Annotated in this window: 99 protein-coding genes (1 of these 99 cut by a window edge); 37 read left to right on the top strand and 62 right to left on the bottom strand. The window is 66.3% G+C overall.

Annotated elements, in window-relative coordinates:
- Together AC07Y9_RS16325 and AC07Y9_RS16320 are read left to right on the top strand one after the other, a co-directional pair.
- Positions 1-557: the 3' portion of a LysR family transcriptional regulator gene (locus AC07Y9_RS16325; protein WP_102679751.1), read on the top strand. Its footprint begins 337 nt before the window's first position; 557 of the gene's 894 nt are visible here — the last part of the coding sequence; the start codon falls outside the window, past its left edge; its stop codon occupies positions 555-557.
- Between the two features lie 108 nt (positions 558-665).
- Entirely contained in the window at positions 666-1,631 is a 966-nt protein-coding gene (locus AC07Y9_RS16320; protein WP_102679752.1) for an AraC family transcriptional regulator, read from the top strand.
- On the opposite strand, the gene AC07Y9_RS16315 is transcribed toward AC07Y9_RS16320, so the two are convergent.
- On the bottom strand, positions 1,628-2,377 hold the full coding sequence (locus AC07Y9_RS16315; RefSeq protein WP_007925493.1) for an SDR family NAD(P)-dependent oxidoreductase: 750 nt from the start codon (positions 2,375-2,377) through the stop codon (positions 1,628-1,630). The genes AC07Y9_RS16320 and AC07Y9_RS16315 overlap by 4 nt on opposite strands.
- Before the next feature lie 372 nt (positions 2,378-2,749).
- On the opposite strand from AC07Y9_RS16315, the gene AC07Y9_RS16310 reads away from it, so the two are divergent.
- The gene (locus tag AC07Y9_RS16310) at positions 2,750-4,093 is read left to right on the top strand and encodes an erythromycin esterase family protein (protein ID WP_102679753.1); all 1,344 of its coding nucleotides are present in this window, start codon (positions 2,750-2,752) and stop codon (positions 4,091-4,093) included.
- Between the two features lie 42 nt (positions 4,094-4,135).
- Positions 4,136-4,354, top strand: coding sequence for a hypothetical protein (locus tag AC07Y9_RS16305; protein WP_102679754.1), 219 nt, complete (start codon positions 4,136-4,138; stop codon positions 4,352-4,354).
- Between the two features lie 20 nt (positions 4,355-4,374).
- On the opposite strand, the gene AC07Y9_RS16300 is transcribed toward AC07Y9_RS16305, so the two are convergent.
- Complete coding sequence (locus AC07Y9_RS16300; RefSeq protein ID WP_102679755.1) at positions 4,375-5,241, bottom strand: phytanoyl-CoA dioxygenase family protein; 867 nt, start codon at positions 5,239-5,241, stop codon at positions 4,375-4,377.
- Positions 5,242-5,320: 79 nt separating this feature from the next.
- Here AC07Y9_RS16300 and AC07Y9_RS16295 point away from each other — a divergent pair, with 79 nt between their 5' ends.
- The 3 genes from AC07Y9_RS16295 (at position 5,321) to AC07Y9_RS16285 (ending at position 10,626) form a co-directional block, all read left to right on the top strand.
- Positions 5,321-6,340, top strand: a complete 1,020-nt coding sequence (locus AC07Y9_RS16295; RefSeq protein WP_102679756.1) for a helix-turn-helix domain-containing protein — start codon at positions 5,321-5,323, stop codon at positions 6,338-6,340.
- 176 nt (positions 6,341-6,516) lie between these two features.
- The gene (locus AC07Y9_RS16290) at positions 6,517-8,934 is read left to right on the top strand and encodes a DUF3772 domain-containing protein (protein WP_102679757.1); all 2,418 of its coding nucleotides are present in this window, start codon (positions 6,517-6,519) and stop codon (positions 8,932-8,934) included.
- Positions 8,935-9,102: 168 nt separating this feature from the next.
- A complete protein-coding gene (locus AC07Y9_RS16285) occupies positions 9,103-10,626 on the top strand; it encodes a sensor domain-containing diguanylate cyclase (RefSeq protein WP_102679758.1) in 1,524 nt (507 codons plus the stop codon).
- Between the two features lie 71 nt (positions 10,627-10,697).
- Here the strand turns inward: AC07Y9_RS16285 and ptrR are convergent, their stop codons facing one another.
- The gene (gene ptrR, locus AC07Y9_RS16280; protein ID WP_102679759.1) at positions 10,698-11,561 is read right to left on the bottom strand and encodes a putrescine utilization regulator PtrR; all 864 of its coding nucleotides are present in this window, start codon (positions 11,559-11,561) and stop codon (positions 10,698-10,700) included.
- Between the two features lie 101 nt (positions 11,562-11,662).
- Between ptrR and AC07Y9_RS16275 the strand changes: the two genes are divergently transcribed.
- Complete coding sequence (locus tag AC07Y9_RS16275) at positions 11,663-13,054, top strand: aldehyde dehydrogenase family protein (RefSeq protein ID WP_102679760.1); 1,392 nt, start codon at positions 11,663-11,665, stop codon at positions 13,052-13,054.
- 157 nt (positions 13,055-13,211) lie between these two features.
- On the opposite strand, the gene AC07Y9_RS16270 is transcribed toward AC07Y9_RS16275, so the two are convergent.
- Positions 13,212-13,421 carry a hypothetical protein gene (locus AC07Y9_RS16270; RefSeq protein ID WP_053261281.1) on the bottom strand — a complete coding sequence of 70 codons (210 nt, stop codon included), beginning with the start codon at positions 13,419-13,421 and terminating at the stop codon, positions 13,212-13,214.
- Positions 13,422-13,618: 197 nt separating this feature from the next.
- On the opposite strand from AC07Y9_RS16270, the gene AC07Y9_RS16265 reads away from it, so the two are divergent.
- Positions 13,619-14,176 (top strand): ATP-dependent Clp protease proteolytic subunit, encoded by a 558-nt coding sequence (locus tag AC07Y9_RS16265; RefSeq protein WP_007925475.1) that lies wholly within the window; start codon positions 13,619-13,621, stop codon positions 14,174-14,176.
- Between the two features lie 47 nt (positions 14,177-14,223).
- On the opposite strand, the gene AC07Y9_RS16260 is transcribed toward AC07Y9_RS16265, so the two are convergent.
- On the bottom strand, positions 14,224-14,454 hold the full coding sequence (locus AC07Y9_RS16260; protein WP_102679761.1) for a hypothetical protein: 231 nt from the start codon (positions 14,452-14,454) through the stop codon (positions 14,224-14,226).
- Between the two features lie 310 nt (positions 14,455-14,764).
- Between AC07Y9_RS16260 and AC07Y9_RS16255 the strand changes: the two genes are divergently transcribed.
- On the top strand, positions 14,765-16,132 hold the full coding sequence (locus AC07Y9_RS16255; protein ID WP_102679763.1) for a cation:proton antiporter: 1,368 nt from the start codon (positions 14,765-14,767) through the stop codon (positions 16,130-16,132).
- Between the two features lie 54 nt (positions 16,133-16,186).
- Here the strand turns inward: AC07Y9_RS16255 and AC07Y9_RS16250 are convergent, their stop codons facing one another.
- Complete coding sequence (locus tag AC07Y9_RS16250; RefSeq protein ID WP_102679798.1) at positions 16,187-18,133, bottom strand: hybrid sensor histidine kinase/response regulator; 1,947 nt, start codon at positions 18,131-18,133, stop codon at positions 16,187-16,189.
- Positions 18,134-18,466: 333 nt separating this feature from the next.
- Here AC07Y9_RS16250 and AC07Y9_RS16245 point away from each other — a divergent pair, with 333 nt between their 5' ends.
- From AC07Y9_RS16245 to AC07Y9_RS16230, 4 genes are all read left to right on the top strand, one after another.
- Positions 18,467-18,649, top strand: coding sequence for a hypothetical protein (locus AC07Y9_RS16245; protein ID WP_146021869.1), 183 nt, complete (start codon positions 18,467-18,469; stop codon positions 18,647-18,649).
- A 157-nt stretch (positions 18,650-18,806) separates the two neighbouring features.
- On the top strand, positions 18,807-19,265 hold the full coding sequence (locus AC07Y9_RS16240) for a metallophosphoesterase family protein (RefSeq protein WP_102679764.1): 459 nt from the start codon (positions 18,807-18,809) through the stop codon (positions 19,263-19,265).
- 248 nt (positions 19,266-19,513) lie between these two features.
- A complete protein-coding gene (locus AC07Y9_RS16235; RefSeq protein WP_102679765.1) occupies positions 19,514-21,049 on the top strand; it encodes an FAD-dependent oxidoreductase in 1,536 nt (511 codons plus the stop codon).
- A gap of 202 nt (positions 21,050-21,251) precedes the next feature.
- Positions 21,252-21,476 carry a hypothetical protein gene (locus AC07Y9_RS16230; protein WP_007925467.1) on the top strand — a complete coding sequence of 75 codons (225 nt, stop codon included), beginning with the start codon at positions 21,252-21,254 and terminating at the stop codon, positions 21,474-21,476.
- Between the two features lie 273 nt (positions 21,477-21,749).
- On the opposite strand, the gene ydiJ is transcribed toward AC07Y9_RS16230, so the two are convergent.
- Positions 21,750-24,818 carry a D-2-hydroxyglutarate dehydrogenase YdiJ gene (ydiJ, locus tag AC07Y9_RS16225; RefSeq protein ID WP_102679766.1) on the bottom strand — a complete coding sequence of 1,023 codons (3,069 nt, stop codon included), beginning with the start codon at positions 24,816-24,818 and terminating at the stop codon, positions 21,750-21,752.
- Positions 24,819-24,978: 160 nt separating this feature from the next.
- On the opposite strand from ydiJ, the gene AC07Y9_RS16220 reads away from it, so the two are divergent.
- A complete protein-coding gene (locus AC07Y9_RS16220; RefSeq protein WP_102679767.1) occupies positions 24,979-25,881 on the top strand; it encodes a LysR substrate-binding domain-containing protein in 903 nt (300 codons plus the stop codon).
- Between the two features lie 12 nt (positions 25,882-25,893).
- Here the strand turns inward: AC07Y9_RS16220 and AC07Y9_RS16215 are convergent, their stop codons facing one another.
- Together AC07Y9_RS16215 and AC07Y9_RS16210 are read right to left on the bottom strand one after the other, a co-directional pair.
- On the bottom strand, positions 25,894-26,664 hold the full coding sequence (locus AC07Y9_RS16215; RefSeq protein ID WP_102679768.1) for a phytanoyl-CoA dioxygenase family protein: 771 nt from the start codon (positions 26,662-26,664) through the stop codon (positions 25,894-25,896).
- A 5-nt stretch (positions 26,665-26,669) separates the two neighbouring features.
- A complete protein-coding gene (locus AC07Y9_RS16210) occupies positions 26,670-26,900 on the bottom strand; it encodes a hypothetical protein (protein ID WP_007925461.1) in 231 nt (76 codons plus the stop codon).
- Positions 26,901-27,187: 287 nt separating this feature from the next.
- Here AC07Y9_RS16210 and AC07Y9_RS16205 point away from each other — a divergent pair, with 287 nt between their 5' ends.
- From AC07Y9_RS16205 to AC07Y9_RS16185, 5 genes are all read left to right on the top strand, one after another.
- Positions 27,188-28,294, top strand: coding sequence for an S-type pyocin domain-containing protein (locus tag AC07Y9_RS16205; RefSeq protein WP_256580939.1), 1,107 nt, complete (start codon positions 27,188-27,190; stop codon positions 28,292-28,294).
- Positions 28,291-28,578 carry a hypothetical protein gene (locus AC07Y9_RS16200; RefSeq protein WP_256580940.1) on the top strand — a complete coding sequence of 96 codons (288 nt, stop codon included), beginning with the start codon at positions 28,291-28,293 and terminating at the stop codon, positions 28,576-28,578. The genes AC07Y9_RS16205 and AC07Y9_RS16200 overlap by 4 nt, the downstream gene beginning before the upstream one ends.
- 1 nt (position 28,579) lies before the next feature.
- Positions 28,580-29,053: a DUF6392 family protein gene (locus AC07Y9_RS16195; protein WP_102679769.1), complete on the top strand. Its 474-nt coding sequence runs from the start codon at positions 28,580-28,582 to the stop codon at positions 29,051-29,053.
- The gene (locus AC07Y9_RS16190) at positions 29,054-29,515 is read left to right on the top strand and encodes a DUF6392 family protein (RefSeq protein WP_102679770.1); all 462 of its coding nucleotides are present in this window, start codon (positions 29,054-29,056) and stop codon (positions 29,513-29,515) included.
- A 103-nt stretch (positions 29,516-29,618) separates the two neighbouring features.
- On the top strand, positions 29,619-30,041 hold the full coding sequence (locus AC07Y9_RS16185; RefSeq protein WP_102679771.1) for an NUDIX hydrolase: 423 nt from the start codon (positions 29,619-29,621) through the stop codon (positions 30,039-30,041).
- Positions 30,042-30,079: 38 nt separating this feature from the next.
- Here the strand turns inward: AC07Y9_RS16185 and AC07Y9_RS16180 are convergent, their stop codons facing one another.
- The 20 genes from AC07Y9_RS16180 to AC07Y9_RS16085 form a co-directional block, all read right to left on the bottom strand.
- A complete protein-coding gene (locus AC07Y9_RS16180; RefSeq protein ID WP_102679772.1) occupies positions 30,080-30,520 on the bottom strand; it encodes a CBS domain-containing protein in 441 nt (146 codons plus the stop codon).
- Between the two features lie 86 nt (positions 30,521-30,606).
- The gene (nirD, locus tag AC07Y9_RS16175) at positions 30,607-30,996 is read right to left on the bottom strand and encodes a nitrite reductase small subunit NirD (RefSeq protein WP_025808817.1); all 390 of its coding nucleotides are present in this window, start codon (positions 30,994-30,996) and stop codon (positions 30,607-30,609) included.
- A complete protein-coding gene (gene nirB, locus AC07Y9_RS16170; protein WP_102679773.1) occupies positions 30,996-33,557 on the bottom strand; it encodes a nitrite reductase large subunit NirB in 2,562 nt (853 codons plus the stop codon). Before nirB ends, nirD begins: the two co-directional genes overlap by 1 nt.
- 394 nt (positions 33,558-33,951) lie before the next feature.
- The gene (locus AC07Y9_RS16165; protein WP_102679774.1) at positions 33,952-34,566 is read right to left on the bottom strand and encodes an RraA family protein; all 615 of its coding nucleotides are present in this window, start codon (positions 34,564-34,566) and stop codon (positions 33,952-33,954) included.
- Entirely contained in the window at positions 34,563-35,342 is a 780-nt protein-coding gene (locus tag AC07Y9_RS16160; RefSeq protein ID WP_102679775.1) for an IucA/IucC family C-terminal-domain containing protein, read from the bottom strand. The genes AC07Y9_RS16165 and AC07Y9_RS16160 overlap by 4 nt, the downstream gene beginning before the upstream one ends.
- Entirely contained in the window at positions 35,339-36,130 is a 792-nt protein-coding gene (locus tag AC07Y9_RS16155; protein WP_102679776.1) for an ABC transporter ATP-binding protein, read from the bottom strand. Before AC07Y9_RS16155 ends, AC07Y9_RS16160 begins: the two co-directional genes overlap by 4 nt.
- Positions 36,131-36,140: 10 nt before the next feature.
- Positions 36,141-37,172, bottom strand: a complete 1,032-nt coding sequence (locus AC07Y9_RS16150) for a FecCD family ABC transporter permease (protein WP_102679777.1) — start codon at positions 37,170-37,172, stop codon at positions 36,141-36,143.
- Positions 37,165-38,154, bottom strand: a complete 990-nt coding sequence (locus AC07Y9_RS16145; RefSeq protein ID WP_102679778.1) for a FecCD family ABC transporter permease — start codon at positions 38,152-38,154, stop codon at positions 37,165-37,167. The genes AC07Y9_RS16150 and AC07Y9_RS16145 overlap by 8 nt, the downstream gene beginning before the upstream one ends.
- Positions 38,151-39,041, bottom strand: coding sequence for an ABC transporter substrate-binding protein (locus AC07Y9_RS16140; RefSeq protein ID WP_102679779.1), 891 nt, complete (start codon positions 39,039-39,041; stop codon positions 38,151-38,153). Before AC07Y9_RS16140 ends, AC07Y9_RS16145 begins: the two co-directional genes overlap by 4 nt.
- Positions 39,034-40,902, bottom strand: coding sequence for an IucA/IucC family protein (locus AC07Y9_RS16135; RefSeq protein ID WP_102679780.1), 1,869 nt, complete (start codon positions 40,900-40,902; stop codon positions 39,034-39,036). Before AC07Y9_RS16135 ends, AC07Y9_RS16140 begins: the two co-directional genes overlap by 8 nt.
- A gap of 4 nt (positions 40,903-40,906) precedes the next feature.
- Entirely contained in the window at positions 40,907-41,680 is a 774-nt protein-coding gene (locus tag AC07Y9_RS16130) for an HpcH/HpaI aldolase family protein (RefSeq protein WP_102679781.1), read from the bottom strand.
- A complete protein-coding gene (locus tag AC07Y9_RS16125; RefSeq protein WP_173679777.1) occupies positions 41,674-43,563 on the bottom strand; it encodes an IucA/IucC family protein in 1,890 nt (629 codons plus the stop codon). Before AC07Y9_RS16125 ends, AC07Y9_RS16130 begins: the two co-directional genes overlap by 7 nt.
- A gap of 18 nt (positions 43,564-43,581) precedes the next feature.
- Positions 43,582-44,997 (bottom strand): DHA2 family efflux MFS transporter permease subunit, encoded by a 1,416-nt coding sequence (locus AC07Y9_RS16120; RefSeq protein WP_102679783.1) that lies wholly within the window; start codon positions 44,995-44,997, stop codon positions 43,582-43,584.
- Complete coding sequence (locus AC07Y9_RS16115) at positions 44,994-46,214, bottom strand: type III PLP-dependent enzyme (RefSeq protein WP_102679784.1); 1,221 nt, start codon at positions 46,212-46,214, stop codon at positions 44,994-44,996. Before AC07Y9_RS16115 ends, AC07Y9_RS16120 begins: the two co-directional genes overlap by 4 nt.
- Positions 46,207-48,009 carry an IucA/IucC family protein gene (locus tag AC07Y9_RS16110; RefSeq protein WP_102679785.1) on the bottom strand — a complete coding sequence of 601 codons (1,803 nt, stop codon included), beginning with the start codon at positions 48,007-48,009 and terminating at the stop codon, positions 46,207-46,209. Before AC07Y9_RS16110 ends, AC07Y9_RS16115 begins: the two co-directional genes overlap by 8 nt.
- A 235-nt stretch (positions 48,010-48,244) precedes the next feature.
- Positions 48,245-49,621 carry a diaminobutyrate--2-oxoglutarate transaminase gene (locus tag AC07Y9_RS16105; protein WP_102679799.1) on the bottom strand — a complete coding sequence of 459 codons (1,377 nt, stop codon included), beginning with the start codon at positions 49,619-49,621 and terminating at the stop codon, positions 48,245-48,247.
- 360 nt (positions 49,622-49,981) lie between these two features.
- Positions 49,982-52,396 (bottom strand): TonB-dependent receptor, encoded by a 2,415-nt coding sequence (locus AC07Y9_RS16100; RefSeq protein WP_102679786.1) that lies wholly within the window; start codon positions 52,394-52,396, stop codon positions 49,982-49,984.
- 69 nt (positions 52,397-52,465) lie between these two features.
- A complete protein-coding gene (locus AC07Y9_RS16095) occupies positions 52,466-53,443 on the bottom strand; it encodes a FecR domain-containing protein (protein WP_102679787.1) in 978 nt (325 codons plus the stop codon).
- On the bottom strand, positions 53,443-53,952 hold the full coding sequence (locus AC07Y9_RS16090; RefSeq protein WP_053261305.1) for a sigma-70 family RNA polymerase sigma factor: 510 nt from the start codon (positions 53,950-53,952) through the stop codon (positions 53,443-53,445). The genes AC07Y9_RS16095 and AC07Y9_RS16090 overlap by 1 nt, the downstream gene beginning before the upstream one ends.
- A gap of 225 nt (positions 53,953-54,177) precedes the next feature.
- Positions 54,178-56,322, bottom strand: a complete 2,145-nt coding sequence (locus AC07Y9_RS16085) for a phosphocholine-specific phospholipase C (RefSeq protein ID WP_102679788.1) — start codon at positions 56,320-56,322, stop codon at positions 54,178-54,180.
- Between the two features lie 290 nt (positions 56,323-56,612).
- On the opposite strand from AC07Y9_RS16085, the gene AC07Y9_RS16080 reads away from it, so the two are divergent.
- On the top strand, positions 56,613-59,327 hold the full coding sequence (locus AC07Y9_RS16080; RefSeq protein ID WP_102679789.1) for a hypothetical protein: 2,715 nt from the start codon (positions 56,613-56,615) through the stop codon (positions 59,325-59,327).
- Positions 59,328-59,372: 45 nt separating this feature from the next.
- Here the strand turns inward: AC07Y9_RS16080 and AC07Y9_RS16075 are convergent, their stop codons facing one another.
- Positions 59,373-60,278: a helix-turn-helix domain-containing protein gene (locus tag AC07Y9_RS16075; protein WP_007925420.1), complete on the bottom strand. Its 906-nt coding sequence runs from the start codon at positions 60,276-60,278 to the stop codon at positions 59,373-59,375.
- A gap of 162 nt (positions 60,279-60,440) precedes the next feature.
- Between AC07Y9_RS16075 and AC07Y9_RS16070 the strand changes: the two genes are divergently transcribed.
- The 4 genes from AC07Y9_RS16070 to AC07Y9_RS16055 all read left to right on the top strand — a co-directional run bounded on the left by AC07Y9_RS16070 (position 60,441) and on the right by AC07Y9_RS16055 (position 64,754).
- Positions 60,441-61,799, top strand: a complete 1,359-nt coding sequence (locus tag AC07Y9_RS16070; protein ID WP_102679790.1) for a glutamine synthetase family protein — start codon at positions 60,441-60,443, stop codon at positions 61,797-61,799.
- Between the two features lie 131 nt (positions 61,800-61,930).
- Entirely contained in the window at positions 61,931-63,019 is a 1,089-nt protein-coding gene (locus AC07Y9_RS16065) for a polyamine ABC transporter substrate-binding protein (RefSeq protein WP_102679791.1), read from the top strand.
- Positions 63,016-64,317, top strand: coding sequence for an NAD(P)/FAD-dependent oxidoreductase (locus AC07Y9_RS16060; protein WP_102679792.1), 1,302 nt, complete (start codon positions 63,016-63,018; stop codon positions 64,315-64,317). Before AC07Y9_RS16065 ends, AC07Y9_RS16060 begins: the two co-directional genes overlap by 4 nt.
- A gap of 131 nt (positions 64,318-64,448) precedes the next feature.
- On the top strand, positions 64,449-64,754 hold the full coding sequence (locus AC07Y9_RS16055; protein WP_102679793.1) for a YceK/YidQ family lipoprotein: 306 nt from the start codon (positions 64,449-64,451) through the stop codon (positions 64,752-64,754).
- 79 nt (positions 64,755-64,833) lie between these two features.
- Here AC07Y9_RS16055 and AC07Y9_RS16050 read toward each other — a convergent pair whose 3' ends face one another.
- On the bottom strand, positions 64,834-65,601 hold the full coding sequence (locus AC07Y9_RS16050; protein ID WP_102679794.1) for an EAL domain-containing protein: 768 nt from the start codon (positions 65,599-65,601) through the stop codon (positions 64,834-64,836).
- A 250-nt stretch (positions 65,602-65,851) separates the two neighbouring features.
- Here AC07Y9_RS16050 and AC07Y9_RS16045 point away from each other — a divergent pair, with 250 nt between their 5' ends.
- Positions 65,852-66,856, top strand: a complete 1,005-nt coding sequence (locus AC07Y9_RS16045; protein WP_102679795.1) for an AraC family transcriptional regulator — start codon at positions 65,852-65,854, stop codon at positions 66,854-66,856.
- A 58-nt stretch (positions 66,857-66,914) separates the two neighbouring features.
- On the opposite strand, the gene AC07Y9_RS16040 is transcribed toward AC07Y9_RS16045, so the two are convergent.
- The gene (locus AC07Y9_RS16040) at positions 66,915-67,439 is read right to left on the bottom strand and encodes an SgcJ/EcaC family oxidoreductase (protein ID WP_007929021.1); all 525 of its coding nucleotides are present in this window, start codon (positions 67,437-67,439) and stop codon (positions 66,915-66,917) included.
- A 170-nt stretch (positions 67,440-67,609) separates the two neighbouring features.
- Between AC07Y9_RS16040 and AC07Y9_RS16035 the strand changes: the two genes are divergently transcribed.
- Genes AC07Y9_RS16035 through AC07Y9_RS16020 form a run of 4 tightly spaced genes read left to right on the top strand, consistent with a single transcriptional unit; the run spans position 67,610 to position 72,247 of the window.
- Entirely contained in the window at positions 67,610-68,794 is a 1,185-nt protein-coding gene (locus tag AC07Y9_RS16035; RefSeq protein WP_102690465.1) for a sensor histidine kinase, read from the top strand.
- A complete protein-coding gene (locus tag AC07Y9_RS16030; RefSeq protein ID WP_053261314.1) occupies positions 68,791-69,459 on the top strand; it encodes a response regulator in 669 nt (222 codons plus the stop codon). Before AC07Y9_RS16035 ends, AC07Y9_RS16030 begins: the two co-directional genes overlap by 4 nt.
- Positions 69,456-71,798 carry an ATP-binding protein gene (locus tag AC07Y9_RS16025; protein WP_102680899.1) on the top strand — a complete coding sequence of 781 codons (2,343 nt, stop codon included), beginning with the start codon at positions 69,456-69,458 and terminating at the stop codon, positions 71,796-71,798. The genes AC07Y9_RS16030 and AC07Y9_RS16025 overlap by 4 nt, the downstream gene beginning before the upstream one ends.
- A complete protein-coding gene (locus tag AC07Y9_RS16020; RefSeq protein WP_009044010.1) occupies positions 71,795-72,247 on the top strand; it encodes a response regulator in 453 nt (150 codons plus the stop codon). Before AC07Y9_RS16025 ends, AC07Y9_RS16020 begins: the two co-directional genes overlap by 4 nt.
- 14 nt (positions 72,248-72,261) lie before the next feature.
- Here the strand turns inward: AC07Y9_RS16020 and AC07Y9_RS16015 are convergent, their stop codons facing one another.
- The 7 genes from AC07Y9_RS16015 to gabT form a co-directional block, all read right to left on the bottom strand.
- Complete coding sequence (locus AC07Y9_RS16015; protein WP_102680898.1) at positions 72,262-73,518, bottom strand: T6SS phospholipase effector Tle1-like catalytic domain-containing protein; 1,257 nt, start codon at positions 73,516-73,518, stop codon at positions 72,262-72,264.
- A gap of 234 nt (positions 73,519-73,752) precedes the next feature.
- The gene (locus AC07Y9_RS16010) at positions 73,753-75,108 is read right to left on the bottom strand and encodes an OprD family porin (protein ID WP_102680897.1); all 1,356 of its coding nucleotides are present in this window, start codon (positions 75,106-75,108) and stop codon (positions 73,753-73,755) included.
- An 80-nt stretch (positions 75,109-75,188) separates the two neighbouring features.
- Positions 75,189-76,394 (bottom strand): acetyltransferase domain-containing protein, encoded by a 1,206-nt coding sequence (locus AC07Y9_RS16005; RefSeq protein ID WP_102680896.1) that lies wholly within the window; start codon positions 76,392-76,394, stop codon positions 75,189-75,191.
- 78 nt (positions 76,395-76,472) lie between these two features.
- Entirely contained in the window at positions 76,473-77,243 is a 771-nt protein-coding gene (locus tag AC07Y9_RS16000) for a DUF4198 domain-containing protein (protein ID WP_102680895.1), read from the bottom strand.
- A 427-nt stretch (positions 77,244-77,670) separates the two neighbouring features.
- Complete coding sequence (locus AC07Y9_RS15995; RefSeq protein ID WP_009044015.1) at positions 77,671-78,159, bottom strand: Lrp/AsnC family transcriptional regulator; 489 nt, start codon at positions 78,157-78,159, stop codon at positions 77,671-77,673.
- Positions 78,160-78,202: 43 nt separating this feature from the next.
- The gene (locus AC07Y9_RS15990) at positions 78,203-78,862 is read right to left on the bottom strand and encodes an HAD family hydrolase (protein WP_102680894.1); all 660 of its coding nucleotides are present in this window, start codon (positions 78,860-78,862) and stop codon (positions 78,203-78,205) included.
- Positions 78,863-78,958: 96 nt separating this feature from the next.
- Positions 78,959-80,248, bottom strand: coding sequence for a 4-aminobutyrate--2-oxoglutarate transaminase (gabT, locus tag AC07Y9_RS15985; protein ID WP_102680893.1), 1,290 nt, complete (start codon positions 80,246-80,248; stop codon positions 78,959-78,961).
- 272 nt (positions 80,249-80,520) lie between these two features.
- Between gabT and AC07Y9_RS15980 the strand changes: the two genes are divergently transcribed.
- Positions 80,521-81,444: a 2-hydroxyacid dehydrogenase gene (locus tag AC07Y9_RS15980; RefSeq protein ID WP_102680892.1), complete on the top strand. Its 924-nt coding sequence runs from the start codon at positions 80,521-80,523 to the stop codon at positions 81,442-81,444.
- A 139-nt stretch (positions 81,445-81,583) separates the two neighbouring features.
- Here AC07Y9_RS15980 and AC07Y9_RS15975 read toward each other — a convergent pair whose 3' ends face one another.
- The 13 genes from AC07Y9_RS15975 to AC07Y9_RS15915 form a co-directional block, all read right to left on the bottom strand.
- Entirely contained in the window at positions 81,584-82,663 is a 1,080-nt protein-coding gene (locus AC07Y9_RS15975; protein ID WP_102680891.1) for a tartrate dehydrogenase, read from the bottom strand.
- Between the two features lie 33 nt (positions 82,664-82,696).
- Positions 82,697-84,154, bottom strand: a complete 1,458-nt coding sequence (locus AC07Y9_RS15970) for an NAD-dependent succinate-semialdehyde dehydrogenase (protein ID WP_101338085.1) — start codon at positions 84,152-84,154, stop codon at positions 82,697-82,699.
- A 276-nt stretch (positions 84,155-84,430) separates the two neighbouring features.
- The gene (gene argE / locus AC07Y9_RS15965) at positions 84,431-85,588 is read right to left on the bottom strand and encodes an acetylornithine deacetylase (protein WP_102680890.1); all 1,158 of its coding nucleotides are present in this window, start codon (positions 85,586-85,588) and stop codon (positions 84,431-84,433) included.
- Positions 85,585-86,739: an NAD(P)/FAD-dependent oxidoreductase gene (locus AC07Y9_RS15960; protein WP_102680889.1), complete on the bottom strand. Its 1,155-nt coding sequence runs from the start codon at positions 86,737-86,739 to the stop codon at positions 85,585-85,587. Before AC07Y9_RS15960 ends, argE begins: the two co-directional genes overlap by 4 nt.
- Positions 86,736-88,142 (bottom strand): FAD/NAD(P)-dependent oxidoreductase, encoded by a 1,407-nt coding sequence (locus AC07Y9_RS15955; protein WP_102680888.1) that lies wholly within the window; start codon positions 88,140-88,142, stop codon positions 86,736-86,738. Before AC07Y9_RS15955 ends, AC07Y9_RS15960 begins: the two co-directional genes overlap by 4 nt.
- Entirely contained in the window at positions 88,124-88,432 is a 309-nt protein-coding gene (locus tag AC07Y9_RS15950; protein WP_053261328.1) for a (2Fe-2S)-binding protein, read from the bottom strand. The genes AC07Y9_RS15955 and AC07Y9_RS15950 overlap by 19 nt, the downstream gene beginning before the upstream one ends.
- Complete coding sequence (locus tag AC07Y9_RS15945) at positions 88,429-90,270, bottom strand: ABC transporter ATP-binding protein (RefSeq protein ID WP_102680887.1); 1,842 nt, start codon at positions 90,268-90,270, stop codon at positions 88,429-88,431. Before AC07Y9_RS15945 ends, AC07Y9_RS15950 begins: the two co-directional genes overlap by 4 nt.
- Position 90,271: 1 nt before the next feature.
- Positions 90,272-91,147 carry an ABC transporter permease gene (locus tag AC07Y9_RS15940; protein ID WP_102680886.1) on the bottom strand — a complete coding sequence of 292 codons (876 nt, stop codon included), beginning with the start codon at positions 91,145-91,147 and terminating at the stop codon, positions 90,272-90,274.
- Positions 91,144-92,100, bottom strand: coding sequence for an ABC transporter permease (locus AC07Y9_RS15935; protein ID WP_053261330.1), 957 nt, complete (start codon positions 92,098-92,100; stop codon positions 91,144-91,146). Before AC07Y9_RS15935 ends, AC07Y9_RS15940 begins: the two co-directional genes overlap by 4 nt.
- Before the next feature lie 48 nt (positions 92,101-92,148).
- Entirely contained in the window at positions 92,149-93,786 is a 1,638-nt protein-coding gene (locus tag AC07Y9_RS15930) for an ABC transporter substrate-binding protein (RefSeq protein WP_102680885.1), read from the bottom strand.
- Positions 93,787-93,875: 89 nt separating this feature from the next.
- Positions 93,876-95,153, bottom strand: a complete 1,278-nt coding sequence (locus AC07Y9_RS15925; RefSeq protein ID WP_102680884.1) for an NAD(P)/FAD-dependent oxidoreductase — start codon at positions 95,151-95,153, stop codon at positions 93,876-93,878.
- Positions 95,154-95,195: 42 nt separating this feature from the next.
- Positions 95,196-95,864 carry a haloacid dehalogenase type II gene (locus AC07Y9_RS15920; protein WP_062825965.1) on the bottom strand — a complete coding sequence of 223 codons (669 nt, stop codon included), beginning with the start codon at positions 95,862-95,864 and terminating at the stop codon, positions 95,196-95,198.
- Between the two features lie 452 nt (positions 95,865-96,316).
- Entirely contained in the window at positions 96,317-97,789 is a 1,473-nt protein-coding gene (locus AC07Y9_RS15915) for an aldehyde dehydrogenase family protein (protein ID WP_102680883.1), read from the bottom strand.
- Positions 97,790-98,044: 255 nt separating this feature from the next.
- On the opposite strand from AC07Y9_RS15915, the gene AC07Y9_RS15910 reads away from it, so the two are divergent.
- Both AC07Y9_RS15910 and AC07Y9_RS15905 read left to right on the top strand, forming a co-directional pair.
- A complete protein-coding gene (locus tag AC07Y9_RS15910) occupies positions 98,045-98,902 on the top strand; it encodes a GNAT family N-acetyltransferase (protein WP_102680882.1) in 858 nt (285 codons plus the stop codon).
- 64 nt (positions 98,903-98,966) lie between these two features.
- Entirely contained in the window at positions 98,967-99,692 is a 726-nt protein-coding gene (locus AC07Y9_RS15905) for a cupin domain-containing protein (protein WP_102680881.1), read from the top strand.
- A 68-nt stretch (positions 99,693-99,760) separates the two neighbouring features.
- Here the strand turns inward: AC07Y9_RS15905 and AC07Y9_RS15900 are convergent, their stop codons facing one another.
- From AC07Y9_RS15900 to AC07Y9_RS15860, 9 genes are all read right to left on the bottom strand, one after another.
- Entirely contained in the window at positions 99,761-100,009 is a 249-nt protein-coding gene (locus AC07Y9_RS15900; RefSeq protein WP_053261337.1) for a hypothetical protein, read from the bottom strand.
- A 194-nt stretch (positions 100,010-100,203) separates the two neighbouring features.
- A complete protein-coding gene (locus AC07Y9_RS15895; RefSeq protein ID WP_102680880.1) occupies positions 100,204-101,103 on the bottom strand; it encodes a polysaccharide deacetylase family protein in 900 nt (299 codons plus the stop codon).
- 157 nt (positions 101,104-101,260) lie between these two features.
- On the bottom strand, positions 101,261-101,947 hold the full coding sequence (locus AC07Y9_RS15890) for a phosphoribosyltransferase (RefSeq protein ID WP_102680879.1): 687 nt from the start codon (positions 101,945-101,947) through the stop codon (positions 101,261-101,263).
- 23 nt (positions 101,948-101,970) lie between these two features.
- Positions 101,971-102,861 carry a universal stress protein gene (locus AC07Y9_RS15885; protein ID WP_102680878.1) on the bottom strand — a complete coding sequence of 297 codons (891 nt, stop codon included), beginning with the start codon at positions 102,859-102,861 and terminating at the stop codon, positions 101,971-101,973.
- 132 nt (positions 102,862-102,993) lie between these two features.
- A complete protein-coding gene (locus tag AC07Y9_RS15880; RefSeq protein WP_102680877.1) occupies positions 102,994-103,761 on the bottom strand; it encodes an ABC transporter permease in 768 nt (255 codons plus the stop codon).
- On the bottom strand, positions 103,761-104,960 hold the full coding sequence (locus AC07Y9_RS15875) for an ABC transporter substrate-binding protein (protein WP_087090843.1): 1,200 nt from the start codon (positions 104,958-104,960) through the stop codon (positions 103,761-103,763). Before AC07Y9_RS15875 ends, AC07Y9_RS15880 begins: the two co-directional genes overlap by 1 nt.
- A gap of 179 nt (positions 104,961-105,139) precedes the next feature.
- Positions 105,140-105,955 carry an ABC transporter ATP-binding protein gene (locus AC07Y9_RS15870; protein ID WP_087090841.1) on the bottom strand — a complete coding sequence of 272 codons (816 nt, stop codon included), beginning with the start codon at positions 105,953-105,955 and terminating at the stop codon, positions 105,140-105,142.
- Positions 105,952-107,022 carry an acyl-CoA dehydrogenase family protein gene (locus AC07Y9_RS15865; protein WP_007929039.1) on the bottom strand — a complete coding sequence of 357 codons (1,071 nt, stop codon included), beginning with the start codon at positions 107,020-107,022 and terminating at the stop codon, positions 105,952-105,954. The genes AC07Y9_RS15870 and AC07Y9_RS15865 overlap by 4 nt, the downstream gene beginning before the upstream one ends.
- A gap of 62 nt (positions 107,023-107,084) precedes the next feature.
- Complete coding sequence (locus AC07Y9_RS15860) at positions 107,085-107,645, bottom strand: carboxymuconolactone decarboxylase family protein (RefSeq protein ID WP_087090839.1); 561 nt, start codon at positions 107,643-107,645, stop codon at positions 107,085-107,087.
- Between the two features lie 104 nt (positions 107,646-107,749).
- Between AC07Y9_RS15860 and AC07Y9_RS15855 the strand changes: the two genes are divergently transcribed.
- Complete coding sequence (locus AC07Y9_RS15855) at positions 107,750-108,673, top strand: AraC family transcriptional regulator (protein ID WP_087090837.1); 924 nt, start codon at positions 107,750-107,752, stop codon at positions 108,671-108,673.
- Positions 108,674-108,709: 36 nt separating this feature from the next.
- On the opposite strand, the gene AC07Y9_RS15850 is transcribed toward AC07Y9_RS15855, so the two are convergent.
- Positions 108,710-109,657 carry an ABC transporter substrate-binding protein gene (locus AC07Y9_RS15850; protein WP_087090835.1) on the bottom strand — a complete coding sequence of 316 codons (948 nt, stop codon included), beginning with the start codon at positions 109,655-109,657 and terminating at the stop codon, positions 108,710-108,712.
- 335 nt (positions 109,658-109,992) lie between these two features.
- Between AC07Y9_RS15850 and AC07Y9_RS15845 the strand changes: the two genes are divergently transcribed.
- From AC07Y9_RS15845 to AC07Y9_RS15835, 3 genes are all read left to right on the top strand, one after another.
- On the top strand, positions 109,993-110,997 hold the full coding sequence (locus tag AC07Y9_RS15845) for an aliphatic sulfonate ABC transporter substrate-binding protein (protein ID WP_087090833.1): 1,005 nt from the start codon (positions 109,993-109,995) through the stop codon (positions 110,995-110,997).
- A gap of 64 nt (positions 110,998-111,061) precedes the next feature.
- Positions 111,062-111,910: an ABC transporter permease gene (locus tag AC07Y9_RS15840; RefSeq protein WP_102680876.1), complete on the top strand. Its 849-nt coding sequence runs from the start codon at positions 111,062-111,064 to the stop codon at positions 111,908-111,910.
- Positions 111,911-111,928: 18 nt separating this feature from the next.
- A complete protein-coding gene (locus AC07Y9_RS15835; protein WP_102680875.1) occupies positions 111,929-112,642 on the top strand; it encodes an ABC transporter ATP-binding protein in 714 nt (237 codons plus the stop codon).
- Positions 112,643-112,711: the final 69 nt, after the last annotated feature.

The following is a 112,711-nucleotide window of genomic DNA, read 5'->3' as shown; positions in this document are numbered from 1 at the left end:
TGCATCAGCGCTTCCCGCGTATCGAGCTGGAACTCAAGGACATGCCGGGGCCGGACCAGGCCACGGCGCTGAAAAACGGCCAGCTGGACTTCGGCCTGATGCGCCTGCCGGCGATCATTCCCGGCATCCAGACCCGGGAGGTGTTGCAGGAGCGTTTCATGGTCGCGCTGCCCAGCGATCATCCGCTGGCCTCGCGCGCCACCCTGCAACCGGCGGCGCTGGCGCAACTGCCGGTGTTGATCCTGGCCAGGCGTTACGCCCCGGGCTTTCACGATCAACTGATGCAAGTGCTGAACAGCCATGGCCGGCAACTGGAAGTTGCCGCGGAACTGGGCGAGTTCACCACCATGCTCGCCCTGGTGTCCGCCGGGCTCGGCATTGGCTTGCTGCCCGCCCACGCCGGGCGCGCATTACCCGCCAACGTCGTGGTCCGCCCCCTGGAACTGGGGGATTACCGGGCGAGCACCGGCCTGGCCTGGGTGGAGCTGGACAATGCCCTGAAAAGCACCGTGTTCGGGGTGATCGGCGACGTGTTCTTTCAGGGCCGCGGGCAATGATTTTCGGCGACAACCCTGGACCGAGGATTTCCTCCTGGCAGCCCCGCTCCAGGATTATCGGCATGCTAAAGTCGGTTCAAATTTGCCAATCGTCCAAAAAGGTGCCCCATGGATCCGCTTTCCGGTGTCCTTTCGCTGCTGAGAATCCGTAACTACCATTCGGCGGCCTTGAAGCTGGGCGGCGACTGGGCCTTCGACTTTCCCAGCCGGGCCGGCATCAAGTTCACGGCCGTGGTCAAGGGCAGCTGCTGGGTCAAGGTTAGTGGCGAACAAGCGCCGCAGCACCTCCAGCAAGGCGACTGCTTCCTGATGACCCGGGGCCTGCCCTTTACCTTGTCCAGCGATCTGTCCGTGCCGGCCATGGATTCCGCAGGCTTCTTTCAAACCCCGGCCCCGGACGAACTCACCCTCGATTACGGCGGCGACGATGTGCAACTGGTGGGCGGGCGTTTCGACTTCAGCGGTATTCCTACCCGGTTCCTGCTCAGTACCCTGCCCTCGCTGGTGCATGTGCAGGGCCACTCGCCGCAGGCGTCGATCCTGCGCTGGGCGCTGGAACGCTTTACCGCCGAGCTGCAACAGCAGCGGCCCGGCCGCTCGCTGATGAACGAGCACCTGGCGCACATCATGCTGGTCGAGGTGCTGCGGGCCCACCTCGCGGCCCTGGAACGCAACGGCCTGGACCGCGATGACATGGGCTGGTTTTTCGGCCTGGCGGACCGCAACCTCTGCGCCGCCCTGAGCGCCCTGCACGCCGCTCCGGCGCGACGCTGGACAGTCGAGCAGCTGGCGCGGCTGGCGGCCATGTCGCGCTCGGCCTTTGCCCTGCGCTTCAAGCAGATCGTCGGCGCCGCGCCGATGGAATACCTGACCCACTGGCGCATGCTGCTGGCCGGCGATCGCCTGAGAAACTCCAGCGACTCGGTGGCGACCATCGCGTTTTCCCTGGGCTATGAATCGGAGAGCGCCTTCAGCACCGCGTTCAAGCGGGTCATGTCGCACTCGCCACGCCAGTACCAGCGCGAGCAGTCGGCCACCGTCGAGGCTGATTCCAAGGCTGATTCCAAGGTTTAGTGCAGACCGCCGCCGATCACCAGGATCTCGCCGGTGATCCACCCGGCGTCACTGGACGCGAGGAAGGCCACCGCGGGGGCGATGTCCTCGGGCTTGCCGATCCGCCCCAGGGGGGTGATGGCTTCGATCTTCTGCCGGAAGGCATCCTCGAAAAAGCCGCTGGCATGCACGCCTTCGGTGACCACCAGCCCGGGGTTGACCGAGTTGACCCGGATGTTCTTCGGCCCCAGTTCGTTGGCCAGGGTCCTGGTGATGGCGTCCACCGCACCTTTGGAGGCGGTGTAGACCGTCGAATGGGCCGGGGTGAACGAGGTGACGCTGGAGCTGATGTTGACGATGCTGCCGCCGTCCGGGTTGAACACCCCGACCGCTTCGCGGGTGCACTGAATCAGGCCCAGGACGTTGAGGTTGAACTGGCGGTGGAACTCCTGCTCATCGATCTCGGCCAGGGGCGCGGTGGAATAGACACCGGCGTTGTTCACCAGGATATCGAGATGGCCGTGCTCATGGACGATGGCCTTGAACAGCGCCTTCACTTCCAGGGCATTGGCGACATCCGCCTGGATGGCATGGGCGCGACCGCCCGCCTGCAGGACCTCTTCGACCACCCGCTCGGCCTCTTCGCGCCCGCGGCTGTAGTTGACGATCACCGTGGCGCCGTCCCTGGCCAGCTGCTTGGCGATGGCGGCGCCGATACCTTTGGACGAGCCGGTGACCAGGGCGATTTTCTTGTGCAGTCTTTTCATTCTCGTGTGCTTCTCTTGCAGGTTCAGAAACGCTGACCAGGCCTTGAACAACTGGCCTTTGGTCGACGAACCCAGCTTATGAGCGACGCCACGAACGGGTAATAGCCGGTCCTCCAAAATAGCTTCGCCATCGTCCAGAGACGCGGCGACCCTTTGCACCACCGCTTCTTCGATGGCCCGCTCATAAGCTGCAGGGCGTGGCCAAGGCCCATTGATATCCTGGCCACAGCCGGTGTTTACCGGTGGGCTGATGGCATCCAGGCGTTGACTGGCCGACCTTCGGTCCCCAGGCGGGAACGCCCTCTCTTCGGCGACGTCTTCTCTGTATCGACCCTGGCAATTCAGATCCTCTACCTGGAAGGAGGCTGCGCCATGAACCCACGCAAAGGCCGGCAGGAGATCTCCGGGCGTGGCAAGGAGCCCGTCAGTAGGCTCCAGGCGCTGCTGCGCCGCTACGCCGAACCCTTGCCCGCCCTCGAGTCCGCGGCTTTCGGCGAGCTGTTCGACCGTTATGCCGACGCCAGGGTGGTGCTGATCGGCGAAGCCAGCCACGGCACCCGCGAGTTCTATCAAGCCCGCGCGGCCATCAGCCAACGGCTGATCACCCACCACGGCTTCGGCATCGTCGCCATCGAGGCCGACTGGCCCGACGCCGGACACATCGACCGGCATGTGCGCGATCTGGGCCCGCCCACCGCCGGGCAGCAGGCGTTCAGCCGCTTTCCGAGCTGGATGTGGCGCAACGTCGAGGTGTGCGACTTCATCCGTTGGCTGCACCGCCACAATCGCCCCCTGCCCGCGCAGCAGCGCGTCGAGTTTCGTGGGCTGGATGTCTACAGCCTGCGCAATTCCATCAGCGAAGTGCTGGCCTACCTCGATCGCACCGACGCCCGGCTGGCGCATGAAGCACGTCACCGTTATGGCTGCCTGACGCCCTGGCAGGACGACCCGGCGCTGTATGGCCATTTCGTCGAGCGCGGGCACGAGGCTTCCTGCGAGGAAGCGGTGGTCCAGCAGTTGAACACCTTGTTGAGCGAACGCCTTGCCAGCAATCCTGAAGCGCTGTTCAGCGCCACCCAGAATGCCCGGGTCGTACGCTCTGCCGAACAGTACTACCGGGCTATGTACCGAAGCTCGGCCGCCTCCTGGAACCTGCGCGACAAGCACATGTTCGATACCTTGCAAGCCTTGCTCACGCACCGTGGCGCGGGCGCCAAGGCGGTGGTCTGGGCGCATAACTCGCACATCGGCAACGCGGCGGCGACCGACATGGGCTGGCGCGGCGAATTCAACATCGGCCAGCTGTGCCGCACGGCCTACGGCGACGCTGCGGTGCTGATCGGCATGAGCACCGACCGCGGCCAGGTGGTGGCCGCTGATAACTGGGACGGTGACATGGGGGTCAAGGAGGTGCGGCCTTCCCTTGCGGACAGCTGGGAGCAGCAGTTTCTCCAGGCGGGCATTCCCGCCTCGCTGACCGACTGGCGCGCCCCCGAGCGCGAAGACCTGCGCCAGGCGCTATCCGAGCCGCTGCTGGAGCGGGCGATCGGCGTCATCTACCGGCCCGCGACGGAGCGCCAGAGCCATTATTTCCAGGCGGTGCTGGGCGAGCAGTTCGATGCGCTGGTCTGGCATGAAACAACCGGCGCCGTTACCCCGCTGCCGGTGGCGAGTGGTCTCAGTCATGAAGAAGACACCTTTCCTTTCGGGGTATAGGCCTCCCCCTTGGCGATAAAGAACCCCAGCGAGGGCCCCGCCATGAATCCTGAATCGCACTATCCGAAAGCATCCACATCGGCCTCTGGGACCGTCGCCGAAGAACGCCCCGGGCAGCCGGACCCTGGCGACAAGGAAGAACAGAGCCATGGCCTCGATGACGCCGCCACGCCTGGCCCTGCGCAAGGCAATGAGCAGGAGGCCGAGGACATCGCCAGGAAAATCGCCGAGATAGAAAGGAAGGTCGCCGATGGCAACTGAGCCCCTCGGCCTGGCAGCACTCAGCGCCCCTGCGGCTCTTCGAGCATGCGCTTGGGGTGCATGCCATTGACCATGCCCATGAACGGCGCGTGGATCGAGTACCCCAGCATGCGCTGGATGTGTTCGCTGCATTGCCGGGCGACATGGCGCGGGGTCGACAGGATGAAGTTCTCCTGCTGGCGCGCCCAGGGTTCGCAGTACTGCGCCGTCAGCGCCAGGCGTGGCGCGCCGCTGCGATTGGCGCCACCGCCGTGCCAGAGGGTGCCGAGGAAAAACACCACCGAGCCCTTGGGCATGACCACCGGCAGCACGGCGGCCTGTTCGGCGGCGGTGGGCAGGCGCCCGTCCCACAGATGGCTGCCGGGAATCACCACGGTGGCGCCGTTGTCGCCGGTGAAGTCGTCCAGGGCCATGATCGTCGCCGCGCCATAGGCCGGCCGCGGGCGGGCCATGGGATAGAAGGCATCGTCGTAATGCAGGTGCTGGGCGCACTCGCCCGGCAGGATATTGATCGCCTGCAGCTGCGACAGCAGGTAATTGGGCGCCAGGAGTCGGTCCAGCAGGCCCAGGATCAGCGGGTGCTCCACCAGCCCATCGCAGACCCGCGTTTTCGCAATCACCGCGTACAACCGCTGGGTGCGTGCGCCCTCGAACGAGTTGCGCCCGGTCTGGCAGAAACGTCCCAGCAGATCCTCGCGCATGCGACTAACCTGCTGCTCATCGAACAGCCGTTCGAGCACCACGAAGCCGTCGCGTTGCAGGCGGGCCATCAGCTCGTCGAGCTGCACCGCGGGCACGGCGGGCTGGGTACCGGCGGTCGATCGATAGGTCCTGGCGCATCCGCTGCTCATATAGTCGTGCCGCTCGGGCAAGGTTGTGGTTGTCATCGACTGGCTCCTTGGGAGTGGGTCGTATCAATCTGCAGGACGCCGGAGTGGCCGCCAATGACGCTTTGCCTCAACTGACATGACCCGCCCTTACCCGCACTGGATCGTCGCCCCGACCATTCCCGCGCGTTTTGTGCGCGAGATGCTGGGGCAACTGCGTCTCGACGCCGACGCACGCGCCGCGCTGCTCGAACGCTGCGACTTGCCCAGGGAGGCCCTGCGCGACGGCTATCGCGTGGCGCCGCTCAACTACCGCGCCTTGAGTCGCCTGGCCGTGGGCGTCGGCGCCGACGAAGCCTTGGGGTTCTTCGCCCGCACCGTGCCGCCGGGCAGCTTCGAGCAATTGCTGCGGCTGCTGGTGCATCTGCCGACCCTGGCCGATGCCTTCGAAGAGGCCGCGCGCTTCTACAAGCTGTTCGACGATTCGCCGCCCTGGCGCCTGGAAAAGCACGCCAGGATTGCCCGCCTGGTGCTGACGCCGCGCCCCGGGGCGCAAACCGACTCGGTGCTCTGGCCGCATATGCTGCTGTTGGCGCTCTGGCACACCGGCAGCTGGCTCACCGGCGAAACCCTGCCGCTGCGGCGGATCGTCCTGCCCGGGCACCTCGGCGCCTTCACCGCGCAAACGCGCTTTCTGTTCGGCCGCCAACCGGCTTTCGCCGCGCAGCCATGGCTGGAGCTGCCGGCGGTAAACCTGCAGGCGCCGCTGATGCGCCGGCCGTCGGAAGCGGCGCGCTTCGCCCGCCACCTGTTGCCGGCGGTGATCGCCCCCGGCCCGCTGGCCAGCTTCGAAGCCCACCTGCGCGCCTTGCTGTGCGCCGCCGAGCCCTTTGCCGGACTGTCGGAACTCGAGGCGGCCAGGGCCCTGGGCATTTCGCGGCAGACCCTGGCCCGCCGCCTGGCGGCGCTCGGCGTGACCTTCCTCGGGGTGCGCGATGAATTGCGCCGGGACCTGGCCTGCACCCTGCTCGCCCGCGGCTCGGTGAGCGTCGCCAAATTGGCCGAACGCCTGGGCTACTCGGAACCCAGCGCCTTCCAGCGCGCCTTCAAACAGTGGACCGGGCTGCCACCGGGGGCCTATCGTGGCGGCCGGCGCTGAGCGGCTGGTTTCCCCTTAGGGATTTTTTCACCGCCCCCGTTCTCGAACGCCGCGTAAACCGGCATGCTGCGCCACCCTGATCGCCACGGCAGCGGGCCGCCCACCGGGGAATTTATGCCGCGATGGCGCGGTCTATGCTCGTCAGGGCTGGTGAACAGCAAAAGAGGACATGACAGATGCGGCGAGTGAGACAGAACCGCTGGGGGATGGGGCTGTTGGCCCTGTTGCTGTGTATTGCGCTGCCGGCCTTCGCGGCCCCGGCGTCCGGGCCGCAGAGTGTTGCCCGCAATCAGCTGCCGCTGCTGGCCGAGGGCGCGGATCTTGAGCAGCTCAACGACCGGCTGGAGCTGATCCGCCAGAGCGTGTCGGCGAGCGGTAACGACGACCTGCTCTCGGACCTGCGCCAGGCCGCGCTGCAAGTGCAGAAGCAGGCCGACAGCCTGATCGCCCTGCGCGCCACCGATATCGAGCGCCTGGACGACCAACTCAAGGTCCTCGGCCCACCGTTGCCCGACGAAGCGCCCAGCCTGACCAGCCAGCGCCAGGTGCTGAGCGCGCAGAAGGACAACCTGCTCGACGAAGAGCGCCAGGCCAACCTGCTCAGCCAGTCCGGCCGCGACCTCGCCGCGCAGATCATCAACCTGCGGCGCAGCCTGTTCAATTCGCAGATCAGCACCCGCTCGGCGAGCCCCCTCAGCCCGGCCTTCTGGTCCACGCTGATCCGCCCGACCGAGGATGACCTCGGACGCCTGAACCGTCTCTCCGACGAAGTCTGGACCGCATTCGATACGGCGCTTGCCCCCGGCAATCGCGGGCTGTTCATTACCACGCTGGTCATCGCGGCGCTGATCTGGGTGGTCGGCCGGCGCCTGCTGGAACGCCTGGCGATCTGGTCGATGATCCGCTGGCTGCCCGAAGGCCGCCTGCGCCGCAGCGCCCTGGCGCTGACCGTGGGGCTGGCGACCATCGTCACCATCAATGCCGCCGCCTCGCTGCTGCGCTGGGGGCTGGTCAACAGCGCGACGCTGAGCGCCGATGTGCTCAACCTGATCGGCCAGTGGCTGACCCTGCTGATTTTCTGCTCCTTCATCGTCGGCCTCGGCCGCGCCATGTTGATGTTGTCGCGGCCGTCCTGGCGCCTGCCGCCGATTCCCGATCAGATCGCCACGGCCCTGGGGCCGTTCCCGCTGATCCTCGCGCTGGCGCTGCTGCTCACCGCCGGCGAGGAACGGATCAACAGCGTGATCGCCAGCAGCCTGGCCCTGACCGTAGCGGTCAACGGCCTGACAGCGCTGGTCACCGCGCTGATCTTTTTCTTCGCCCTGCTGCGCCATCGCCGTACCCGCCGGCGCTTCGAGCTGGAGCGCCCCACCGGCATCGCCGGGCTGCTGCCCTTCATCGTGGCGGTCTGGGTGGCGGTGATCCTGCTGTCGCTGCTCAGCGGCTACCTGAGCCTGGCGTACTTCCTCACCGTCAAGCTGCTGTGGATCAGCGTGGTGACCACCAGCGCCTACCTGCTGATCGCCTGCTTCGGCGACCTCTGCGAAACCCTGCTGTCGCCCAAGCAGCCCGGCGGCCTGGCGCTGGCGGCGGCCCTGGGCCTGTCGCCGCGCCACCAGGCCCAGGCCACCACCGTGCTGGCGGGCATCGGCCGGACCCTGCTGCTGTTCACCGCGGCCCTGCTGGCCTTCATGCCGTCCGGCTCGAGCCCGGGGGAACTGCTGGAAGGCTTTGCCCAACTGGATGTCAGCGGCCGGTCCCTGGGCAACCTCAACATCGTGCCCCAGGACCTGCTGCTGGCGGCGGCGTTCCTGGTCGGCGGGATGTTCGCCGTGCGTGTGCTCAAGCGCTGGCTGAGCGAGCGGCTGCTGCCGGAAACCAACATGGACGCCGGCATGCGTGCCTCGCTGGTGACCCTGGTCGGCTACATCGGCTTTGTCCTGCTGGCGATCGTGGTGATGTCGACCCTGCGGATCAACCTGACCAACCTGACATGGGTGGTCAGCGCCCTGTCGGTGGGTATCGGTTTCGGCCTGCAGGCCATCGTGCAGAACTTCATTTCCGGGTTGATCCTGCTCACCGAGCGGCCGGTGAAGGTCGGCGACTGGGTCAGCCTGGCCGGGGTCGAGGGCGATATCCGGCGGATCAACGTGCGCGCCACGGAAATCCAGATGTCCGACCGTTCCACGGTGATCGTGCCGAACTCGCAGTTCATCTCGCAGAACGTGCGCAACGTGACCATGGACAACGCCCTGGGCGTGGTCGGCATCACCCTCACCCTGCCCCTGGAAACCGATGTGTTGCAGGTGCGCGAGCTGTTGCTGCAGGCCTATGCCGAGCACGAGGCGATTCTCAAGGCGCCGGCGACCTCGGTATCGTTCAAGGACCTGACCAGCAACGGCCTGATCATCAGCGTCAGCGGCTACGTCGGCAGCCCGCGCTCGGTGTCCGGCGCCCGCAGCGACCTGCTGTTCACCATCCTCGGGCGCCTGCGCGAAGTGGGCATCGCCCTGTCGTCGCCGCAGAACCTGATGCTGATCAGCGACAGCCAGGACAAGGCGGCTGGCGAGCCACCGGCCCAGCCTAGCGCATGAACCGGCCCCTGCAGGGCGCACCGCCGGCGAGCGTCCTGTTTTTTATCTTGCGATGGAAAGCACTGAGCTATCGTGGCTAAGGCCCTGGCAACTTTTTCAACGAGCGGCAACTGTCATCGAGGAACCCGACGACAGCCCTGTTTCACTCCCGGCAAGACAAGGAACACCATGGACGGAAAACCCGACATCAGCCCCGAAGACATTGCCCTGGAGTCGAAACGACTTCCCGCACTGGCGGTCACCATCGCCTTCCTGATGGTGGTCGCGGTGTCGATTCTCAGCATCTATGGCATCCAGGTCATCAACAGCAAGGCCCATGAACTGGCGCAAGCCCGGCTGATCTCCGGCAACCTGGCCCTGTCCATGGCACAACAGGCGACCGATACCTTCGACGAAGCCAACCTGATTCTCGAAGAGCTGATCGAGCGCCTCGACGACCTGTCGCCCCAGGCCCTGGAAAAAACCCAGAAGCTGCTGAAAAAGCGCGTGTTCACCACCGAACAGTTGCACGGCCTGTTCTTCTATGACCGGGAAGGCAACTGGGTGCTCACCTCGTTCGACTACAAGCCGCCAAAGGCGAACAACTCGGACCGCGACTACTTCAAGTTCCACCGCGAGAATGCAACCCTGTCCCCCAGGGTCGGCGCGGCCCTGCGCAGCAAGACCACGGGCGACTGGGTGATCCCGTTCTCGCGCCGGGTCAACGACGCCCAGGGCAACTTCAAGGGCGTGGTGCTGGCGACCATCAAGATGGAGTACTTCGACAAGTTCTTCGATCGTTTCAGCATCGACGACAAGGGCGCGATCTTTCTCGCCCTGCCCCAGGGCACGATCATCGCCAGGCGGCCGTTCGACGAGAAGCTCATCGGTGCGTCCCTGGCCCGGGGCGAAATCTTCTCCGTGCACATACCCCGTGCCCCCGCGGACACGGTCATGGTCAAGTCGATCATCGACGGCGTCGACCGCCTGTTCGGCTATCGGGTGCTGTACAAGTACCCGCTGGTGGTGGCGGCGGCCAATTCCCAGGAGTCCATTCTCAGCAACTGGCGCGCCGATACCTACCAGCTGACCGCGATGATCGCCGTGGTGCTGCTGATCAATCTGCTGGTCGGCATCCTGTTGTTCAAACAGGTGCGCAAGGGCCTGCGGGTGGAAAGCCATTTGAAGAAAGCCCGCTCGGTGCTGGAGACCCTGGTGTTGCAGGATGGCCTGACCGGCCTGGCCAACCGCCGGCACCTGGAGCGCAACCTGGAACTGGAGTGGCTGCGTGCGGCCCGGCAGCGCTCGTCGATCAGCCTGATCATGCTCGATATCGACCACTTCAAGAGCTTCAACGACCGCTATGGCCATGTGGCGGGCGACCATTGCATCTGCGCCGTCAGCCGAGCCATCAGCCAGTGCGTGCAGCGCCCCTCGGACCTGGCGGTGCGCTACGGCGGCGAAGAGTTCGCGGTGCTGCTGCCGGACACCGAGCCTGGCGGCGCCTACGTGCTGGCCGAGAGCATCCGCCTGGCGGTACAGGAACTGGCGATCGAGCATGTCGACAACCCCGGCGGCGTCGTGACCATCAGCCTCGGCGTCTACAGCTGCGTGCCCGCCACGCCCGAGTTCAAGACCCTCTTGATGCAGGCCGACTCGGCGCTGTACATGGCCAAGCGCGCGGGGCGCAACCAGACCGTGCCGACCTTGTAAGCGGCTCTAAGCGGCAAGCTCTGAGCGGCAAGCGGCAAGCTGCAAGAACTACAAGCTCTAAGCTTGCCGCTTCAGACTCCGCGTTCCTCCAGCAGGCGCACGAAGTGGGTCAGGCTGCGCGATACCGTGCCGCGGCGCCAGATCAGCCAGGTCTGCAGGAACCGGAACGGCTGCGCCAGCTGCCAGATGCTCACCGTGCTGCAGCCCGGCATGCTTTCCAGCATGCTGCGCGGCATCAGCGCCAGGCCGGCGCCGGCACTGACGCAGGCCAGCATGCCGTGGTAGGACTCCAGTTCGTGGATCTTGCCGGGCACCGCGCCATCCTCGCTGAACCAGCGTTCGAAGTGATGACGGTAGGAGCAGTTGGCGCGAAAGGCGTAGATGCTCTCGCCGTTGACGTCGCGCCCGCGGTTGATGGGCGCATGCCCCAGCGGCGCGATGATGAGCATTTCCTCGTCGAACACCGGCACGCCTTCCAGGCTCGGGTGCAGCACCGGGCCATCGACGAAGGCCGCGGTCAGGCGCCCGGACAGCACGCCATCGATCATGGTCCCGGAGGGGCCGGTGGACAGGTCCAGCTCGACCTTGACGTGCTTCTGGTTATAGGCCGCCAGCAAGGCCGGAATCCGCACCGCCGCCGTGCTCTCCAGGGAGCCGAGGGAGAACGGGCCCTGGGGTTCTTCGCCAGCGACCGTCAGCCGCGCTTCCTGCACCAGGTCGAGAATGCGCCGGGCGTAGTCGAGGAAACTCCAGCCGGCCGGCGACAGGCGCAGGCGGCTTTTCTCGCGGATAAACAGCTCCACCCCCAAATCCTGCTCCAGCTGCTTGATACGCGTGGTCAGGTTGGATGGCACCCGGTGGATGAGTTGCGCCGCGGCGCTGATGCTGCCCTGCTCGGCCACCGCCTTGAAGATTTCCAGCTGCACCAGGTCCATCTCATTCTCCAAACGTGAAAGATAGGCTCTTTATTATTCAGTTTTCATAAGCCCTGTACCAGCCTAACCTGCGACCATTCCCCAGCCCACAGGACGCTGCCATGACCCCGGTTTCCAGCCAGACACACGCCCTTTCGATCAACCCCGCCACGGGCGAGCAGATCGCCCATTACCCCTATGAATCCGCCGAGGCGCTGGACGCCGCCCTCGCCCGCGCCGCCGCGGCCGCCGCCCAGTGGCGCCGCACCGGCCTGGAACAGCGCTCGGCCCTGCTGCTGGCCCTGGCCAAGGCTCTGCGCGACAACGGCGAAACCCTGGCCCGCAGCATCACCCTGGAAATGGGCAAGCCAATCGCCCAGGCCCGCGGCGAGATCGAGAAATGCGCCCAGCTCTGCGAGTGGTACGCCGCCGAAGGCCCGGCGATGCTCGCCCCCGAGCCGGCCGCGGTGCCGAGCGGCAAGGCGCGCATCGAGTACCGGCCGCTGGGCCCGATCCTCGCGGTGATGCCGTGGAACTTCCCGATCTGGCAGGTGCTGCGCGGCGCGGTGCCGGCGCTGATCGCCGGCAATACCTATGTGCTCAAGCATGCGCCGAACGTCATGGGTAGCGCCTACCTGCTGCTGGAAGCCTTCCAGCGCGCCGGTTTCCCCCAGGGCGTGTTCGAGGTGATCAACGTCACCGCGGACGGCGTCTCCCGGGCCATCGCCGATCCGCGGATCGCCGCCGTGACCCTGACTGGCAGCGTGCGCGCCGGCATCGCCATCGGCGCCCAGGCCGGCGCGGCCCTGAAGAAATGCGTGCTGGAACTCGGCGGTTCCGACCCCTTTATCGTGCTCAACGACGCCGACCTGGACGCCGCCGTGCAGGCCGCGGTCATCGGCCGCTACCAGAATACCGGGCAAGTCTGCGCCGCCGCCAAGCGCCTGATCGTCGAGCAAGGGGTGGTCGAGGCCTTCACCGAGAAGTTCGTCGCCGCCACTCGCCAGCTGGTAGTCGGCGATCCGCTGGCCGACGCCACCTACATCGGCCCCATGGCGCGCTTCGATCTGCGCGACGAACTGGACGAACAAGTGCAGGCCACCTTGAGCGAAGGCGCGACCCTGCTGCTGGGCGGCGCCAAGGCCGAGGGTCCGGGCAACTTCTACCTGCCGACGGTGCTGGCCGGCGTCACCGACCGGATGACCTCGTTCAAGCAGGAACTGTTCGGCCCCGTGGCCTCGATCATCAGTGCCCGGGATGCCCGACACGCCCTGGAACTGGCCAACGACAGCGAATTCGGCCTGGCCTCGACTATTTACACCCGGGATGTCGCCCTGGCCGAACGCCTGACCGCCGAGCTGGAAACCGGCGGCGTGTTCATCAACGGCTATTGCGCCAGCGATCCGCGGGTGACCTTCGGCGGCGTGAAGAAAAGCGGCTTCGGCCGTGAGCTGTCGCACTTCGGCGTCCGCGAATTCTGCAACGCGCAGACGGTGTGGCTGGACCGCAACTGATCCCCCACCCCCGACACTGTAGGAGCGAGCTTGCTCGCGATGATCGCCAACGATGACGTGAATCCAGCCGATACGCGCGGCGTTCTCAGGCTCATCGCGGGCAAGCCTCGCTCCTACAGTGGGTCTCCTGTTCCTTCAGCCACCCGTCGTGTCACGGTCAGCGGCGGTCATCGGACAGTGGCGTCGGTTCGTTCGGTGCCGGCAGATCGGGGATCATTGGCCGTTCCCTGTCATCGTCACGCCGCTTATCGCGTTCGGCATCGCCGTTGACGTTGGGATCGATCACCGGGTCGTGCCGGCGAGCCGGTTGCAGAGGGTCAGGTTCAGGAGTGCGGGGCTCGCTGGGGTCATGCATCGACTGGGACATGGTGCACCTCACGGCAGGCCCGGTGAATCCAGGCCCTACTCCGTTAGGCAGCGGGCCGGGCCAGGGGGTGCAAGGCAATGGATGAGCGGTCGCCCGGCCCTCCTGGCCAGACACCTGCTCAGCGAAACTTTCGCCGCCACCCGGGCTCAATCGTAGAGCCAGGTCACGCACCGTGGCCCACACCGGGAGGCCGTCCGATGACCGAGCACATCGTGCATTTTCACTGCCAGATCGACCAGGGCACCACCGAACGCTTTCGCGACAGTTGCCTGGAAGCCATCGAACAAGGCGCCACCTCGCTGCTGCTGAATCTTTCCACCACCGGCGGCAGCACCAACTTCGGCTTCACCCTCTACACCTTTCTCAAATCGCTGCCGGTGCCGCTGTGCGCGATCAACGCCGGCAACATCGAGTCCATGGGCATCATCATGTTTCTCGCCGCCAACCGGCGCATCACCGCGCCGCATTCGCGCTTTCTGATCCATCCGATGAACTGGTACTTCAGCCAGAGCTCGGTGGATCACCAGCGCCTGCGCGAATACCTCTCCAGCCTGGACAACGACCTGGCGCGCTACGTGAAAATCTACGAGCTGGAAACCGCCGACGCGGCGACCCAGCTGGACATCTTCAAATGCCTGTCGGCCGAGGAAAAGGTCATCGCCGCCCATGAGTCGCTGGCCTACGGCATCGCCCACGAGGTGCGCCAGGTGGTCTTCGCCGACGACGTCAGGCACTGGAAAGTCTCGGGCGGCTGACCCTGTTGCCCCGGGCGAGCAGGCGGCCCCGTCGCTGCGCCAAGGCCTCAACCGGACTTTTCGTTGTCCTGTTCCGGGGTTTCGTTGCCCGGCTCCGTGGCGCCCGGTTCGGGTTCGGGGCGATTGGCCGGGCTCCTGGCGAGCGGTTTCTCATCCCTGGACGCGGCCCGCCCGGGGTAGCCGGGCAACCCGTGGGCATCCTGCGGTTCCAGCGGTTCGGGGGCGCACGTGCGATCGTTCTGCGGATCGTTGCGCGGATCAACGGGCTGGCGAGTCATAAGCACCTCCATATCGGTCCGGACGGCATTGCCTGTTCTTGTTCGATACCGGCCCGCGCCCCGGGTGCGAAGCACTGGACGAATGGCCATGGCGCCTGCCGTACGGCTCTCCGGTGGAACGTCCGGGCCTGGCGGGCGTCTTCAGCTTGAGGACCCGCCGCTTCGAGCTGTCGAGGGTTCCTGCCTTGTACGTCCGCGCTCATGAGGATCTGTCCATGCCTGTCGTCCCGAGCCCGTTCATGATCGCCGCGCCGCTGGCCGGGCCTGCCAACACTCAAGGCAGCCTCGCTGCGCGCGACCCGAGGCCGGCATGACCTTCATTGCCTGGGTCGCAGTCCTGGGCGCGGTGCTGCTGATCCTCGCGCTGACCTCCTCCTACCTGCGCTGGATGCCCGTGACCACCTCGGTGGTCTGCCTGGCGCTGGGGATCGCCATCGGCCCCGTCGGCCTGGGCCTGCTGCAACTGGACATCCACCAGGCCGCGGGCTGGATGGAACACCTGACCGAAGTGGCGGTGCTGTTCTCGCTGTTCGTCAGCGGCCTCAAGCTCAGGTTGCCGCTCAACAGCCGCAGCTGGCGCATCGCGTTCGGCCTGGCCGGGCCGGTGATGCTGCTGTCGATCGCCGGGGTCGGCCTGCTGCTCCACTACGCCTTGCACATGCCCTGGGGACTGGCGCTGCTGATCGGTGCGATCCTCGCCCCGACCGACCCGGTGCTGGCGACCCTGGTCCAGGTCAGCGATGCCCAGGACTACGACCGGGTGCGCTTCGGCCTGTCCGGCGAGGCCGGGCTGAACGACGGCGTGGCGTTTCCCTTCGTGATCCTCGGCCTGCTGCTGACCCGCCAGGGCAACGACCCCGGCGCCTGGCTCGGCGACTGGGCCTTGTTCAGCCTGCTCTGGGCGGTACCCGCGGGGCTGCTCAGCGGCTACTGGATGGGCCGCGGCCTCGGCCACCTGACCCTGCACCTGCGCATCAAGCACGCCGACAGCACGGTCTCGCCGAACGACTACCTGACCTTCGCCCTGATCGCCCTGGCCTATGTGGTGGCGGAACTGATCCACGGCTACGGTTTTCTCGCGGTGTTCGCCGCCGCCCTGGGGTTGCGCCAGGCCGAGGTGCACTCCAGCGACCATGCCCGGGCGCCGGCCGAACACCTGGTGCAACCGGTGGTCGGCCATCAGCACGTCGATCCGGCGCAGGCGGTGCATGGCGACGTCGAGGCCCTGCAGGAGAGCCAGGTCGCGGCGGGCATCATGCTCGGCGACATGCTGGCCTTCGGCGGCCTGGTGGAACGGGCCATGGAAGTGTTCCTGGTGACCCTGCTCGGCGTGGTGCTGGTCGCCCATTGGGAGTGGCATGCGCTGACTGTCGGCGCCCTGCTGTTCCTGCTGATCCGCCCGCTCAGCGTCTTGCTGATCCCCTGGGGCCGCCTGCTCGACGACCGCCAGCGCCTGCTGCTCGGCTGGTTCGGCATCCGCGGCATCGGTAGCCTCTATTACCTGTTCTATGCCCTCAACCACGGCCTCGACCCGGCGCTGGCCGACGCCAGCAGCAACCTCACCCTGTCGGTGGTGGCCTTGAGCATCCTGGCCCACGGCCTGAGCACCCAACCGATGCTCGCCCGCTACGAACGCAATAAGAAACGCCGGCGCCATCCCGACCGGGCACCGGGATAAGCCAACAGAATGCAGGGCGCCTGGAGATTGTCAGCACCCGGCGAGCTAAACCGGTCAGCGGCACGTCCTGAGGCTGGACGGCGTTTGTCTCACCGCTTGCGCCAGCGCCTCGATCAACTGCAACTGGGTGTAGGGCTTGGGCACCCGCGGCAAGGCCGCGGCCAGCCCCTCCAGGCGCTGGGCGTAACCGCTGGCGAGAATGATCGGCAGGTCCGGGCGCAGCTCGCGCACGGCGCTCGCCAGTTGCCCGCCGTCCATCACCGGCATCGCCAGGTCGGTGATCATCAGGTCGATCGCCGGGTATTCGGCGAAACGTTGCAGCGCCTGGGCGCCGGACATCGCGCAGAGCACCTGGTGCCCGAGGTCTTCGAGCAGCAGTGTGGTGCTGGTCAGCACCAGGCTGTCGTCGTCGACCACCAGCACGCACAGAGGCTGCTGCTGCGAGTCCGGAGCCGGCAAACGAGGCGGGACGACGGGGGTCGCCTGGCTCGCCAGGGGCAACCACAACTCGGCGGTGGTGCCCTGCCCCTTGAGGCTCTTGAGGATCAGCCGGCCCCCCAATTGCTCGGCCAGGCCATGCACCATCGACAAGCCAAGCCCCGTGCCCTTGCCCACGCCCTTGGTGGTAAAAAACGGATCGGCGGCCAGGGCCAGAGTCTGCTCGTCCATGCCTTCGCCGCTGTCGATCACGCACAGGCGCACATAACGCTCATGGGGCAGGTTGACGCCGGCGGCCTGGCCGCTGTCGCACAGATCGGCCTTGAACACGAGGGTGCCACCGCCCGGCATCGCATCGCGGGCATTGGTCGCCAGGTTGAGCACTGCCAACTCCAGCTGGTTGACGTCGGCTAGCACTGTCGGCAGGGATTCGGGCAGCTCGGTGAGGATGGTCACCTGGGGGCCCAGCGAGCTGCCGAGCAAGCCACTGAGGTTGGTCATCAACTGCGTCAGGGCCACGGGCTCGGTCTTGAGTTCCTGGCGCCGGGCAAAGGCCAGCATGCGCTGGGTCAGCGACACCCCACGCTCGGCGCCGACCACCGCATTGTCCAGCAGGCGCGAGAGTTTCGGGTCGTCGCCGATGCGTTTGCGCGCCAGCTCCAGGTTGCCCAGAATCACCGTCAGCAGGTTGTTGAAGTCATGGGCGATGCCGCCGCTGAGCTGACCGATGGCTTGCAGTTTCTGCGCCTGGAACAGCGCCTCGCGGGCACTTTCCAGGGCCTTCTGGGCCTCGACCGTCTCGCTGATATCGCGGGTGACCTTGGCGAACCCCAACAGCTCACCGGCATCGCCACGGATCGGATCGATGATCACATGGGCGAGGAACTGCGTACCGTCCTTGCGTACCCGCCAGCCCTGCTTCTCGAAACGGCCTTCGCGGGTGGCGATTTCCAGGGCCCGCTGGGGCACGCCGTCGAGGCGATCCTGCTCGGTGTAGAAGCGCGAGAAATGCTCGCCGATGATTTCCTGCGGCAGGTAGCCCTTGATCCGCTGCGCGCCGAGGTTCCAGCTGCTGACCCGACCGTCGGGGTCGAGCATATAGATGGCGTAGTCGGTGACGCTCTGCACCAGCAGGCGAAACTGCTGCTCGCTCTGCTTGAGGGTTTCTTCGGCGATCTTACGCTCGGTCAGGTCCCGGGTGATCTTGGCGAAACCCAGCAGCTGCCCGCTGGAATCGCGGATCGGGTCGATCACCACATGGCACCAGAAGCGCGTACCGTCTTTGCGCACCCGCCAACCCTCGCCCTCGAAACGCCCCTCGGTGAGCGCGGTATGCAACGCGCGCTCCGGCAGCCCGGCCTGGCGGTCTTCGGGGGTGTAGAAACAGGAAAAGTGCGCGCCGAGGATTTCCGCTTCCTGGTAGCCCTTGAACCGCCTGGCGCCGGCATTCCAGCTGGTGACGATGCCCTGGGGATCGAGCATGTAGATCGCGTAGTCGACCACCGCTTCGACCAGCAAGCGAAAACGGTCCTCGTCCAGAACTCTGCGCGGCTGATCAGCCATATCGGTCTCCGCCAGGCTATTTTTATGCATTCTTTTGCATGGGCCAGTAGGGTCGATTGTCTGGCCATCGGCACGCGGCCAACGCAAGTGCGGCCAGCCAGCCGGTAAATGCCGCGCGTCGCTCAGTCAGACCGCTAGGCCCCCGGTCCTCCAATTGAACATACAACTGGATCCCGCAGGCCCTATAAACCGACTTCATGTTGGACAACTGCCCGCGGGCAATCGATCCCCCGCCACTCGTCGTCCCGCAAGAAACTTTTTCAAACTTTCGTTTGCGGTTGTGTTTCCCAATCTTGCGAGGTGTCAAATCGCTCACTATCGAGGATTGAAAAAATGGCTACCAGCGGAAAAAACCCACTCATGGGCAACAAGGACACTCAAAAGCCCTCCCCGGCCGGCAAGAAATCCGGCGGCCAGGGCTCGGGGGGCAACATCCCCGTCGATCGGCAAAAAGCCCCTGACGCAGGCAAGAAAGGCGGCACCCAAGGCTCCGGCGGCGGTACCCGCAAAGCCTGATCCACAACGCCGGAGTGTCGTCCCTGACGCACTCCGGCTTTTTTTGCCCGGACCGCCCATGCCACCGGCCTGCCCGCGCCGGTTGTCGTCGAGCGCGACCGGCTATGCTTGCACCACGGTGAAACCACGTTAGCCAGCCTTCGATGAAAAGCGACGCATGAAAATAGGCCTGATCTCCGACACCCACGGTTTGCTCCGTCCCGGCGCGCTGGCGGCGCTGCAGGGCTGCGCGCATATCCTGCATGCCGGTGATATCGGCGACCCGCAGATGCTCGCCACCCTCGGACACCTGGCGCCGGTGACTGCGGTATTCGGCAATGTCGATCAGCCCCATGACTGGGCCCGGGCACTGCCCCATCACGTCACCGTGCAGCTCGATGGCGTCGACCTGCTGCTCTGCCATGTCCTGGCCGAGGTGCCGAAACCTCTGCCGCCGGGCGTGCGGGTGGTGGTCACCGGCCACTCCCACCGGCCGCTGCAGTTCTGGCAGGACGATGTGCTCTACATCAACCCGGGCAGCGCCGGGCCAAGGCGCTTCAAGTTGCCGGTCAGCCTGGCCTGCCTGACCATCGAGGCCGGCCAGATCGAAGGCCGGTTGATCGAACTGACGGTCTAGCGGTCTGGCTGTCTAGCGGCTTGGCCCGGGCCCGGGCATGACCGGCTATCGGAGCGCGCCCATCGGCCGGGCTTTGCAGGGTCCACACTTAATCCAGCGATTGGCGGCGTTCATGACGAAAGCCGCGCGAAGCCACTTGGCCGGGCCGCGTTGCGCCCTCGAGCAGAAGATTCCGTACCCGGCCCCGCGCCCCCGAGAAGGTGGCGCGCAAGGATGGCCGAGGGCGCGCAATGCGCAGGAGAAAAGCGATGACCTTTTATGTCGTGGCCCGCCTCGACCAGTTGCCCGAAGACCGCGGCACCCGGGTCCAGGTCGGCGCCGAAGCCGTGCTGCTGGTTCGCACCGGCGATCAGGTCCGGGCCTACCAGGCCGATTGCCCCCACGCCGGGGCGCCACTGGAACAGGGCGCGGTGTATCAGGGGCGACTGATCTGCCCCTGGCACAAGGGCGCCTTTGCCTGTGACAGCGGGCTGGTCTGCGAGCCGCCTCCGCTGGCGAGCCTCAAGCGCTACAAAGTCGACATCCGCCATGACAACCGGGTCTGGGTTGCCGACCAGCCCATGGCCGAACCCGCCCCTCCACGGCAGGCCGACTCGCGCCGGCTGCTGGTGATCGGCGCCGGGGCCGCCGGGGCAGCCGCGGTAGCGACCCTGCGGGCCAAGGGTTACACCCGGAACCTGACCTGGATCGACAAGCAAGCGCGACCCGCCTATGACCGCACCGCCTTGAGCAAATACGTGCTGGCCGGCGAAATGCCGCCGGCGGAGGTTCCGCCCCTGCTCGAGCCGGAGTTTTATCGCAAGGCCGATCTACAGGTGCTGCAGACCGAGGTCCTGCGCCTCGACCCGGGACGGCGGCAGATCCTGTTGGCCAACGGCCAGCGCCTGGACTACGACGCTGCGCTCCTGGCCACCGGCGCCGAGCCGCGCCTGCCGGCCATCGAAGGCGCCGACCTGCCGGGGGTGTTCATGCTGCGCTCGCGGGAGGATGCCGCGCGCCTGCTGGAACAGGCCCTCCCCGGTAAACGCGTGGCGATCGTCGGCGACAGCTTTATCGGCCTGGAAGCCGCCTCGGCCCTGCGCAAACGCGGGCTGATGGTGCACCTGATCGGTCGCCATCCGGTACCGCTGCAACACCAGTTGGGCGAACGCATCGGCAGCGCCATACGAGCCCTGCACGAACGACACGGGGTGATCTACCACGCCGGTTGCGAAGCCCGGGCCCTGGTCGGCGAGGGCCAGGTGCAACAGGTGGTCCTCGACAACGACCAGCGCATCGCCGTCGACCTGGTGCTGTTCGGCATCGGCGTCAGCCCTGCCACGGCCTTCGTCGAAGGCCTCGACCGGGCCGAGGACGGTTCGCTCAAGGCCGATGCCGGCCTGGCCGTGGCCGATGGCCTGTGGGCAGCCGGCGACCTCGTGAGTTACCCCTGCGACGGCCGCTCGCAGCGCATCGAACACTGGCGCGTGGCCCAGCAGCAAGGCCAGCTCGCCGCCTGCAATATGCTCGGCGAACAGCTGAGTTTCAGCGTGGTGCCCTTCTTCTGGACCTATTTCTACGACCAGACCTTCGAGGTGCTCGGCCATGCCCGCCGGTGGAACCAGATCGTCTTCGAGGGCGAGCCGGAGCAGTACCGCTTTATCGCCCTGCTGTGCTTCAACGAACAGGTGGAGTCGGTGGTCGCCTGCGAGTACCCGCGGGCCATGGCCCTGTTGTCGCAGCGCATGCAACGGCCGCTGTCGCGCAGCGAGGCCCTGGAGCTGATCCATGGCACGCCGGAATAACCTTGACCCGCGCCCATCCACGCGCTGCCGACAACCACTCGGCAGCGCCATGGAACCCCGGGTAAAAGGCGATTCTCCAAATTCAGGCAAGGTCTCGATAGCTCGGCCAGCGGCCGAGGCACCCGGTGCAAGGTGAATACCCATGGGCTCAGGTGTCTTGCCGTGGCCGGCCCTATGCAGGATTAAGGAGGACGATGCATCCATGAGCAGGACAGAACGAATCAACCGGGAGCTGGCGAACAACGCCCGGCTGTTTGCCGAAGCCGACCGCCTGGATGTCCAGGCCTATGAGCTGCTTAACACCGACCATGTCGACGACGACCGCCTGGCCCTGTTCAGCAGCGCCAAGCAGCGGGCCAACGAAAAGTACCTGGAAGCGCGCAACGACTGGCTGCGCATCAAGCAGTTGATGGACGGCACCGACTGAAGCCCCCCGCGCCGGCGGGAAGATCCGGGATGCTGGGTTTGCGGTCGCTGCGTCGGAATGCCGCCCAAACCGAGCGCAGCCTCGCAGGCTCGGCAGCGGCTACAGGAACCGCGTTGCCTGTGTAGCCGCTGCCGCAGGCTGCGCACGACCGCGCAGCGGGCGCTGGACCGGACACCGCGTTTTTCCAGGCAGACCACGGACTCAGGCTTTGCGGCAACTGCGTTGCCGTACGCAGCCTCGCGGGCTCGGCAGCGGCTACATCGCCCCCTGTCGTCAGGTCGCTAGCGGGCGTTTGCGCAGTTGTTCCAGCAGAGCCTGGAGTGGATGCTGCAGGCCCTGCCCCTCCTGGCGCTTGACCTGGCTGCGGCAGGAATAACCGTCGGCCAGCAGCCGGCCGCCCTGGCCGTGACGGGCCACCAGCGGCTGCCAGGACTGCTGGTAGATCACCTGCGAAGTCGCCAGGTTGCGGGCTTCGTGGCCGTAGGTACCGGACATGCCGCAGCAACCGCTGGCCAGCACTTGCAGCTTCAGGCCCATCCGCGCGAACACCTGTTGCCACAGGCCGATGCTGCCCGGCTCGTTGGTCTTCTCGGTGCAGTGCGCAAGGAACTGATAGGGCTCGGCCTCGGCGGTCGGGTTCGCTTCGGCCAATGCCTCACTAGGTGCTGCAGGCAACACCCGGGCCAGCCATTCCTGCGGCAGCAGCACCTCGGGCGCCTGAGCCGCCCCCAGGGTCTTGCGGTATTCCTGGCGGTAGACCAGGGTCATCGCCGGATCGAGGCCGACCATGGGCACGCCGCTGGCTTGCAGTTGCAGCAGCGACTGCGCGTTGTAGCGCGCGGCCCGGGCAAAGGCGCCGAGGAAGCCCTGGACCTGCAAGGGCTTGCCGTTTGGCGCGAACGGCGCGAGGTAGATCTGGAAGCCCAGGCGCTCGATCAGCTCCAGCCACTCGGCCGCCAGCGGCGTCTCGAAGAACCGGGTAAAGGCGTCCTGCACCAGAATCACGCTGCGTTCGCGCTGTTCGGCAGACAGCGCCGCCAGTTGCGCGGCGTTGGCCATGCGCACGTTGCGCCGGCGGCACACCGCCTGGAAATCCAGGGTGCTGAGCAACGGGCTGTCGACCATCCCCGCCAGGTGCTGGAGCGCCCGGCTCACCGGCGCCGCGCCGATCAGCGCGTTGTACAGCCGTGGCAGGCGCGCCAGATAGGGAACGCTGAACTCCAGGGAGCCGATCAGGTAGTCCTTCAGCGGGCGCAGGTAACGGCCGTGGTACAGCTCGAGGAAGCGCGAGCGGAACTCCGGCACATTGACCTTGACCGGGCACTGCCCCGCGCAGGACTTGCACGCCAGGCAACCGGCCATGGCGTCGTACACCTCATGGGAGAAGTCCTCGCGCCCGCCCAGCCGCGCCGCGCTGTTGTAGACGCGCCGGGCCAGGTTGGAAAGCCGCGCGCCACCGCCGTTCAGCACGTCCACCCCCTGCTCGCCCTGCAGGCGCAGCCACTCGCGGATCAGCGAGGCGCGGCCCTTGGGCGAATGAATGCGGTTGCGGGTGGCCTTCCACGACGGGCACATGGCGTCGTCCGGGTCAAAGTTGTAACAGGCGCCGTTGCCGTTGCAATGCAGGGCGCTGTCATAGCTCTGCCAGACGCGCTCGTCGATGGTGCAGTCGAGTTCGCCGCGCAGCACCACTTCATCGACCTGGGTCAGGCGCGCTTCCGGCACCGAGGCCGGGGTGGCGATCTTGCCGGGGTTGAGCTGGTTGAACGGGTCGAACGCGGCCTTCAGGGCCTGCAGCGACGGATAGAGTTCACCGAAATAGTCCGGCACGTACTGCGAGCGCAGGCCCTTGCCGTGCTCGCCCCACAACAGACCGCCGTGCTTGTGGGTCAACGCCGCCACCGCATCGGAGATCGGCCGGATCAACGCCGCCTGCTTGGGGTCCTTCATGTCGAGGATCGGCCGCACGTGCAGCACGCCGGCATCGACATGGCCGAACATGCCGTATTGCAGGCCGTAGCCATCGAGCAGCGCACGGAACTCGAGGATGTAGTCCGCCAGGTTCTCCGGCGGCACCGCGGTGTCTTCGACAAAGGGCTGCGGCCGCGCCTCGCCCTGGACGTTACCCAGCAGGCCCACCGCGCGCTTGCGCATGGCGTACACCTGGTTCACCGCCTGGGCGCCGATGGCCAGGGTGTGGCCCAGGCGCAGCACCGAGCTGTCCTGCTGCAGGTGGCGGACAAAGGCGTCGACCCGCTGCTCCAGCTCTTCCTGGTCGTCGCCGCTGAACTCGATCAGGTTGATGCCCAGGGTCGGGGCGTCCGCCTGCTCGGGGAAATACCGCGCCACGCCGTGCCAGACGATGTCCTGCATGGCCAGCATCAGCACCTTGGAGTCCACCGTCTCGATCGACAGCGGCTTCAGCGCCATCAGCGCCTTGGCATCGCGCAGCGCATCCATGAAGCCGGCGTAGCGCACGTTGACCAGGATCGAGTGCCGGGGAATCGGCAGCACATTCAGCCGCGCCTCGACGATAAAGCCCAGGGAGCCCTCGGAACCGCAGAGCACGCTGTTGAGGTTGAATTGCTCCGGACTCTCGCGCAGGTGCGCCAGGTCATAACCGGTCAGGCAGCGATTGAGCTTGGGAAAGATCGCCTCGATCAGCTCGGCCTGGTGGTCGGCGATGTCCTGGGCGCAGCGGTAGACCTCGCCGATGCGATCGGTCCGCGCCGCCTCGTCGGTCAACTGGCGGTTGTCGATCGGCGCGCTGTCCAGGCGGGTGCCGCCCAGCAGCACGGTGCTCAGCGCCAGTACGTGATCGCGGGTCTTGCCATAGGTGCAGCTGCCCTGCCCGCTGGCGTCGGTGTTGATCATGCCGCCGACGGTGGCGCGGTTGGAGGTCGACAGCTCCGGGGCGAAGAACAGGCCGTGGGGCTTGAGGGCGGCGTTGAGCTGGTCCTTGACCACCCCGCTCTGCACCCGCACCCAGCGTTCCTCGACGTTGATCTCGAGGATCTGGTTCATGTGCCGCGACAGGTCGACCACGATGCCGTCGGTCAGCGACTGGCCGTTGGTGCCGGTGCCGCCGCCACGGGGAGTGAGCACCACCGCGCGATGTTCCGGGCTCGCCGCCAGCCGCGCCAGGCGTTCCACGTCCGCGACATCCCGGGGGAAAACCGCGGCCTGCGGCAGCCGCTGGTAGATCGAGTTATCGGTGGCCAGCACCGTGCGCAGGCCCAGGTCACGGGCGATCTCGCCACGAAAACCGTCGGCGGCCAGGGCGTCGAGGAAGCTTTGGTAGTGGGCCAGCGGGTCGCGTTCGGGGGCAAGCAGAGCAATCATCAAAATGGTTTCCAGGCAGAGAAAAGGCGCAGCGGTGCATGCAAAACACGTATGCTTGCACGCAGCCCGAGGGGCGGCGGCCAGCCGAAAAAGCCTATTTTCCTAAAGCCTTGCACCTTGGGCAAATGTATTTCATGTGCTTTTTCCATGAGTTTTATGAATGAACCCGAGACGTCTCACTCCGTCGATGTCGGTGCTGGTGGCCTTCGAGGCCGCGGCGCGGCATGGCAGCTTCACCAAGGCCGCCGAAGAACTGGCGCTGACCCAGAGCGCCGTCAGCCGCCAGGTCCAGGCCCTGGAGTCGCTGCTGGAAGTGCCGCTGTTCAGCCGTGACGGCCGGCATATCGAGCTGACCGCCGCCGGCGCCCTGTATCACCACGAACTGGCCGCGGCCCTGGCGCGGATCCGCAACGCCACCTTGCAGACCATCGCCCACAAGGCCGGCGGCGGCCCGTTGCACCTGGCGGTGTTGCCGACCTTCGGCTCGAAATGGCTGCTGCCGCGCATGCATGACTTTTACACCAGCCACCCGGGCACCCTGGTGCATATCCATTCGCGGATCGTCACCAGCGACCTGTCGAAGGACACCGCCGACATGCACGCCATCATCTGCGCCGGCACCGGCCACTGGCCCGGCTACGAAGCCCATCGGCTGCTCTCGGAAAAGCTCACGGTGGTGGCCAGCCCCAAGGCCTTGCCCGAGCACGCTTCGATGTCCGTCGGCGACGTGGCCGGGCAGTTGCTGTTGAATGTGGTGTCGCGTCCCGATGCCTGGCCCGAATGGTTCGAGCAGAACGGCTTGCATCCGCGGGCGATGCGCATGGGCCCGGGGTTCGAGTTGACCGCGCATCTGATCCAGGCGGTGGTCGCCGGCATCGGCATCGGCCTGGTGCCGCGCATCCTGGTGCAGGACGAGATCCACAGCGGCGAGCTGGTGGCGCTGTTCGAGCCGGTGGACAGCGGCCGCGGCTATTACCTGGCCTACCCCAGCCGCTATCAGCACCTGCCGTCGTTGCAGGCGTTCAGCCGCTGGCTGCTGTCGATCCCCTTTCCCGACAGCTGACAGTCCCTTCGCTCAGTCGTACTCGGCCTCCTCATGCTCGCCCAGCAACCGCCGCTGGCGCGCCGAGGCCGCGGCCAGCACCTCGGGATTGAAACGCCAGTGCAGGTACGGCGAAAACTTCTGCGCCACCATGCGCCGGCCATAGTGCACCTGCAGCAGGTAGCGGATGCGTTCGGCGCTGCTGTTCTCGCTGCCGGCATGCCACAGCTCGCTGCGAAACATCAGCGCGTCGCCGGCCTGGCACAGCACGGCCTGGGCAGTTTGGCCATGCCAATGTTCCTCGCCGGCCCGTGGCGGCCGCCCGGCTCGATGACTGCCCGGCACCACGCGGGTCGGGCACAGGTCCTGGTCGATATCGTCCAGGTACAGGTGGCAGGTACAGATCTGCATCGGCAGCACGAAGGCCGGATCGCGGAGCAGGCTGCGGGGCAGCTGCAGCGCCAGGTAATCCAGGTGCAACCCTATCCCCTGGAACCCCGGATGACAGCGCCAGGCGGTCTGGCCGATGACATGGCAATCGTCACCCAGCGCCGCTTCGGCCAGCTCGATCACCCCCGGCAGGTCGAGAAACGCCAGCCACAGCGGGTCGCGGTTGAACACGCATTTGTAGTGTTCGAGCAAGCCGCTGTAGTCCCAATGCAGGGGCTTGAGGCCGTCGATAGCGCGGCGCAGCAGCTGGATCTGCAACCCGTCGAGCACTCCGGGCAGCAGCACAAAACCCTCACTGTGCAAGGCCCGCAGACGCTCGGCGGTCAGTGCTGGCGGGGGCTGGACGTGGGTCATGGCGGCTAGTCGATGGGGCCGATATTGATCAGCCGGTCGCTGCCCAGCCCCGGCACCCTGGCCAGCACCCCGACCGGCGTGGCGGCGGAAAACTCGATGACATAGCCCATGCCACTGCCGTCCTCTTCCATGGCCACCACCCAGCGCGCCACTTCGTCGGGGTTCAGGCTCAGCGCCCGCGCCACCCGGCGCTGACGGCGTTCCTCGAGCGTTTCGTCCAGGGAGTCGTCGTTCATCTGGCTCAACCTCCGGCGGATAGCAGCCCCTCCGGGCCTGGTGCGGCCCTTACAACGGCTGTGAAAATCATTGTGGGCAAAAGTTGAATCCCGCTCCGTGCGCCGTGACGAACGGCAGCGTTTAGCGCCAGAAACGGATCGCCGGTTTTATCGCCGGCCCACAAGCGAGTTTTCTTTCGAGCGTTTCAGAAAGGGCCTAAAGCGCCGCGCCAGGATGGCCCCCTAGCATTCGTGGCCTATCCAGAAGCCGGGGCCGCTCATGCATCTACTGATTTGCGCTTACTGACATGCGCTTGTTGAAAGCCTCCGACCGGCAGGCATGGAATGCGCACGATCCGTATTTCGCCGAAACCCGGGTGCGCATGGCCCTGCAACGCAACAGGTCAAGCCTTGAAGGGTTGGACGAGCTGTTGCGCGAGCACTACAGCATCCACAGCGACCGGGAGATTCTGGCCGCCGTCAGAAACGGCGACTGGGTGCTGGTCACCGACAGTTCCGCCGCCACAGCCAGCGGCAGCCTGCTCTGCCCCGCGCCCGAACCGCAGCCGGTCTACCTTCGGCCAGACCCGTGGCCCGATCCCGTTCCTCGCACCGACCTGGTCTTCGCCAAGTCCATCAGCAGCGTCCCCTGGGGCACCACCCAGGCCGGCAGCGCCAGCGAGCCCGCGGGCAATTTCGGCAAGACCATGCTGATGGCCTCCTCGGCCACCGAGGCCGGGCTCGGCAGGGTCGCCGGCGAACGGCTCCTCAGGAGCTTCGCCTGGTCAGTGCAGATGGCCGGCACCGCGGCCAGGACCCTCGGAGGCCCGGCGGGACAGGTGCTGCTCCTGGCCATGACCCCGACCCGGCTTGGCGACGATTCCTTCTACAGCGAAGAACAACTGCGCGAGCTGCGCGCCGCCACCACCCGGGTGCGCTTCCAGTTCCGCCGCGACAGCCAGGGCCCGCTGCAAATCCATGGCATCCACACCAGCGCCCAGTCGGGCCAGGACAGCGTCCCGGTGATCAAGGCCCACTGGAACGCCGACAAAAACGCCATGCAGGCCCACCTCGGCACGCTCACCATCACCTGGACACCGCACAACGGCCCAGTGGTCACCGCCCCGACCCCCTACCCGGGGGTGACCGACGAACTGGCCAACCTCATGGTCCACCCCATCGCCGAAGGCGGCGACAGCCAACTCCAGGGCGCGCCAATCGATGAACTCAAGGTCGAAGACTGCATCATCACCTTCCCGATCGGCAGCGGCCTCCGCTCGCTGTACCTGGTCTTCGCCAAGCCCCTGGTCAACCCGCTGGAAGTCGGCCCGGCGAATGACCTTTCCAGTAGAAGCGCCAAGGATGGGTTGGATATTGATCACATACCGTCGCAGAAGGCGTTGGAAGCTTTTTGAAAGCAAACGATCCACATATACAAGGTGAAGATATTCAAGACAATTTACGCAAAGCCCCGAGCATCGCGATCCCGCGAAAAGTTCACCAAAAATACAGTGCGACGTATGGCGGTAGAAACACCAAGGCCCGGCAGGTCGAGGATGCCTCTGACCTGCGTGCAGCCGTAGATACTAATCTCGACGCTATGAAACCTTATCTGCTGGACGAAGGCTTTACCGAAGAACAGATCGAAACGGCACGCACCCACCTGCATAATCTCCACCAAGAACAGGGTTGGTACTGATATGAACGCAGCAACAATTGATGACTTGGTTAAAAGTCTCGGCCGTACCTATCCCGAAATGATTGCCTCCGGAATGTATCTTCCAGGTGGACCGCCTAAAGGTATTTTCGAGGACAGTGACACCTTGGCAATGTCACCTGAGCCTGGAATCGAATTAGGTTTTTGGGCTAAGAGTCAGCGCTTTGAAATGCTGTTCATCAGCTTGCTGGAAAGCTTCCAAGGGAAGTCCCTCTACAAGGGAAGCCTACCCTACCAACTTAAAAGTCAAATGAATCAGGGGTGGATAAGGTCTCGCTTTGGAGAGCCACTGGAGTCAAAAGCACCTTTCAAAATGCCCATACGGGGCATGACGGGAGGGTGGGACATTTATCGCTTTCCGAGCATTCCCAAAGGAACACAGGTGGTTTTTAAATACAGCGCCAGAATGGAAGTTGAAACGATAGTGTTCGAGCTGAACGAAAGATCACACGCTTAAATGATCGATGACTTGGTTAAATGCCTTGGCCGCACCTACCCCGAAATGATTGCCTCAGGAATGTATCTCCCAGGAGGACCACCAAAGGGCATCTTTGATGACAGCGACAGGGTGACAGTGTCGCCGGAGCCAGGGGTCGAATTGGGTTTTTGGGCCAGCACTCAACGTTTTGAAAACCTGTTCATTACCTTTCTTGAGGGTTTTGAAGGAGAACCCATATACCGAGGGAGTCTTCCCTACCAGCTCAAAACCAAGATGAATCAGACCTGGGTTAAATCTCAATATGGCGAGCCGCTGGAATCAGGAGCGCCTTATAGAGTGCCTATCTCCGGCATGACGGGCGGCTGGGATACCTATCGTTTACCAGGCATGTCCAAGAGCATCCACGTGTTGTTCAAGTACACCGTCGACATGGAAGTGGAAGGCATCGTCTTCAGGCTGAACGAAAGATCACAGGCTTAGTTCTGCTGGGACAATGCTGGTCTTTGGTATGAACGCCGTATCCCCTCCGGGAAGGTTTTTCAGCTGAGCAGGATGCGAAATTACAAGCCAAGAGGAAGATGGCATGACAGTAGATAAAGCCTGTCCGGTAGTGCTACGGAGCAGTGAAACGCTAGAAATCTTGGCGTTTGAGCATCCGCTGGCAGGTCTGCAACTGGTCAAGGGTAGCGTGGAACCCGGAGAGTCAACCGAGATGGCCGCTGCCCGAGAGCTGGTCGAGGAAGCCGGGATTCAAGGCAAGGTGGTACGAGATTTGGGGGCGTGGCGCTCGCCTATAACCGGACAGATGTGGGCATTCCATGAGTGCCATGTCGCGCAGGACCTCCCTGATACCTGGGTTCATCATACTGAGGATGATGGAGGGCATGAGTTCAGGTTTTTCTGGCATCCATTAATGAGTGAGCCCTCTGAAGCCTGGCATCAAATGTACAAAGATGCCTTGGGGTTCATAAGACTTAGTCTCGCAAAAGCACTCATGGAGAATTGACACTCAATCCGGCCATCTCACTCACCCGCCCCCTCCCCTCAATGCCCGCGAATATAGTGCTCCAACTGCCGAATCAGGTCCGCCTGCTCGACAATCGCTTCCTTCACCAAATCACCAATCGACAGCAGCCCGATCAGTTGCTCGCCGTCCAGCACCGGCAGGTGGCGCAGGTGGCTGTCGGTCATCACGGCCATGCAGCGTTCGATGCTGTGCTGGCTGTCGGCGGTGACCACGGGGGCGCTCATGATGGCGCGGACCGGGGTGCCTACCGATGAGCGGCCTTGCAGCACCACCTTGCGCGCATAGTCGCGTTCGCTGATGACGCCGACCACCTGCCCGGCTTCCATCACCGGCAATGCGCCGACGTTTTTCTGCGCCATCATCTGCAGTGCTTCGAGCACCATCTGGTCCGGGCCGATGCTGTGCACCTGGCGGTGTTCCACGGCCTTCAACTTCAGCAACTGAGCAGCGGTTTTCATGGGCGTCTCCGATACCTTGAGCAACAGGGGTTCCGGCCCCGCGCCACAAGGCGCGGAGTCAGGCATGGATCTGGGTTGCGCGCGGCTTAGCGCACGCCGATTTCCACCACGTCGCCACGCAGCCGCGCCGGCCAGGTGCGCAGACGTTGCTCCGGGTATTCCAGGCAGGTGCCGTCGGCCAGGCGGAAGTGCTGCTTGTACAGGGGCGAGGCGATCACCAGCTCATCCTTGATGCAGCCCACCAGGCCACGCCCGATCACGTTGGCGCCGGACTGCGGGTCGTGGTTGTCGATGGCGTAGAGGGTCTGCTGCGCGGCATCCGGCAGGTAGATCAGCGCCACCTGGGCGCCGTCGTGCCAGACCACCACGCCGCTGTGGCTGACCAGGTCCTGGCGGCTGCACACCGCCTGCCACTGCACGCCGGGCTGCTCGGCGAATCCACTTTCGATAGGTTGCAGGCTTGGCGACAGGCTCATCAGAGCACCTCCTCGGTGACAGGGATCAGGTTGAGTTCGGCGGCCATGATCGGCCGGCGCTGGCCGCGTTCCTCGACAAAATGAATGTCCGGGTCCGGGCGCTGGTCGTTGACGAAGGTGCGGAAGCGCTTGAGTTTTTCCGGGTCCTTGAGGGCGTTGGCCCATTCGCATTCGTAGCGGTCCACCACCAGCTGCATCTGCGCTTCCAGCTCGGCGCCAAGGCCCAGGCTGTCGTCGATCACCACCGCCTTGAGGTAATCCAGGCCGCCCTCCAGGCTTTCGCGCCACACCGAGGTGCGTTGCAGGCGGTCGGCGGTGCGGATGTAGAACATCAGGAAGCGGTCGATGTAGCGGATCAGCGTCTGGTCGTCGAGGTCGGTGGCGAACAGTTCGGCGTGGCGCGGACGCATGCCGCCGTTGCCGCAGACATACAGGTTCCAGCCGTTCTCGGTGGCGATCACGCCGACGTCCTTGCTCTGCGCCTCGGCGCATTCGCGGGTGCAGCCGGACACCGCGAACTTCAGCTTGTGCGGCGAGCGCAGGCCCTTGTAGCGGTCCTCGATCTCCAGGGCCATGCGCACGCTGTCCTGCACGCCGTAGCGGCACCAGGTGCTGCCCACGCAGGACTTCACGGTACGGGTCGACTTGCCGTAGGCATGCCCGGTCTCGAAACCGGCCGCGATCAGCTCGGCCCAGATATCCGGCAGCTGGTGCAACTGGGCGCCGAACAGGTCGATGCGCTGGCCGCCGGTGATCTTGGTGTAGAGCTCGTATTTCTTCGCCACCTGGCCGATCACGATCAGCTTGTCGGCAGTGATCTCGCCACCGGCGATGCGCGGCACCACCGAGTAGGTGCCGTTCTTCTGCATGTTGGCCATGAAGGTGTCGTTGGTGTCCTGCAGCGGCACCAGGGAGCGGTCCATGATCGGCTGGTTCCAGCACGAGGCGAGGATCGAGCCCACCGCGGGCTTGCAAATATCGCAACCGATGTGGCCACTACCGTGCTTGGCGAGCATCTCGTCGAAACTGAGGATGCCCTCCACTCGCACCAGCGCGTACAGCTCCTGGCGGGTGTAGGCGAAATGTTCGCACAGGCTCTTGTCGACGCTGACGCCACGGGCGATCAGCTCGTGCTCGAACACCTGCTTGAGCAGGCCGGCGCAACCGCCGCAACCGGTGCAGGCCTTGGTCCGGACCTTGAGCTGGCCGAGCTCGGAACAGCCGCCGTCGATGGCCGAGCAGATCGCGCCCTTGGTCACGTTGTGGCAGGAGCAGACCGTGGCCGATTCGGGCAAGGCGCCCGGGCCGAGGGTCGGCGCGCCGGCGCTGGACGGCAGGATCAGGCTGGCCGGTTCGGCGGGCAAGGCGATGCCGTTCTGCATGTATTGCAGCAAGGTGTCGTAGTAACTGTTGTCACCCACCAGCACGGCGCCGAGCACCTGCTTGCCGCTGGCATCCACCACCAGGCGCCGGTAGCTGGCCGTGGCCTCGTCGATGAACTGGTAGCTGCGCGCGCCCGGAGTCAGGCCCTGGGCGTCGCCGATGGAGCCGACATCGACCCCCAGCAGCTTGAGCTTGGTCGACATGTCCGCGCCCATGAAGGGCTCGCCCGGCTCGCCGCACAGTTGCGCGGCGACGCTGCGGGCCATCTGGTAACCCGGGGCCACCAGGCCGAAGATGCTGCCGTTCCAGCTGGCGCACTCGCCAATCGCGTAGATGTGCGGGTCGCCACTCAGGCACTGGTTGTCCACCATCACGCCGCCACGCGGGCCGATCTCCAGGGCGCAGTCGCGGGCCAGGGCATCCTGGGCGCGAATCCCGGCGGAGAACACGATCAGGTCGGTTTCGAGGAAGTCGTCGCCGGCGAAGTTCATCCGGTAGCGGTACTGCTCGCCGGCGCTGATCGACTGGGTGCCCTTGCCCAGGTGCACGCCGACGCCCAGGGCTTCGATCCGCGCCTTCAACGCGCGACCGCCCTGCTCGTCCAGCTGCACCGGCATCAGCCGCGGCGCGAATTCCACCACATGGGCTTCCAGGCCCAGGCTCTTCAAAGCGTTGGCTGCCTCCAGGCCGAGCAGCCCGCCGCCCACCACCACGCCGCGCCGGGCATTGGCGGCCGCGGCGCGGATGGCGTCGAGGTCTTGCAGGGTGCGATAGACCAGGCGCGAGTCGTCTGCGGCGCCGTCGATCGGCGGCACGAAGGGATAGGACCCGGTGGCCAGCACCAGCTTGTCGTAATGCACCGGGCCGGCGGCGGTGATGACCTGGCGGTGCTCGCGGTCAATGCGCAGCACCGCCACCCCCAGGTGCAGGGTCAGGCCCGTGGCCTGGTACAGCGCGGCATCGCCCAGGGCCAGGGATTCGGCGTCGCGACCGGTGAAATACTCGGACAGGTGCACCCGGTCGTAGGCGCGCATCGGTTCTTCGCTGAAGACGTGCAGGCGGTACTGCTCGAGGGCGCCGCGCGCCACCAGCTGTTCGACGCAATGATGTCCGACCATGCCGTTGCCGATCACGATCAGGGTTTTGTGTGTGTTCAAAGGGGCAACAATGGCATTCATAAATAGCACCCGACCCAAGCCAATCACGGTTTTTTTTTAAGCAAAAAAAAGCGCCTGAAACCTCACGGTTCCAGGCGCCTTTGCCTGTTATTTGCGGTGTGCGATCGGGCTGCTGTGCCTGACTCACCGAGTGCCCATGGCCGGTTGGCCGATCGATCCGCGTTGACCGAGGGGGCGGCCCGCCCGCGACATGCGCGGTGGGGCGTTAGCGGCTGTCTTGCAGCCTTTGTGCCAGGCTGCGCCGCACGCCTTGAAAGGCCATGCTGGCGGGGTTGCGCGGTCATTCTGCAAGGCTCCCGGATAGCCTACCCTGGGCCTGGAATCGCCTTAGCCTGGTGCAAGGCCGGGGCCGCGAGCCTTATAAAAGTGCAAACCCGGCCGGTTCGCCGACGCGTCAGCGGGTGGCAGCCAGGCGCTGCAAGAATGCCGCGCGCCGCTCGCGGTCCTGCTCTTCCTTGGCCAGCAGCTGCGGCAACAGCGCCTCGGCCCGTTGCCGGTCGAGGATGAACACGCCGTCGTCGTCGCCGATGGCGATATCCCCCGGGTTGACCCGCACCCCGGCCACTTCGATGGACAGGTTGACCTCCCCCCGCTCGCCGATGCCGCGGGTGGTGTAGGCGCTGACGCCACGGCTGAACAGCGGCAGGCGATGCTCGCGCAGGGCGGCGACATCGGTGACCGCGCCCTCCACCACCACCCCGGAAAGGCCCTTGATCAACCCGGCCAGGGTGCGCAGTTCGCCCCAGCAGGCGCACTCCTGATCGCCCACACACTGGATCACCAGCACGTCCCCCGGTTCGCTGAGCAGCAGTGCGTCGCGCAGGATGGCGCCATCCGGGGCGAAGACCTTGACCGTGACCACATTGCCGAGCATGCGCAGCCCGTCGAACAGCGGGCGGATGCCGCGCAGGTAACCCTCATCGCCAAAGTGGCCGAGGGTCGAAGGCGCGATGCCGCGGTAATGCTCGAGCAAGGCGGCGCTGGCGTGGTGTTGGCGTGGAGCGATCATCGGCATTTCCTCGGGCGCAGCAGCGGGCAGGTCGAGCAGTATTCGGCGGGCTCGGTGGCCTCGTAATAGAAGCAGCAGGTGCGGCGAAAGCGGATGCTCTTGCCCTCCTCCAGTTGCGTCGGCGGCCGACGGAAGTGCCGCAGCGGGTTGTAGTCCAGGCCGAACAGCGCTGGCGCGGCCTCTTGCAGCAGCCAGTCGAAGTCCGCCTCGTGGCGCAGGCGGATCAGCGGGTCCTCGACCTTGCCCATGCGTTTTTCGTACAGCGAATAGACCCGCACCGCAGTGTTTTCCCAGAGTATGCGCCGGGAAATGCCGCTGACCCGGTTGAAGGTCTGCCACAGCGGCGCCAGCACTCCGGCGAACAGCGACTCGACAATGGAAGCGCGCCAGGCTTCGCGTTCGCCCGCGGCATACGCCTGGGGCGGCCGGTCTGCCAGCGGCATCGACGACGTCCAGAGCCCGTCGTCGTGGCCGTACTCGATCACGCAGTCGTCCAGGGACAGCAGCAGGCCCTGGTCGCACACCGACATGGCGTACAGGCAGGCGCCGGTGGCGAGGAAGGAAAAACGCTTGGCCAGCAGCGAGGCGGTGATCGCCCGGGTCGGCGAACCGATCACCGGCCCCAGCTGGTCGAGCAGCGCGATACAGGTTTCATCGTCGAGCAAGGCCCGGGCACTCAGGGAGCGCTGGCGGTCGCGTTGGGCCATGGGTTTCAGGCGCAACGGCCCGGATAGCACGCTCCAGTCTTGCGGGTTGAAGGCGGCTTGCAGGTTCATCGCGGCAGTTCCCGGCCAAAGGGAATGCACAGCGGCGTGCCGAAAAACGGATCGGCGATGATCCGGCAATTGAGGTCGAACACCTGCTTGACCAGTTCCTCGGTCAGGATCTCCTCGGGCCGGCCCTGGGCGAACGCGGTGCGCTGGTGCATCGCCACCATATGGTCGGCGTAGCGGCAGGCCAGGTTGAGATCGTGCAGGACCATGACGATGGTCTTGTTCTCCTGGCGATTGAGTTCGCGCAGCAGGTCCAGCACTTCGATCTGGTGCGCCAGGTCGAGAAAGGTGGTGGGCTCGTCGAGCAGCACGATCTCGGTGTCCTGGGCCAGGGTCATGGCGATCCACACCCGCTGGCGCTGGCCGCCGGACAAGGCGTCCACCGGCCGCTCCGCCAGCGCCTGCACGCCGGTCTGCAACAGGGCGCGCTCGACCATGGCTTCGTCCTGGGCCGACCATTGCTGCATCCAGTTCTGGTAGGGATAACGCCCCAGCGCCACCAGCTGGCGCACGGTGATGCCTTCGGGGGCGCTGGGCATCTGCGGCAGGATCGCCAGTTCGCGCGCCACCGCCGCGGTGGATTTGCGCTGGATATCCTCGCCATTGAGGATCACCGAGCCCTGCTGCGGCTTGAGCAGCCGCGCCAGGGATTTGAGCAGGGTGCTCTTGCCGCAGCCGTTGCTGCCGATCAGCACCGATACCTGGCCCGCCGGCAGTTGCAGGTCCAGCCCGTCGATAATCACCTGGCGCTGATAGCCCAGGGTCAGTTGCTGGGTTGCCATCGAGGACATCGGGAATTCCTTAGTGCCGCTGGTTGATCAAAAGATAAAGAAAGAACGGTGTGCCCAGCACCGCGACAAAGATCCCCGCCGGCAGGTCCAGCGGCAGGAACAGGGTGCGCCCGATCAGGTCGGCAAGCATCACCAGGTTGGCGCCGACCAACGCCGCCATCACCGCCTGCCCGGCAAAGCCCGGGGCCACCAGGCGCTTGGCGATGTGCGGCGCGATCAGCCCGACAAAGGCAATCGCCCCGCCCCAGGCCACCGCCGCCCCGGCCAGGGCCACGCTGACCAGCAACAGGCCGGCGCGCAGCCACTGTACCCGCACGCCGATGCCCTGGGCCAAGGCATCGTCCAATTGTTGCACCCGCACCTGGCGGGCCAGCCACACCAGCAACGGCAGGATCGCCAGCAGCCAGCCGGCCAGGGCCCGCGGCTCCGGCCAGCTGGCGCCGTAGACGCTGCCGGTGAGCCAGACATAGGCCGACAAGGTGGTGGTCAGCGGGCTGAACACCAGGACAAAGGTGGTCACCGCCGCCAGCAGCGCCGACACGCCGACGCCGATCAGCACCAGGCGCAGCGGCGAGGTGCCCTGCTTCCAGGCCAGCAGGTAAATGGCCAGGGCCGCCAGCCCGGCACCGAGCATCGCCGCCAGTGGCAAGAACTGCGGGCCCAGCAGCAGGGAAAAGAACGACAGGTACAGCACCGCCGCGGCACTGGCGCCGCTGGTGATGCCCAGCAGATCGGGGGACGCCAGCGGGTTGCGGATGATGCTCTGCAAAATCAGGCCGGACACCGCCAGCGCCGCGCCGACCAGGGCCGCCAGCAGCAGGCGCGGCAGGCGCAGTTGCTCGACGATGAACAGCAGGCGCGGATCGCCGCCGCGCCACAGCAGCTCCAGCACGGTCAGCGGCGACAGGTCGAGCTTGCCCAGGGACAAGGCGCCGAGCATCACCAGCGCCGTCGCCAGCACGGCCAGCAACAGCCGCCACAGGGTCGCCAGGTCGATGCGCCGCGAAAAGCCGGCGGTGCGCAGGGTCAGGGTGTTATTCATAACGGCCTCCACGACGGGCCAGGAAAATAAAGAACGGCGCACCGAACAACGCGGTCATCACCCCCACCGGCACCTCCTGCGGCAGGATCACCAGGCGCCCCAGGGTGTCGGCCAGCAACAGCAGGATCGCCCCCAGCACCGCGCACCCCGGCAGCAACCAGCGATGGTCGATGGACAGCCCCTTGCGCACCATGTGCGGCACCAGCAGGCCGATGAAACCGATGCTGCCCGCCAGCGCCACCGCGCTACCCGCCAGGCCGATGATCAGCACGCTCATCAGCCAGCGGATCAACCCGGTGCGCTGCCCCAGGCCGATGGCGATGGCTTCTCCGGCATTGAGCACATTGACCTGCCCGGCCAGCAGCAACGCGCCGAGCAAGGCCAGCGCGACACCCATCAGCAGCGGTGCGGCCAGCCCCAGGTCACGCTCGGACAACGACCCGGCGAGCCAGAACAGCACGGTGTCCAGCCCCTCCTCGTTGACCACCAGCAGCGCCTGGCTGAAGGCAGAAAACAACGCAGTGATCGCCGCCCCCGCCAGGACGATGCGCAGCGGGTTGAGGCTGCCCTGCCCGCGATTGCCGATCAGCCACACCAGGCTGCCGGCCAGCGCGGCGCCGATAAAGGCGCACCACAGCCACTGGCTCATGGACGACAGGGCAAACAGCGACGAGCACAGGATGATCGCGAAGGTCGCCCCGGCATTCACCCCGAACAACCCCGGCGATGCCAGCGGGTTGCGGGTCAGCGCCTGCATCAGCGCCCCCGCCACCGCCAGGCTTGCACCCACGGCGACGGCCATCAGGGTGCGCGCCAAGCGACTGTTGAAGATCAACTGCTGGCCGGCGCTGAGGCTGTCCGGTTGCAGAAAGCCCTTGAGCAACTGCGACGGTTCGATCCAGGTCGCCCCGGCCGCCAGGCTCAGGCCAGCGCACAGCAGCAGGACGACCAGCGCCAGGCCAAGTTTCAGCCCACGGCTCATGAAGACGCCACCAGGCGGGCAATGTCGTCGAGCATCAGGTTGGCGCCGAGGATCCCTCCGGAGAAACTCCAGGCGATGCCATCGACCCGCCACACCTGCTGCTGTTGCACGGCGCGCAGCTGTTGCCAGAACGGGTAATGCACCAGCCGTTCATAGTTGTGCTGCACCGCCTGGCTGTCGCGCTGGAATACAAAAAACAGGTCGGCATCGACCACGGGCAAGTTCTCTTTGCTGGTGAGTTTGATATAGGTGCCCCGGGACTCGCGGGCGACCGGGTTCCAGGCGAAGCCCAGCTCCGTGAGCACCGAGCCGGCGAAACTGCTCGGCAGGTAACTGCGGACATGGTCTTCACGCACATCCAGCACCGACACCGTGGGCGGCCAGCGCCCAGCGAAAGTCACCTGCAACTGCTCGCGCAAACGCGCCACCCGCTGCTGCCATTGCCCCAGCAGGCTGCTGGCCTGCTGCTGACGGTTCAGGGCCGCGCCCATCAGCGCCAGGGTGCGCTTGAACTCGAAGACTTCCTCGAGCATCAGCACCGTGCCCATGCGTTCGAGCAGCGGCGCGATGCGCTGGTGGCGAAAACGCGAGGCGACGATCACGTCCGGCTCCAGCAGCACGATGTCCTCAAGGCTAGGCTGGGTTTCCAGGCCGACATGAGGAACCTTCGCCAGCGCCGGGCGCAGGTAGCGGAAGGTCGGTTTTTCGCTCGACGACTCCACCACGCCGCAGGGCGTCACGCCCAGCGCCACGGCGCTGTCGGTGGCGCCCTGGAACAGGGTGACCAGGCGCAGCGGTTCGGCGCGGGCGATCCGTGGCAAGGCCAGCAACCCCAGGGACAGGCGCAACAGCGTGCGCCTGCCGGGATGGATCAGCGGTTCAGGCATCGGGAGCCAGCCGCTGGAACGGGTTGACCACTTCGCCCTTGCCGAACGGCATGCTGCCCGGGCCGCCGGCGCGTTCGATCATCGGTGTCAGCAGCAGCTTCTGCGGCCAGCGCGGCGCTTCGAACAGCTGGTGCTTGATCATTGCCCGCGCCTCGTCGTCGAACTCGATGCTCTGCAACAGCCCGTCCAATACCTGGCGCAAGGCGCTCCACAATGCAGTCGCCGGCACGGCGTAGACCTGGGCCAGGGTGTCGATGATCGCCCGCACGTTGACCTGGATCGCCAGGGTCTGCAGCCAGAACAGCAGGTCTTCGGGACGCTGGTGATACAGGGTGTTGGCGTGACCTTTCTTGATCCGGTATTCCGGGTCGGCCATGCCGTTGCGCTCCAGCCACGGCACGAAGATGCGCAGCGAATCGTGGTCGCGCAGCAGCAGGCCCTGGGCCTGGCCGGCCTTCCACACCAGCACCGCGTTCTGCCCGTGCACCTCGCCGAGCATGCCGAGGCGGAACATCCGCAGGTTGACGTCGAAGAAGCGCTGGCACAGCTCGCCGAACAGGGTCAGCACCGAAGCCTGGGTCACCGGCAGTTCGCGGTACTGCATCCACTCGTCAAAGAAGTGCCGGTTGCTGCCGGGCAATGGCGTGCCCAGGGCGGCCATCGGCAGCAGGCGGCAGTCCGGGTCGTCGAGCAAGGCTTGCGGGTAACCGCGGACCATCGCCGACAGGTGCCGCGGCGCCTCGTCGAACAGGGTCGCCTGGGGCGGCATGAAGGCCCACCACTTGCTCTCGTCGCACAGGTGCAGGCTCTGCTCCAGCACCGGGTCGAGGCGCCGCACCTGATGCAGCAGCGCCTCGCTGAGGCCGCCGTTGATCATCTTCACCGCCGGCAGGTAGCGCGAGGCGCCCAGGGAATAGATGGCCATCGGCAGCTTGAGGTAGTCGGCGCTGGCGAAACACGGGGTCATCGAGCGCAGCGACGAGGTGGCGAATACCGTGGCCTCGCTGAAGTCCAGGCGCTGGCAGTCGCCACGGGCGAAGGCATCGCCCAGCTGCGCCGGCAACACATGCTCGAACTGCCACGGGTGCGCCGGCAAGGCCACATGGCTGTCGCCAATGCCGCGCTCGCGCAGCTCCCCGGCCAGGCGTTCCTGCAAGGTTTCCGGCAACAGGTAGCGCGCCGGGTAGACCTGTTCCAGGTCTGTCACGCCCTCGCCGCCTTGCAACAGGCTCTTGTGCACCGCCACCCAGTTCAACGCCACCGGATGGGCGAACTCGGCCTGGTACTGCTGGTATTCGGCCTGCAGCAAACCCTGCTTGGCCTTGGCCAGCGGGTGGTACGGACGATCGCGCAGCGAAGCCCACTGCTCCATGGTGCGGAAGAAAGTGGCGCCGTCCTGGGCCATCAGGCCCTGGTGGTCGACCCGGTGCTCCAGGGACAAGGCGGTCTGCCAGACGCTGATATGCAGCACTTCGAGGAACAGCGTCAGGCCCTTTTCATTGTCCTGGAAACGCGGGCCCATGCCGGTGAACACCCGGCGCATGAAATCCACCGGGCCCAGCGCCGTCCAGCGCTGCTCCTGACGGGCCAGAACCTGCGTGCCCGGAACCTTTTCCCACTGCTGGGTGATGCCCGGGCGCAGGGCGATGCTGATAAAGCGCTGTTCCTGGGCGTCGCAGCACCATTCCCAGATCCGCTGCCGGGCATCCGCGCCTTCAAGGGTTGGGGCTTCTGGATGGGCCTGGCGCCATTGGCTGGCGGTCAGCAACGGCAAGGGTTCGCGGCCAAAGAAGTCTTCGGCGAGCAGGCAATCGATCAGGTCCTGCATCACCAGCTCGGCGGCCATGGTTGTGAAGTTCATCGGATTATTTTCCTTCTAGAGAAAGGGTGGCCAACCTGGCCTGGAGAGCACGAAAGGCAATGCCGCGTTCGTCGCCGAGGACAAAGGCCCGGACCCCGCGCTCGCGCCAGCGGCCCAGATCGCCCTGCTGTCGGGGAATGGCGCAGTACGGCACGCCGGCATGGTCCGCCGCCTGCCAGGCATCGAGCAGGGCCTGCTGGACCGCCGGCTGGTCGATCTGCCAGGGCATGCCGAGGGATTGCGAGAGGTCGGCCGCGCCTTCGAGGATCATGTCCAGGCCCGGCACCGCGGCGATCTGCGCGGCGTTGCGCACGCCGGCGGCGCTTTCGATCATCGCCACCAGCATGATCTGTTCGTTGGCCTGCCCCACGTACTGCGCCAGGCTGTGCTTGCCGAAACTGCCGGGGCGCCCGGCGTTGAGGCTGCGCTGGCCCAGCGGGTGGTATTTGCAGGCGGCAATCGCCGCCTGCAACTGCTCGGCGGATTCGATCATCGGCAGCACGATGCCCTGGGCGCCGCCGTCGAGCAGGCGCAGCATTGTCTTGGGATTGAGGTCGGCGACCCGCACCAGCGGCGTCAGCTCGTAGGCCTCGGCGGTGCGGATCATGTGCTCGACGGTTTCCGGATTGATCAGCACGTGTTCCATGTCGATGATCACGAAGTCGAACCCGGCCTCGGCGATCAGCTCGATGGCCGCCGGCGCCGGGATCGAACTGATCAACCCGTACACCGTTTGCCCGGCCGCCAGTTTGCGTTTCAGCTGGTTGCTTCTCAGCATACTTGCGGCCTGTAGGCATGAAGTGGATTGGGCACCGACTTGAAGCGCCGCTCACCGTCGCCCAGCAGGCGGCGCTTGGTCAGCTCTTCGACCTCGTAGCTCGGCGCGAACACGTCGAACAGGCCGAAACGGTCGCGGTGCTGCGGATGGGCGTCCTGGTAGTCGAGGATTACCTCGGCGGTCATTTGCCAGAACTGGCCTTCGTCGAGCTGGTAGTGCTGGCGCAGGAAGATCGCCATTTCCGCCAGGCAGATAAAGAAGAAACAGTCGCAGGAGAAATCGCGCACCGCGTTGACATCGTCGGTAAGGATGAAGGAGTTGCGATTGAGCTTGGCGTGGCTGGCCGGCAGCGGCACCAGTTCCGGGCACAGTTCGGGACGCGCCAGGTGCGCCGGCGAGTAGCGCACGCCGTCGTGGAAGTCCTTGAGGGCGATGCGCTGCGGCCAGCCCTGCTTGACGATCAGCACGATGTTCTGGCCGTGGGATTCCATGCCGATGCCTTCGGCGTAGAGCATGTGGATGATCGGCGGCACCGTCACCTGCAGCAGCTGGCGGGTCCAGGCCTGCAGGCCGTACTGGCGGATCCAGGCGTCGATGAACGGCTGCTGCGGCCCTGTGCCGTAGCGGTTCTCCACATGGCTCAGGCCGTTGAACGGCACCGCCTGCTCGTCCGCCTTGAGGTACTGATGGAGGCTTTCACGCCAGATCGCCCCCAGGGTGCCGTAGGCCTGGGGACTGCGGGACGGAGGGAGGTGCTGGTAGTCGAAGCTGACCCCGGCCACTTCGCCGAGGATCACGAAATCCAGCTGGCGCGCGGTGCTGTCGCTGGCGATCAGCTGTTGCAGCCAGTCGGTGATGATCGGCCCGTTCAACACCGTGTGCCGCGCCAGGATGCGCGTGCTGGAAGTGTTGGTCATGCTCATGGCCAGCTTGACGTAGGGCCGCTCCCTGGCCGTGGCATTGGCCAGGGTGCGGATCGACTGCTGGGCCTTGTACTGGTCATCCGAGGTGCCGAGGTAGATCAGCTCGCCGCTGAGCAGCTCCGGGTAGAAGGTCGAGACAATCAGGTTTTCCCACTGCCACGGGTGCACCGGCAGCAGCTGGTAGTCGTCCAGCGCCCTGCCCTGGCTGGCCAGTTGTCGCTCGACCTGCTGCCAGCGCTCGGCGCCCAGTTCCTGGCGGATAAAGGCCGGGAAGTCGAGTTTCTGCGAATGGTTGAGCGAGGCCCGGTTGCGCGCCACCGCCAGCCACACCACGGCGATCGGCGTGGCGAACTCCGGGCCGTAGGCCTGGTTGTCCGCCAGGGAAAAACCGATGCGCGACTTGTAGCACGGGTGGTAGCTGTGGGCGTCCATGAAGTGCTGCTCCAGGGCGTCCACGTCCAGCTCGTGGGCCGGCTTTTCGGCCTGGTAGCCCTGGCTGCGCGCTTGCAGATCCTTGAGCTGGGTCTGCTCCAGTTCCTGGATGAAACGCCCCAGGTGCGGGCTGTCCTGGTAGTCGCCGAGCAGCTCGGCCAGGGCCTGGTGCAGGTCCGGCACGCTGCGCTGGCCACGGCTGTCGAGGCGTTCGAGGCTGGCGGAATCGAGGCGGATCAAATCGAAGCTGGCGCTGAGCAGGCCGTTGCAGTGGTACTCCACCCGCTGCTGCTGGCCGTCGATGCCGAGCACCACGAAACGGCGCTGGCCGCTGTCATGGCCGTGCGGGCCGCCCTCCAGCGGCTGGCTGTCGAACGGCAGCACGCCTTCATACAGCAGGGTCTGCAACAGCTGGCCAACCACCCGCTGCTGGACTTTTTCGTCGATACGCCCATCCACCGTGGCCAGCCAGGCACCGGGGCCGGAGGGCTGGCTTGAGGTTGTCGAGATTGCAGTCGCCATGTTCATACCTTGTGCGAAGAAGGGTTAACGGTGTTCGAGCGCGCCGGGCACAGCCTCGGCGGTTTCGTCGGAAAGGGGAAAACGCCAGGCGCAGGGCAACGCCAGCAGGATCAGCAGGCCGGTGGCCACGAACACCTCGCTGATGGCGGATGACATGCCCGCCTGGGCCTGCGCGCCGCCATCGACCAGGCGAAACTCCAGCCACAGCGAGGCGATGACAATGCCCAGGGACGACACCAGGCGCCGCGAGATGTTGTTCATCGCCGCGCCCTGGGTGACCATCGGCTCGGGCAAGGCATTCAGCCCGGCGGTGGTCACTGGCATGTAGGACAGGCCCAGGCCGGCGCCGCGCAGCATCATCAGCGCGAACACCAGGCCGATCGCCGCATTGGCCGGGAGCAAACCCAGCGCCAGGGTCGACAGCCCGGTCAGCAGCAGGCCGATGGACACCACCCGGCGCGGCCCGTGGCGATCCAGGGCGCTGCCGCCCATGCGCCCGAACAGGCTGGCGAACACCGCCGTGCAGAGCAGCGCCAGGCCGGTCCAGATCGCGCTGTAGCCGAGCACCGTCTGCACCAGCAACGGCAGCAGCACCAGGCACTCGAACATGCCCACCGACTGCACCACGGCGATGATCACGCTCAGGCGGTAACCGCGCAGGGCGAAGATCCGCAGGTTGAGCAGCGGCGCCTCGCGGCGCAGCTCCAGGCGGACAAAGGCCGACAGGCACAGCAGCGCCACCAGCAGCAGGCCCAGATTCAGCGGGTTGGCCAGCGCGGCGGCGTGGTGCAGGCGGCTGATGGCGATCATCAGCAGGCCGATGCCCGAGGCGATCAGCAGGTAACCGGCCAGGTCGAACGGCTTGCGCTCGGCCGGCTCGGAAGCCGGCAAGACCGCAAGCCCCATCAGCAGCGCGACGACGCCGATCGGCACGTTCATCAAAAACAGCGAGCGCCAGCTGAACCACTCCAGCAGCAGGCTGCCGCACAGTGGGCCCACCGCCGGCGCCAGCATCACCGCCGCGCCCCACAGGCCGGTGACCCGGCCGCGCTCGTCCTTGGCGTACACCGCGAAGATGATCGCCAGGGACAGCGGGATCATCAGCCCGCTGGCGATCCCCTGCACCACCCGCGCGGCGATCACCAGGGCGATGGAATCGGCCAGGGCACCGAGCAGCGAACCGCCGATAAACAGCGCCACGCCCCACAGGTACAGGCGTCGCCGGCCCAGGCGCTGACTGAGGAAGCTGGTCAGCGGCATGGTCATGCCCATGCTGGTCATGAAGGCCGCGACTATCCAGGTGGCCATCAGCGGGCCGATGGCGAACGCCTGCATGAACGCCGGCAGCGCCGGGTTCAGCGAGCTGTTGTTGAGGCTGACGGTCATAGTGCCGAGCAGCACGTTGACCACCACCCAAGCGCGCGGTGCCTTGAAACTCACAGACCGGCTCCTTCGAGCAATTCACCCTGGCGCAGGAAGTGCTGCGCCGGCCGTGGATGACAGAGGAAGTCGGCGTGGGAAATGTTGTAGCCATAGGCCCCGGCCATCGGCAGCACCAGCAGGTCGCCAACGCTGACGCCCTTGAGCGGCTGGGCCCGGCTCAGCACATCCTTGGGCGTGCACAGCTGGCCGACCACGGTCCAGGCCTGCTCCGTGCTGTGCGCCGGCTGCGGCGTGCGTGGCAGGTGAATCAGCGGGTGGTCGTGGCTCTGCGCCGCTGGCAGGCGGAACTGGTGGGTGCCGCCGCGGCACACCAGGAAGTGCTCGCCGTGGCTGGTCTTGGTGTCCAGCACCTCGATCACGTAGTAACCGCAAAAAGCACTGATAAAGCGCCCCGGCTCGAAGCGCAGGATCGGCGTCTGAGCGCCCTGCTCCGCCAGCCGGCGTTCCAGGTAGCGGCACAGGCGCTGCCAGTCGAACTGCTGGCCGCTGAGGTAATCGACGCCGATGCCGCCGCCGACATTCAGGTGGGTCAGTTGCTCGGGATGCGCCGCCAGGGCCTTCCACAGCGGCCAGCGTTGCAGATAGAAGTCCAGCAACTGTTCATGGCGCTCCACCGACTGCTGGTGGGACATGGCGTGCACATGGAAACCCTTGAGGCGCAGATGGCTGGCGCGGTCGACCCTTTGCACGGCCTCGGCCAGCTCCGCCTCGTCGATGCCGAACGGCGTGGCGGTGCCGGCCATGGCCAGCCGGCTCGACTGGTTCTGCGGCAACTGCGGGTTGATGCGGATGAATACCGGCTGCACCCGCCCGGCTTCTTCGGCCAGGCGTTGCAGGCGCTCGATCTCGTTGAGGCTTTCCAGGTGCACCGCTTCCACCTGATGGGCCAGGGCCGCGCGCAGGTCGGAATCGAGCTTGCCCGGGCCGGAAAACACATAGGGCTTGCGGGTCGGACAGGCCACCACCCGCTCGATCTCGCCGCCCGAAGAAATCTCGAAACCACTGACCAGCGGGGCCAGCACCGCCAGTACTGGCGCCTCGCTGTTGGCCTTGATCGCGTAATACAGCTCGACCCCGGCCGGCAACGCCTCCATCACCTGGCGCACATGGGCCTGCAAGGCGTCCAGGTCGTAGATGAAGGCCGCCAGCGGGTCGGCACTGCCGGCCCGGGCCAGCTCGATGGCGCGCAGGACCGCCTGGGACAACTCAGCCATAACGGGCCTCCTCGCTCCACGGCGAACTCAGGCTGACGTAGCCGGCCTGGCGGTCGGCCTTGGCGGCCAGGCGCACCTTGAGGTTGGTCTTGCAGGCAATCGGCTGGCCGGCGATCAGCGCGTCCAGCTCCGGCGCCGGGCGTACCAGCTCGTCACGGATGCGCCGCAGCTGCTGCTCGACCCGTTGCCACATCAGCGGCGCCAGGTGCGGACGTTCCCAACTCAGGGCCAGCACCGCTTCCGACAGGTTGTTGATCAGCAGGCAATAGGTGATGCGGCTCCAGCCCTGCTCGCGGGAATACAGCAACGACTGGCGCACCCGCGGGTGCAGGCCGACCTCAATCTGCGCCATGCCCAGCTCATCGGTGAGCTTGACCCCCTCGAAGTCCCGCAGCAGCAACTGTCGCGGCTGGCCCTGGTCGTGGATCAGCACAGTGTTCTGCAGGTGCGGCTCCATCACCACGCCGTGGTTGAAAAACAGCGCCAGCACCGGCCGCAGCAGCAGCGCCTGATACTGGTCGAACCAGTCCACCAGTTGCTCGTCCGCCAGTTCGCTGGCGTTGAAACCTTGCAGGAAGTCATGCACCAGCGGCCGCGAATGGATGTCGCGGGCGAACAGGGTGCCGGCCATCACGCTGCGCTCGGCGCCGGCGCGGCGGCAGAAGTTCTCCCGCAGGATCGCCCCGGTCTGTTCGCGGAACCAATGGGCATCGGCCTCGCTGGCCTGGGCCGGCGCCCAGCTCATGGAACCCGGCTCGGCCACCGCCGACAGCCCGCCGAGGGTCTCGGCCTGGGTCCGCTGCAGGCGCTGGAACAGCTGGTCGATGATCAGCGTGCTTTCCAGCTCGTACCAGGCGTTCTTACGCACGCAATTGGTGATGCGCACGTTCAGCGAGCCCTTAATGAAAAAGTCGTGGTCCTCGATGTACCAGGTGCGCATCGAGGCCGTCGGGCTGGCGAGCGGCCCAGTCGGCCCGTGGTCCACCACCTCGCCCAGCTCCAGCAGGCGCTGCACGCGGCGGTCCTGCATGAACAGCTCGGCCTGCACCGGGTGCATGCAGATCATCGCGTGCCCCGGGCGCGCCCGGCCTTGGTCGGCGAAACCGGCCATCACCTGCTCTTCGCTGAGGCCGCTGGAGGTCACCCGCAGGCCCTGGCGCGGCACCTCGAACAGATGCAGCGCGGTCTCGGCCTGGAATTCCGGGGCATAGGTTTCCTGGGCCAGGTGTGCCGGCCACAGCCGCGCCTTGGGCGCCGGATGGTTGGGGTGGCCGAACCACAGGCCCTGCTCGCTGGCCAGATAGCCGCTCAGCGGCGCCGGGCCCTGGCCGTCCATGTTGTGGGCGACGATGGCGGCGGTCAGCGACTGGCTTTGCAGCACCTGGTCCAGCAGCTCGTCGTTGCTGGCCCGGGTCATGTGTTCGCAGGCGCCGAGCAGTTGCTCGACGAACTCGGCAAAGGCCAGGCAGCGCCAGGTCTCGCCTGCTTCGCGCCGGGCATACACGTCCGACAGGTAACGGTGGCTGCCCAGGTGGTCGCGGCGGTCGACCATGACGAAGAACTGCTGCCGGTTGGGCAGGTCGATGGTCAGCGGAATGCCCTTCCATTCCAGGCCGTCCAGGTAACTGCCGGGCGCGATGCCCTGCATCTGTGTCGGCCAGCTGTAACTGAGGCAGTTTTCCGGCAAGGCGAACTCTTTGATCAGGCAATTGAGCAAGGCGCGAGTGGTCGCCAGCTCACTGACCATCTTCGATAAAACATGCTTTGATAAAACATCGCGATCTGAATAATTCATACATGCTCCACAGTAGCCCGTGCGGTCACTGGTTACGTACTGTCGCGGCAAATAGTTAGTTGCTCTTCGGCCGTACCGAAAGCCGACAGATACCCGTCGAACGAACTCGTCCGCTTGCACTTTCCTGCAACCTTGAACAAGAAAAACCTGTCACCTGACAGTTATTCAATCAAGACTTAAAAGTGTGAAAAACGACACACTTTCATCGAATACGCTTCATTTCAAAAACAGCACGTCAAGCACGTGCCTGCAATAAGGCGTCCGCCATTGCGCGAGTAAATCGCTGGATAACTTGCTGGCACTGTTCGTCGTCGATGACCAGCGGCGGCAACAGGCGGATCACATTGCCGCGGCGTCCGCCGCGCTCCAGCAGCAGGCCCTGTTTGAAGCAGTGCTGCTGGATGGCCACGGCCAGGCCCGGGTCCGAGGGGAAATGCCCGTGGCGGTCGGCCGGCTGGCGTTCGTCGACGATCTCGATGCCCAGCATCAGGCCACGCCCGCGCACCTGGCCGAGGGCCGGATAGCTCGGCTGCAAGGCCATCAGCTGCTCCTTGAGCCACTGCCCGCGGCGCTCGGCCAGGGCCGCGATGTTCTGCTCGCGCAACACCTGCAGGGTCGCCAGGCCCGCGGCCATGGCCATCTGGTTGCCGCGGAAGGTGCCGGCGTGGTTGCCCGGCTCCCAGGCATCGAATTCGCGCTTGATGCCCAGCACCGCCATCGGCAGGCCGCCGCCCACCGCCTTGGACATGACGATCATGTCCGGCTCGATGCCGGCGTGCTCGAAGGCGAACATCTTGCCGGTGCGGGCAAAGCCGGCCTGCACCTCATCGAGGATCAGCACGATGCCGTGCTGGCGAGTCACTTCGCGGATCGCCCGCAGCCAGCTGGCCGGCGCGCAGTTGACCCCGCCCTCGCCCTGCACCGCCTCGAGAATCACTGCCGCCGGCAGCGACACGCCGCTTTCCACGTCTTCGATGAACTGGGTGAAGTAATGGCTCAGCGCCTCGACCCCGGCCTCGCCGCCGATCCCCAGCGGGCAGCGGTATTCGTGGGGGTACGGCATGAACTGCACGCCCGGCATCAGGCCGGCGATGGCGTGCTTGGGCGCGGTATTGCCGGTCAGCGCCAGGGCGCCGTGGGTCATGCCGTGGTAGGCCCCGGAGAAACTGATGACGTTGTGCCGCCCGGTATGGGTCTTGGCCAGCTTCAGCGCCGCTTCCACCGCGTCCGCCCCGGACGGCCCGCAGAATTGCAGGCAGTAGTCGCGGCCCTGGCCCGGCAGCAGGCTGAGCAGGGTTTCGCTGAAAGCGTCCTTGACCACGGTGGTCAGGTCCAGGGTGTGCATGGGCAGGCCCGAGGCCAGGAAACTGTCGAGACTGGCCATGATCGCCGGGTGGTTGTGCCCCAGGGCCAGGGTGCCGGCGCCGGCCAGGCAGTCCAGGTAGGTCTTGCCTTCGACGTCGGTGACCCAGACCCCATGCGCCTTGGCGATGGCCAGTGGCAACTTGCGCGGGTAACTGCGCACATTGGATTCGAACTTGCCTTGCCGGGCCAGATAGTCGGCATTGGTCTTTTGCAGAGGACTAGTGCGCAATATGCCATCATTCAACATCTGTTCACCCTCGTTAAATTCGACATGCAAATTATTATCATTAATAAAAACGCGCAACTACTTATTCAAACTTATTTGGAATAGTCGCATGCTACTTGCAGATATAAGTCAACTATCGCGCCCACGCCAAAAACCAAGTTGATAAACTTGGTAAGCCGTCATTTATGACGTATGAAGCTGCCATGTTATTGCCATCTTTCCGACAACTTCATTAGTTGCCATTAAATGGCCAACACCTCATTCAAGAGGCGAGCAAGTTGATCAACTGATAACGGGCATACTTTCTTCCTCGACCAAAGGAACCGGTCATGACCAACACGGCGGTGCGCCCTTCCCTGTGGCGCCAGTCCGCATCGTTTCTTAGAAACCCACGGTTGCCGAAAGCAACAGGGTCCGTGGCGTCGCCAGGGTCAAGCCCGGCTCGCTGTCGTCCGAGGCCCCGGCCGAACTCCAGTAACGCTTGTCCAGCACGTTCTCGACATTGGCGCGCAAGGTGATGTCCTTGTCGTCGAGCTTGAAGGCGTAGCGCGCGCCCAGGTCGAAACGTTCCCAGGAGTCGATTTCCTTGCTGTTGGCCTGGTCCAGGTACTGCGAGCTGGAATAGATGCCGCGCGCGGTCAGGGTCAGGCCCTGGACCTTCGGCACGTCCCACTCGGCCCCCAGGTTGACGTTGTACTTCGGCGTGGCCGGCGCGCGGTTGCCGTCGAAGGTGCCGTTGGTGGTGTCCTTCAGTTCGCTGTCGATGTACATCACCCCGCCCAGCAGGCGGAAGCCCTTGAGCGGTTCGCCGAACACGCTGAGCTCGACGCCGTCGTTCTGGCGCTTGCCGTTCGGGCCGAAGACCCGGGTGGTGGCGTTGGTCTCGTAGGCCGGCTGCTTGATGCGGAACACCGCGGCGGTCAGGGCGAAGGCCCCGGCGTCATACTTGGCGCCGGCCTCGACCTGGCGGCTGATGAACGGCGGGAAGATTTCGTCTTCGTTGATCGAGGTCGACGGCGCGATCTTGCCCTGGCTCAGGCCTTCCATGTAGTTGACGTACAGCGACAACTGATCGGTGGCCTTGAACAGCAGGCCGCCCGAAGGCGAGACCTTTTCCTCGTCATAGGCGGTGTCGCCTTTGACGCCATCGCTCCAGTCGTCGACCTTGACCCGCTGCCAGCGCGCGCCGAGGGTCAGCAGCAGGCGGTCATCGAAGAAGCCCAGGGTGTCGGACAGCGCCACACCGCTGAAGCGGTTCTCGGTGTAGACCTTGGGGTCGAAGCGCGTCGGCCGCGACGGGGTTGGCGTCGGCCGTGGGTTGTAGAGGTTGCTGGGGGACGCGGCATAGCGCGCGCCGCCGTTTTCGAAATCCATGTAGAAGTAGCTGGCCGCCAGGTTGACCTCATGGCTCACCGGGCCGGTGTGGAACCAGCTGCGCACGCCCGCCGTGGTGGTGCGCACGTTTTCGTCGCGGGTGAAGTCGCGCGGCTGCACGCTGAAGTCGCCGGCGTCGTTGGTGATCGACACGGCATGGCGCAGGAAGTCGTGGTTGCTTTTGCGCGCGCCGACGCCGCCGTACAGCATGATCGAGTCATTGACGTCGTATTCGGCATTGACCGTGCCGAAGGTGTCCTTGGTGCGTGCCTTGCTCCAGGACTGCGCATAGTTGTGCCGCACGTCATCCGCGTCCGGCACCTTGGCGTTAGGGCCTATCTGCACCCGTTCCTGGGGCGCGTCGGTGTCGCGCTCGGTGTGGCCGATGTCGGTCGACAGGCGCAGGCGTTCGCCACGGAAGTCCAGGCCCAGCACGGCCATTTCACGATCGACGCTCTGGTGATCCCATTCGGTGTCGCCGGACTGCTTGACCGCGTTCAGGCGCACGCCGAACTTGTTGTCCTCGCCGAAGCGCCGGCCGATGTCCACCGCGCCGCCCACTTGGCTGTCGGAGGCGTAGCTGCCGGTGAATTCGGTGATGGGCTTGTCGGTGGCACGCTTGGGCACCACGTTGATCCCGCCGCCGACGCTGCCCCGCGGCGAGATGCCGTTGATCAACTGGGTCGGGCCCTTGAGGATGTCCACCCGGTCGGCCATTTCCATGTCGATGGTGTAGGTCGGCAGCACGCCGTACAGGCCGTTGTAGGCGACATCGCTGTTGAACAGGCTGAAGCCGCGGATGGTGAACTGTTCATAACGGCCGCCCGCCGGGTTGGTGGCACGCACCGAGGGGTCGCTGGCGATCAGGTCGCCGAGGGTCCGCGCCTGCTGGTTCTTCACCACGTCGCTGGTGTAGGTGGTCATGCTGAACGGCGTTTCCATGAAGTCCTTCGAGCCCAGCAGGCCCTGGGAACCCCGGCGTGCGACCTGGCCGCCGGCGAAGACGTCGCTGTCGGTCGCGCCGCTGGCGCCGAGAATCGAGGTCGGCGCCAGTTGCAGGCTGCTGCCTTGCGGCGCCGGGGTCAGGATATACGCCTGCTCGCCCACCGGTTGCAGTTGCAGGCCGGAGCCTTGCAGCAAGCGGGCAAAGCCCTCCTCCACCCCGTACTCGCCGGACAGGCCGCCGCTGTTGCGACCGCTGACCAGCTGCGGGTCCACCGACAGGTTGACCCCGGCGAGGCCGGCGAAACGGGTCAGCGCGGCGCTCAGCGGGCCGGCCGGCACCTGATAGCTGCGCCGCGCAGCGTCATCGGCCCAACTGGCCTGGATGAATAGCGGGCTGGAACTGAGTGTCAGGATGAGGCCCAACTGCAACAGTCCGGGGGAAACCGGACGCAAACGGTATGGCAATACTACGGGCATGGGAGGAAGCTCTCGTTTTTTTGTTCACTTACCTGGAATGACCGGCGAGGCGAAAAAAAGGGACAGGCTTCAGCCAATATTTTTTTGCGGGGGGTTTGTCGGCGGGATTTCTTTGGCCGAAGTCAGGGTGACCCAATAACGGGTGCGCGAATGCACCTCCAGCGGCAGGCTGGCGGCCAGCAGCGACAGCACGCGGTCGGTGTTGTCGAGACGGAAGCTGCCGGTGACGCGTAGGGCTTCCAGTTCCGGTTCCCAGCGCAGCAAGCCCGGGCGATAACGACCGAGTTCACGCAGGAAATCCCCCAGGGGCTGGTTCTGCGCCATCAGCACGCCGTCGCGCCAGCCCGGCAACTGCGCATCGAAGGCATCGATCTGCCCGGCGCCGTCCACCCGCAGCCGGACCCGCTGACCTTCGCGCAACTGCAGTTGCGGGCCGAACAAGGGTTGCAACTGCACCGAGCCGCTGACCACCGACACCCGGCAATCGTGTTCATTGAGGCGCACGCAGACTTCGCTGCGGCTGACAACGATGCGGCCATAAGGCGCCTGGATGGTCAGCGGCGCGCTGCCGGTGACCTTGAGCGCCATCTCGCCGCGCACCAGCGTCACCTGCCGGGCGCCCAGGTCGACGTTGACCGCGCTGGCGGTGTTCAACTGCAAGGCGCTGCCATCGGCCAGGGATAATTTGCGATGTTCGCCAGTGCCGGTCTGCAGGTCGGCGCGCCATACGTCCAGGGGCAGCTGGCGCCCCAGCAGCCAGGCGGTCGGCACCAGTGCGGCGACGCCGAGGGCGCGCTTGAGTACCGCGCGCCGCGACGGCTCGGGACGATCCAGGGTGGCCAGCGCCAGGGCCGAGGGTAGCGCTGAGAAACGCTGGCGCAGCAGCTGCGCCTTCTGCCAGGCGCTTTCGTTCTGGCTGTTGCTGTTGCGCCAGTGCTGCAGGCGCGCGTGATCGTCGGCGTTGGCCGCGCCGGACTCCAGCAGCGCCAGCCACTGGGCCGCCGCGCGGGCCACCTCGCGGGTTTCGCTGGACGGCGCCGAGCGCATCACAGCTCCACCAACAGGCAGTGTTCGTAGGCCTGGGCCATGTAGCGCTTGACCGTGCGTTCCGAGACGTCGAGGCGTTCGGCGATCTCGCGATAACCCAGCCCTTCCAGCTGGCTCCAGAGAAACGCCCGGCGCACCAGGGGCGCCAGGCCGTCGAGCAATTCGTCGAGGGCTTGCAGGGTTTCCAGCAGCACCCAGCGCTGTTCCGGGGACGGCACGCTGTCTTCGGGCAGGCTGGCCAGCGCGTCCAGGTAAGCCTGCTCCAGTTTGCGCCGGGTGTAGAAGTTGCTCAGCAGGCGCTTGCCCACAGTCACCAGGTAGGCCCGCGGCTCGCGCAGGTCGACCAGTTGCTGGGAACTGGTGAGCACGCGCAGGAAGGTGTCCTGGCTCAGGTCCGCCGCATCCCAGGCGTTGCCCATGCGCTGGCGCAACCAGCTCTCGAGCCAGCTGCGATGGTCGCGGTACAGGGCATGTAGGCTTTGCTCCGGTGGCGTCGCTGCTTCAATCATGTCAAGAGCCCTGCGCGAAGGATTATTCAAATGAGACTGATTCTAATTAATATTCATGAGGCAAACCAAGTCCTTTCGTGTGATGGGGTTCTGGTTTTCGTCTGCTGGGGAACATCGGCGGGTGCTCTGGAACCATGGTCCCAGGGCTGAAGTGATCCAGGTGAAGCACCCGGTCGGCTGCTGAAACAGCGCCCGGCCCCTTGCGGGCCGGGCACGGGTGCGCGCTTACACGCCCATCAGCGGGTCGCTGATGCTGTGCGCACCGGTTTCCAGGCGCCCGGCCAGGCGCCGCAGCCAGCCGCCCTCGCCGCGCAGGGTCAGGTCGTACCAGCCGCCGCTGGCCTGGCAGGCGAACATCTGGTGGACCTCGCTGCGCCCGGGCACGTCGAAACGCCATGGCCCCTGATGGGTGTAGGGGCAACGCTCGATGGTGATCGACACCGGCTCCTTGCCCGGGTTGCTCAGGGTCAGCTGCAGGTTGTTGCCGCGGCTGAACATCGACACCTCGGGCTGACGCTCCAGCAGGTTGCCGTGGAAGCTGCGGTGGAAGCCGTTAGGCCCCAGCAGCCACAGCTTGTAGCGGCCCGCGGTCTGCCAGCTGTCCTTGAGCTGCTTGCCCGCCTCCACCGTATAGCGACGGGGAATGTCCAGCAGGTGCAGGCGATCGTAGACATGGAACACCGCGCCCTGCTCGCCGCTGTTCTGCAGGCTCAGGGTCAGGCTCAACGCCTTGCGCTTGGCCTTGGCCTCGACATTCAGCCGATACGGCAAGGCTCGCGATGGCCGGGCCACGCGGTGCTGCTGCGGCAGTTGCTGGCGGCTGGGGTCCGGCAGCGGCACCTGGGCCAGTTGTTCCTGGCGCTGGCGCAACAGGTCCGCGGCCTGGCGGGTGGTGGTGTGCAGCGGCGGGAGGATTTCGCTGTTGGGATTGACGAAGTTGAAGGCCGAAGTCAGGTCGCCGCACACGGCACGGCGCCAGGCGCTGATGTTCGGCTCGCGGACGCCGAAGCGCTTCTCGAGAAATTGCAGGACCGAGGTGTGGTCGAACGCCTGGGAGTTGACCCAGCCGCCACGGCTCCAGGGCGACAGCACCAGCATCGGCACCCGCGGGCCGGGGCCGTAGATGCCGCCGTCCGGACGCGGTTGCTGGGTGGTCCCCGGTGGCGCCGGGTGGGTGAACACCTCACTGTCGAAATCCACCGTGGACTTGCCGGCGAAGCTGCCGTCCAGGCGCCGTGAAGGTGCCGAGGGCGACGGCAGGTGGTCGAAGAAACCGTCGTTCTCGTCGTAGTTGACCAGCAGCACGGTCTTGCTCCAGACCTCGGGGTTGTCGGTCAGCGCCTTGAGGATTTCCTGGGTGAACCAGCCGCCCTGCACCGGGCTCGACGGCCCCGGGTGCTCGGAATAGGTAGCCGGGGCGACGATCCAGCTGACCTTGGGCAGCTTGCCCTGCTGCACATCGTTGCGGAACCCGGCGATCATGCCCTCCAGGTCGCTGCCGCTACGGGCCGGCAAGGTGTTGCCATTGCCCTTGTACAGCGGCACCCGGGCATTCAGCGCATCGCTGTACGGCACGAAGGCGCTGAAGCCTTCCGGCGGCTGCGCCGGGTTGCCGGCCGCCACGCTGGCGCGGCGGTACTGGCGAAAGCCGGCCAGCGGGTTGTCGCCGAAGTTGTCCGGCAGGTACTGGTAGATCTTCCAGCTGACGCCCCGCTCTTCCAGGCGCTCGGGGTAGGTTTTCCAGGTGTAGCCGACGTCCACCGCGCCCGGGCCGTCCCATTCGTTGACCACCGCCGCCACGTTGGCGCCGGTCGGGCCGTTGGTGCCGGTCCAGTGGAACAGACGGTTAGGGTTGGTCCCGGCGTGCACCGAGCAGTGGTAGGCATCGCACAGGGTGAAGGTGTTGGCCAGGGCAAACTGGAACGGCAGCTCCTGCTCGCGGTAGTAGCCCATGGACGTGTTGGTCTTGAAGGTCGGCCAGGCGCTCATGCGCCCGCTGCCCCAGGCCGCGTGCTCGTCGATCCACGAATGCGGCGTGCCGTTGACCCGCTGCGCGTTGCCCCGCGAGCTGTCCAGGTGGTACGGCAACACCACTCGCCCAATGCCCTGCTGCTCCCACACCGAACGCTTGCCGGGCAGCGGGATGGTGAAGCGGTCGCTGAAACCGCGGACCCCGGGCAAGGTGCCGAAGTAATGGTCGAAGGAGCGGTTTTCCTGCATCAGGATCACCACGTGCTCGACGTCGCGGATGGTGCCGGTGCGGTTGTTGGCGGGGATCGCCAGGGCCTGGCGGATGGAGTCTGGCAGTAAGGTAAAGGCCGAGCCGATGGCGGCGGCCTGCATGAGCTTCCTGCGAGTGAGAGTAGGCATACGCGGTTGAATTCCTTGAAGTTACAGGGCGGGAAATAGCGACCCACGCAAAGTAGTGACCTCAAGTAACAAGCAAGTTACACGGCGGTTGCAGGCTGCGGTCAAGGCATTCATAGATCTTGATACAGCCGCATTAACTCTCTAAGCCGATGTTTTTTAATTACATTTCTAAATAAAGAATATTTCGTGAACTTCATCCCGAGTTGCTCCTTGTATTCGGAAAAATGTGACGGCGTTCTGCTTTAATCCTATTTGCACAATGCCACTACTTCAGTTTGCAAGGAGCAATCATGGACTCGACCCAGCACTACGAGGGGGAAAGGAAGCGCATCGAGAACCGCCGTACTGCATTGGGTCTCAAATACCTTGCCGCGCCGGCCGGCCAGCCTCCCAGGATCTGGGGGCTGGCGCTGTCTGGGGGCGGCATCCGCAGCGCCACCTTTTGCCTGGGGGTGCTGCAGGCGATGGCCCGGGCCGATGCACCGGAACAGGCCAACCCACGACCGTCGAAGACACCGCAAGACAACCTCACCACCACCCTGCTACCGCGTTTCGACTACCTCTGCACGGTCAGCGGCGGCGGTTATATCGGCAGTTTCTTCTCCAGCCTGTTCATCCCCAATCGCCTGCGCCGGGAGCAGGCCCAGGAGCGCGCCGAAGCCTCGCACCTGTCGCCCGCCCAGCAAGCGGCCAGGACCGCGGCGGTCAACGCCTATGAGGTCCTGCACTATGAGCCGCCGGGACGTATCAGCACCCACACCGACTACGCCAGCGTCAGCGACAAAGACATCGGCAAGGGCCCCACGGCCTGGCTCCGGGAGAACGGCCGCTACCTGACCCCGACCGGCTCGGGGGACGCGCTCTACGCCCTGGCGATCACCTGGCGCAACTGGCTGTCGCTGCACTTCGTCATCGGCATGCCGATCGTCCTGATCCTGTCGTTGCTGATGCTGTTGCAAGTGAAGTACCTGCCCAATCTGTTCCTGCTGCCCGGCGCGGTATTCCTCCTCGGCTTGCTGCCCTGCTGCCTGGCCTACTGGCTGGTGCTGCCGAAAAACAGCCTGAGCAATCCTCCGGCCCTGAGCAACCTGGCGGCCGTGGCTTGCACGGTGATGGCGCTGCTCTTCATCGGCATCTGGGCGCTGCTGCAACAGCCGGACGACAGGCCCAACGTGCGCCACCTGTTCCTCGGGTTCGCCGCCATCGCGCTGCTGGGCATCGCCTACGCCTGGCTGCTGATCTGGCGCCTGAAATACAGCACCCGCAAGGCCAACGACGAAGACGGGATCTTTACCGTGCGCAACTACCGGGTCGAGGTCACCCGGGTGCTGTCGCAGATCATCATGGCCCTCGGCGCGTTGCTGTTCGCCGCGTTCCTGGTGTCGCTCTCCGAAGCGATCTACCTGCACCTGCAGACCCTGACCCAGGGCTCCATCGGCATTCTCCCGCTGCTGATCTGGCTGGTGCGCCGCCTGGCGCTGTTGCGGGACGAGAAGAGCCTGCCGGACTGGCTGCGCCTGCTGCCCCTGGAGGTCATGAGCCTGGTCGGCGGCCTGCTGTTGCTGGCGGCGGTCTGCCTGGCGTGGATGCTGTTCGTGATATGGGTCACCGCCGATGGCAGCATCCGCCTGCAGGAAGACGGCTATGTGCTGCGGCTGGCCCTGCTGGCCGGGGTGGCGGCGGCCCTGACCTGGGTCAGCAGCCGCTTCGTCGGTTTCCTCAATACCTCGTCGTTGCAGTCCTACTACAGCGCGCGCCTGGTCCGCGCCTACATGGGCGCCACCAACGGCAAGCGCTTCGACGGTACGCCCGAGCAACGGCGCAAGCACATGAGCGTGGCCGAGCCACTGAGCAACGACGACATCAGCGTCGAGCACTACTACGGCACGCCGAACGCCGGCCCGCTGCACCTGATCAACGTGACCATGAACCTCACGGTCGACCCCGCCGAGCAACTGGTGCAGCGCGACCGCAAGGGCAAGCCGCTGTGCCTGGCGCCGGGCAGCGTCAAGGGCGAAGGGGCCTTCATCCTCGATGGCAAGGTCTATCAGCGCGACCTGGAGAATATCCCCGCTTCGGAAATCGCCTACCCGCTGACCATCGGCCAGTGGATCGGCGTTTCCGGCGCGGCCTTCACTACCGGCCTGGGACGCGCCACCAGCCTGGGCATGTCGCTGCTGCTGGGCCTGGCCAACGTGCGCCTGGGCAACTGGTGGCCCAGCCGCTTTATCGACACTAAACCGGAAAAGCCCAGGCAATCCCTGGGCCTGAAGCTGTCGCGCTGGCTACCGACCCAGACCTACCTGTTCTACGAACTGACCGCGCACTTCCATGGCCATCGGCGCGCCTATCAGTACCTCTCGGACGGCGGCCACTTCGAGAACACGGCGGCCTATGAACTGCTGCGCCAGGAGCGCCAGGTCGAGTTGATCGTGATGTGCGACTGTGGCTGCGATCCCGATTACCGGTTCGACGACCTGAGCAATCTCATCCGCCTGGCGCGTATCGACCACGGCCTGGAGATCAGGGAAGACGCAGAGATCATCGGGGACGATGTACTGGGCAAAGTGTTCGGGCGCATGGAGGACTTCAAGATCGCGCCGTCGCCGGCGGACCCGCATTGCGCGCTGCTGCTCAACGTCTACGCCTGCACCGAGCCGGACACCCTGGTCAGTCGCATCCTGGTGCTCAAGCCCCGGCTGATCCCCTCGGTATCGCCGGATGTGCAGAACTACGCGCTGATCAACACGTCCTTCCCCAACCAGCCCACCGTCGACCAGTTCTTCGACGAGGCGCAGTTCGAAAGCTACCGCCAGCTCGGCTTGAGCATCGGCCAGCAGGTCTTCGGCAAGGGGGGCAACGGCGATGCCATCGCCCAGGCACTGTGGCGCTACCTGCGCGACCACCCTGTGGGAAGCGCGCACGAGGATGACCAGCCCAAGCCGCCGCGGCCGAGCCGCAATGGCCAGCGCCGCCCTTCGGCAGACAGGCCTCCCCGCGCATGACACTGGAAATGGCGCCGACCCTGCGGGCCCGCGGCGAGGAACAGCTCAACGCTGGCCGCGGCGCAGGGTCTCGCTCGGCAGTTCCTTGAACAGCGCGCGGTAGCTGCTGGAAAACCGCCCGAGGTGCCAGAACGACCAGCGCATGGCCACCTCGGCCACGGTGGTTTCGTCCGGGCCGCGGCGCAGCAGTTCGCGGTGCGCGCTGTTCAGCCGGCGCAGGCGCAGCCACTGGGTCGGCGCCATGCCGGCGAAGGCCTTGAACGCGCCTTGCAACTGGCGCAGGGAAACCCCGGCCACCTGCGCCAATTCCAGCAGGTTGAGGCTGTCTTCCGGGCCGTCCGCCGCCCACTGCGCCACCCGCTGCATGATCGCCCGCTCCTCGGCGCGCCGGCGCAGGCCGCCACCGTCCAGGCGCACGCAGGCGTTGTCGAGGATAAACAGGCAGTCCTCGAGCAACTGCTGGGTCAGGGCTTCGCGGCTGGGTGGGTCGAGGGTCTGCGACAGGCGGGTCAGGGTCGTGCTGAGCCAGCGGCTGAACAAGGCGTTCTGCCCGCAGTTGAGCGGCGCCAGGAACAGGCCGTCGAGGCGCTGCGCGTCGAGGCCATGGCCGCGGACGAATTCCGGGCCGAACACCACGGCGATTTCCTGGTAGTTCTCCGGGGTGATCCAGATGTTGCGGCTCTCGCCGTTGAGCAGGTAGAGGGCGTTGTCGCTGCGATCGAAACAGAACGCCAGGGAGTCCTGCGGCGCGCTGAAATTCTGCTCGACCCGGGTGTTCATGCACTCCTCGTAGATCTGCACCCCTTGCAGGTCCAGATAACGCACCTGCCCGGCGAAATGCCCGGGCGACATCTGCTGGTAATGCTGCACCCAACCCGGGGTGGCACGGATCTGATCGGCCACATCGAAGGTGTTGAAGGCCTGGACCTGAAGAGCTGTCGACGCTGTCATGAAGGGACCTTGCGCACTCTTTTGGTGCGCTTTGGTGCTGCTTAAAGTGGATAGATGGAACCGCGAGGCTTGCCCAAGATAGTCGTCAACGCGCCACAGGGGAAGCCTTGATGGGCGACTCCAAGTGCTGGCGCGTCACCGACAATCATTGACGAGGTCCTTATGAATGCCCCTTTCGATCAGCTGTCTACCTGGCTGAAAGAACACAAGATTACCGAAGTGGAGTGTGTGGTCAGCGACCTGACCGGCATCGCCCGCGGCAAGATAGCGCCCACCAACAAGTTCCTGCATGAGCGAGGCATGCGCCTGCCGGAAAGTGTGCTGTTGCAAACGGTAACCGGGGACTTCGTCGACGACGACATCTACTACGACCTGCTGGACCCGGCGGACATCGACATGGTCTGCCGCCCCGACGCCTCGGGCATTTACCTGGTGCCCTGGGCCATCGAGCCGACCGCCATCGTCATCCACGACACCTTCGACAAGTTCGGCAACCCCATCGAACTGTCGCCGCGCAACGTGCTGAAGAAAGTCCTGCGGCTGTACGCCGACAAGGGCTGGCAGCCGATCGTCGCGCCGGAGATGGAGTTCTACCTGACCCAGCGCTGCGAAGACCCGGACCTGCCGCTGAAGGCGCCGCTGGGCCGCTCCGGCCGGGCCGAAAGCGGGCGTCAGTCGTTCTCCATCGACGCCGCCAACGAATTCGACCCGCTGTTCGAGGACGTCTACGACTGGTGCGAAGCCCAGGGCCTGGACCTCGATACGCTGATCCACGAAGACGGCCCGGCGCAGATGGAAATCAACTTCCGCCACGGCGACGCCCTCGACCTGGCCGACCAGATCACCGTGTTCAAGCGCACCCTGCGCGAGGCCGCGCTCAAGCACAATGTCACCGCCACCTTCATGGCCAAGCCGGTGGCCGACGAACCCGGCAGCGCCATGCACCTGCACCAGAGCGTGGTCGACAGCGCCACCGGCAAGCCGATCTTCGCCGACGCCGAGGGCCGCATGAGCGAGCTGTTCCGCCACCATATCGGCGGCCTGCAGAAGTACATCCCCAAGGTGCTGCCGATGTTCGCGCCCAACGTCAATTCGTTCCGCCGCTTCCTGCCGGACACCTCGGCGCCGGTCAACGTCGAATGGGGCGAAGAGAACCGCACCGTCGGCCTGCGCGTGCCGACCTCCGGCCCGGAAGCCATGCGCGTGGAAAACCGCTTGCCCGGCGCCGACGCCAACCCTTACCTGGCCATCGCCGCGAGCCTGCTGTGCGGCTACCTGGGCATGGTCGAGGGCATCGAGCCGAGCGCCGCGGTGGAAGGCCGGGCCTATGAGCGGCGCAACCTGCGCCTGCCGATCACCATCGAAGACGCCCTGACCCGCATGGAAGAGTGCCCGACCATCGAGCGTTACCTGGGCAGCAAGTTCGTGCGCGGCTACGTCGCGGTGAAACGCGCCGAGCACGAGAACTTCAAGCGCGTGATCAGCTCCTGGGAGCGCGAGTTCCTGTTGCTCAGCGTCTGAGGCCTGCGCGATTCGGGCGCTGCCGCGCACACCGTTGTAGCCGCTGCCGAGCAACGCGAGGCTGCGGCTACAGGGCTACAGGGCTTCATGAATTTGGCAAACCAATAACAACCGCAAAAAGGGGTATCGCTATGCGTCTATGGAAATCGGTGGCTCCGCTGGCCCTCACGGTGCTGTTCGGCGCCACGGCCCAGGCCGAATCGACAGTCAGCGTGTACAACTGGACCGACTATATCGGCGAGACCACCCTCGCCGACTTCCAGGCAAAAACCGGGACCCGGGTCATCTATGACGTCTTCGACTCCAACGAAACCCTGGAGGGCAAGCTGCTGGCCGGCCGCACCGGCTATGACCTGGTGGTACCGTCCAACCACTTCCTGGCGCGGCAGGTCAAGGCCGGGGCCTTTCTCAAGCTGGACCGCGCGCAGTTGCCGAACTGGCAGAACCTCGACCCGAAACTGCTGGCCCTGCTGGAGCAGAACGACCCCGGCAACCAGTACTCGGTGCCTTACCTGTGGGGCACCAACGGCATCGGCTACAACGTCGACAAGGTCAAGCAGGTGCTGGGCGTCGACAGCATCGATTCCTGGGCGGTGTTCTTCGAACCGGAGAATCTGAAAAAGCTCAGCCAGTGCGGGGTGTCGATGATGGACTCGCCGGACGAAGTGTTCCCGGCGATGCTCAACTACCTGGGCCTGGACCCGCGCAGCGAAAACCCCGCGGACTACAAGAAAGCCGAAGCCAAGCTGCTGGCGATCCGCCCGTACATCACCTACTTCCACTCCTCCAAGTACGTCTCGGACCTGGCCAACGGCAACATCTGCCTGGCCTTCGGTTATTCCGGCGACGTGTTCCAGGCCGCCAACCGCGCCAAGGAAGCCAAGAACGGGGTGAAGATCGCCTATTCGATTCCCAAGGAAGGCAGCAACCTGTGGTTCGACCTGCTGGCGATCCCGGCGGACGCCAGCAATCCCAAGGAAGCCCATGCCTTCATCAACAACCTGCTGGATCCGCAAGTGATCGCCAAGGTCAGCGCCTATGTCGGCTACGCCAACCCCAACCCGGCATCGCAGCAATACATGGACCCCGAGCTGGTGAACAACCCCGAGGTCTACCCACCCCAGGCGGTGCTCGACAAGCTGTACATCTCCAGCACCCAGAGCCCGCAGACCATGCGCCTGATGACCCGCGCCTGGAGCAAAGTGAAGTCCAACCAATGAACCGGCACAGCCCTGCGCAACACACCCGCTCCTACTACGCCGCCTCGGCCAACGCGCTGCCGGACTACCCGCCGCTGAATGCCGACCTCAGCGCCGATGTCTGCGTGATCGGCGGTGGCTTCACCGGGGTCAACACCGCCATCGAACTGGCGCAGCGCGGCCTCTCGGTGATCCTCCTGGAAGCCCGGCGCATCGGCTGGGGCGCCAGCGGGCGCAACGGCGGGCAACTGATCCGCGGCATCGGCCACGACGTCAGCGGCTTCGCCCGCTACGTCGGCGCCGAGGGCGTGCGTTACCTGGAACAGGCCGGCATCGACTCGGTGGCGCTGGTCGGCCAGCGCGTGCGCGAACACGACATCGATTGCGACCTGCGCTGGGGCTTCTGCGAGCTGGCCAACACCCAGGCCCAGTTCGCCGCGTTCCAGGCCGAGCAGGAACACCTCGCGGCCCTGGGCTACGTGCATGAAACCCGCCTGGTCGCCCCACAGGACATGGCCCGGGTGGTGGCGTCCTCGGCCTATGCCGGGGGCCTGGTGGACCTGGGTTCCGGGCACCTGCACCCGCTCAACCTGGTGCTTGGCGAGGCCGCCCTGGCCCGGACGCTGGGGGTGCGGATCTTCGAGCAGAGCCCGGTGCTGGAGCTGATCCACGGCGACAGCGTGCGGGTGCGTTGCGCCAGCGGCACCGTGCGCGCCGGCAGCCTGGTGCTGGCCTGCAACGCCCACCTGGATGACCTGGAGCCACGCCTCGCCGGCAAGGTGCTGCCGGCCGGCAGCTACATCATCGCCACCGAGCCCCTGGCGCCGGCCCTGGCCGCCGAACTGATCCCGCAGAACCTGGCGCTGTGCGACCAGAAGGTCGGCCTCGACTATTACCGGCTCTCGGCGGACCGCCGCCTGCTGTTCGGCGGCGCCTGCCACTACTCCGGGCGCGACCCGGCGGACATCGGCGCCTATATGCGGCCGAAGCTGCTCAAGGTGTTCCCGCAGCTGGCGAATGTACGCATCGACTACCAATGGGGCGGCAAGATCGGCATCACCGCCAACCGTTTCCCCCAGGTCGGGCGCCTACGGCAGTACCCCAATGTGTATTACGCCCAGGGTTACTCCGGGCATGGGCTCAACGTCAGCCACTGGACCGCGCGCCTGCTGGCCGAGGCCATCCACGCCGGCCACAGCCAGGGCCTGGACATCTTCAGCGCAGTGCCGCACATGACCTTCCCTGGCGGCCCCGCCCTGCGCGCGCCGCTGCTGGCGCTGGGCATGCTGTGGCATCGGTTGCGCGAGGTGCTGGGCTGAAAGCTCAACGGCTTTGCCCGCGGTTTCTCGGCTGAGGCGCCCGACGCCTTCGCCGGCTGTTCGCCCCGACCATTGCCACCCGGGCTGGCCTGAAGCCTCGACCAGTGCGAAGATGCGCGCCGCAAATCGGCTTGCTAAGGAATGGCATCATCAAAGCGCTCACTGCTCTCGTCCTGCTCGGCACACTCGCCCTCTCGGGCTGCGGCACCCTGATGGCCCGTGCCAGCAATCAATACATTTCCTACGACGTCTACAAAGGCACCCAGCAAAATATCCAGCTGCTGACCATGCGTGACGCCCGCGGCTACGACGGCTACGCCACTATCTACTGCTGGATGAGCATCGTCTGCCCGCTGGTGGCGGTGGTAAGCCTGCCGGTGGATGCGGCGGTCGATACCGTGCTGCTGCCCTACGACGCCAAGGGCGTTTATTACTGAAGCCGCGGACTGCCGCTGGCGGCATGGGTGAATGGACTGCCGCCGTCATCTCTGACAAGCACCGGCAAACCGCCCCCGCTCAGTCCGCCACCACTCGCTCGGCCACCACCCCACGCAACCGGCACGGCACGCCCAGGCGGTCGAGCCGTGGCCGGCCGAACAGGTAGCCCTGGCCCCATTCGCCACCGCAGGCCGTGGCCAGGGCGCGGTCGGCTTCGCTCTCGATGCCTTCGATGATCACGCAGGGCGCCAGGGTCTTGCACAGCTGCACCAGGTGTTTCAGGGTCTGCACGCTGTTGGGTTCGCTGCGGGCGCGTTGCAGGTAACCCTGGTCGATCTTGACCATGTCGGGGCAGGTCCGGCGGATGAACTCCAGGGTGCCGAGGCCGGCGCCGAAGTCGTCCACCGCCACCCGGCAGCCCAGCTCGCGCAGGCACAAGACAAACTCGATGGCCGCCTCGGTGCTCGGCGGCGTGGCGCTTTCGGTGATTTCGATCACCAGCCGCGCGGCCACTGAAGGGGCGTCGCGCAACTGCGCGAGGGTGGCGGACCAGAACGGATCGACGATCGCGCTCTGCGCCGAGATGTTGCAACCCAGGCGCAGGTGCTCGTCGTCCAGCAGGCGCTCGATCACGCCCTCCACCACGCTGCGGTCCAGCTCGCGCATCAGCTGATGGCGTTCGAGCATGGCGAACGGGTAGACGCCATTGCCGGGCTGTTCGACATGGCGCAGCAAACCTTCCAGGTACAGCACCCGGCTAGTGTCGGGCAGCCGCACCACCGGCTGGAAGGCCAGCGCCAGTCGCCCCTGCGCCAGTTCCCGATAGAAGTCTTTGACGCTTTGCATGACAGATCCGTAGTCGAAGCGGCGACAGCGCGCCGGGTGGGCTTGGCCAGGATGCGTCGGCGCGCCCGACGTGATAATGGCTCATTGCTATTTATGATCCCCCCTGCCCGGACGGCTCGAAAGTGTTCCCGGATACCTTTCGTTTGTCCTTGGAAACACCGCACCGCCCTTTCTCGACTGTGGCCCGAGGTTTATTGCGATCATGCGCCAGCGCCAATGACATCAATTAGCCACCAGTCCAGGAAGTACTATGCACAGAATGACCGGCACCAGTTTCCGGGTGCTTGCCGATGTCCTGACCGACGCCGGAGTCAAGGTCGAGGCCTTGCTCAAGCGCCACGGCAGCAGCCATCAGGAGACCTGTGAAAACCCCATGGGCGTCAGGCTGGAGCTGGTCTACGCGTTGCTGCAAGACGCCGTGCAGCTGTGCGGCAACCCGGACCTCGGCCTGCTGGCGTACACCAAGGCCCACCCGGCCAACCTGGAAGTGCTCGGCTACGCGCTGATGTCCGGCGCCACCCTGGACACCGCTCTGCAACGCCTGGTGGACTATCACTCGCTGGTCAGCAACGGCTTCTACCTGTGCCTGGAGCGCAGCCCCCAGGCCGTCACCCTGATCGGCTTCGACATCGCCCTCGAACCGGGCCTGGTGCCGCGGGCCTTCATCGATGCCGGCGCGGCGCAGACCCTGGGCCTGGTGCACTGGCTGCTGCCCGGGCACAAGCCGCAACCGCTGGCGGCGAGCTTCACCTACCCGCGCCCGCCCGACACCCGCGCCCTGGAGCGTCTGCTGGGCGCCAACCTGCTGTTCGACGCGCCCTACAACAGCCTGAGCTTCAGCCCGCGCGATTGCGCCATGGCCCTGCCCAGCGCCGACCCGGCCCTGGACGTGCTGCACATGGAATACGCGCGAACCCGCCTCAAGCTGCTGCTCGACGGCTCGATGACCGCGCGGGTAAGGCGGGTGTTGTCCGAGCGCCTGGCCCAGGGCGGGCCCAGCGACCTGCGGCACATCGCGCAGCTGGTGGGGGTCAGCAGCCGCAGCCTGCAGCGACGCCTGGGCAACGAAGACATGCATTTCTCGGCGCTGCTCGACGAGGCGCGGTTGATGCTGGCCCACAGTTTCCTGCGCAACTCGGCGCGCAGCGTCAAGTACATCGGCGCCCTGCTTGGCTTTCGCGACCAGAGCAGCTTTCACAAGGCCTGCCGCCGCTGGTTCGGCATGACCCCGGGGCGTTATCGCCAGGAAGGCTGAAGACAGCAAAACGCCGGGCACAAGTCCCGGCGTTTTTTCAAGGTGCGGCAGCGCTTGCTCAGCGATGGCTGGCCTGCAATGGCGGCTGTGCCTGGGGCATGGCCGAGGAATGGTGGTTGAGGATCTTCCACTGGCCGTCGATGCGCTCGTAGAGGAAGGTGTAGCGCGCCTGGACCTGGCGGGTCGCGCCACCGGCCTCGTGCAGGGTGAAGGTGTAGACGCCGCTGTCCATGGCCGCATCCGCGCCCAGGTGGCGGATTTCCCGGTAGTTGATCTGGCCCACCGGCTTGCCCGCGAGGAAGTGCTCGAAGTAGTCCTGGATCTGCGCCGGGGTGGTGCGCACCTGGTTCGACACGGTCGGCTGGAGGATCGCATCGGCGGCGTAAAGACTGGTTACGTTTTTTGCGCTGCCGGTTTGCAGGGCCGCGTTCCAGCGATCGAACAGGCCGGCGATCTCCCGGTCGCCCTGGTTCTGCGGCTGCGCGGCGACGGTGCGGTACACATAAGGCGTGGCGTCCAGGGCCTGGGCCAGGGGCGCGGTCAGCGCCAGTAACAGGGCGATGGCGGTGGTTGGCAGTTTCATCGGAAGGCTCCAGTGGGTTTCAATGCGCCCACTTTGCCCACCCGCTGCTGCCTCGCCATCGGCCAACCGGTGCCGGCGGCCTATGCCATTCGGCAGATAGGCCCACAGCCGGCAACCGGGTCTAATGCCTGCTCGCGAGCGCACGCCCTTCACGCTGGAGCCTGTTTTTCATGCAAAGCCCGACCCACGACCCCGGCAGCGCCCTGGCCATTCGCAGCCAGTATCGCCAGGCGCAAAGCCGCGCGGCGCGCCTGCGCCTGCTGGTGGACACCGGCCAGGAACTGACCCAGTTGCCGCCCGCGGCCATGCGCCAGCGCGCCCTGCAACGGGCCTGTGCCTTTATGGCGATGGACCACGGCCTGCTGCTGGAATGGCACCCCGCCCAGCCGCCCCAGGCCACCGCCCAGCACGGCGGCAGCGAACGCCTGGCCGCCCTGCATGAGCTGGCCAGGTCTGCGACCCCGCACCCCGAATGGCTGCCGCAGACCGATGCCGCCCTGCCCCAGGTGCTGCGCATTCCCCTGCCCGGCGCCGACGGCCAGGCCTTCGGCGCCTTGCTGCTGGCCAACAGCGTGGCCCTGGCCGCACCCGACAGCGAGGATCTGGAATCCCTGCAACTGCTCGCCACCCTGCTGGCGGCGCACCTGGAAAACCAGCGCTTGCTCCAGGCCCTGCAAGCCCGGGAACGCACCATGTCGGAACTGGTGCACCGGCTGTTCAGCGCTCAGGAAGACGAACGCAAGCGCGTGGCGTACGACCTGCACGACGGCCTGGCGCAAACCCTGGCCGGGCTGCACCAGCGCCTGCAGGGGTTTGCCGGGCGCTGCCCGACATTGCCACAAGAGCTGCACAGCGAGCTGCAAACCATCCTGACCCTGGCCCAGGGCTGCGTCGGCGAGGGCCGGCAGTTGATCGGCGGCCTGCGCCCCAACGTGCTGGACGACTTTGGCCTGTACAAGGCTATCGACAAGGAAGCCGACCGCCTGCGCGACGCCGGTCTCGAGGTGCACTGGCGGCAACAGTCCAGCGCGCGCCTGCCGGGCGCCAGCGAGATCGCCCTGTTCCGCATCGCCCAGGAAGGCATCAACAACATCCTCAAGCATGCCCGCGCCAGCCGCGTCGAACTGAGCCTGCAACTGGCCGACGGCCAGGCCGCGCTGGCGCTGGCAGACAACGGCGTCGGCTTCGCCCTGGGCACCCCGCTGTCCAGCTGCGGCAGCCAGCACCTGGGCCTGGCGGCGATGCGGGAGCGCGCCAGCCTGCTGGGCGGCGAGCTGTCCTGGCACAGCGCCCCCGGCCACGGTACCCGCCTGCTGGCCCGGGTGCCGCTGCCCGCTGCTGGAGAACAGCCATGAACCCTGCCCTGCGCCTGGTGCTGGCGGACGACCATGAAGTCACCCGCACCGGTTTTGTCGCCCTGCTGGCCGGCCACCCGGAGTTCGAGGTGGTCGGCCAGGCCCGGGATGGCCAGGAAGCCCTCGAGCTGTGCGAGCGCCTGCAACCGGACATCGCCATCCTCGACATCCGCATGCCGCTGCTCAACGGCCTGGGCGCCGCGCGCCTGCTGCAACAGCGGCAACCGGCGATCAAGGTGGTGATCTTCACCATGGACGACAGCCCCGATCACCTGGAAGCGGCGATTGCCGCCGGCGCTGTCGGCTACCTGCTCAAGGACGCCAGCCGCGGCGAAGTGCTCGGCGCCCTGCAGCGGGTGGCCCAGGGCGAGGAAGCCCTCAACAGCAGCGTCAGCGCCCGGCTGCTGCGGCGCATGGCCGAACGCAACGCCGGCGGCAGCGCCCAGGCCGCAACCCTGACCGCCCGCGAACGTCAGGTGCTGGGCCTGGTGGCCGGCGGTTTCAGCAACCGCGAGATCGGCGAAAAGCTCGGCATCACCACCGGCACCGCCAAGGCCCATGTGGAACGGGTGATCGGCAAGCTCGGCGCGGCGGACCGCACCCAGGCCGCGGTGCGCGGCATCGCCCTGGGGCTGGTGGCGCAGCCCGCGGGAGACTGGCCATGAGGCTGCTGGCCAGCCGGCACTGGCTCGACCTGCCCCTGCGCGGCAAGGCGCTGGTGGTGATCTCCCTGCCGCTGGTGATCCTGCTGCTGTCGCTGGTGCTGATCTACATCACCGAACGCCAGACCGCCCGCGCCGAGGAAGACGTGCGCCGGGTGCTGCTGGTGCAGGGCGACATCCAGACCGTGCACACCCTGCTGGCCGAAGCGGCGGCCAGCGTGCGCGGCTACCTGCTAACCCGCCGCGAAGACTTCCTGCCCAGCTACGAACGTGCCCAGCCGCTGATCCAGGCCGCGCTGCAACGGCTGGACAGCAACATTCGCGATGCGCGCATGCGCGACCACCTCAAGGCCATCGCCCCGCTGATCGGCCACAAGCTCGACGGCCTGGTGGCCCTGCGCAACGGCCGGCCCGACGACAGCGCCAGCATCACCGCGATCCTGATCGAGAACAAACAGGTGCTGGACGTGCTGCGCGAGCAGATCAGCGCCATGCGCATCCGCGAAGACGGCTTGCTCGCCGAGCGCAGCGCCGCGGCCTCGGCGACCCGCATGCGCCTGCTGCTGGCCACGCTGCTGGCGGCGCTCTGCGGCCTGTTCGGGGCGATTGTCGCGGTGCTGTTCTTGTCCAAGGGCATAGTCGCCCGGGTGCAGCAGGTGCAAGGCAACGCCCAGCGCCTGGCCCTCGGCCAACCGTTGCGCCCGCAAGCCCCGGAACAGGACGAAATCGGCCAGCTCGGCACCCGCCTGGTGGAAGCCGGGCAACTGCTGGCCGAGCGCGAGCGGGCCCTGCGCGACAACGAAGAACGCTTGCGGCTGATCATCGACGGGGTCAAGGACTACGGGATCTTCGCCCTCGACACCCAAGGCCGGGTCACCACCTGGAACGCCGGCGCCGAGCGGATCAAGGGCTACAGCGAACAGGAAATCCTCGGCCGGCACTTCTCGCTGTTCTACCTGGCGGAAGAATGCCCGGCGCACCCGGACATGGCCCTGCGCGAAGCCACCCGCGACGGCCATTACATGGAAGAGGCCTGGCGCTGCCGCAAGGACGGCAGCCGCTTCTGGGCCAGCGTGGTGATCACCGCGCAGTACGATGCCAGCGGCGCGTTGCGCGGTTTCTCCAAGATCACCCGCGACATCACCGACCGCCGCGCCGCGGAAATCGCCCTGCGTACCGCCCGCGAGGAAGCCGAAAGCGCCAGCCGCGCCAAGAGCGAATTCCTCTCGCGCATGAGCCACGAACTGCGCACCCCACTCAACGCCATCCTCGGTTTCGCGCAACTGCTGGACATGGACTCGCCGAGCGGCCAGCGGCCCCAGGTCGGGCATATCCTGCGCGCCGGCCAGCACCTGCTGACTTTGATCAACGAGGTGCTGGACATCGCCCGCATCGAGGCCGGGCACCTGGCGCTGAATGTCGAGCCGATCGCCCTGGCCGCGGTGCTGCACGAGGCCCTGACCCTGGTCTCGCCGATGGCCACCGACGCCGGCATCCAGCTGGCCGCCCTGCCCGCGCTGAGCGAGCACTGCGGGGTGATCGCCGACCGCCAGCGGCTGATCCAGGTGCTGCTCAACCTGCTGTCCAACGCCATCAAGTACAACCGGCCCCGGGGCCAGGTGCGGATCGCGGTCAAGGTGCTCGACACCCGGGTCGAAGTAGCAGTCAGCGACACCGGCGCCGGCATTCCCCTGGAGCGCCTGGACCAGTTGTTCCGGCCCTTCGAACGCCTGGGCGCCGACCCGCGGGTGGAAGGCACCGGCCTGGGCCTGGCCCTGAGCAAGAGCCTGCTGGAAATGATGGACGGCAGCCTGCGGGTGCACAGCACGCCGGGCCAGGGCTGCTGCTTTACCTTGCAACTGCCCTTTGTCCAGGTGGCCGCGACCGGCGCGCCCCTGGCCCTGGAGCAACAGCTATTGGAACAACCGACGGCGGTACTGCCGGCCCGGGTCGAGGCTGGGGCATACCGGGGCCAGGTGTTGTGCATCGAAGACAACCTGTCGAGCCTGGCGCTGATCGAAACCCTGCTGCAACGCCGCCCGGGCATTCGCCTGCTGTCGAGCATGCAGGGCCAGATGGGCCTGGACCTGGCGCGCCAGCATGCACCGCAACTGATCCTGCTGGACGTCAGCCTGCCGGACCTTGCAGGCCTGGAAGTGCTGCGCCGGCTGCGGGAGTCGCCGACCACCGCCAGCACCCCGGTGCTGATGATCACCGCCGACGCCAGTGCCCTGACCCACCGCGCCCTGTTGCAGGCCGGGGCCACGGCGATCCTGACCAAGCCCATTCATATCCCGGCGTTTCTCGCCCACCTTGAGCAACATTTACCGGAGCCCGCATGAACCACGATTTGCGCATCCTGATCATCGACGACCAGCGCCCCAACCTCGAGCTGATGGAGCAGCTGTTGGCCCGCGAAGGCCTGCACAACGTGCTGAGCAGCACCCAGCCGCTGCGCACCCTGGAGCTGTTCAACAGCTTCGAGCCGGACCTGGTGATCCTCGACCTGCACATGCCCGAATTCGACGGCTTCGCCGTGCTCGAACAGCTCAACCGACGGATCCCGGCCCACGATTACCTGCCGATCCTGGTGCTGACCGCCGACGCCACCCGCGACACCCGCCTGCGTGCCCTGGCCCTGGGCGCCCGCGACTTCATCAGCAAGCCGCTGGACGCCCTGGAAACCCTGCTGCGGATCTGGAACCTGCTGGAAACCCGCGCCCTGTACAAAGCCCTGCGCCAGCAGGTGCCGGCGCAGCAGATCGAGCTGCTGCGCCGGCATCGGCAGTGAGTGGGTTGCCAGCCTTAGAGGTTGTACTCATCCAGCCTCGGCGAGTCGCCCACCTGCTCGATCAGCGCGGCATCGATGCGCAACAGGTTTTCCGGCTGGTACGTCAGTTGGCTGCCCCAGGGCTGGTCGTCGGCCAGGGAGCCTTTCAGGCGAACGGCCACGGAGTCATGCACCCGGACTTTCTGCCCTGGTTTATCCGTGAGAATCTCCCGCGACCTGGGTTTGCCGAACGGCGGCATCGAACCGTACTCACGGACTCGCTTGTGGGTCTTCGAGTTCCAGACCAGGCGTGGCACCCACTCGGCGATCAGCCAGTTGCGGGTCAGGGAATCGTGGGCCTGGGCCAGCGGATCCTGTAGCACAGAGGGTGGATAGAGTTCTGCGCGACAGGCTTCGGCATCGATGCTCAACCCGGCTTCCAGGCACTCGCCGACCATCCAGCGCAAGGCAATCAACGCCAGCTGCGATTCGCCGGCGGGGTAACCGCCGCCAATATCGGCATGCACGCCGGCGAACCAGACCTGCTTGAGGTTCACGCCCTCGTCCTCTGTCCAGAGGTTCTGGCGGAAAAAGCTGCGGCGTTCGTCCAGGGACACCGCATGGCGGATGATCTTCACGTCCTTGTTCCGGCGGGTGTAGGGAACAATCAGCGGGTCGTACACCCAGCCCACCGAACTCACGGTGTCGAACAGCCCGAGAAAGTGAATGCTCACCTTCCGGGCAAAGCTGCCCTTGAACGCCTCCATCAAGTCGAAGTCCGGCTTTTTGTCCGCGCTCATGCGCCACCAGGTGTAACTCATGGCCCGTTGGCGATTCGGTTTGGAATTATCAGCGGATCGCTGGCGAGTGGTCAGCAGCGACCAGGCAAAGTCCATCAACTGGACCTGATGGGCCGGCAGCAGGCCGATGGTATGCAGCAGCGCCGCCAGCACCCGCACCGCGTAGGAACCGCGGGAGAAGCCGAAGAGGAAGATCTGGTCGCCGTCCCTGTAGTTCTCCATCAGGAAGCGGTAGGCATTGAGCACGTTGCGCTTGATGCCCCAGCCGAACATCAGCCCGGCGATGCGCGACGGCACCTTCTGCCATTCGAACAGGGTTTCGCTGAGCCCGAAGGTGCCCACGCCCTGGTCGTAATAGGCCAGCAGCGTTTCGCTGTCCTTGGGTAGCGAGCGAAACAGCCGGACCACGTTGGTCGGTTCGTCACTGAAACGGTTGTTGGTGCCATCGATGCAGACGATCAGCTGGCGCGCCTTGATCCTTGTGTTCTCCACGACCTGGTTCCCTCGAGAGTCGTCAAGTGAGGTCCCCGCGCGGCCAATCGGCCAGGCGAGGACCGGTGTCACCCTACGTCCGTGTCATGACAACTGCTGCGGTAAAGCGTGAAGGGCTCTCCAAGGCATAGCAGCATTAACGGTGCCCGGCCATAAAGCCCCGGGCAATAAATGTCTGGACCATGCCCCCCCTCCGCAAGGAGGGGCCGGGCGCTGACGAGCCGTGCCTGGGCGCTAGAACCTGCCGCCCAACGGATACTCGATCGCCAGTCGCAGCTGGTCGGCATCCAGTTCGGCCTGGGCCTTGTTGCCGCGGTGCACGGCGTGGCGCAGGGTGACAGCGAGGTTTTTCGCCGGGCCGGACTGCACCACGTACTTGGCCTGCAGGTCGCGTTCCCAGTGCTTGCCGCCTTCGCCGTAGCCCAGCCAGGCGTAGCCGCCGCGCGGGTCCATATGGCTGCCGTCGATGCCGCTGCCGCGCACGTACAGGGCGCTGAAGGTCAGGCCGGGCACGCTGTAGCCGGCCATGTTGAGGTCGTAGCGGGCTTGCCAGGAGGCTTCCTCAGGGGCGTTGAAGTCCGACAGGGCCACGGCGTTACTGAGCAGGATCGCGCCGCGGGTGACGTAGTCGTAAGGCGTGTCGCCGTCGACCTTCTGGTAGCCCAGGCCAAAACTGTGGGCGCCGCTCTTGTAGGTCGACATCAGGCTCCAGGTGGTGTTGTCGATGCGCCCGGACAGGGCCTTGCCGGTGTCCTGGGTGCGGTACAGGTTGAAGTCGAACGTCAGGTCCTGGCCCGGGCTTAACGGCAGGTTGTAGAGCGCGCCGAGGTACTGCTGGCGCCAGGTGTCTTCGTACAGGGCGCTGAACAGGCTGGCGTTGAGGCCCTTGATTGCAGTATTGCGCACACCGATCAGGTCGAAGCTGTCGCCCTGCTGGCCATTGGAATAATTGACCACGAACCCCTGGTCGTGGCTGGTGGCGTTGCGGTCGGTGCTTTCGTTGAAGTGGCCGCCGTACAGGGTGGTGTCGCTCAGCTCGCGGCTGGTGAGGAACCAGCCGGTGGCGGTCTCGGGCAGCAGGCGGCTGTCGGAGGAACCGAACACCGGGGTCTTGACCCGCTGCTCGCCGTAGCGCAGTTCGGTGGAAGAAAAACGCAGCTTGGCCACCGCGCCGCCGCGGCTGAACTCGTCCTTGGGATGGCCGTCGTTGTCCACCCCCAGCAACCGCGCCTTGCCGGCCCGGCCACCGCCGCTGTCGAGTTTCCAGCCGGAATACACATGGGCGTCCAGGCCGAAGCCGAGCGTGCCCTGGGTGAAACCGGAGCTGTAGTCGGCCATCAGGCCGTAGGCCCACTCCTCGGCCAGGTCGCTGCGTTCGGCGCGGGGCTTGTAGGCGTTGCGCGCGCCGTTGCTCAAGGAACCGTGCCGATAGTCGCGACGGTCGTAGAGGCTGCGGTTGAACAGGCTCCACTGGCTGTCTTCGATAAAGCCCTTGGCATTGTCCTGCTCCGCGGCCAGCGCGAGCAGGCTCTGGCCTCCCCAATGCCAAAAAAATGCCAACAACAGGGTGTGTCGGGTCAAGGTCTTCACTGTGGAACTCCCGAAAATCGATAAATGGCGGGCGATAAGAGGCAGTGCGCCGCTATACGGGCGCACCACCGGGATCCCACTCAGAGGTATTTGAGGATCGCGATATCGCGGCGACGCTGCTTGAGGCCGGCGAACCAGCGCGTCGGGAAGAACAACAGCACGCCGAGGACCAGGCTCCACAGCCAGACGCCGGACAGGTTGTCGAAGCCGTAGTAAGTGCCCTGGTTGGCGCCCCAGATGGCCACGGCCACCAGGTACATGGCCTTGAGCACGTACAGGTGCAGCAGGTAGAAGAACATCGGCGCGCCGCCGTAGATCGCCAGTTGCGCGGTCGACCAGCGCGCCTGGACCTTCTCGAAGTACGCCAGGAGGATCAGCCCCAGGCCCAGGGTCGGCATCAGGAACATCAGCGACGGCGGGTACTTCTTGGCGCTCATGAAGCTCATGAAGGTGCGCAGCGCATCGCCGGTCTGCACCCAGGGTTTCTCGCCGTAGACGTTCAGGTAGCGGATGAACACGAAGGCCACCAGCAGGCCGCCGCCGACCTTGAGCAGCCGCGAAATCCGCGCCGCCGGCTGCACGTCCTTGCCGAACCACGGGCCGATGGCCCAGCCCAGCAGGATCACGCCGATCCACGGCAACACCGGGTAGGTGGTGCGGGCGCGGGTGAACTCGGTGATGTCGATGAACACCCGCTGGTGCAGGATCGACCAGGGCACGAAGAACGGCGACTCGGGGCCCACCACCACATCATCCAGCAGGTTGTGCCCGGCGACGATGGCCACCCCCAGCACGATCAGCCAGCTGCGCTTGAAGTGCAGCAGGCCGGCCAGCACGATCATGCAGATGCCGATGCACCAGATCACCTGCAGCCACAGGGTCTTGGGCGGGAACTCGGCGTTCCAGGCAAAACACACGAAGGTCAGTTCGAGGAACACCAGGAACAGGCCGCGCTTGAGCAGGAACACCGAGGTTTCCCCGAGGCTGTGTTTCTGGCTGTAGAGCCAGGCCGACAGGCCGGTGAGGAAAATGAACACCGGCGCGCAGATCTCGCTGAGCATGCGGGTGAAGTACAGGTCCGGGGTCACGCTCAGGGCGTCGATCGGGTCGGTGACCTGGCGATGCAGGAGGAAGGTCTCGCGCACGTGGTCCACCAGCATGCACAGCATGACGAAGCCACGCAGGGCGTCGATCGCCAGCATCCGTGTGTTGGCCTTGGCCACGCTGCCCGCCAGCGCAGGGGACGCAACGCCCGCCTGCCCTGCCAATCCAGTAGAAAGAGTCATATCAGTCACTCATGTTGAAGGTCGTTGAACCTGGGCAAAACCCTGTCGCCGACTCGGCACAGGGGTCGGGACACGGGGTCAGGATTGCTTTTTCAAACGCGCAACTTCCGAGGCCGGCAGCGTTGAAGGCGCCCGTGGCAACGGTGGCTTGCCCTGTGGCTGGTGGAACGACAGCGTGGAACTGAAGCTCTTGAGGTCGTAGGCCTCGGCCTGGTTGTCCGGGCCCTGGCGGGTGCCCGGGGTGCGGTCCTTGTATTCGGCGGCCACCACGTAGGTGCCCTGCCACGGCAGCGCGAAGCTGACCTTGCCGTCCTTGTCGCTGGTCTGGGTGAAGACTTCGCCCGAGCCGGTTTCCAGGATCACGGCCTGGGCGGCCAGCGGCTTGAGCCCATAGAACACCTGAAACTGCGCCTGGCCCGCGGCGGCCACGCCGGTGGGGACGATGTCCAGCGCCAGTTCCGGCTGGCGCGCGCGCAGGTCGCCGACCCAGCGGGTGGCGGGCGTCCAGTAGGTCTTGAGGGTCTTGCCGCCTTCATGCAGGTCGAAGATCGGATACTGCGTGTCCTGCGCCAGCAGGCTTTCGTCGGCCTTGGGCTGATGGCCGACGCTGAACGACTGGCGTTGCAGGTTCAGCCCCAGGGCAGGATTCGCCGCTGACCAGCCCTTGAGCTGGCGGAAGCGCTCAAGGCCGCCGGGGGTCACTTCCAGCATGTTCTTGTCGTACTCGCCGTAATACAGCGTCAGGGGCTGCCCCGGCGTGTGCTCGTACCAGATCTGGTGGGCCTGGGTACCGCCGGCCAGCATCAGCGCGCCCAGCCCTATCAATGTGTTTGCCGTGCTCTTGTGCATCGTGTTGCGCTCCTTTGTGCTCTCATTCAACGAATCGCCGCCCCCGCTCTGATGGCGTTGAACTTCCCGGGGAGACGATGCGCACCTACCACTGGCTGGCATTACAGCGCAGGCCGTTCTGTGCTTTGTTCCGATTTGCCGCGGCACACGCCCGTCGCCTGCCGTTTTCTCGGGACAAACAGCGATTTATGCGGTGTGCGCCAGGCTGAAGCATCCAGGGGTCAGCGGTGCATGGATTGTCCGATCGGGGTGCACGCGGGGCTTTTCATGCCCGGTGTTGCTTCCTTGCGCGCCACCCGCTGTCACTCACGGGCCCGGCAAAAGGCCGGCCCAGACGCAAGCGCGCCCGGTCAGGGGCGCGTGTGAGGGTGATTGATCAGGCGACAAAATGTTATCAGATAACATTTCGTTTTGAGAGAAGAACGCGTCAGTGGCGCAACAATTTACGCAGGGGCACGCCGTCCTTGAGGACCGGCGACTTGATGACGATGTAGCTGAAGTACTTGGAGATGCCGATGTTCTTGTCCAGCAGGCTTTCCACCACCTCCTGGTAATGCTGGATGCTGCGGGTCATGAACCGCACCAGATAGTCGTAGCCGCCGCTGATCAGGTGACACTCGAGCACCTCGTCCACCAGGCGGATATTCGACTCGAACTTGGCGAAGTCTTCGCGCTTGTGGTCGCTCAGGGTGATCTCGGTGAACACCATGACCGAGTCGGTGATCTTGGCCAGGTTCAGGTGCGCCTTGTAGCTGGAAATGTAGCCGGCCGACTCCAGGCGCTTGACCCGCTGCAGACACGGACTGGCCGACAACCCCACGGCGTCGGCGAGGCTGACATTGGTCATGCGTCCGTCTTTTTGCAGCTCAACCAAGATGTTGATATCAATACGGTCCAGTTTGACTAAACCTTCCATCGTTTACCTCTTGATTGCTGTGGGATGCAATCGACAAGCAAGATCAGCGCCGTAACGACGCCTGATGCTGGGCCACCAGGTCGGCCATGCTGTTGATGCAGTAGTCGGCGGCGCAGGGTTGCGGATTGCGGCTGCCGGCGCGGCAAATCAGGCACAGGCCCGCCGTCGCTTGCGTCGCGGTGGCCGGCGGCCGGGTCACCTGGAGAATGTCCTCGGCGCGCAGGTCGTTGTCCGCCAGCCACTGGCGATCCTGCAACGGCTGGCTGGCCAGGGAGATGAAGTCGTCCTGGGCGATCCCCAGCCGCTCGCACAACAACGCGCGGTCCTCGGCATCGCGATCGCCCAGCACCAGCAGGCGATAGAACTTGCGCAGGTACAGCATCGCCCCCGGCGCGTCCTCGAACAGCGACCAGCCCGGCACCGAACGGGCGAAGCTCATGCCCTCCTCCCAGGACGCCTTCAGGCCCCAGCGCTCAGCCAGCTGGCGATGGGCGAAACACAGCAGGCCGCTGAACCCCAGCTCGGCGAAACGCGGGTACAGGCCCCGCACCGTTTCGGCGAATTCGCCCAGCACCTGTTCCCTGTCCGCTTGCCCGCGGCGACTGTCGAGCAAGGGCTGCAAGGCGGCCCAGACCCCCGAGTCGCGGTCCACCAGGACCGCGTCGCAGTCAATCAGCAACGCACGATAATCAGTCAGCCCCATGGCGTGTACAGCCTCCTATGATGCGTTCCATCGATCCATGCTCCAAAAATGCCCACCGGTGGCGCCCGGCAGCCCGGCGCCGACCGAGGCATCAGCTCAGTTCAAGACTCGTGCCAGCGCGGCGTCGAGAATCGCCAGGGCTTCGTCGATCTGCTCGGGAGTTGTTACCAGCGGTGCCAGGAAGCGCAGGACGTTACGGTGGACCCCGCACTTGATCACCAGCAACCCGCCCAGGCGCGCCTGGTCGATCAGCCGCTGTGTCAGCTCGGCATCCGGGCTGCGCGCCGCGTCGTCCTTGACCAGTTCCAGCGCCAGCATGAAGCCGCTGCCGCGCACATCGCCGATGCACGGGTACAGCCGCTGCAGGCGCAGCAACCCTTCGCGCAGACGCAAGCCCAGCGCCACGCCACGGGCCAGCAACTGTTCCTCTTCGTAGGCATCCAGCACCGCCAGCGCCGCGGCGCAGGCCAGGGCGTTGCCGCCGTAGGTGCCGCCAAGACCGCCGGGCTGCGGTGCGTCCATGATCTGCGCCTTGCCCACCACGCCGGACAGCGGCAAGCCGCCGGCCAGGCTCTTGGCCACGGTGACCAGGTCCGGCTGGATGCCGGCGTGCTGGAAGCCGAACCAGCTGCCGGTGCGACCGAAGCCAGTCTGGATTTCATCAAGGATCAACACGATGCCGTGTTGCGTGGCCAGGGCGCGCAAGGCCTGGAGGAACTCCACCGGAGCGGCGAGGAAACCGCCGTCGCCCTGCACCGGCTCGATGATGATCGCCGCCACGCGCTCGGGCGCGACCTGGGTGGCGAACAGCTCCTGCAACGCCTGCAAGGCCATCTCGCTGCTGACCCCGCGATAGGCGTTCGGGTACGGCGTATGGAACACCTCGGGGGCAGTGCCGAAGTTCTGTTTGTACGGCTGGCTCATGCCGGTCAGCGTGCTGCCGAGCAAGGTGCGGCCATGGAAACCGCCGCGAAAGGCGATCACCGCCGAACGCTGGGTATGGGCACGGGCGATCTTCACCGCGTTCTCCACTGCCTCGGCGCCAGAGGTGAAGAATGCCGCCTTGTAGGGCTCGGCGCCGCCGATCATCTGGCTCAAGCGCCGGGCCAGGTCCAGGTAGGGTTTGTAGGCCACCACCTGGAAGCAGGCGTGGGAGACTTTCTGCAACTGCGCCTGCACCGCCGCCACCACCCTGGGGTGGTTGTGGCCGATGTTCAACACGCCGATGCCGCCAACGAAATCCAGATAGCGCTCGCCGTCCACGTCCCACACCTGGGAGCCCTCGGCGCGGTCGATGACCAGCGGATGGGCAGTGACCACGCCCCGCGGCACGAACCGATCGCGCTGCTGGAGCCAATGAGGTGTTTCGTCGACCTTGCTATTCATGGCGTTCCTCATACTGAGCCAGGCAACCGGGAAGCGGTTGCGATGGCTTCAGATTAAGGCTTCGACGGAACCGACTCAGCCGAACTTGGCCCCTGAGAAATCCGGATCCACTGTTTTCACCCCGGCAAACGGCAGATTCCTTCAGCCCCGCCGAATCTGCCGGCCAGGGCCTCGAAGCGTGCTGCGCAAGGCTTTCGGGCGCGGCCTTTCGACAGATCCTGCTTTGCCGTTGCGGCATCATGAAAGCATCCCCCGTCGATCAGGAACCGCCCATGGCCCTTCTCTATAAAGCCGACCCCGTGCGTGGCGAACACTGGCGAGCGCTGTTCGCCGAACAGGCCCCGGACATTCAATGGCGCGCCTGGCCGGACCTTGGCAACCCCGAGGAGATCCGCTACCTGGCGGCCTGGCAGGCACCGGACGACCTGAGCCTGTTGCCTAATCTTGAGGTGCTGTTCGCCCTCTCGGCCGGGGTCGATCAACTGGACCTCGCGCACCTGCCGCCGGACTTGCCGGTGGTGCGCCTGCTGGACCCGGGCATCACCCGGGGCATGTGCGAATACGCCAGCTTCGCCGTGCTCAGCCTGCACCGCGACATGCTGCGCTACCGGCAGCAACAGCTCGCCCGCTGCTGGCAGGCGCACCTGCTGCAACCGGCGGCGCAACGCCGGGTCGGGGTCATGGGCCTGGGGCAACAGGCGCAGCAGATCCTCGCCACCCTGCGGCCGCTGGGGTTCGCCCTGTCCGGCTGGGCCCGCAGCGCCCACCGCATCGACGGCGTGCAGTGCTTTGCCGGCGACCAGCAGTTGCCGGCCTTTCTCAGCCAGTGCGACATCCTGCTGTGCGTGCTGCCCCTGACCGAACAGACCCAGGGCATCCTCGACCGCGAGCTGTTCCGTCAGCTACCCCGTGGCGCGGCGCTGATCAATATGGGCCGTGGCGGCCACCTGGTGGAACAGGACCTGCTCGACGCCCTGGCCAGCGGCCAGCTCAGCGGCGCGGTGCTCGACGTCCTGCAACAGGAACCGGCCCCGGCCGAACACCCGTTCTGGGACCACCCGCAGATCCTCCTGACCCCGCACATCGCCGCCATGACCCAGCCGCAAAGCGCCTTCGCCGTACTGCTGGACAATATTCGCCGCCACCAGCGCGGCGAACCGATGCTCGGGCAAATCGACCGAACCCAGGGCTACTGACCCCCCACGATCGCTGTAGCCGCTGGCGCAGCCTGCGATCGGCGGCGCAGCCGTCGCAAAACCGCTGACCGCGGTGCATCAGGCCGACCCGGGATACAGCCTTGGCGGGCTAACGCCCGATCGCAGCCTGCGGCAGCGGCTACAGGGCTTCGGCAATCGCCGCGCCGACGTCTTGGGTCGAGGCCTGGCCGCCCAGGTCCGGGGTGATCGGGCCCTGGGCGATCACCTGTTCGATGGCCTTGAGAATGCCGTCGTGGGCGTCGCGGTAGCGCTGCTCGCCATTGCCGAGGAAATCCAGCATCAGCGCGCCGGACCAGATCATCGCGATCGGGTTGGCGATATTGCGCCCGTAGATGTCCGGCGCCGAGCCGTGCACCGGCTCGAACAGCGACGGGAAGCGCCGCTGCGGGTCGAGGTTGGCCGAAGGCGCGATGCCGATGGTGCCGGCACAGGCCGGGCCGAGATCGGAGAGAATGTCGCCGAACAGGTTGGAGGCCACCACTACGTCGAAACGCTCCGGCTGCAAGACAAAACGCGCGCAGAGAATGTCGATGTGCTGCTTGTCCCAGCTCACCTGCGGGTACTGCTCGGCCATCAGCGCCGTGCGCTCGTCCCAGTACGGCATGCTGATGGAAATCCCGTTGGACTTGGTCGCCGCGGTCAGGCGCTGACGCGGCCGGGCCTGGGCCAGGTCGAAGGCGTACTGGAGAATGCGGTCCACGCCACGCCGGGTGAACACCGACTCCTGCAGCACCAACTCATGCTCGGTGCCCTCGAACATCTTGCCGCCCACCGAGGAATACTCGCCCTCGGTGTTCTCGCGGATCACCACGAAATCGATGTCCCCCGGCTCGCGCCCGGCCAACGGGCACGGCACCCCGGGGAACAGCCGCACCGGGCGGATATTCACGTACTGGTCAAAGTCGCGGCGGAACTTGAGCAGCGAACCCCACAGGGAAATATGGTCCGGCACCTTGTCCGGCCAGCCCACGGCGCCGAAGTAGATGGCGTCGAAATCCTTGAGCCGTTCGAACCAGTCCCCGGGCATCATCTGCCCGTGCTCCAGGTAGTAATCGCAGTGCGCCCAGTCCAGCACCTCGATCTCCAGGTCCAGCCGCCACTTGTGCGCGGCCTGCCGCAGCACCCGCAATCCTTCCGGCAGCACTTCCTTGCCGATCCCGTCGCCGGCGATGGCGGCGATCCTGAATGCCTTGCTCATGTCGCATGTCTCCTCGAAGTCGGTGCGGGCGGGTCACAGGCCGCCGATGTGGAAAGCCTTGATCTCCAGGTATTCGTCCAGGCCGTACTTGCTGCCTTCGCGGCCCAGGCCCGATTGCTTGATGCCGCCGAACGGCGCCACTTCCATGGAGATGATCCCGGTGTTGAGGCCGACCATGCCGAACTCCAGCGCTTCGCCGAAACGCCAGGAGCGGCGCAGGTCCTGGGTGAAGTAGTAGGCGCCCAGCCCGTAAGGCGTGGCATTGGCGATGGCCAGCGCCTCGGCCTCGTCGTGAAAGCGCATCAGCGGCGCCACCGGGCCGAAGGTTTCCTCGTGGGCCAGGAGCATTTCGGTGCTGGCCTCGCCCAGCACCGTGGGCAGCACGAACTGGCTTTCGCCCTGGGGGATCGCGCCGCACAGCAGGGTCGCGCCCTTGCCCAGGGCATCGTCGATATGCCGGGCGACCTTGCTCACCGCCGCGGCATTGATCAGCGGGCCGATGCTCACGCCCGGTTCCAGGCCGTTGCCGACCTTGAGCTTGGCCACCTCCTCCACCAGGCGCTGGGCAAAACGTGCGTAGATGCCATCCTGGACCAGGATGCGGTTGGCGCAGACGCAGGTCTGCCCGGCGTTGCGGAACTTGCTCTGCATGATCCCGGCGATCGCCTGTTCCAGGTCGGCATCGTCGAACACTACGAACGGCGCGTTGCCGCCCAGTTCCAGGCTCAGGCGCTTGATGTGCTCGGCGCTCTGGCGCATCAGCAGGCGGCCGACCGCGGTGGAACCGGTAAAGGAAATCTTGCGCACCGCCGGGTTGCCGGTCAGCTCTTCGCCAATCCCCGCCGGCATGCCGGTGAGCACACTGAACACCCCCGGCGGAATCCCCACCCGCTCGGCCAGCACCGCCAGGGCCAGGGCCGACAGCGGCGTCAGGTCGGAAGGCTTGACGATGATCGGGCAACCAGCGGCCAGGGCCGGCGCGCATTTGCGGGTGATCATCGCGTTGGGGAAGTTCCACGGGGTGATCGCCGCGCAGACCCCCACCGGCTGCTTGAGGGTCAGCAAGCGCCGGTCGCCAGCGGGTGCCGGCAGGGTGTCGCCGCAGATGCGCCGCGCCTCCTCGGCGAACCATTTGACGAAACCGGCGCCGTAGCGGATTTCGCCCTGGGCTTCGGCGAAGGGCTTGCCCTGTTCGGCGGTCATGATCAGGGCCAGGTCGTCGAGGTTGTCGAGCATGGCCTGGTACCAGCGCTCCAGCAGCTGTGCCCGCTCCGCCGCCGGGCGCGCGCGCCAGGCCGGCCAGGCGCGTTCGGCGGCGGCGATGGCCAGGCGGGTCTGCGCGCCCTGCAGGGCCGGGACCCGGGCCAGGCATTCGCCGCTGGCCGGGTCGAGCACCGCCAGGGTCGCGCCATCGTCGGCGGCCACCCACTGCCCGTCGATGTAGGCCAGTTCCACCAAGAGGCTGGGGTCTTTCAAACGATTCTTGAGCATGGTCGAGTCCTGTTCCGAGACAGCCCCCAGTCTAAGCAGGCACCGCAGCCCAGGATGCTGAAAGCGCCGGGCCGACAGCGTCGGATGCTGAAAAACGCGGCGTCACAGCAGGCTCTACCGAGAACCTGAACACCGCCCTGTAGCCGCTGGCGCAGCCTGCGATCGGCGGCGCAGCCGTCGTAAAACCGCTGATCGCGGTGCATCAGGCCGATCCGGGATACAGCTTGGCGGGCTAGCGCCCGATCGCAGGCTGCGCCAGCGGCTACAGGGGGCGGCTCAGCGTTTCAGGGAACCCAGCAAGCCTTCGAGAAAACGCTGGCCGGCGTCCATCTGGCTGACCTCGATGAACTCGTCGGGCTTATGCGCCTGCTCGATGGAGCCCGGGCCGCAGACCACCACCGGGATGTCCAGGCGCTGGTTGAACAGGCCGCCTTCGGTGCCGAAGCCGACCTTGGCGTAGCCGGTGCCGGGCGCGGCGAAGTCGTGGAGGAAACGCACCGCCTCGACACTCGGATGGGTCTCCAGCCCCGGGTAGACATTCAGGGTTTCGATCTCGATGGCCGCCACCTCGGAAAGCTGGCGCGCCTCGCGCACGATCAGCTCGGCGCGTTCGCGCATCTGTTCGAGAAACTGCTCGAGATCGTCCGCCGGCAGGTTGCGCACCTCGAAATCCAGGGTGCACAGGTTCGGCACTATGTTCAGCGCCTTGCCGCCAGCGATCTGCCCGACGTGCACGGTGCTGTAGGGAATGTCGTAGTCGGCGTCCCGCGCGCCCTGCTCGCGCAGGCGCTGCTGGCTGTCGCGCAAACCGGCGATGAAATCGCAGGCCAGGTGAATCGCGTTGGCCGCCAGCGGCGCCAGGGAGGAATGCGCTTCCTGGCCACGGCAATGGACGCGGTACGAACCCTTGCCCTTGTGCCCGAGCACGAACTGCATGTTGGTGGGTTCGCCGATCAGGCACAGGAACGGCCGCACCGGCGCCAGGTGCAGCACGTCCAGCAGCCGGCGCACGCCGACGCAGCCGATTTCCTCGTCATGGGACAGCGCCAGTTGCAGCGGCCGGCTCAAGGTGCAGTCCGCAGCATCGAGCATGGCGTCTATGGCTAGGGCGATAAACCCCTTCATGTCACAGCTGCCGCGCCCGTAGAGGCGCCCGCCCTGCTCCGTGACCTGGAACGCCGGCAGGCTCCAGGCCTGGCCGGCGGCGGGCACCACGTCGGTGTGCCCGGACAGCAGGACCCCCGGCAGTTCCCGCGGCCCGGTGCTGGCGAACAGGTTGGCCTTGCGCCCGCTTTCGTCCTTGACGATCAGCGACTCGATGCCCTTGCCCAGCAGCAGCTCGCGCACGTATTCGATCAGCGCCAGGTTCGACTCCGAGGACACGGTGTCGAAGGCGATCAGGCGCTTGAGGATCTCCAGTACCCGGGGTTTCATGAGGCCCTGCTCCGTTGTGCGGTGGTGCCGGCGAAGCGGCGAATCGAAAAGGCGTCGATCGAGGTGCCGGTGCTGCCGGTGGCGATCAGCTCGGCCATCACGTCGCCGACGCCCGGGCCGAGCTGGAAGCCATGGCCGCAGAAACCGAAGGCGTAGTACAGGCCGTCGACCTGGCCGCTGGGGCCCATGATCGGCAGCGAATCGGGCAGATACCCTTCGATGCCGCTCCACACGCGGATGATGTTGAGGTTGCCGACGCCCGGCAGCAGCCGGCGCATCTGCTGGATCTGGTTGAGGATGCTGCGCGGTTCGACCTGGGCGCGCCTGGTGAGCATGTCCGGTTTGCTGCGGTAGCCGCCGCCGATGATGATGTTGCCGCGGGGAATCTGGCGGAAGTAGATCACCTCCTCGGGGATCTTGGTGTAGACCCCGATCACCGTCGGCAAGGCGTAAGGCACCGGCTCGGTGACCGCCATCTGCGGGCCGTTGGTGTCCAGCGGCACCGGTTCGCCGAACTGCTCGGAGAGCTTCTGGCCCCAGGCGCCGGCGGTGATCAGCAGGCGTTCGGCGCTGAACTGGCGGCCATCGGTGGTGCCGACCAGGAACCCGCCGCCGACCTTCTGCACCTCGCTCACCTCGGCGCGTTCTTCGATCCGCGCCCCGGCGCGCACCGCCGCCCGGGCAAAGGCCGGGGCCGCCAGGCGCGGGTTGGCGTGGCCGTCATGGGGCGCGTAGGAGCCGCCCTTGACGTCCGGCCCGAGAAACGGAAAGCGCTCGTGCAGCTCGCGGCCGCGGTAGATCTGCAGGTCCAGCTCACTCGCCTCGGGCGCCGCGGCATAGGCTTCCAGCTCGGCGATTTCGTCCTCGCGGTAGCACACCCGCATATGCCCGCTGGCAATGAACTCCAGGTCGTCGTCGATCAGCTCCGGCAGGCGCTTCCACAGGGCCCAGGAACGGTTGGCCAGCTCCAGCTGGCCGAGATAACGGCCCTGGCGCCGCACATTGCCGAAGTTCACCCCGCTGGCGTACTGGCCGATCTGGTCGCGCTCCAGCAGGGTCACCGACTGGCCGCGCCGGCGCAGGAAGAACGCCGCCGCCGAACCCATCAGGCCGCCGCCGACAATCAGCACATCGGACTGTTGCACGGTCATGGCGTCACCTCCCCGGTGAGCATCGAAAGGGGTTTGACCGGGGCCTGGCCGCGCTGCCGGCCCACCTCCTGTACCGCGACCCCGGCCGCGGCGGCGATCACCTCGGCCCCGGCCTGGGAACAGTAGCGGCCCTGGCAGCGGCCCATGCCGACCCGGCTGAAGGCCTTGGCGCGGTTGACCTCGCAGGCGCCCTTCTCGCGCACGGTGCGGCGCAGTTCGCCGGCGCTGATCATCTCGCACCGGCAGACGATGGCCGTGTCCGGCAGTGCCTTGGCCTGGGCGCTCGGCCAGGGAAAGGCCTGGGCCAGGCCCAGGCGGAACTGGTCCATCACCGCCAGGGCCTGGCGCTGTTCGTCCCGTTCCGCGGCGTTGACCGGCAGTTGCAGATCCTCGAGCAGTGCCAGCGCCGCAAGGCGCCCGGCGTGTTCAGCGGCGTCGGCACCACGGATCTTCGCCCCGTCGCCGGCGGCGTAGACCCCGCTGACGCTGGTGCGCCCGGCCTCGTCGAGTTCCAGCAGCCATTGGCTGGACGCCGGGTCGAAGGCCAGGCGGCAACCGGCGAGGTCGGCCAACTGGGTTTCCGGGCGCAAGTGATAGCCCAGGGCCAGGGCATCGCACTCGACATCCAGGCTGTCGCCCTTGGCGGTCTTGACCTGCACCAGGCTGACCCCGCCCTGGGCATCGCCCAGTACCCGGACCGGCTGGATGCCCAGGTGCACCGGGACCCGGGCCAGGCACAGCCGCGCCAGCAGCTTCATGCCGGTCCAGAGCAATCCCGGGCGCGCCAGCAGCTTCGGCAAGGCGCCGATGCGCTTGCCCAGCGGCGAGGTGTCGAGCACCGCCGCGACATGCGCCCCGGCCTTGAGGTACTGGCTGGCCACCAGGTACAGCAGCGGCCCGCTGCCCATGAACACCACGCGGTGGCCGATGGACACCGACTGCGCCTTGAGGGCGATCTGCGCGCCGCCCAGGCTGTAGGTGCCCGCCAGTTGCCAGCCTTCGAGCGGCATCAGGCGGTCGGTGGCGCCGGTGCAGAGGATCAGCGCGTCGTAGTCCAGGGTGAAGTGCCGGCCCTGGCTGACGCAGCACAGCTGCCCCGGGGTCAGGTTCCACGCCAGGGTGTCCGGGCGATAGTCGATGCGCGAGCGCAGGCGCTCGAAGCTGTCGTGCAGGGCCCGGGCCTTGTGCGCTTCGCTGCCGTACAGGGTGACGTAGTCGCGGCGGAAACCTTCGGGCTGGCGACGGTAGATCTGCCCGCCGTCGCGACGGTTTTCGTCGACCAGGGTCGGCACGATGCCGGCCGCCAGCAGGGTTTCGGCGCAGCGGGTGCCGGCCGGGCCGGCGCCGACTATCACCACCCGCGGCGCGCTGCCGGACGGGATGTTCAGCCGTGCAGTGGCCATACCGCCTCCGGTTGTGTGGTGAGAATGTCCAGGCCCTCGCGGACCTCGCTGGAACAGGCGCGCAGGCGCTCGCCGGCGCGGGTCCAGACCCAGCAGTCCTGGCAGGCGCCCATCAGGCAGAAGCCGGCGCGCCGGCCGGAATCGAACTCCGACTGGCGCAGGGCCGTCCCCTGGGTCAGCAACGCCACCATCAGCGTGTCGCCCTGCAATGCCTCGATGGGCTCCCCGTCCACCCGCAGCCGTACCGGCGCCCGTTCGCGCTCGCCCAGCCGTACAAAACGCCCCTTCATGCGTAGGCTCCCTCGGTCATGCCATTGAAGTTCTGTTGGCTCTGCAACAACTCGCCGCTGTCGCGGTGGCAGAGGATCTCGCTGCCGCCGTCGATGGCGCGGCGGTTCGGCGCGGTGCGGTTGCACAGGCCGTCGATGCGCACCGGGCAGCGATTGAGGAAGGTGCACAGCTCCGGCACATTGGCCCTGGCGCCGATCGGCGGCAGGCTGGCGCAGGTGCTGCCGCAGCTTTCCAGCCAGCCCTGGCGCAGCTCCGGCACCGAGTGGATCAGCAGGTCGGTATAGGGATGGAACGGCGCCTGGCCGAAGGCCGCGCGGCTGCCGGCCTCGACCTTGTGCCCGCTGTACATCACCACAATGTCGTCGCACAGCGCGCGCACCGTGGAAATGTCGTGGCTGATGAACAGGTAGGACACCCCCAGCTCCTGGCGCAGGTCGCGCAGCAGTTCGAGAATCGCCGCGCCGACCACGGTATCCAGGGCCGACGTCACCTCGTCGCAAAGGATCAGGTCGGGCTTGGCCGCCAGCGCGCGGGCCAGGTTGACCCGCTGCTTCTGCCCGCCGGACAGCTCGTTGGGCCGCCGCTGCGCGAGCGTGCGCGGCAGCCGCACCAGGTCCAGCAACTCGTCGATGCGCTGGCGCAGCGCCGCGCCCTTGAGGCCGAAATACATCTTCAGCGGCCGGCTGAGAATGGCGCTGACGCTGTGCATGGGGTTGAGCGCGGTGTCGGCGTTCTGGAACACCATCTGGATCCGCCGGAACTGCTCGTCGGTGCGGCTCGACAGGCTGCCGCCCAGGGGCTGGCCGTCGAAGGTCAGGTTGCCAAGGGCCGGGGCCAGCAGGCCAGCCACCACCCGCGCCAGGGTCGACTTGCCCGAGCCGGACTCGCCAATCACGCCGATGGCCTGGCCACGGCGCACGGTCAGGTCGATGTCCTCCAGCACGCGGATCATCGGCATGCCTTGCAGGTTCTTGTTGCCGTAGCCGGCGGTCAGGCCCTTGATGGTCAGCAGCGGCTGGTCCTCGGCGATATCGCTGGGCGGGCGAATGGTCGAGTCCGGGCGCGCGGCCGCCAGCAGGCTGCGGGTGTAATCGTGGGCCGGGCCCTCGAGCAGCGGCGCGGTGGCGCTCTGTTCAAGGATCTGGCCGCCGTTGAGCACCACGATCTGATCGGCCATCTGCGCCACCACCGCCAGGTCGTGGGACACATACACCGCCGTGGCCCCACGTTCGCGCACCACCCGTTTGAAGGCGCGCAGCACGTCGATCTGGGTGGTGACGTCGAGCGCGGTGGTCGGTTCGTCGAGGATCACCAGCAGCGGGTCGCTGATCAGCGCCATGGCCGCCATCACCCGTTGCAACTGCCCGCCCGAGACCTGGTGCGGGTAACGCTGGCCGATGTGTTCCGGGTCCGGCAGGGCCAGGTCGCGGAACAGCTCGATGGCCTTGGCCTCCAGGTTGGCGCGGCTGTCCAGGCCATGGATCAGGGCGCCCTCCAGCACCTGGTCGAGCAGGCGTTTCGCCGGGTTGAAGGCCGCCGCCGCGCTCTGCGCGATGTAGGACACGCGATTGCCGCGCAGGCCCTGCAACTGCTCCTCGCCCAGGGCCAGCATGTCGTGTTCGCCGACCCGCACCACCCCGGACGCCAGGCGACAACCGCGGCGGGCATACCCCAGCAGGGCCAGGGCGATAGTGGTCTTGCCCGAGCCGGACTCGCCGATCAGCGCCAGCACCTCGCCCTGCTCCAGGGCGAAGCTCACGCCCTTGACGATCTCCACTTCGGCGCCCTCGCCGCCGGCGACCACCCGCAGGTCTTGCACTCGAATCAACTGGCTCATCTCAATGACCTCCCGGACGGCGGCTGCGGCGCGACGAGATCCTGTCGATGAACAGGTTCACGCCAATGGTCAGGGTGCCGATGGCCAGCGCCGGGATGACGATGGCCGGCGCGCCCTGGTTCAGGCCGCCGATGTTCTCGCGCACCAGCGAACCGAGGTCGGCGTCCGGCGGCTGCACGCCCAGGCCAAGGAAGCTCATGCCGCTGAGCAGCAGGACGATGAAGCCGAAGCGCAGGCCAAGGTCGGTGAGCACCGGGTTGAGCATGTTCGGCAGGATCTCCACGCAGGCGATGTACAGCCGGCGCTCGCCGCGGGTGCGGGCCACCTGCACGTACTCCAGGGCTTCGATATTCACCGCCAGGCTGCGGGCGATACGGAACGCCCCGGGGGTGAAGCTCAGCACCGCGGTGCACACCAGCAGCAGCACCGAGGAGCCGAAGGCCGAGACCATGATCAGCGCCAGCATCTTGCTGGGGATGGAGATAAAGGCGTCCATCAGGCGGCTGATGACTTCATCCAGCCATTTCGGCGCGACCACCGAGAGCAAGGCGCAGGCGGTGCCCAGGCCGCTGGCCAGGACCGCGGAAATCAGCGCCAGGCCGACGGTGAACCGCGCGCCCACCAGCACCCGGCTGAGCATGTCGCGGCCCAGGTAATCGGTGCCGAACGGATAGGCCGCGCCCATGGCGTCGAACACATTGGCGGACACCACTTCGCCCACCGGGTGCGGCGCCAGCCAGGGGCCGAACAGCGCCACCAGCAGCCACAGCACACACATCGCGGCCCCGGTCAGGCCGAGCCAGGACGGCCCGTGGGACACCTTGCCCAGCGCCAGGTCGGGCGTGGCCGGCGTCGACTTCACCATGAGATTGGTCATTGGTTTCTCAGCCTCGGATTGGAAAGAATCGCGCACAGGTCGGCAATCAGCACCAAGCCCAGGTAGGCCGTGCAGAACAGCATGGTGCAGGCCTGCACCAGCGCCATGTCGCGGTTGGTCACCGCGTCGACCATCAGGCTGGCGATCCCGGGATAGTTGAAGATGGTCTCGACGATCACCACCCCGCCCAGCAGGTACGACAGGCTCAGCGCCACCGCGTTGGCGATCGGCCCGATGGCGTTGGGCAAGGCGTGGCGCAGCACGATGCGCACCGGGCTGACGCCCTTGAGCCGGGCCATTTCCACGTAGGGGCTGTCGAGCTGATCGATCACCGCGGCGCGGGTCATGCGCGCCATTTGCGCGACGATGACGAAGCACAGGGTCATCACCGGCAAGGCGTAGGTGCGCAGGAACTGCAGCGGCGAATGGGTTTCGCTGGCGTAGGACAAGGCCGACAGCCAGCCCAGGTTCACCGCGAACACCAGCACCGCCAGGGTCGCCACCAGGAACTCCGGCACCGCCACCAGGGCCAGGGTGATGAAGCTCAGGAAGCTGTCCAGGCGCCCGCCGCGGCCCATGGCCGAGCCGATGCCCAGGGTCAGCGCCAGCGGCACCGAGACCACCGCGGTCACCGCCGCCAGCATCAGGGTGTTGGGCACCCGTCCGGCCATCAGCTCGCTGACCGGCATGGCGTTGGACACCGAGGTGCCCATGTCGCCGGCCAGCAGGCTGAGCAGCCAGTGCAGGTAACGCACCACACCGGGCTGGTCCAGGCCCAGTTTCAGGCGCAGCGCCGCCACCTGTTCCGGCGTGGCGAACTGCCCCAGGGCCTGTTGCGCCGCGTCCCCCGGCAGCACCGCGGTGATGGCGAACACCACCATGGACACGATCAACAAGGTCACGACCGCGGCGCCCATGCGCCGCCCGATCAACCACAGTGTGTTGCTATTCATCGCCCTTCCCTCCTGCCTTGCAGCCCCGACGGAACCCGCTTTCGCCCCTCACGCGTCCAGCCACACCTGCTCGGCGAACATGTAGCCCATGAAGCCGCCCAGGGGGTTGCTGCCATAGCCCTTGATGCGCTGGTCGACCCCGTCGATGTTGCTGATGAACACCGGGATGCCGATGCCGCAGTGGTCGTGCACCAGGGTCTGCATGTCGGCGTACATCCTGCTGCGCTTGGCGTCGTCGGTTTCGCCGCGGGCCAGCATCAGCAACTGGTCGAACTGCTCGTTCTTCCAGCCCGACTCGTTCCATGGCGCGCTGGACTGGAAGAACTGCGAGAAGATCACGTCGGCGTTCGGCCGCGGGTTGATGTTGCCGAAGCTCAGCGGGTGCTTCATCCAGTGGTTGGACCAGTAGCCGTCGCTGGGCAGGCGGTTGACGTTGAGGGTCAGCCCGGCCTGCTTGGCCGACTGCTGCAAGAGCACGGCGATGTCCACCGAACCGGTGGCGGCCGGCGAGGCCACCAGCGGCATGCTGACCTTCTCCATGCCGGCCTTTTTCAGCAGGAAACGGGCCTTTTCCGGGTCGTACGGGGTCTGCGGCAGGTCGGCGTTGTAGTAACGCGAACCCGGGGCGATCGGGTGGTCGTTGCCGACCACGGCGTAGCCACGGAACACCGCGGACTTGACCTGTTCGCGGTCCAGCAGGTGCTTCAGCGCCTGGGTGAATTCCGGGCTCTGGCCGGGCAGCTGGTCCTGGCGAATGATCAGGTCGGTGTAGTTGCCCGACGGCGCGTCCACCACCCGGTGCCCGGCGCTGGCGGCGATGCGCGCGGTGGAACGCGGGTTGACTTCGTTGATCAGGTTCACGTCCCCGGAGAGCAAGGCGTTGACCCGCGACGGCTCGTCGGCGATGGCGATGAACTCGATCTCGTCCAGGTACGGCAGGCCCGGCTTCCAGTAGTTCGGGTTGCGCGCGGAGACCGAGCGCACGCCCGGCTTGAACTCCTTGACCTTGAACGGCCCGGTGCCGATGCCCTGGCTGAAGTCGGTGGTGCCTTCGGGCACGATCAGCAGGTGCGAGACCGCGAGGATCGACGGCAGCTCGGCGTTCGGCGCCTTGAGGCGGATCTGCACCTCATGGGTGCCGGTGGCCTTGATCTCGGCGAACTGCTCCATCAGCGGCATGACCTTGGAACCGGTGGCCGGGTCCTTGTGCCGCGACAGCGAGAACACCACGTCGGCGGCGGTCAAGCCCTTGCCGTTGTGGAAGGTCACGTCCTTGCGCAGGGTAATGATCCACAACGTGGCGTCGGTATTGTCGATGCGCTCGGCCAGTTCCAGCTGCGGCACCAGGTGGCTGTCGAAGCGGGTCAGGCCGTTGTAGAACATGAAGTGCCGCACATAGTCGGTGGACAGCGCGCCCTTGGCCGGGTCAAGGGTGTCGGCGGTGGAACTGGACATCCCGGCGACGCGGATGCGCCCGCCCGGCTTGCCCTTGGCTGGCGCCGCGCTTTCGCTGGCGAGCAAGGTGCCGGCACTGCCGAACAGGCTGCCGGCGCCCGCGGCGGCGACACCGGCCACGCCGAGCATGCGCAAGGCGCTGCGGCGGGACATGCCACGGTTCAGGCCTTCGAAAACCCGCAGGCTTTCTTCGCCGGAAATCAGTTGCGGATCGACTTTGTTGTCAGTCATAGCAGTTCTACCTGTCGAATAATGAGAAGGCTCGAGTGCTCGCGGTTGACCGGAGCGTCCTGGAAACGCAAAACGACGGTGAAGCAAACTCAGTGCAGATAGTCCTGGAAGCGGTAGTAAGCCCCTACCAGCGGCAGGAACCAGGGCTTGCCGAAGTGCCCGGGGATCGCCGGCCATGCCAGGTCTTGCCAGGGGTTGAGGGATGGATTGGCGCCGTCCATGACCTCGGCCATGACCTGGCCCATGTGTACCGACATCTGCACGCCATGGCCGCTGTAGCCCATGGCGTGGTAGATGCCGTTGCGTTCGCCGGCCCGGGGCAGCCGGTCGCTGGTCATGTCCACCAGCCCGCCCCAGCAGTAGTCGATAGCGACCCCGGCCAGTTGCGGGAACATCTGCACCATGGCCGCCTGCAGCACCTTGCCGCTCTTGGCATCGGAACTGGGGCTGGACATGGCGAAGCGCGCCCGGCCGCCGAACAGCAGGCGGTTATCCGGGGTCAGGCGGAAGTAGTTGCCGATGGTGCGGCTGGTGACATAGGAGCGCTGCTGCGGCAGCAGCCGCTCGACCAGGGCCTGCGGCAGCACCTCGGTGGTCACCACGAAGCTGCCCACCGGCACGATGCGCCGCCGGTACCAGCCGAGGTCGCCATGCTGGCAGGCACCGGTGGCCAGCAGAATCTGCCGCGCCTGCAACGAACCGCGCGCGGTGTCGAGCCGGTAGCCGCCACTGTTGCCCTGCCAGCCTTGGACCGCGCAGTCCTGGTAGATCAGCGCGCCATGGCGCGCCGCGGCGTGCGCCAGACCGATGCCGAAGCGCCCGACGTGCATCTGCACGCCGTTGCGCTGCAACAGGCCGCCGTGAAAACCGGCGGAATCGACTTCGCCGCGCACCTGCTCGGCGGACAGTAGCTCGACATCGGCATCGACCTCGCGGCGGATCAGCTCGCAGGTGCGCGCCAACCCTTCGTAATGCAGGGGCTTGGCCGCCAGCTTGAGCTTGCCGTTGCGCTTGAGGTCGCAACCGATGCCCTCCTGCTCCACCAGCGCCACCACGCTCTGCACCGCCCGCTCATAGGCCTGGTAATAGGTCCGCGCGCGTTCGGCGCCGAGGCTGGCGCTGAGGGCGGCGTAATCCTGGGCCACCCCAGTGTTGCACTGGCCGCCGTTGCGCCCGGAGGCTTCGCCGATCACCCGGCCGGCTTCCAGCACCACCACCCGGGCGCCCTTCATGGCCAGCGCGCGGGCCGCGGACAGCCCGGTGAAACCGCCACCGACGATCGCCACATCGACGCTGTCCGGCAGCGCGCCGCTCTGTGCCCCGGTGAAGGCCGGCGCACTGTCGAGCCAATAGGATTCACTGCCCATGCCTGACTCCCTGACCCTGCCTTGAAGAACGCCCATGACCGATCAGAGCCCGACCAGCCCAGCCAGGCCGCCGATGTCCGGGATCTGCTGGTAGCCGTAGATGGCGTTGGCCGGCTGTTCGTGGCCACGGGCGACAAAAGCCTTGTGCTTGATCTTCATGTCATGGGCCGGCATCAGGTCGTAACGGAAGCTGGAGGACACATGCAGGATGTCTTGCGGGCCGCAGCCGAGGTTGTCGAGCATGAACTCGAAGGCCGCCAGGCGTGGCTTGTAGGCCTGGGCCTGTTCGGCGGTGAAGACCTTGTGGAACGGCGCGCCGAGCTTGTCGACGTTGGACATGATCTGGCTGTCGCTGGCATTGGAGAAGATCACCAGGGGGATCTTGTCGGCGATCTTCGACAGCCCGGCCGGCACGTCCGGATGGGGGCCCCAGGTCGGCACGGCGTCGTAGTACAGCTGGCCTTCGCCGCGGTACTCGACGCCCCAGCGCTTGCAGGTCCGCGCCAGCGCGGTCTTGAGGATCTCGTCGTAGGGTTTCCAGTCGCCCATGACCTGGTCCAGGCGGTAGGCCGAGAAGTCCTTGACGAACTGGTCCATCTGTTCAGGGCCGACGCGGTCGGCGAACAGCTCGCGGGTCATGGTGCCCATGTGGAAGTTGGTCAGCGTACCGTAGCAGTCGAACGTAATGAATTTGGGACGAAGAAAGCTCATTGAGTGCGGTCCTGAAGTTCGTTGAGGTCATGGCGTGACACGCAAGAGCGCGGCTGCCGGAGCCCTGATGCAGCGTTGCAATCACAGCTTCATTACAACACCGTGAAATCAGCAGATGGCGTTAAAAGCGCGGGTTGCTCGATACAAACCACCGTTTTTCGGGGTGCCCTCAGCAGACTTTGCGGGGCGCGCCAGCCTTGGGCAAAGCCCGTATTCATGCGCTTTTATGGACCTTTGCCGGCCGCCGGGGCTCAAGTCCGGGCCCGGTCGCCGCAGAACCTGCGCCGGCCCCAACGAAAACGGGCGCCCCCGTCTGGAAGCGCCCGTTTCGCTGAATCACAGAGTGTCTGCCGGTCGATCCCCAACCGGTGGCGGCCGGCCTGCGGCCGCGCCGGCAGGTTCAATGCATACTTCGTACCGCCCCACTCACCCGCCCCCGCCAATCACGGTTTTCAGCCGGCGATATCGATCAGCACGCTCTTGAAGCGCAGGTTGGCCTCGAAGGCTTCGCGTCCCAGGTCCTTGCCGATGCCGGAGCGCTTGTAGCCGCCGGTGGGCAGGATGTAGTCGTTGCTGCGCCCGTAGCGGTTGACCCACACCGTGCCGGCTTCCAGGCGCCGGACCAGGCGCAGGGCGCGGTTGATGTCGGCGGTGTGTACTCCGGCGGCCAGGCCGTAGGTGGCATGCTCGGCCAGGGCCAGGGCCTCGGCTTCGTCGTCGAAGGCCTGCACCGTCAGCACCGGCCCGAAGATCTCCTCGCAGACCGCCGGGTTGCGATTGTCCAGGCCGGTCAGCAGGGTCGGCTGGTAATAGGCGCCGCCCAGGCCGTCGAACAGCCCGCCGCCGCAGAGCACCTCGGCGCCGGCCTGGCGCGAACGCTGGACGATGCCGTCGATGCGGTTCGCCTGCTGCCGGGAAATGATCGGCGACAGCGTGCTGGCCGACGACCAGGTCGGGCCCGGGCGCAATTGTTCGAAGTACGCCCGCAGGTGCTCGACGAAGGGCTGCATGATCGAGCGCTCGATCAGCAGCCGCGAGCCGGAGACGCACACCTGCCCGGCATTGCCGGTAATGGCCATGGCCACGGTGCGCGCGGTCCTGGCGAGGTCCGGCACGTCGGCGAACACCAGTTGCGGGCTCTTGCCGCCCAGTTCCAGGGTCACCGGCTTGGGGCCGACCAGGGCGCAGGTGGACATGATGCTCGACCCCGTGGCGGTGGAGCCGGTGAAGGTCACCTTGGCCACCCGCGGATGGCGACACAGGGCATCGCCGGTGACCCGGCCGTCGCCCTGCACCACGTTGAAGATGCCCGCCGGAACCCCGGCTTGCAGCGCCAGTTCGGCGAACCGCAGGCTGGAAAACGGCGTCAGCTCCGACGGTTTGAGCACCACCGCGTTACCGGCGGCCAGGGCCGGCGCGACTTTCCACGAGGCCATGCTCAGCGGGAAGTTCCACGGCGCGATGGCGGCGATCACCCCGTAGGGTTCGGCGATCTGCATGCCCAGGCGGTCGGTCTGGGTGGCGGCCAGCGAACCGCCGTGCTTGTCCGCCAGCTCGGCGAAAAAGCGGATGCCTTCGGCGACATAGGGAATGTCCCAGCCGATCACATCCTGGTGCGGCCGAGTCGAACCCACCGCCTCCAGCGGCGCCAGGATCGCCGCGTCGGCTTCCACCAGGTCGGCCCAGCGCCGCATCACCCGCGCCCGCTCCCGGGGCGGACGGCTGGCCCAGTCGGAGCGGGCGAATGCCTGCCAGGCGTTGTTCACCGCCTCGTCCACCAGCCCGGCGTCGGCGATCGGCAACTGCCCGTAGGCCTGGCCGTCCGACGGCCGCGAGACCTCCAGCCCGGGCGCGGCGTCGCGGTACTGGCCGGCGATGAAATGAGCGCTGCGCACAGCGACAAGACGAGGATCGAAACTATCCATGGAGCACTCCACTTGAAGGCGGCAATAAGGTCGGCGAAGGCCGGCCCGGCCGGTAAAAACCAGGCCTCCATCCTAGGAAAAAAACCCAAGCATTTGCTGCCGACCTTGGGCCCCTTTTAAGTAGTTACTGTGGTCTGCCGGCCGGTCTTTTAGGGATTCTGCCGAATCGCCGCGGGGCTCTTGCCAGGCGTGATCGCAGATGGGATACAGGCGCATCGCCGACGATCGCGCTTATCTTTTTCACGGAGTCTTGCCATGTCCGCCACCCCTCGCCCCGCTTATGTGTACCGCCCGATGACAGTCGCCGACTTGCCGGCGGCCCACGCCTTGTCCGTGCAATTGAAGTGGCCCCATCGCCTGGAAGACTGGGCGATGTTGCAGCGGGTCGGCCAGGGCTTCGTGGTGGAGGACGGCGAGCGCCTGATCGGCAGTGCCTTCGCCTGCCTGCAGGGGGACTACGCCACCATCGGCCTGGTGATCGTCAGCGGCGACTACCAGGGCCAGGGCATCGGCCGGGCCCTGATGGAAAAAGCCCTGCACGCCTGCGAGTCGCGCACGCCGATCCTCAACGCCACCCTGGCCGGCGCGCCGCTGTATGCCAGCCAGGGTTTCGTCGAGTTCGGCGTGATCCAGCAGCATCAGGGCCAGGTACGGGTGCCGGAGGTGGGCGCCCTGCCCGCCGGTGAAAGCTGCCGGCCGCTACGCAAGGCCGACCGCCTGCGCCAGTTGAGCCTGGCCAACGCCGGCAGCGGCCTGGACCGCCAGCAGGTGCTGGAAGACCTGTTCGCGGTGGTCGAGCATGGCGTCGGCATCGAACGCGACGGCCAGTTGCGCGCCTTCGCCCTGCTGCGGCCGTTCGGCCGTGGCCGCTGCATCGGCCCGGTGGTCGCGGAAACCGCCGAGCAGGCCCGGCAGATGATCGCCAGCCTGCTGAGCAAGGTTGCCGATGCTTTCGTGCGCATCGATATTCCGGCCGACTGCGGCCTGGCCGAATGGCTGGAAAGCGCCGGCCTGAAACAGGTCGACCAGGTCGCGCAGATGGCCCGCGGCACCCCGCCCCGGGCGCTCGGCAATGTGCGCCAGTTCGCCCTGGTGACCCAGGCCATCGGTTGACCCACAACGCCGCGAGCCCCTGGGTCGCGGCGCCTTTTTCCAACACCCCCAGAGAGTCCTTTACATGTCCACACCCGCCGCTTTGCTGCTGGCAGGCGCCGACGGCCGCTTCGACGCCAGCCTGTTCACCCCTGCTGCCCTGGGCAGTGACGACCCCTTCGGCGCCGATCGGCTGGTTGCCTATAACGGCAGCGACGGCATTGCCGCCGGTGTCGTGCGCACCAGCGGACGTTTTGCCAGCGAGGATTTCCCCCACATCGAAATGCTCGTGGTGCACGCCGGCAAGGTGTTGCTCGACAGCGCCGAGCCGTCTGGGGAACAGGCCCTGGAACTGGCCCCGGGCGCCAGCGTGGTGATCGGCCGCGGCAGCGCCTTCAAGCTCGAGGCCGAGCCCGGCACGCTCTGGGCCTTCTGCGCGGTGAACCGTGCCGCGGCGGGCGCCGAACCGGGCCTGACGCTGCTCGACCCGCGGGCCATGCTCTCGCCCTCGGCGGCTCCCGAGCCGCAGATCCTGATCGGCGCGGAACCGCAATGCCGCTCGCGCAACGCCTTCGAGGACGACGCCAGCAACCTGCGGATCGGGGTCTGGGATTCCACGCCGTACCGCCGCCATGGCCGGCCGCACAAGCTCAATGAACTGATGCACCTGGTGGAAGGCAGCGTGACCCTCGAGGGCGCGGACGGCAGCCGCCTGAGCGCCGGCCCCGGCGCTACGCTGTTCGTTGCCCAGGGCACGCCCTGCGCGTGGCACAGCACGGCCTATGTGCGCAAGTTCTATGCGGTGAAGTAACGCCCGGCACACACGACAACGGCGCCCTCGGGCGCCGTTATCAGGTCGGGCGAAAAGCGCCCGGCGACTCAATCATCATCGTCGTCATCGTCACGGTCGCGACGATAGCGCCCGTCCTTGTCCCGCCGGTCGTAGCGGCGGTCGTAACGGTCGTCGTCACGATCGCGGTCGCGGTAGTAGTCGCGGTCATAACGGCTGTGGTCGCGCCAACCGTCATGGTCGCGATCGTAGCGTCGGCCGTCGTCCCAATGGGGGTAGCAGCCACCCAGCAGCAGCGTGGAGCAAAGGGTCAGGGTGAGTGTCGCGAGTCGCTTCATGGAAGTGTCCTAGAACCTGGGTCAGAACGATGGGTTGGCAAAGCAGCCCGGCAACGCAGCGGGCCCTGTGCGAACCGGCGGCGCCGGCGCCTGCAACCACCCATGTGACTGTAAAACCAGCGTTTTATTCGATCCTGGCGAGGCACTGGCGGACCGACGGTCATGTCGTGTCCAATGCGAACGGTCACGCCTGCTCAATGGGAATTCCTGTCCCACAGCCAGTTCCACAGCCCCGGCAACCGCACCGGCTGTTCGCTGTTGGTGACGGTACGGGCCATGACCGCCCGTTGCAGCGCCGCGGTATCGTCGTAGAACGGCTTGGGCGCGGTCGCAAGGCCAGTGGCCTGGGCGCTGTCGAGCAGGATCTGCAGGTATTCCCGGGTGTGGCGGGCGGTGTAGCGATTGAGGTCGTGGAAGGTCACCACCACCGGGATCACTCCGTCCACCGTGGGCAACTGGCCCAGGGCAATGCGTTCGCGCACTTCCGACAGCTGGCGCAGCATATTGGCCCGGCGCCGTGGGCTGGCGTTGAAGCCCCAGACCTTGCCGTCGTTGGCGCTGAGGTCGGTGAGCAACACATGCAGGCCATGCCGTTGGTAGGCGGCGAAGGTGCGCTTGTCGTAGTTCCAGAATGGCGGACGCACCAGGTTCGGCGGCACACCGGTGATCAGCGCGATATCGGCGCTGCCGTCGTTCAGGGACGCCTCCAGTTCCGGTGGGTCGAGCGAGCGATGGTTGGTGTGCCTCGGCGTGGCGGTATGAAAGCCCAGCACATGGCCCTCGGTGTGCTCGCGGGCCATTATCCGCTGCCCTATGTCGCTGCCGCCGGCTCGCGAGGCCCGGGTCTGGACGAAGAACACCGCCTTGATCGCCGGTTGCAGTGGATTGTCGAGCAGGTCGTCGAGCACCCGTTCGGTCGGGTTGTAGAAGCTGGAAGCGCTGGGACCGTCGTCGAAGGTCAACAGAAAGCGGATCGGCGCCTGGGCGCGCAGGCGTTGCTCGGTCTGCGCGGTCATTTCGATGGGGGCAGCGATGCAACCGCCCAGGCCAGCGGCGAGCAACACTGCACAGATAAGCTTGAAGCCTTGTTTCATGTTTTGCCCTGTGCCGGACCGTTGCGGTCGTCACCTCAATGGCAAAAATCCCTCGCCCATGGATCCCTCGCCCGGCCTGCGCGCAGCGCCGGGCACAGCTTGGAGGGGCAACAGCGGTTTTGGTTCCGGAGCGCCCGCGTTCAGGCAGCCCGGGCCTTCATGCCGAACCGCCTTCGCAGGGCCGCTGCCAGGCGCGCTGCAACAGGTCGATCACCTCCTCGTCCGAGGTCTGGGCAAAGTCCGCGTAACCATTGCCGATCGACACGAACCACAGGGGCGTGATCGGGCAGATCAGCTCGTCGACCTCGAAACTCAGGGTGTCGACGGTTTCCTGCGGCGCCAGGGGCACGGCCACCACGATCCGCGCCGGGTGCTGCAGGCGCGCCGCCTGTACCGCGGCGTGCATCGAGGCGCCGGTGGCCAGCCCGTCGTCCACCAGGATCACCACCTGGTCACGCAGGTCGGGCGCGGCCCGGTCGCCACGGTAGACCCGTTCGCGGCGCTGCAACTCCTGGGTTTCCCGTATGGTCACCGCTTGCAGCGCGGCATCACCGAGGTGATGGCTGCCCAGGACGTCCTGATTGAGGATGCGGATACCACCGCTGGCGATGGCGCCCATTGCCAGTTCTTCATGGCCGGGCACGCCAAGCTTGCGCACCAGCATCAGGTCCAGCCGCACCTCCAGGGCCCGGGCGATTTCCCAGGCCACCGGTACCCCGCCCCGGGGCAACGCCAGCACGATCACCTCGGGCCGGCGACTGTATTTCTGCAACGGCGCGACCAGCCCTTGCCCGGCCGCCTGACGGTTGCGCAGGGTCATCTGCAATGACGGATATTCGCTCATGTCTCACCTCCCAAGGCGCCCGGCTACAGCGCCAGCAGGCTGCAGGGCACCTGATACAGCGCGTGCTCGGTGGTGCTGCCCACCAGTTTCTCCAGGCCCTGGCGATGCACGCGGCCCATGACCAGCACATCGGCCTGGTTCTCGGTGACGAAGTTGGCCAGCACGGTGACCGGTTGTCCGAGGATGAAATGCCGGCGTTCCTCGGGCACGCCATAACGCTCGGCCAGTTCCAGGAAGGCTTTTTCCAGGGTCACCCGCAGTTCCCGGGTCAGGTCCGCCAGCACCAGGCCACCGCCTCCGGCATCGCCCAGGTAGACCGACGACACGTCATAGGCGTGCAGCAGGTGCAGCTCGGCATCGCATTGCAGGGCCAGGCTGTTGGCTTCGTGGATGATCCGGTCGTTGAGCCCGTTGTGCTGGTACTCCGGCCGTGACGGGTCGACCGCCGCGACCACCATTTGCGGCAACGTATGGCCGTGGCGGCCCATCAGGTACAGCGGTACCGGGCACTGGCGCAGCAGGTGCCAGTCCATCGGCGTGAGAAAGGCGCGTTTAAGCGCCGGTTCGTGCTGCACGTCCTTGATCAGCAGGTCGGGCTGGATTTCCGCGACGTGCTGCAGGATTTCCTCCAGCAGGTCGTCGGCCCAGGTCACCTCGCCGTTGACCGTGACACCATGGCCACGCAGGCGATGCACCTCCTCCTGCAACCATTCCTGGTGCCCCAGGCGGTAACGTTCGCGCGCTTCATTGCGCACGTTGTGCTCGAACAGGGAAAGAATCGACGCCGGTTTCAGCAAGGCCGCGATATGCAGGCTCGCCCCGCTGGCCTTGGCCAGGGCAGCGGCACGCGGGATCGCGGGGGACTGGCGCATTGCCGGGTCGATGACCAGCAACAAGCGTTGATACTGGCTCATGGCGCACCTCCAGATAGGCTGGACGCCCACGCCGGCCACCGGCGCCCGCTTCTCTATACGCCAGTGCGTCAACGCCGGATCGAACGCCAGCATGACTTCAGACTTCCCACTGACAATGCGCCCGTCGCGGCGTTACGGCAAGTGCGTCCAGCGCCGGTGCAGACCACGGGCCAGGCTGTCCAGGGCAAAGCCCAGGGCGCCGATCAGCAGGACCATGGCCATCAGTTCCGAATAGGCCAGGCGGTCGCGGGTATCGAGGATGAAATAACCCAGGCCGGCGCTGACCCCGAGCATTTCGCAAGGCACCAGGACGATCCACAGTATGCCGATGGCCAGGCGCACGCCGGTCAGCACATGGCCCAGCACCCCGGGCAGGATCACCTTGCGCAGGGTTTCCCAGCGGGTGGCGCTGAGGCTGCGGCTCAGTTGCAGCCAGCGCGGGTCGAGCTGGCGCACCCCGGCCGCGGTATTGAGCAGGATCGGCCAGACCGCGGCGAAGGCCAGCAGGAAGTAGATCGGCTGGTCCCCTACCCCCATCAGCATCACCACCACCGGCATCCACGACAGCGGCGAGATCATCCGCAGGAACTGGAACGCCGGGGTGGTGGCCGCCTCCAGATGGCGGTAGCTGCCGATCAGCAGGCCCAGGGGCACGCCCACCAGCAAGGCCAGCGCCAGGCCGACCAGGATGCGCTTGAGGCTGACCAGCACATGCTCGTACAGCTCGGCGCGGCCCAGCAGTTCCAGCAGGCTGGCCAGGGCCGCCGCCGGCGAAAAGCGCGCCGCCAGCCCGTCGGCGCTGCCAAACAGGCGCACCCCCAGCCACCACAACAGCAGCAGGCCCAGCAGCCCCGCCACGCCCAGCAGCCCGTGCAGGTTCGATGCGGATCGCTTGGCCATCAGAGGCTGAACTCCTCGCTGCGTTCGAAGCTGTCGGGCAAGCCGAATGCCTTGAGCCCGCCGACCGACGCGATGGCGTTGCGCACGAAGCGCTCGTCCACCAGATCGCGGGCGGTGTGTTGCGGGTCGAGGCTGGCCAAGAAGCCCTTGTCGCCTTCGATCAGGGTGTCCTTGAGGCGCTTGACCAGTTCCTCGGTGTAGCTGGGGAACGGGTACGGCTGGAAATCGATGCGCTGCTCGTCCCACTGGGCGTGCTGGATCGCGCCGTCGGCCAGGTACTGCTGGCGTTCGCTGGCACTCGGCGCCAGGACCCGGCTCAGCACCTGGGGCGCATGCGGGGTGTAGCGGTTGGCGCCGTCGCGGGACAGCAGACTGGCGGCCTCGGCGCGGTGGTCGCGGGTCCACAGCTGCGCCTTGACGATGGCATTGACCACCTTCTGCGACCATTCGGGGCGGTTATTCAAATCCTGCTCGTGCATGAACACCACGCAGCAGGCGTGGTTGCGCCAGATATCCCCGGTAAAGCGCTGCACCCGGCCGACCTTGAGTTCCTCGGCCAGGGCGTTGAAGGGTTCGGCGACTATGTAGCCGGCGATGCGCTTGCTGGCCAGGGCCGGCGGCATGTCCGACGGCGGCAGCACCAGCAGGTTGACCTCGTTGGCCGCCAGCGGGCTGCTGGCTGGCCGGCTGACCGGGGTCAGGCCGTTGTCGCGCAACAGTTGCTGCACCACCACGTTGTGGATCGAGTACCAGAACGGAATCGCCAGCGCCTGCCCGCCCAGCTGCCGGACCTCGGTGATGCCCGGCGCCACGGTCAGGCCGGAGCCGCCGACGTGGTTCCAGGCCACCACCTTGGCCGGCACCCGGCTGCCATAGCGGGCCCAGACGGTCATCGGTGACAGCAGGTGGATCACATTGACCTGCCCGGAAATGAACGCCTCGATCACCTGCGCCCAACTGCGCAGCAGCACCGGGCGCTCGGAGCGGATGCCCTCGGCCTCGAACAGGCCATTGTTATGGGCCACCAGCAAGGGCGTGGCGTCGGTGATCGGCAGGTAGCCGATGCGCACCGGCGCGTCCGGCTCCGCGGCGGCGCGGGCCTGCAGGCTATTGAGCAACGGTAAGGCGCCGCCGGCGGTGAGCAAGGCGCTGAGTTTGAGGAAGTCGCGACGGCTGTGGGTGAAGTCATCCAGGCACATGGTGTATCTCCGATCATTCGGGCAAGGGGTTGAACCCGGCCATTACCGCCTTTTGCGGCTCATCCGGCTCGTCCGGCTCTTATGTAGGAGCGAAGCTTGCTCGCGAATGACCTCAACGCTGACGGGGTGTCTGGGACCCTGCGCCGCACTGACATTTTTATCGCGAGCAAGCTTCGCTCCTACAGAGACAGAGGTGCGGGCTGAGGCAGCAAGGCTTGGGGTTGTGCAGCGCGGCTCGCCCGCCGAAGGGTTTTGAGAATCTCGATACGCAGGGCGCCCAGTTCTTCCACCAGCTCGGCGCGCGGCTGAGGCAGGTCGATGCGCCACTCGCCGAGGGTCCGCGCCGGGCTGTTACCCAGTAGCAGGATTCGGTCGGAAAGCAGCAGGGCTTCGTCGATGTCGTGGGTGATCAACAGCGCCGCGGTGCGGTGCTCGGCAATCACCTTGAGCAGCAGTTGCTGCATGTCGGCGCGGGTCACTTCGTCCAGCGCGCCGAAGGGTTCGTCGAGCAACAGCACCTGTGGCTGGCGCGCCAGGCAACGGGCCAGCGCGGTGCGCTGGGCCATGCCGCCGGACAGCTGCGCCGGGTAGTGCCCGCGGGCATGCTGCAGGCCGACCTCGGCGATCGCCTGGTCGATCCGCGCCTGGCGCTGCCGGGCGTCCAGCGCCGGCTGGCGAGCGAAGTCGAGGCCGAAGGCGACGTTGTGTTCCAGGTTCAGCCAGGGCAGCAGGCTGGGGTCCTGGAACGCCACGGCCACCCGTGGATGCGGCCCGTCCAGCGTCTGGCCCAGCAGGCTGACGCTACCACTGTGGGGCGCCTGCAAGCCGGCCAGGACCCGCAACAGGCTGGACTTGCCGACGCCGCTGGGACCGAGGATCGACACCACCTCCCCTGGCTGCAAGCGCAAGTCGAAGCCTTCCAGCACCGCTTGCCAGCCTGCTTCACCGGGGTAGCCGAGGCTGATCTGCCGGGCTTCGAGCAAGGCCGCGCTCATGCCGCCGCGTCCCGGGCCTGGCGCTGCAACTCGGCGCGCAACTGCACCAGGCTCGGCGTGACGATCGGCACGAAGGCCGACTCGCGCCAGCGCCGGGCAAAACCGCCGCCATGCTCGCTCAGGTAGGCCTTGCCGCCACTGGCCTGCAACTCCAGCTGCACGGCATTGGCGGCAGCTTCGGCCAGGGCGATGCGCAGCCGGAACAGCGCTGCGGGCTGGGTCAGGAAACGCCCCTCCAGCAAGCCGCGCTTGAGCTCGGCGACGCTCTCCTCCAACTGCTGGCGTTGCTCCTGCAACGGCTCGCGAAGAATCGAACGCCCGCTGTGCAGGTGCGTCTGCACTTCATCCAGCGCGCGCCGCGCCAGGCCGATGGCCATGCCGCATTGCAGGCCGAGAAATGCCGGGCGCACCGCTGGCAGAAAGGCCTTGGCATCCTCGTGCAGCAACCAGTCGTGGCCGACCTCGACCTGTTGCAGTTCCAGCGCCGCGGTGTTGCTCGACTGCAAGCCCATCAGTTGCAGGTCCTCGGAACGTTGCAAGCCGGCCAGGCCCGCGGGGATCGCCAGGATAAAGGGCGCGCCGCCCTGCTCGTGCTCGATGGCCGCGGCCACCACAAAACCGCTTTTGCGCAGATTGGTCACCCAGTGCAGGCGCCCGTTCAGATTCCAACCACCAGCCCGTGGCTGCGCGCGGACTTGCAGGGCCTCGATGCCGGAGAGGAACTTCATGGCGTTCGACAGCCCGGTGGCCCCCGCCAGTTCGCCGCTGAGCAAGTCCGGCAACAGACGTTCGCGCAAGGCCGCGTTGGGGCTGTGCAGCAGGTATTCGATAAAGGCCCGCTGGCCCCAGAACACAAAGGCCGCCGCCAGGGAACGGCTGGCCACCGCGGCCACCGCCTCCACGGCGTCGCCCAGGTCGCCGTCGCTACCGCCCTGCCCGGCCGGAATGCCGATGCGCAGCACCTGCGCCTCGGCCAGCCGCGCCAGCACCTGCTGTGGGTCGCAGTGGCCCAGATCCAGGGCCTGGGCCTCGGCGTCCAGCCATTGACTGAATGCGGGATTGAGCATGTGGTTTTCTCCTTTTTACGCGGCACCGGCCAAACGGCCGTGCCTTGAATCCAGCCGCTGCATCATTGCTGCGGCGCTTGCCAGCGGTACTTGGCCAGTTCCGGGTTCAGCGGCGTGCGGGCGAACACGTTGGCGAAATTGCATAGGGTCGCCAGGCTCACCCCGAGTATCACTTCCAGGGCATTGCCCTCGCTGTAGCCGGCGGCCTTGAACGCCGCGAACGTCGGCTCGCTGACATTGCCGCGGGTGGCGATCACCTCGGCGGCGAAGGCAGCCAATGCCTGCAGTTTTTCCTCCGGCACCGGGCTTTGCTCACGCAACGCGCTGATCACTTCGTCCGGCAGTTTGGCCTTGTTCTGCGCCACCGCAGTGTGCCCGGCCACACAGAAATCGCAACCGTGGGTGGTGGCAGCCACCAGTTGCACCACCTCCCGTTCGGCCAGGCTCAGCTCGGCCTTGCCATTGAGCGCCGATACCGTAACGTAGGTCTCCAGCGCCGCCGGGGCATTGGCCAGGATGCCCAGCAGATTGGGGATGAACCCCGAGTTGTTCTGGGCGTTCTGCAAAAACGGCCGGGCCGCTTCGGGAGCGCTTTGCAGGCTGTGTAGAGTGATGCGCGACATGCGGTGGACTCCTGCTGTGTTGGTGTCCGGCCAGTCTGTTGGTTATAAGAATTCCGATCCATATTCTAAAGTAGCGATTACTTGCTCCTGAGTGTTTCCATTAGATGATTTCGTCCAGCCCACTGGTTGATTGGTTATTAGAAAGCCTCGAACTCGACGCCAGCCTGTTCCATGTCGGCCGCTACTGCGGCGGCTGGCACGCCAGCACCCACGGCCTGGCCCGGGCCAGCTTCCACCTGATCGTGCAGGGCCATTGTTGGCTGCACATCGAGGGCCAGGAGCCGGCCCAGCGCCTGAATGCCGGGGATGCGCTGTTCCTGCTGCGCGACCTGGACTATCGCCTGTCCAGCGCCCAAGCGCATGGCGCCGCCCTTGAACTGCCACGCAGGGCCATGCAGGCGCTCGACGCTCACGCACAAGATCAGGCCGAGGATGGCGTGGGCCTGGTCTGCGGCTTCTTTCATTTCAAGTCCGGGCTGTCGTCGCTGATCATCGACGGCCTGCCGGACTGGATCGTGCTGCGCGCCGGCGACCCGTCCCTGAGTGCGGCGCGGGCCCTGTTCGAGCTGATCCTGCAAGAGTGCCAGCGCACGCCCGCGCCCTCCTCGGCGCTGCTGGAGCGCCTGAGCCATCTGCTGTTCCTCTATGTGTTGCGCCAGCAGGTGGCCGACAACCAAGGCCTCGGCGGGCTGGTGGCGCTGGCCCGGCACCCGGCTTTCGCGGCGCTGCTGGAACAGTTGATCGAACACCCCGAACAACCCTGGCCCCTGGAAAGCATGGCGGCCTGTACCGGGCTGTCGCGCTCGGCCTTCTTCAAGCGCTTCAACGAACTGGCCGGGCAATCCCCGGGCCAGGTCCTGCTGGCGCTGCGCATGCGCCATGCCTGCCAGTTGCTCAAGGCCAACCACACCGTGGAACAGGTCGGCGCGGCAGTGGGTTATCAATCGGTCGCGGCCTTTACCCGCGCCTTCGCCAAGGCCGTGGGCGTGCAGCCGGGGGCTTATCGGCGCCAGCACGAAGGGCGTTGAATGCGCCGGGGCCTGTGACCTGCCCCCGGCAAGGCGTCACTGGCTCAGGGCCTGGGTAAAGGAAGTGTCGACAACAGTCGCGGTGGCCAAGGGCGCCGGCAGCGCCTTGACCTTGAACAGGAAGTCCGCGGTGCTTTGCAGGTCGGCGGCGGCCTGCGGGTCCACCGGGCCGACGCTCATGTGCGCCTGGCGCAGCCAATGGCGCGAGACGTTCGGGTCGAGGTTGGCCTTTTTCGCCCACAGGTCGGCGTACTGGTCGGTGTGGCTGTCGACCCAGGCCCGGGCCAGCTTCAGGCGGCCGAGGAAGTCGGCGATGGCGGCGCGCTTGTTGTCGATGGCCGGGGTCGAGGCGGCGATGGCGCTGAGGCCGGGCATCAGGTTCTTCGCGGTGAGGATCGGCCGCGCGCCGGAGAACAGGATCTGCTGCGAGATATAGGGTTCCCACACCGGGAAGGCGTCGATACTGCCCTGGGGCAAGGCCGCGGCGGCGTCGATCGGCATCAGCTTGATGAACTCGACATGGTCCTCCGGCAGGCCGGCCTGCTCCAGGGCGCGCAGGGTCAGTTGCTGGCTCCAGGCGCCGGGCCAGTAGGCGACTTTCTTGCCCTTGAGGTCGGCGATGGTCTTCACCGGCGAATCCTTGGGCACCAGCAAGGCGATGGTGTCCGGGTTCTGCCGCGAGACGCCGATCAGCTTCACCGGCGCTTGCTTCGCGGCGAGGAACAGAAAGCCCGAATCGCCGAGAAAGCCCAGGTCCAGGGCGCCGGTGTTCAGCGCCTCGGCCAGGGGCGCGGCGGCCTGGAAGTGTTTCCAGTCGACCTGGTAGGGCGCGCCTTCGAGCACTCCCGAGGCCTCCACCGAGGCTCTTACGTTGTAGTAGTTCTGGTCGCCGACCTGCAGCACCAGCGGCTCGGCGGACTGGGCCAGGGGCGCCGCGAACAGGGTACTGAAGAGCAGACGGCGCAAGCGTCGGGAGAGCGTCATGGGAAATTCCTGGATGATTGGAAAAGCGGATTTTCTAGAACATAACGCTCTTAGAATCCGATTTTGAAATTCTGTTAATGCATAAGCTCATAGCAGCTCTGGCATCCGCAAGCGGGGCTGTTGGTGGAGAAACAGCGCGGCAACAGACTGTCGGCCAGGCAACATCGCCAGAGGCTTTTTTCCTGTTGGAACACCTTGAAACCGCCCTTCCCCGGCTATGGCACAGAGCCTGCAATATTCCTTTCCGGCAGGATTTATTCCTGACTTCCGCGACTTTTGAAATAAGGAGCGGAAATAACAACATTGCCCTCTCGCCGCCTTGTCCGGAGCCATCCATGAAACCCGTCTTGCGCTTCCCCCTGGCCCGCGCCAGATACCTGCTCAGCGCCTGCGCCCTTGCACTGTTCCTGAGTTCGAGCCTGCAACCCCTGGCCCAGGCCGCGGAAAGCCCGCCGGCCGAAGTGCACCTGGACTACGCCTATTACTCGCCGGTCAGCCTGGTGCTCAAGCACTTCGGCTTTCTCGAAAAGGCCCTGCCCCAGACCAAGGTCGGCTGGGTCCTCAGCCAGGGCAGCAACCGCTCCCTGGAATACCTCAACAGCGGCGGCGTCGACTTCGCCTCGTCCGCCAGCCTGGCGGCGGTGCTGAGCCGGGCCAACGGCAGCCCGATCAAGTCGGTGTATGTCTACAGCCGCGCCGAATGGACCGCCCTGGTGGTGCGCAAGGATTCGCCGTACCAGACCGTCGCCGACCTCAAGGGCAAGAAGATCGCCGCCACCAAGGGCACCGATCCCTACCTGTTCACCCTGCGCAGCCTGCAACAGGCCGGGCTGAAAAAAGACGATGTGGAACTGGTGCACCTGCAGCACCCCGACGGTCGCACCGCCCTGGAAAAAGGCGACGTCGACGCCTGGGCCGGCCTCGATCCGCATATGGCGGCCAGCGAAGTACAGGCCGGGTCGCGCCTGCTGTACCGCAACACTGCTTTCAACAGCTACGGCGTGCTCAGCGTCACCGAGCAATACGCCAAGGAGCATCCGCAGACCATCGCCAGCGTGCTCGCCGCCTATGAGCAGGCCCGCGAATGGTCGGTCAAGCACCCGGACGAGCTGGCCAGGCTGCTGGCCGATGAATCCGGCCTGCCGCTGGAAGTGGCCCGGCTGCAACTGTCGCGCACCGACCTGGGCAACCCGCGGTTGAGCGCCGAGGATGTGCTGGCCTCCAAGGCCGCCGCGCCGATCCTGGTGTCCGAGGAACTGGTGCGCCGCGGAGTCAACGTGGACCAGGTGATCGACCAGTTGCTCGACACCGGGGTCAAGCAGGCCGTGGCCCGTCAATAACCCACCACCCAGGCGATGACCGAGTCCGCGCCTGGCGCGGATTCGGCGTTGCCGGAGAATCGCCATGAGCAGCGACAGCAACGACCTCTCGACCCGCCTGGCCCTGTCCGCGCCGGGCAAACTCCCAGGCTTCAACCCCGCCCGCTGGCGCCTGCGCCTCAAGGGCCTGGCCCTGCCGGTAGTGATCATCCTGCTGCTGGAAATCGTGGTGCGCATCGGCTGGCTGCCGTCGTACCAGATGCCGGCCCCCAGCGAGATCGCCCTGACCCTCGGCGACCTGGCCGAAGGCGCGTTGTGGAAGCACATCGGCGCCAGCCTGCTGCGGGTGCTGCTGGGCTTTGCCATCGGCGCCGGCCTGGCGCTGGTCTTCGCCGCCTGGGTCGGCCTGAGCCGGGAGGCCGAAGCCTACCTGGAGCCGACCTTCGCCGGCCTGCGTTCGATCCCCAGCCTGGCCTGGGTGCCGTTGCTCCTGCTGTGGCTGGGCATCGACGAAACTTCGAAGGTGGTGCTGATCGCCATCGGCGCCTTCTTCCCGGTGTACCTCAATGGCGTGGCGGCGATTCGCGATATCGACCGCAAGCTGGTGGAGGTCGGCCACATGTACGGTTTCGGCCGACGCCGGCTGGTGCGGCGGATTCTCCTGCCGGCCGCCCTGCCCGGCCTGTTCACTGGCTTGCGCAGCGGCATGAGCCTGGCCTGGATGTTCCTGGTGGCCGCCGAACTGATCGCCGCCACCAAGGGCCTGGGTTATCTGCTCAGCGACGGCCGGGAAACCTCGCGGCCGGACATTGTGCTGGCGGCGATCATCGTCCTCGCGGTGCTGGGCAAGCTCAGCGACGGCATCCTCGCCGGCCTGGAAAAGCGCTTCCTGGCCTGGCGCGACACCTTCAATGGCCAAGGCAGCAACGACTAACGCACAGAGGATCGAGCCATGCCCCAAGCCCTGCTGGACATCCACGTGGAGCGCAAGACTTTCGCCGCCACCACCGTCCTCCACGATATCCACCTGCAACTGCAACCGCGGGAAACCGTGAGCCTGCTGGGCCCCAGCGGCTGCGGCAAAAGCACCCTGCTGCGCATCGTCGCCGGCCTGGAGAAGGACTTTCAGGGGCAACTGCGCAGCCATACCGAGCGCCTGGCCTTTGTCTTCCAGGAACCGCGGCTGATGCCCTGGCTGACGGTGGAACAGAACATCGGCTTTGGCGACGACGAGCATTACGACCGCGCCTGGGTCGCGCAACTGATCGACGAAGTCGGCCTTGCGGGTTTTGCCCAGGCCCTGCCCAAGGCGCTGTCCGGCGGCATGGCGCAGCGGGTGGCGATCGCCCGCGGCCTGTACGCGCGGCCGCAGGTGCTGTTGCTCGACGAGCCCTTCAGCGCGGTGGACGCCTTTACCCGGATGAAACTGCAGGACCTGCTGCTGCAACTGGCCGAGCGTCACGCCATCGCCCTGCTGCTGGTGACCCACGATGTCGACGAGGCGCTGTACCTCAGCGACCGGGTGCTGGTGATGGACAACCGCCCCAGCCGTATTCGCCAGGAACTGGCGGTGCAACTGAGCCACCCGCGGGACCGCCGCGACCCGCTGCTGGCCCGCCTCAAGGCGTTGGCCCTGACCGAATTGCACAAGACCCATGTGATTTGAGCAGGCTTTGCCACGGCCCCGCACTTAAGAACACAAAGGAATTAATAAATAAATAATCAGTATTTATGG

This window comes from Pseudomonas sp. GW456-L12 (genome assembly GCF_059424045.1).
This window is presented reverse-complemented; position numbering and strand designations above follow the sequence as displayed.

Bases quoted from the DNA above. Each gene is read 5' to 3' on its own strand.
- AC07Y9_RS16045 (WP_102679795.1), top strand. From the start codon at position 65,852: ATGCACAGAATGACCGGCACCAGTTTCCGGGTGCTTGCCGATGTCCTG.
- AC07Y9_RS15955 (WP_102680888.1), bottom strand. From the start codon at position 88,142: ATGGCCACTGCACGGCTGAACATCCCGTCCGGCAGCGCGCCGCGGGTG.
- AC07Y9_RS15950 (WP_053261328.1), bottom strand. From the start codon at position 88,432: ATGAAGGGGCGTTTTGTACGGCTGGGCGAGCGCGAACGGGCGCCGGTA.
- AC07Y9_RS16250 (WP_102679798.1), bottom strand. From the start codon at position 18,133: ATGGCTGATCAGCCGCGCAGAGTTCTGGACGAGGACCGTTTTCGCTTG.
- AC07Y9_RS15910 (WP_102680882.1), top strand. From the start codon at position 98,045: ATGTCCGCCACCCCTCGCCCCGCTTATGTGTACCGCCCGATGACAGTC.
- AC07Y9_RS15925 (WP_102680884.1), bottom strand. From the start codon at position 95,153: ATGGGCAGTGAATCCTATTGGCTCGACAGTGCGCCGGCCTTCACCGGG.
- AC07Y9_RS15945 (WP_102680887.1), bottom strand. From the start codon at position 90,270: ATGAGCCAGTTGATTCGAGTGCAAGACCTGCGGGTGGTCGCCGGCGGC.
- AC07Y9_RS16090 (WP_053261305.1), bottom strand. From the start codon at position 53,952: ATGATTGAAGCAGCGACGCCACCGGAGCAAAGCCTACATGCCCTGTAC.
- AC07Y9_RS16260 (WP_102679761.1), bottom strand. From the start codon at position 14,454: ATGACTCGCCAGCCCGTTGATCCGCGCAACGATCCGCAGAACGATCGC.
- AC07Y9_RS15905 (WP_102680881.1), top strand. From the start codon at position 98,967: ATGTCCACACCCGCCGCTTTGCTGCTGGCAGGCGCCGACGGCCGCTTC.
- AC07Y9_RS16220 (WP_102679767.1), top strand. From the start codon at position 24,979: ATGAACCCGAGACGTCTCACTCCGTCGATGTCGGTGCTGGTGGCCTTC.
- AC07Y9_RS16160 (WP_102679775.1), bottom strand. From the start codon at position 35,342: ATGAACCTGCAAGCCGCCTTCAACCCGCAAGACTGGAGCGTGCTATCC.
- AC07Y9_RS16115 (WP_102679784.1), bottom strand. From the start codon at position 46,214: ATGGCTGAGTTGTCCCAGGCGGTCCTGCGCGCCATCGAGCTGGCCCGG.
- AC07Y9_RS16155 (WP_102679776.1), bottom strand. From the start codon at position 36,130: ATGTCCTCGATGGCAACCCAGCAACTGACCCTGGGCTATCAGCGCCAG.
- AC07Y9_RS15995 (WP_009044015.1), bottom strand. From the start codon at position 78,159: ATGGAAGGTTTAGTCAAACTGGACCGTATTGATATCAACATCTTGGTT.
- AC07Y9_RS16050 (WP_102679794.1), bottom strand. From the start codon at position 65,601: ATGCAAAGCGTCAAAGACTTCTATCGGGAACTGGCGCAGGGGCGACTG.
- AC07Y9_RS16275 (WP_102679760.1), top strand. From the start codon at position 11,663: ATGACCCCGGTTTCCAGCCAGACACACGCCCTTTCGATCAACCCCGCC.
- AC07Y9_RS15870 (WP_087090841.1), bottom strand. From the start codon at position 105,955: ATGAGCGCGGCCTTGCTCGAAGCCCGGCAGATCAGCCTCGGCTACCCC.
- AC07Y9_RS16030 (WP_053261314.1), top strand. From the start codon at position 68,791: ATGAACCCTGCCCTGCGCCTGGTGCTGGCGGACGACCATGAAGTCACC.
- AC07Y9_RS16075 (WP_007925420.1), bottom strand. From the start codon at position 60,278: ATGACAGCGTCGACAGCTCTTCAGGTCCAGGCCTTCAACACCTTCGAT.
- AC07Y9_RS16320 (WP_102679752.1), top strand. From the start codon at position 666: ATGGATCCGCTTTCCGGTGTCCTTTCGCTGCTGAGAATCCGTAACTAC.
- AC07Y9_RS16150 (WP_102679777.1), bottom strand. From the start codon at position 37,172: ATGAATAACACCCTGACCCTGCGCACCGCCGGCTTTTCGCGGCGCATC.
- AC07Y9_RS15975 (WP_102680891.1), bottom strand. From the start codon at position 82,663: ATGAGCAAGGCATTCAGGATCGCCGCCATCGCCGGCGACGGGATCGGC.
- AC07Y9_RS15840 (WP_102680876.1), top strand. From the start codon at position 111,062: ATGAGCAGCGACAGCAACGACCTCTCGACCCGCCTGGCCCTGTCCGCG.
- AC07Y9_RS15845 (WP_087090833.1), top strand. From the start codon at position 109,993: ATGAAACCCGTCTTGCGCTTCCCCCTGGCCCGCGCCAGATACCTGCTC.
- AC07Y9_RS16040 (WP_007929021.1), bottom strand. From the start codon at position 67,439: ATGAAACTGCCAACCACCGCCATCGCCCTGTTACTGGCGCTGACCGCG.
- AC07Y9_RS16130 (WP_102679781.1), bottom strand. From the start codon at position 41,680: ATGCTGAGAAGCAACCAGCTGAAACGCAAACTGGCGGCCGGGCAAACG.
- AC07Y9_RS16180 (WP_102679772.1), bottom strand. From the start codon at position 30,520: ATGAAAACCGCTGCTCAGTTGCTGAAGTTGAAGGCCGTGGAACACCGC.
- AC07Y9_RS16060 (WP_102679792.1), top strand. From the start codon at position 63,016: ATGAACCGGCACAGCCCTGCGCAACACACCCGCTCCTACTACGCCGCC.
- AC07Y9_RS15900 (WP_053261337.1), bottom strand. From the start codon at position 100,009: ATGAAGCGACTCGCGACACTCACCCTGACCCTTTGCTCCACGCTGCTG.
- AC07Y9_RS15895 (WP_102680880.1), bottom strand. From the start codon at position 101,103: ATGAAACAAGGCTTCAAGCTTATCTGTGCAGTGTTGCTCGCCGCTGGC.
- AC07Y9_RS16095 (WP_102679787.1), bottom strand. From the start codon at position 53,443: ATGCGCTCGGCGCCGTCCAGCGAAACCCGCGAGGTGGCCCGCGCGGCG.
- AC07Y9_RS16285 (WP_102679758.1), top strand. From the start codon at position 9,103: ATGGACGGAAAACCCGACATCAGCCCCGAAGACATTGCCCTGGAGTCG.
- AC07Y9_RS16080 (WP_102679789.1), top strand. From the start codon at position 56,613: ATGGACTCGACCCAGCACTACGAGGGGGAAAGGAAGCGCATCGAGAAC.
- argE (WP_102680890.1), bottom strand. From the start codon at position 85,588: ATGAAACCCCGGGTACTGGAGATCCTCAAGCGCCTGATCGCCTTCGAC.
- AC07Y9_RS16000 (WP_102680895.1), bottom strand. From the start codon at position 77,243: ATGCACAAGAGCACGGCAAACACATTGATAGGGCTGGGCGCGCTGATG.
- AC07Y9_RS16310 (WP_102679753.1), top strand. From the start codon at position 2,750: ATGAACCCACGCAAAGGCCGGCAGGAGATCTCCGGGCGTGGCAAGGAG.
- AC07Y9_RS15990 (WP_102680894.1), bottom strand. From the start codon at position 78,862: ATGGGGCTGACTGATTATCGTGCGTTGCTGATTGACTGCGACGCGGTC.
- AC07Y9_RS16210 (WP_007925461.1), bottom strand. From the start codon at position 26,900: ATGAACGACGACTCCCTGGACGAAACGCTCGAGGAACGCCGTCAGCGC.
- AC07Y9_RS16270 (WP_053261281.1), bottom strand. From the start codon at position 13,421: ATGTCCCAGTCGATGCATGACCCCAGCGAGCCCCGCACTCCTGAACCT.
- AC07Y9_RS15850 (WP_087090835.1), bottom strand. From the start codon at position 109,657: ATGACGCTCTCCCGACGCTTGCGCCGTCTGCTCTTCAGTACCCTGTTC.
- AC07Y9_RS15930 (WP_102680885.1), bottom strand. From the start codon at position 93,786: ATGACTGACAACAAAGTCGATCCGCAACTGATTTCCGGCGAAGAAAGC.
- AC07Y9_RS16035 (WP_102690465.1), top strand. From the start codon at position 67,610: ATGCAAAGCCCGACCCACGACCCCGGCAGCGCCCTGGCCATTCGCAGC.
- AC07Y9_RS16265 (WP_007925475.1), top strand. From the start codon at position 13,619: ATGACCGAGCACATCGTGCATTTTCACTGCCAGATCGACCAGGGCACC.
- AC07Y9_RS16020 (WP_009044010.1), top strand. From the start codon at position 71,795: ATGAACCACGATTTGCGCATCCTGATCATCGACGACCAGCGCCCCAAC.
- ptrR (WP_102679759.1), bottom strand. From the start codon at position 11,561: ATGGACCTGGTGCAGCTGGAAATCTTCAAGGCGGTGGCCGAGCAGGGC.
- AC07Y9_RS15865 (WP_007929039.1), bottom strand. From the start codon at position 107,022: ATGCTCAATCCCGCATTCAGTCAATGGCTGGACGCCGAGGCCCAGGCC.
- AC07Y9_RS15835 (WP_102680875.1), top strand. From the start codon at position 111,929: ATGCCCCAAGCCCTGCTGGACATCCACGTGGAGCGCAAGACTTTCGCC.
- AC07Y9_RS15855 (WP_087090837.1), top strand. From the start codon at position 107,750: ATGATTTCGTCCAGCCCACTGGTTGATTGGTTATTAGAAAGCCTCGAA.
- AC07Y9_RS16085 (WP_102679788.1), bottom strand. From the start codon at position 56,322: ATGCCTACTCTCACTCGCAGGAAGCTCATGCAGGCCGCCGCCATCGGC.
- AC07Y9_RS15875 (WP_087090843.1), bottom strand. From the start codon at position 104,960: ATGTGCCTGGATGACTTCACCCACAGCCGTCGCGACTTCCTCAAACTC.
- AC07Y9_RS16240 (WP_102679764.1), top strand. From the start codon at position 18,807: ATGAAAATAGGCCTGATCTCCGACACCCACGGTTTGCTCCGTCCCGGC.
- AC07Y9_RS16215 (WP_102679768.1), bottom strand. From the start codon at position 26,664: ATGACCCACGTCCAGCCCCCGCCAGCACTGACCGCCGAGCGTCTGCGG.
- AC07Y9_RS15880 (WP_102680877.1), bottom strand. From the start codon at position 103,761: ATGGCCAAGCGATCCGCATCGAACCTGCACGGGCTGCTGGGCGTGGCG.
- AC07Y9_RS16025 (WP_102680899.1), top strand. From the start codon at position 69,456: ATGAGGCTGCTGGCCAGCCGGCACTGGCTCGACCTGCCCCTGCGCGGC.
- nirD (WP_025808817.1), bottom strand. From the start codon at position 30,996: ATGAGCCTGTCGCCAAGCCTGCAACCTATCGAAAGTGGATTCGCCGAG.
- AC07Y9_RS16205 (WP_256580939.1), top strand. From the start codon at position 27,188: ATGCGCTTGTTGAAAGCCTCCGACCGGCAGGCATGGAATGCGCACGAT.
- AC07Y9_RS15890 (WP_102680879.1), bottom strand. From the start codon at position 101,947: ATGAGCGAATATCCGTCATTGCAGATGACCCTGCGCAACCGTCAGGCG.
- AC07Y9_RS16235 (WP_102679765.1), top strand. From the start codon at position 19,514: ATGACCTTTTATGTCGTGGCCCGCCTCGACCAGTTGCCCGAAGACCGC.
- AC07Y9_RS16255 (WP_102679763.1), top strand. From the start codon at position 14,765: ATGACCTTCATTGCCTGGGTCGCAGTCCTGGGCGCGGTGCTGCTGATC.
- AC07Y9_RS16070 (WP_102679790.1), top strand. From the start codon at position 60,441: ATGAATGCCCCTTTCGATCAGCTGTCTACCTGGCTGAAAGAACACAAG.
- AC07Y9_RS15980 (WP_102680892.1), top strand. From the start codon at position 80,521: ATGGCCCTTCTCTATAAAGCCGACCCCGTGCGTGGCGAACACTGGCGA.
- AC07Y9_RS15970 (WP_101338085.1), bottom strand. From the start codon at position 84,154: ATGCTCAAGAATCGTTTGAAAGACCCCAGCCTCTTGGTGGAACTGGCC.
- AC07Y9_RS16315 (WP_007925493.1), bottom strand. From the start codon at position 2,377: ATGAAAAGACTGCACAAGAAAATCGCCCTGGTCACCGGCTCGTCCAAA.
- AC07Y9_RS16105 (WP_102679799.1), bottom strand. From the start codon at position 49,621: ATGTTGAATGATGGCATATTGCGCACTAGTCCTCTGCAAAAGACCAAT.
- gabT (WP_102680893.1), bottom strand. From the start codon at position 80,248: ATGAATAGCAAGGTCGACGAAACACCTCATTGGCTCCAGCAGCGCGAT.
- AC07Y9_RS15935 (WP_053261330.1), bottom strand. From the start codon at position 92,100: ATGAATAGCAACACACTGTGGTTGATCGGGCGGCGCATGGGCGCCGCG.
- AC07Y9_RS16140 (WP_102679779.1), bottom strand. From the start codon at position 39,041: ATGCCTGAACCGCTGATCCATCCCGGCAGGCGCACGCTGTTGCGCCTG.
- AC07Y9_RS16245 (WP_146021869.1), top strand. From the start codon at position 18,467: ATGGCTACCAGCGGAAAAAACCCACTCATGGGCAACAAGGACACTCAA.
- AC07Y9_RS16305 (WP_102679754.1), top strand. From the start codon at position 4,136: ATGAATCCTGAATCGCACTATCCGAAAGCATCCACATCGGCCTCTGGG.
- AC07Y9_RS16005 (WP_102680896.1), bottom strand. From the start codon at position 76,394: ATGACTCTTTCTACTGGATTGGCAGGGCAGGCGGGCGTTGCGTCCCCT.
- AC07Y9_RS16100 (WP_102679786.1), bottom strand. From the start codon at position 52,396: ATGCCCGTAGTATTGCCATACCGTTTGCGTCCGGTTTCCCCCGGACTG.
- AC07Y9_RS16230 (WP_007925467.1), top strand. From the start codon at position 21,252: ATGAGCAGGACAGAACGAATCAACCGGGAGCTGGCGAACAACGCCCGG.
- AC07Y9_RS16125 (WP_173679777.1), bottom strand. From the start codon at position 43,563: ATGAACATGGCGACTGCAATCTCGACAACCTCAAGCCAGCCCTCCGGC.
- AC07Y9_RS16185 (WP_102679771.1), top strand. From the start codon at position 29,619: ATGACAGTAGATAAAGCCTGTCCGGTAGTGCTACGGAGCAGTGAAACG.
- AC07Y9_RS16195 (WP_102679769.1), top strand. From the start codon at position 28,580: ATGAACGCAGCAACAATTGATGACTTGGTTAAAAGTCTCGGCCGTACC.
- ydiJ (WP_102679766.1), bottom strand. From the start codon at position 24,818: ATGATTGCTCTGCTTGCCCCCGAACGCGACCCGCTGGCCCACTACCAA.
- AC07Y9_RS16065 (WP_102679791.1), top strand. From the start codon at position 61,931: ATGCGTCTATGGAAATCGGTGGCTCCGCTGGCCCTCACGGTGCTGTTC.
- AC07Y9_RS15960 (WP_102680889.1), bottom strand. From the start codon at position 86,739: ATGACCGTGCAACAGTCCGATGTGCTGATTGTCGGCGGCGGCCTGATG.
- AC07Y9_RS15940 (WP_102680886.1), bottom strand. From the start codon at position 91,147: ATGACCAATCTCATGGTGAAGTCGACGCCGGCCACGCCCGACCTGGCG.
- AC07Y9_RS15860 (WP_087090839.1), bottom strand. From the start codon at position 107,645: ATGTCGCGCATCACTCTACACAGCCTGCAAAGCGCTCCCGAAGCGGCC.
- AC07Y9_RS15915 (WP_102680883.1), bottom strand. From the start codon at position 97,789: ATGGATAGTTTCGATCCTCGTCTTGTCGCTGTGCGCAGCGCTCATTTC.
- AC07Y9_RS15920 (WP_062825965.1), bottom strand. From the start codon at position 95,864: ATGAGCTTTCTTCGTCCCAAATTCATTACGTTCGACTGCTACGGTACG.
- AC07Y9_RS16110 (WP_102679785.1), bottom strand. From the start codon at position 48,009: ATGAATTATTCAGATCGCGATGTTTTATCAAAGCATGTTTTATCGAAG.
- AC07Y9_RS16300 (WP_102679755.1), bottom strand. From the start codon at position 5,241: ATGACAACCACAACCTTGCCCGAGCGGCACGACTATATGAGCAGCGGA.
- AC07Y9_RS16135 (WP_102679780.1), bottom strand. From the start codon at position 40,902: ATGAACTTCACAACCATGGCCGCCGAGCTGGTGATGCAGGACCTGATC.
- AC07Y9_RS15885 (WP_102680878.1), bottom strand. From the start codon at position 102,861: ATGAGCCAGTATCAACGCTTGTTGCTGGTCATCGACCCGGCAATGCGC.
- AC07Y9_RS16145 (WP_102679778.1), bottom strand. From the start codon at position 38,154: ATGAGCCGTGGGCTGAAACTTGGCCTGGCGCTGGTCGTCCTGCTGCTG.
- AC07Y9_RS16290 (WP_102679757.1), top strand. From the start codon at position 6,517: ATGCGGCGAGTGAGACAGAACCGCTGGGGGATGGGGCTGTTGGCCCTG.
- AC07Y9_RS16165 (WP_102679774.1), bottom strand. From the start codon at position 34,566: ATGATCGCTCCACGCCAACACCACGCCAGCGCCGCCTTGCTCGAGCAT.
- AC07Y9_RS16190 (WP_102679770.1), top strand. From the start codon at position 29,054: ATGATCGATGACTTGGTTAAATGCCTTGGCCGCACCTACCCCGAAATG.
- AC07Y9_RS16295 (WP_102679756.1), top strand. From the start codon at position 5,321: ATGACCCGCCCTTACCCGCACTGGATCGTCGCCCCGACCATTCCCGCG.
- nirB (WP_102679773.1), bottom strand. From the start codon at position 33,557: ATGAATGCCATTGTTGCCCCTTTGAACACACACAAAACCCTGATCGTG.